Source organism: Lactobacillus sp. ESL0684 (assembly GCF_029392675.1).
In the GTDB taxonomy this organism is placed as follows: Bacteria; Bacillota; Bacilli; order Lactobacillales; family Lactobacillaceae; genus Lactobacillus.
In genome coordinates, this window is record NZ_CP113941.1 from 1,261,099 (window position 1) to 1,342,500 (window position 81,402).

The window sequence follows — 81,402 nt, forward strand, 5'->3', positions numbered from 1 at the left end:
TCTTACCCTGCTTAATGCACTCAGCAACTATGGCAAATAGCATTTCTGTTTTACCTGCACCAGTAACTGCATGAACTAAGGTATCTTGACCTTTTCCAAAATTTTCAACTAAATTAGCCGAGATTTTTGCCTGTGCTGCAGTCAACTTACCCTGCCAAGTTAAAACTTGATTTCTTTGCGGAAAAATTGCAGTATTCAAATTGCGCATTAGCCAATCGCCCTCAACTATTCGCCCAATACCAAGACATGCTCGACAATATTTTTTACCATTAGGTAATTGCGCATTTACAAATGCCCCACAGCGATTGCAACGGCTATTTTCAATTGCTGGAATTTTCTTCAAATTAATTATTGTGCTAAAATCCTCTTGATTACCAATCCATTGGCGACCAGCAAGGAATGCTAAATCCTCCATCTCTTTGCCTCCACTCTTAAATACGCAAAAAAGAAGGTTATTTTTTATGAAAGAAGATTATTTAACAATTAAACAAACCGGCAATCATGAGCTAATCATTAAAAAAAGTCGATTTATTGCGACAATTGCCCGGACTAAATCTGTTAATCAGGCAGAGCAATTTATAACAGCTACTAGCCATAAATATCATGATGCAACACATAACACCTATGCATACACACTTGGCCTAGATGATCGCCAAGTTAAAGCTAGTGATAACGGCGAGCCATCTGGAACAGCCGGTGTACCCGAATTAAAGGCGTTACAATTGATGAAGCTAAAAAATGTAACAGTAGTAGTTACTCGGTATTTCGGTGGTATTAAGCTTGGCGCTGGCGGTTTAATTCGCGCATATTCTAACAGCGTCACTGAAGCAGTCAGCAACATTGGGGTTGTTAGACGAGTACTACAACAAGAATTAATTTTTCAAATTCCTTATAATCGTCTAGATGAAGTCAAACATTTTTTACAACAAAAAAATATTTACATTGCTAATATCAACTATGGTATCAACGTTGAAATACACCTTTTTACCGACATACCCGAGCAAGAAGCAGTAAAAAGCTTGCTAACTAACTTGCTGGCAGGTAAAATAAGCTTTACTCAAGGACAGAGTCGCTACAATGAAATTGATATCAATGAACATGATTACCATAACCAATAAAAAAGATTAGGAATATTCCTAATCTTTTTTTTCATGCTTGTTTTTTAATTGTTCTGGTTTTTCTTGTCCAAGGTGCCAAACTTCAACTGTCGGATCATTTTTATTACGCGAATTAATTATTCTTTGAATTAACCGCAAAAGCGGTTTATATTTTTCTCCCAGTAACCCAATCGATTCAACAAAGAGTTCAAGTGCCAGCAATAATCCAAGAATCAAAACTAAGGTACCCCATAACGGTGAAAGCAGGAACAACAATGAGATAAATGAAAAACTTAGTGAAATTGCATAAATCGATAAGACGGTCTGACGATGAGTCAACCCCATTTTCATCAACTGATGGTGCAAATGGTGTTTATCAGCTTGTGAAACTGGTCGATTATTCAACTTTCGCCGAATCATCGCATAGATCGTATCAGTGATTGGTACACCAAGAATCGTAATCGGCACTAATAAAGAAATAAAAGTGACATTTTTTAATCCTTTAAGCGACAATATGGCAATCATGAATCCGATATACAATGCACCAGTATCCCCCAGAAACATTTTAGCTGGATGAAAGTTGTACGGTAAAAATCCTAGTAAACAGGCAGCCAACATAAAACAGGCAATTGGGATATACAACTGGCGTGTATGTAAGAAAAAGTAACCGACAATTCCCATTGTAACTAAAGAAATCATTGAAACCCCGTCAGCTAACCCATCTAAACCATCAATTAAATCGACAGCATTGGTTAACGCCAAAATCCAAAAAATCGTGATCGGCAAACTCCACCAGCCTAGATCAATCTGCTTGTTAATAAACGGTAAATTAACGACATTCATCTTAATACCGCCTAAAAAGTAAATAACCAGAGCGCCAACAAAAATGCCAAACATTTTCTGACGCGGCTTTAATTCCATAATATCATCAATAATGCCAGTTAAAACGATCACACTTGAACCTAGCAGCACGCTAAAAGCTTCATGAGTAGGAAATTGATCTCGCAATAAAACAAAGACGCCAATATTAAAAGTTACAAAAATTCCTAATCCACCTAAAGTAGGCATTGGCTTCTTATTAATTCGCCTAGCATTAGGGTTATCAACCGCACCTAAAACGAAGGCTAGCCGCCTAATAAATGGAGTGATTGCTACTTGGATAATTACTAAAAAGAACAGTTCGACAATAATTTTAAACATAATTGGCTACTTTCATAATTTAATTGCTTTAATTATACAGGTTAGCGTCTTTTTGTACAAATTAGTCTAATTATAGCAATTATTTAGATATTTTGTCTGCTTACAGTCTAAATTTTAAATAATAAAAAAGCTGGACTTTCAAGGTCCAGTTTTTTTATTTTGCAACTGCAACAACTCGTTTTTCACGAATCACGGTAATTTTAATATTTCCCGGGTAATCAAGTTCTTTTTCAACTTGATTACGAATATCATGTGCTAAAACAGTAATCCGATCATCCGAAACCTTTTCAGGTTCAACCATTACTCGAATTTCACGGCCTGCCTGAATGGCATATGCTTGTTTCACACCATGATATCTCTTAGCAATTTGCTCAAGTTCAGTTAACCTTCTAATATAGTTTTCTAAACTTTCACTTCTTGCTCCTGGTCTCGCTGAAGACAGCGTATCAGCCGCTACAACAAGTTCCGCAATAAATGATAATTTGGGTACATCACCATGATGTGCCGCAATTGCATTAACAATTACATCAGATTCGTGATACTTACGGGCTAACTCTACGCCAATTTCAACGTGTGAGCCCTCTATATCATGATCGATGGCTTTTCCAATATCGTGTAATAATCCCGCGCGGACTGCTAATTTTTCATTCAAACCAAGCTCAGCTGCCATAGTGCCAGCTAGCCTTGCTACTTCAATTGAATGCCCTAAAACATTCTGACCATACGACGTCCGATATTTTAATCGACCTAAAATTTTAACTAATTCTGGATCCATTTTATGAATGCTGAGCTCCATTAAGGCGCTTTCTCCAGCTTCATAAATATCATCGTTAACTTCTTTACGTGCTCGATCAACCGTCTCTTCAATGCGAGCTGGATGAATTCGACCATCCTTAACTAACTTTTCCATCGCTCTCTTAGCAATTTCGCGCCTAATCGCATCAAAACCACTTAAAGTAACAACTTTGGGTGTATCATCAATAATTAAATCCACACCAGTTAAAGCCTCAAAAGAACGAATATTACGCCCCTCACGGCCAATAATTCGCCCTTTCATTTCTTCATTAGGTAAATCAACCACAGATACTGTTGTCTCAGCAACTGTATCTGCAGAACTACTTTGAATTGCATCAATAATTACTTGACGAGCATAATGATCAGCTTTAGCCTGGACTTCCTCATTGCTATCCTTAATCATTTCTGCTTGCTCTTTAACCAACTTATCAGATAGATGGCTTAACACCAGCTTCTTAGCTTGTTCTTCATCTAAATTGGCTACTTCATACAACTTTTGCTGTCTCTTTTGAATTAATTCATCTGCTGCCTGAGCCTGTTGTTTCAGTTGCTCAGATTGTTTAGTTAGTTGCTTTGCCTGTTGATTGAGCTCATTTTCTTGCTCTTTCAACAAAGAATTTTTGTGGTTGAAGGTATCTTCACGCTGTTTCAGACGGTTACGGTCACGCGCCACAGCATCCCGTTTAACATTTAACTCGTCTTCAACTTTTTGTCGATAATCCTGAATTTGTTCTTGAGCTTCAAGAATTTTTTCTTTTTTAGTATTTTGAGCACTTTGCTTGAGAGCATCTGCTGCCTGCTTTTGCGCATTAACTTCTGCTTTGGCAGTAGCTACTTGCGCCTTTGCATCGCTTAAAATATGGTTTGCATCTTGTTGAGCATTTTGAGTTTGCTTTTCCCACCAATTCTTCCGAATTGCGTAGCCAATGCCATAACCAACTAAAATTGAAATAATTGCAACCGCGACGGGAATCAAAATTGTGTTTGTCATGATTACTATCGCCTTTTTTCAGATTATTCACACAATATTAATAATAAAGAACCAAATTGCAACTGTCAATCAACAAGAAAAAAACCTTGACCTAAATTCCTAAGTCAAGATCAATTTCTTCTATTTTATTTGCTTTTTTTGGTGGTTTCTTCTGACTTAGCAGCCTCCTTGACAGAAGTCTCATCTTTGGCAGTTTTGGCTTTTACCTTTTCAGGATCTTCACGTTCTGCAATTGAGTCTTCATCAATTCCATAGGCTTGCCTTACTTTTTGTTCAACTTCAGTATAGACATCAGTATGCTCTTCTAAATACTTCTTAGCATTTTCACGTCCCTGACCTATTCGATCATTATTGTAAGAATACCATGAACCAGCTTTAGCAATAATATCCTTTTCAGCTGCCATATCAAGTAACTCCCCACTTTGAGAAATCCCTTGACCATACATCATGTCAACTTCAGCAACTTTAAACGGCGGAGCAACCTTGTTCTTAACCACTTTAATTTTAACGCGATTACCAGTAATATCGCCGCCTGTTTGCTTAATCTTTTCTGCTCGTCTAATTTCTAACCTAATAGTAGCATAGAATTTTAATGCACGACCACCTGGTGTGGTTTCAGGATTACCAAACATAATACCAACTTTTTCACGAATTTGGTTAATAAAGATAGCAATAGTCTTAGTCTTGTTAATATTACCAGAAAGTTTACGTAAGGCCTGACTCATTAGTCGAGCTTGCAAACCAACATGGCTATCGCCCATTTCTCCATCGATTTCGGCTTGCGGAACTAGTGCTGCAACTGAGTCGACAACTAAGATGTCAATTGCCCCACTAGCAATTAAAGTATCAGCAATTTGGAGTCCTTCTTCACCAGTATTAGGCTGTGATAAAATCAAGGAATCAACATCCACCCCTAAAGCTTCAGCATAAGCTGGATCCATGGCATTTTCAGCATCAATATAAGCTGCAGTACCCCCGCGCTTTTGAACTTCAGCAACTGCATGTAAAGCTACTGTTGTCTTACCTGAAGACTCAGGACCATATGCTTCAATTATCCTTCCGCGTGGATAACCTCCAACACCAAGAGCTGCATCAAGAGCTAACGAACCAGTTGGGATAGTCGAAATCTTGGTATTCGCCTTATCACCCATCCGCATTACGGCACCTTTACCAAAATTTTTTTCAATCTTTTTGAGTGCATTATCCAATGCAGTCTGTTTTTCATCTTTGGCCAAGCAGTTTTCCTCCTCTATTAATACTCATTAATTATACGTTGATTTATGTTAATTTTGCAAGAAAAAACCGAACGAACGTTTAACGTCTTTACTCATTCTTAAATACGCAAAAGCCGCAACTTATTTTTTCGTTGTTTTTCTTTCCAAAAATTTTTGTAAGAAATTCAAAATAGTATCAGAGATAATCGCCATTAATGCAGTCGGAATCGCACCTGCTAAAATAATTGCACTACCATTAGTTGCATTAGTTCCGCGAATAATAATATCACCTAAACCTCCAGCTCCAACAAAGGCACCAATCGCAGTAATTCCGATTGCTAAAACTAATGCATTTCGAATACCAGCCAAAATAATCGATAGAGACAATGGCAGTTTGACCATATACAAAATTTGCCAATTAGTCATACCCATGCCGCGTCCAGAATCAATGATATTACGATCAACATTTCGCATGCCAGTATATGTATTTTTAATAATTGGTAATAGCGAATACAAGAATACTGTGACAATCACCGTATTAACTCCCAAGCCCATGCCAATCATAATGATTGAAAGTAGCGCCAATGACGGAATAGTTTGAATAACGTTAGCAACACTAATGACAAAATTGCCTAACTTATGATTGCGTGCAATAAAAATACCAATTGGTATTCCCACAATTGCCGCAAACAAAACCCCATAAATTGACACTAAAAAGTGCCGGGTAAATTGTTCTAAAACATACATTCCATTGTGATTATAATAATACAGCAATTGCTGAAAAGTATTTAAATGTGACATTTATTTATCACCTCGGAAATAATTATTTTTCTTTAAGAACTTCTGGGCAACAACTTTGGGCTCCAGCAGCTGATCATCAACCTGATAATTCAAACTCCGCATTGTATGTACATCAATCTTGCCATCAAGTCGGTGCAACAATGGCTTTAATTCAGGATGCTTACGCAAAAGCGAATTATTAACAATCATTGAAGCTTCATATGGTGGGAAAAAGTGCCGATTATCTTTTAATTGCTTCAAGTGATAACTGTCAACACGACCATCAGTTGAATAACCTAAGACAACATTCATTTTTCCACTAGCTAAGGCCGAATACACTAACCCAATCTGCATCGGATATGCTTGTGCAAAGCTCATATGATAATATTGCTGGAAAGCCTGATAGCCATCACCTTTACGATTAATCCAATTACTATCTACCCCAAACTTAAACTTATCCGCAACTTTGCTAAGATCAGAGACTGTTTCTAACTTATATTTTTTAGCATCCTTTTGGGTTACCATAAAAGCAAACAGGTTTTCATAGCCATATGAGGGAAAGTCTGTCTGATCATAACGCTGCTTAACTTCTCGCCTGACAGTTTGAGTAGCTTTCTTAGCGTTTTTAGTTGGTGGCAAATTCAAATTAGTTGTCAACTCTGTACCAGTATAAGAGGCAGCCTGAATATCCGCATCATTGCGCACCAGTGCCTGATGCATTAATGGTGCAGAACCTAAATTATCAACAATTTCTGTTTGGTAATTGGTTTCATGTTTAACTAATTCCGAAATGATGTTGGCCAATACCTGTGACTCAGTAGTATTCAAAGAAGCTATGCGAACGCTGTCTGCTCCACCCTGTGCCGAGCCCAGGCCAGGTAAACTACAACCACTACTAAATACAGTAACCAGCATTATTCCTAATAAAGTTAGCCAACGAATTATTTTTTTCTTCATGTCGTTTGCCTCCTTTAGTTACTCTTCTGGGTTGCTGGGGTTAATTTAGCCTCAACCTTTCCAAGCAAATAATCTGTCAAAATTGCCAGTAAGATTACTGGAACAGTCCCACCAATGATTAAATCGGGCTGGAACAGATTCAAGCCATTAAAGATTAAGTCTCCTAGTCCGCCTGCACCAATATAGGATGCTAACGTTGACCACGCAATTACATAAATTGCTGACAACCTAATTCCTGACATGATTACAGGCATTGCCAATGGAACTTCAACTTTCATAATCGATTGAAAGTTGGTCATTCCCAATCCCTTTGCTGAATCGATCACATTAGCATCAACGCCTTTCATACCAATATATGTATTACGCAAGATGGGCATCAAACTATAAATGAACAAAGCGACAATCGATGGCAGCTTCCCAATTCCAAAAATCGGTAACATCAAAGCAAGCAAAGCCAATGCAGGAATCGTTTGTAGCATACTAGCAATATTCATCACGACATTAGCAGTTTTTGGAAAACGGGAAAGGATTACTCCCAAAGGAACAGCTACTAGGACACCCAAGCCTAGTGAAATAGCTGAAAGATAAATTTGTTCCCAGGTCTTTTCAATTAATTCAGAACCATGTTGTGCCAAAAATGCTTCCATTATTCACTCGCCTTCTTTATAGAATCAGTATCACTTTCCGGTTGATCCTGCGATTGCGTTAATGGCGAGGTATCACCCCAAATAGTTTGATATACAGCATCAACTAAACTAGACCGAGTTACAATTCCAACTAACTTTCCTTGATCATCAACTACTGGAATGTAGTGCACGTTTCGTCCCATAATTCGGCTGAAATTATCACGCAAATATTCATCAGGTCCAATGGTATGAATTTGCCTATTGACAATATCACTAACACTGGAGCTAATTCGATACTGTTGCTGCAATTTTTCAATTGGGACAATTCCCTTATAATGATCGGAATCATCAACAACTAGTAATGTATCAACGTGTTTTTGCTTCATTACTTTCAAGGCTTCACGCAAGCTAGCACCAATATTGATCTTAACTGGATCTGGCTTCATAACATCTTTAACTTGCACCGTATCATATTGAGCTTCTGCTAGTCGTTCTTCACCGATTAAATTCCTAACAAAATCATTAGCAGGGTTTTGCAAGATTTCATCTGGTGTACCCTCTTGAACCATCTGTCCATTATCCATTACTACAATTTTAGTGGCCAATTTCAAGGCTTCATCCATATCATGGGTTACAAATACAATAGTTTTACCAAACTTAGTCTGCAATTTTTGGACTAAATCTTGTAAATTCTCTCGAGTAATTGGATCTAAAGCACCGAATGGCTCATCCATCAAAATCAAGTCTTGATTAGCCGCAAGTGCCCGGACAACCCCGATTCTTTGTTGTTGACCACCTGATAATTCAGTAGGATATCTATCCAAATATGATTCTGGTAGTTCGGTCAATTTGATTAATCGCTCCGCTTCAGAATCCAACTTTTCTTTAGGCCACTTTAATAATTTCGGTACCAAAACAATGTTGTCTCGAATTGTCATATGTGGCATTAATCCGTTATTTTGAATCACGTAACCAATATGGCGACGTAAATCAACCGGATTAAAACTGTTCACATCTTTACCTTTAACTAGAATTTTTCCCTTGGTTACTGTATTCATACGGTTAATCATCCGCATTAACGTAGTTTTTCCAGAACCAGAGGTACCAATTAAGCAGCAAAAATCGCCTTTTTTAATTTTAAAATTAACGTTTTCAACAGCTGGTTTTTTAGTTTTAGGATATAACTTTGTTACATCCTTAAACTCAACCATCGGAATTTCTTCTGTCATAATGTCTCCTCTTTTAAAAAAGTCTATTACTTTAATGTTAACAAAAGCATTGCCAGTAAGCAAAAATATCGATTATGTAAAATAACTGAACCAAAAAAGCACTAACCCAGTTAGTGCTTTTTAAATGTAATCTTACATTGAACCTTTAAATACACTCCATGAACTATGGAAATAATCCCAACCTGAATAAATAGTGAAGATTAATGCAATGTATAACAAAATTGTACCAATATAATAAAAGTTACCGATTAATAGAAAAATAACTGATAACATTTGACAAGTAGTCTTAATTTTACCTGGCATCGCCGCTGCCATTACTTGACCCTTATTCTCTGCTAGTATTAAACGCAAACCTGTAACCGCAAGTTCACGACAAACTATAATCACTACTACCCATGCCGGAGCCAATTTTAGATCAACTAGCATAATGAAAGCAGTCATCGTCAACATCTTATCAGCTAACGGATCCGCAAACTTGCCAAAATTAGTAACCAAATTACGTGAACGAGCAATATGACCATCAAACCAGTCAGTTGCTGAAGCAACGGCAAAAATTATCGCGGCAATGACTAATCTCCAGTAAACCGTTGCATTGCCAACTTGAACGCTCGCATCTCCACCAAACATTACTACCAGCACAAAGACTGGAATCAAAATTATTCTAAATACCGTTAATTTATTAGGCAAATTCATTTTTCGCTTGCTTCTCCTATATTACTAGTTATTTCCGTTGTCATTATTAGTAGTAGATGAATTATTCGTACCATTCGTGCCACTATTTTGATTGCTATGCTCAGTATTATTTGATTGGTTGTTATTCTGTTGACCAGTCTGACCTTGTTGATTATTGTTAGACTGATTATTATTATGAGCAGGTTGATTTTGGCTTTGAGTTTGATTCTGTTGCCTATTATTGCGATTAGTCTGATGTTGGTTAGAATCAGTTGTATTATTATGCTGATAATTATTATTTGTATCATTAGACTGACTTGGTTTAGACTGTCTAGCTTTACCTAAGATGAACGTCAATGACATACTACCTTCTTGTTTGGTAAACGGAACTTTTTTACCTCCAATTGTAATTGTCGCATCGGCAGCATTGCTTAAAGTAACTACTACATTATTGGCACTTGGGGATAATTCTAGTGTTCGCTTTTGATCAGCAACTAACGTTTGCGAACCTTGATTAGCACCGTCAATCGTAATAGTCACAGTAACACTTTGCTGACCAGCACGAACAACCAAGTTACGATTCTTCTTTAAACCAGTAACTTGAAATTGATTAGTAGCAATTTCTTTAATCTTAACTGAATTTCGCTTAGCCCGTTTCTTTTTCTTAGGCTTAGCATTATTAGTTGAAGATACCGCCACATCATTGTCAGTGGTGTCAGTTTGCTTATTTGAAGAAAAGTGTGCATACACTACGTAACAAACTAATATCACTACTACAATTCCTAAACCAATAATGATTCGTGGTAAATAATCCTGCCAAATTTTCTTCTTATTATCAGTTGTTTTACGAACTTCTTCACTTTTATTATCAATTGAATCTTCAACGTACTCATCAGGTTCCGCTTTAGGTATGTCTTGATGGTATTCGCTTAATAATTCTTTACCATCTAGGCCTACAACTTGAGCGTATTGCCTAATAAAGGCCCGAACATAAAAATCACCGGGCAATTTATCAAACTCATCTTGCTCAATTGCCGTCAGATATCTACTCTGAATCTTCGTTGCCTTTTCAATATCTGCAATTGAAAGTCCTTTTGCTTCTCTGGCGCTGCGTAATTTCTCTCCGATATCTGCCATAATTACCTCTTTATTAATACTTCAAGTTGGTTTTTAGTTAATCTTGATTAAACTAACCAGCCACCACTGACATAAATTGTCTGCCCAGTTAGATAATCAGAACGCTCATCAAGTAGATTAGTTACCCAAAAGGCAATATCATCACCTGTAGCTAAACGTCCAGCAGGAATCTCTGCTTGCACTTCATCCATTGTAGCTGGATCAAACATTGCATTCATTGGTGTATCTACTGCTCCTGGTGCAATTACATTAACGGTTAATTGAGCCGAAGCGACTTCACGCGCATATGCTTGAGCAAAGCCACTTAACCCAGCCTTAGTAGCACTGTATACTGCTTCAAGAGCACTGCCTTGCTTGCCATATACTGATCCCAGATAAACTATTCGACTATAATCCTGTTTAACCAAAATTGGTTCAAACAAAGCTGTCAACTTGATAGGCAGTTGTAAATTAAGTTGCATTAACTTATCAATAGTTGCTAGCTTTTGCTTGCCAACAAATTGATAATCAGTTATTCCCTGTGCAAAAACAAGTGCATTGACTGGCAATAACTGCTTTACAAAAGCCGACAAGTTTTCATTATTAGTTAAAAAGTCAAACTTAATCGGAATAAAATCTTGCGAAGAGTAATGCTGCGTCAAGTTTTCACATAATTCACACGCCAACTGCCACTGGTCATTACAATGAACATATAATGACCAACCAGCAGCTGCCAAGTCCCGACAAATTGCTTGTCCAATTCCGCCAGTACCACCGAATACAATTGCTCGCTGCATTTAAAACTTCCTTTTTATTTGTTCACATAAATAAGCAATACAATACCTCAAATTGTATAATACTCACCAGCGTATTTCCAGTTTTTCCCGAGCACAATGTTCAAATTTATTTTAACATTTTTTACAATAAAAAAAGTACAAAAACATAACATGCTAAACTTTCTTAAAATTTTAATCAGCTGCCTCGTCGTCAGAAGCCGGCAGCAAAACTTGTCTAGGTTTAGAACCTTCAGACGGACCCACTATTCCTTTGGCTTCCATTTCATCAACAATTCGGGCTGCGCGATTATAACCAATTCGAAAACGACGCTGCAATAATGAAACACTCGCCGTTTGCTGGTGTCTAACTAATTCAACAGACTGCTCATAAAGTTCATCTTCTGGCTCATCATCAGTACTGGCTGCTGCATTATCACTTGCTTGAGGAATAAGACTTTGATCATATTCTGGCTTTTGCTGATCCTTAACCCAGGTAATTACTTGCTCAACCTCACTTGAGGAAACGTAGGCGCCTTGAATTCTCTCAGGCTTTGACGCCCCAACAGGCATGTAAAGCATATCACCACGTCCCAACAATTTTTCAGCACCGGTTTGATCTAAAATTGTTCTGGAATCAACTCCACTCGAAACAGCAAAGGAAATCCGTGACGGGACATTAGCCTTAATCAAACCAGTAATAACATCAACACTTGGTCGTTGAGTGGCTAAGATCATATGAATTCCAGCTGCCCGAGCCATTTGTCCCAAACGAACAATTGCACCTTCAACGTCATGACCACCAACCATCATTAAGTCACTAAGTTCATCAACTATTACCAAAATATATGGTAAAGGTTGCATTACTGACTTTTCCTTATCCTGATTATTGAGTTGCACTTTTTGATTGTACTCAGCCATATTTCGTGCACCGCTAGCTGCAAATAGTTGGTACCGTCGCTCCATTTCTTTGACTACCTTATTCAAAGCGTTAGCTGCCAATTTGGCATCAGTAACTACGGGAATTAGCAAATGTGGCACACCACCATAAACTGATAATTCCACCATCTTGGGATCAATTAAGACCAATTTTACTTCATCAGGTTTAGCTTTCATTAAGACACTGGTTAAAATCGTATTAATTGCTACCGACTTTCCCGATCCCGTGGAACCAGCAATCAGTAAATGCGGCATTTTGGCTAAATTAGCTGAAATTGTTTGCCCAGTTACATCTTTACCTAATGGAACCTCCATTGGATCTTTATGAGCCTTTTCAGACTGATTTTGCATTACATCTTTAAAAGAAACCACCGAATTAGTTCGATTCGGTACCTCAATACCGATAAATGGTTTACCAGGAATTGGCGCCTCGATTCGAATATCCTTGGCAGCCAATGCCAAAGCTAAATCATCCGCCAAATTAACAATGCGACTTACTTTGACCCCAACAGCTGGTTGCACCTCATAGCGCGTAATTGTTGGCCCCAAAATTGCCTTTTTAATGATAACGTTAACGCCAAAACTTTTAAAAGTAGACTGCAATACTTGAGTATTTTTTCTAATTAAGGACTCATCCGTACTTTGATCAACTTCTTTAACGGCATTGAGTAACGATAATGGCGGACGCTGATATGTCGAATCAGTCCGCTGATTCTGCTTTAATTCACCATGGTCAATGGCTCCCAACTTTTGTTCAAGTTGCTGATCTTCTTGATCGGCTAAATGTGATTTTGGAAGCGAGTCAGACTCCGAATTACTTTTAATTGCCTGCTTTTGAGGATGATTATGACTTGAAATTTGAATTTGTGGCTCGTCTTGTTTTACTGATTGATTTGATGTCGTTGACGTAGCCGCATCTTTTTGACCATCTGCTTTAGAAGCAACTTTACCAACTTGCGTATTAGCAATTTTAAAGTCGTCAACATTAGGAAATTCAGTTGAACGATCAACCGCTTCTGGTAAAGGTTCGACAGGTGTTTTTTGCTGTTGTTGATGCTGCTGACGAATTTTACCATACTTGTTTTTTAGCTTAAGTCCAGCTTGTTGATTCTGCCTAACAAATAATTGTCCTGCGGCTTGAATCACGTTGATCAAGGTTCTAAACTTGACATCACAAAACATCAATATTCCACTGGGAATCAATAAAATTGCTAAAATTCGCAACCCGATATGACCAAGTAACGGATAAAAACATTGGTAGCCAAGTGCACCAATCATGCCACCTCCAAGTGGCAAAGTTACTCCTGCTCGCACAAACTCAGCTTTCATTTCATGCCAAAAAGCATTCATAAAAGCATTGTTGACTAATTCATGTTCAAAATAGATACTACTTTGAATCAACAATAATCCTAAAAATGCCAAAAATAACCCGCAACTTCGCTTAAACTTGAAATGCAATGGCTGATTATAAATCAACATTACTAACCCAAATAAAATGCATAAGCCGGCTGCTAATAAATAGGAATCTCCGCAAAAGAGTCGGTAAGCATTGGCAATTTGTTTACCTAACCAGCCAAATTTAGCAAACGCAAATAGTGCAATTACTATCTGAACCAGACCAGTCACTGCCCAGGTTATTCCAGTCTTTTGCACCTTTTTACGTGGCTTAGCTGTCTTCCTTTTTTTCTTCTTAGGCATAACTATTCCTATTCAACTACTAAAAATTAGCTTGAAAATTCAAATTGACTGGCTGATCCAAAGTAATTCGGGTAACTTCATAAGTTAAAGTTTCAATATATTCCACTAAGGGCCGACTAAGCAATTTATAGTCGGTCTTATCTAAATCACTACCATCACCAAAATAATCCTTAATCTGAACAATTTGACTAATCATCCCACTAACTGAAAAGTCTCCTGGCATGGGTGCGACATCAAACACGACGTTAATTTCAAAGTAATTGCCGTCTTGCCCTTCATCTCTAGTACCATCTTCATTTTGTTTTTCAACTTTTTTTAAGCCAAACTCAACTTGATCCTTAGTCTCTGGCTCAGCGTTAATATCGTAATGAAAGTTTTTCACCATAACTGGCGTTTCTTTTGAAAAGTCCATGCTTAATTATCTCCTAAATTCCGTTCATATCGCTGCGGGCGATTATAATTATCTTTTAATTTATCATTTTCATAATGATGACTAGTTTCTAAATTAGGAAAACCCTGTTGACGTAATGCTTCCAACAGCACCATTGCAACTGAATTTGACAAGTTGTAACACCGAATATTATCCGACATCGGGATTCTAAGATTACGATCATAATATTCCCGCATAAAAGTTTCGGGCAATCCAGTTGTTTCTTTACCAAAGATAAAATAATAGTTCTTATTTTTATCAGTATAATCAACTTCGGCATAATTCTTGGTTGAAAATTTAGAAATCAAATACAGTTCATCATTAGCTGTTAGAGTTGCCAAAAAAGCAGCTAAATCATCATGACGATGGACTTCAACTTTATCCCAATAATCCAAACCCGCACGTTTCATTTTTTTATTATCAATTTGAAATCCTAATGGTTCAATTAAGTCTAGCACAGTGTTAGTCCCCGCGCATGTTCGGGCAATGTTACCAGTATTAGCCGGCATCAGTGGCTCATATAATACTACATGATTAGTCATCATTTTCTCCTTAATTAAAAAGATGAGGGTTCTCTTAGCCCACATCCCTTTGTTAATCCTTTACTATATCTTTTGTATCTTTAACTTGGTCGGCTGTCTTGACCTGATCTTTGTCAGTCTGATCCTCTGCAAAGACTTGTGAAACCTTACGGTAATAATTATACACACGCATAGTAATGATCTTTAAGACTGCATAAATTGGAATCCCAAAGATCACTCCCCAAAGTCCCCAAACTGAACTAGCACCGATTAACAATAAAATCGTAGTTACCGGATGCATTTCCATCTTATTACCCATAACCAAAGGACTAATTATTCGTGATTCGATAGTTTGTTCAATCGCAAATACAATTAAAACCTTGATTAGCATTGGAAAAGAAACCATCATGGCAATCACTAATGCAGGAATAATAGAAATAAAAGTGCCAAAGTATGGAATTAAATTCAAAACACCACTTAAAACTGCCAAAGCAACTGCATAGGGCTCACCAATAACAGTGTACCCAATTCCAAACATTATGCCAACCCACAGGGCAACTGTAATTTGTCCTCGAATATATGAGGCTAGAGCGGTATTAATATCATATAGCAACTGACTAAAACTAGCTTGCCAACGCTTAGGAGCAAACCCCGTCAAATATGGCCGCAATTGATGACCATCTTTCAACATAAAAAATAAAATAAAGGGTGCTGTAAACAAAGTCATAAAGATCATTGTAACCACGCTAATTGCCGACGAAATATTGGTAATTGCTGTATTAAAGGCAGTTTTCCCGGATTTAAATAATAGGTTTTGTGCCTGACTAAGTGCGCTATTGAGACTATTTTTAACACTATGGAGCTGTGGATCCTGCAACGCATTTTGTACTGCACTTACCGCATCCTCCCAAATATGTGGCCAATTCTTAATCAATGAATTAATTTGACTTTGCACAATTGGCAACAGCGTATTGATTGCCCAAATTAACAAAACCGCTACTATTACAAGTAAGCCAACAATGGTTATTACTCTAGGAACCTTAAACTTGCGTTCAAGTAAATCAACCAGCGGATTCATAATATAGTACTGAATTACTGCCAATATTAATGGCGGCAACACTGCACTCATAAACAACTTGGCTGGATTTAACACAAAAGAAACTTTGTTAAATAGCCAAATAACTAGAAAAAACAGTAATAAATTAACCAATACTACACTAAAGCGATTATTTAAAAACCATTTTTGAAATACAGTAGTTTGCTTATCTTTTCGTTCGTAATTCATTAAAATATCCTAATCAAATATGTTCATAAATAATTTCAGCACCAATTTCAAATTGCGGCTGAGTTTGTTTTGCTGTTAGACTCAGATAAATAGCATTGGCAAGCGGATTCTTAGGAATCTTTTGACCAATAAACAGAGTAGAATGTCCCAAAGCACGCATATTGCTTTCGACCATTGGTCCAACATAATCAGCCAAATATGTTTGACCATCAATAGTAACGGTGTCACCTTTTTTCAAAACAAAATTATTTACGAGGCTATCCCGGTCAAACTTTTGTATCACAGACACATCTACCAATTCTGGACTCACATTTTCACCAAATAAAATTACCATTTGCTGATCAGCTACAAAGGCTTGCTGACCAATTTGCTTAATTGTTGAAATCCACTTCATTTTACTATTCTCCTTAGAACTTAATTCTAGCATACCAAAAACCGCTTAACTAATATCTAAGCGGTTTTATTTTTTTATTTTTTATGGTAGAACAACCATTTTCGAGCTTCATCAATTAATACAAGTGGAATTGGTAGACAAGCTAGAAATAACCAATCGGTTGGTAATAATTGGTTAGTATTGAATATTTGTTGCAATCCTGGAGTTATTGTCAAAATTAAAAACAAAATGATTTCAAAAATAATTCCATACCAGATATTATGGTTACTGAACAACCCTTTTTGAAAAATTGAGATTTTATTTGTACGACAATTTAAAACATTAGCAATTTGGGTAAAAATAATCGTTCCTAAAACCATAGTAGTTGCACGTGCATATACTGGACCGTTAGCAGCCAAAGCTACATTAGGCCAACCATTTTGCAAATTAACCAGCAAATATGCACCAACTGAAATAAGGCTGGCAATCAAACCATACCAGAAAAATGCCCGTCTAATTACTTGCCGATTTAACAAATGTTCACTACGTTTACGTGGTGCTTGCTGCATAATATCAGGATCCACTGATTCACTTCCAAGACCTAAAGCAGGTAACATATCAGTTCCTAAGTCAACTGTTAGAATCTGCATAACCGTCATTGGTAATGGAATTAGACCACCTGAAAACAGGAATAAAATTGATGGAAAAGCCTCAGGCACATTCGAGGTCAAAATATAGGTCAAAAACTTACGAATATTACTATAAACGGCACGCCCCTCTTCAATAGCAGCTACAATCGAGGCAAAATTATCATCAGTCAAAATAATATTAGCTGCATCTTTAGCAACATCTGTTCCAGTTAAACCCATTGCAATCCCAATATCCGCCTGCTTTAAAGCTGGCGCATCATTAACACCGTCGCCTGTTGAGGCCACAATCTCACCATTTGCTTGCAGCGTTTTGACTACCCGATATTTTTGTTCAGGAGCTACTCTAGCAAAAATAACTTCTCCTCGCAGTGCTGCCCGCAAATCAGTATCGCTCATCGAACTTAGTTCACTACCAGTAATTACACGTGCTTTATCTGAAGTTAACCCGATATGGACGGCCACTGATTTAGCAGTTAATTCTGAATCACCAGTAACCATGATGATTTTTATTTTAGCCTCATGACAGCGACGAATTGCAGCATAAATTTCTGGTCGTGGTGGATCACTCATTGTAGTTAAGCCGACAAAGACCAATTGTTGTTCTGCATCAGCAATTGTTAGCTGATTGACATCATTATTTGCTGCAATTACGCGGTAGGCTAGTGCCATGCTACGCAAGCCTTGGGCAGCATAGTTGGCATTGACTTTAGCAATCTGCTTGCGGTCGTCTTCAGATAGCGGTCGAACCTTGCCTCCAGCTTGAATTCGGTCACACTGTTTAATCGTGTCACTAAAAGATCCCTTAGTAAAAACAATATTCTCTGTCTCAGTTAAATGATGAATCGTTGACATCCGTTTACGCTCAGAATCAAATGGTAATTCTCTTAAACGCGGATACTTTGCTTGCTCTGTTTGTAAGTCAAATCCTGCTTTTTGCGCCATAATTACCAAAGCCGCTTCAGTTGGCGTACCAAGAATCTTTGGTTTGCCATTCTTTGTTTTACTAGGCTGAACATTAGTATCATTGTCTAACGCGGCAATTTGTACAGCCCTTGCTAAATCCGGATTAGCTGAATAAGTTAATTTTTGCCCTTTAAGTTCAACTTGACCATTATTTACATAACCATTACCAGTTACAGTATATTCATTTTCAGGTGTCCATAGATAGTGGACGGTCATTTGGTTTTGAGTCAGAGTGCCAGTCTTATCGGAACAAATAACCGTAGTTTCGCCCAAAGTTTCAACAGAATTTAACTCTTTAACCAAAGCGTGCTTTTTAGCCATTCTACGAACACCCTGTGCCAAACTCAAGGTAACTGTCGGCAATAGCCCTTCTGGGATAAAGGCCACAATCATCCCAAGTGCAAAAATAAAGGCTTTGGCAAATGGATATTTAACGATAAAGATTGCTGCCAACAAGAACAATACCCCTATTGAAACAGCAATAATCGATAATTGCTTAGTTAGCCGGTTAAGTTCTTCAGTTAAAGGACTAGTTACTTGTTCCTGTTTTTGAGTCAATTGTGCAATCTTACCAAATTCAGTATTCATTCCTGTGTTAAATGCAATCGCTTTAGCACTCCCAGCACTAACGGTAGTTCCAGAGTATACCAAATTAGTTTCTGCATAACTACCTTCCCCTGGCGCATATTTAGTTGATTTAGCAGTTGGAACAGATTCACCAGTCAAGGCACTTTGATCAACTTGCAGCGAATTGGTACTGATTAGCCGTGCATCTGCAGGAATCGAATCACCAGCCTGCAAAATAAAAACATCCCCAGGAACCAATTGCTTAGCATCAATTTGCAGCCGTTTACCAGCTCGAATAACATCGACATAAGTTGGCAGTAAGTTGTTAAGTGCAGCTGTTGCTTTCTTAGCAGCCCGCTCTTGCCAAAAACTAAATAAACCATTAATGATATTCACTAGCCAAATTGCAATTCCAAGACCAACAGTGCCACTAATAATCGCAATTGCACCTGAGATCCATAATAAAATTGCCATGGTACTCAGGAAGTTCTTTAAAAAAGCCTTCCATTGTGCTTGTTGTTCGGGCTTTTTAATTTCATTAACACCATACTTTTGCAAACGCTGCTCAGCTTCATTGTCGCTTAATCCACTATCAGTCGAATGCAAATTAGCATAAACTGCCGTAAGCTCATCTTCAGCATAAAGTTTACGAATTGTATTTTGATCCATTAGAGTCGCCTCTCAGACTTTCCGCCCTGAAGTAATATCAAGGTCACAAAATAACATTTCTTAAGAAAAACACGAAATTCTTTATCCTTGCTTGTCGTGTTATACTTATTAAATTAAGTATATTACAATGTTCAGATGGAGGCATGAATATGAAACTATTAATTGGTGGCTACACTAAAAATAAGGCTACTGGTATCTATGAATTACCCGTTACTGAGGGGCAACCAATCAAAGTGGGACAAGCTCAAGAAATAATTAAAATTGGTGGGCCAACCTATTTTGTTAAAGATGAGCAACTGCTCTTTACTATTAATAATGCTGGTGACAAGGGCGGTATCAGTGCATTTAAATTAACTGAGCAACATTATCAAGAAACCGACTCCGCATTGAGTACTGGTTCTTCTCCAGCCTATATTGGCATTAATCGACCGCACAAGTTGCTCTATACAGCTAATTATCATACAGCAAAATTAGCCGTATATTCCTATACTACTGCTGGAAAATTAACCTTACTTGATTCAGTAACACACAAGGCAGACAATTTAGGACCAAGACCTGAACAAATAGATGGTGCACATCCTCACTTCTTCGATCAAACACCACAAGGCAACTTAGTTAGTTGTGATTTAGGCAATGATCGGGTCGATTTCTACCAATTTAAGAATCAAAAGCTCCAACACGTCGCTGAATATCAAAATGAGGCGGGTTTTGGTAGTCGGCACCTAGTCTTTAGTCCAGATGGGAACTATTTTTATGTCGTAGGTGAATTATCAAGCAAGATTAATTTAGTCAAATTTAATGAAGAAACTTGGCAATTTGATAACTTGGCAACTTATTCGACAATACCAGCAAATTACACTGCACATAACGGAGCAGCCGCTATTAGAATGAGCAGTGATGGAAAATTCATTTACGTTTCTAATCGTGGACATAATTCAATTACCGTCTTTAAAGTTAAAGACGACCATACTTTAGAAATTAGTCAACGCATCTCCACCTTTGGCGAATTTCCACGTGATTTCAATTGGGATCAGGCTGAAAAATACGTCGTGGTTGCTAACCAAAATACCAATAATGCTACTTTATATGAGCGTGATGCTGATAACGGGGCGTTAACTCCGCTTCAAAAAAATATTCAAGTACCAGAAGGAACTTGTGTAGTATTTGAAAATGAGTAATTGCTGTTAATCCAATCAAAAGTGTCTGGGAAAAAACTAGACCCTTAAAAGCAAAAAATCCGTTAGAATCTTTGCGTTCTAGCGGATTTTTCATATACATTCTAGCCTAACCTTGTTATTATTAAATTACTACAAAAAACAAAAAAGGTGGGCTTTTCATGTATCAAAATTATATCACAGGTCAAACTGCTTTAACACTCAACTTTGACTTTTCTATTCCTAAAAATCATCTTGCTCAGGTTATCAGTGATTTTGTCGACTCGATTCCTGCCGATGTGTTGCTGGAAGACAATTCAAATACTGGTCGGCCTGCCTATCACCCAGCAATGATGCTCAAAATACTACTCTTTGCCTATTCTAGACGCGTTTTCTCTGGTAGAAAAATTGAGCGGATGCTCACAGAAAACCTCCCGATGATGGTCATAGCTGGTGGTAAACATATTTCATATCATACGATCAATAACTTTAGAGCTAGTAGCCATACCAATCAGCTGATTAAACAAGCTTTTGTCTATTTTACTAATCTTTTGCAAGCAGAAGGGTTGCTTAGAGAAGATGCTATCTTTATTGATGGGACTAAAATTGAAGCTGATGCTAACAAGTATACTTTCGTTTGGAAAAGAGCTGTCGAAAAGTTTCATACTAAGTTAAAGGCTAATGCAGTTGAGCTTTATGATGAATTAATTCAAAAAGAAGTAATCCAAGCGATTACTGAAGAAGAAGCACAAACTAGTCAGGGTCTGGCAATCATGGCAGAACAAACAGAAACTGTCATCAAGCAACTAGATGAAGCAATCGCGGCTGAGCCGAAAGTAATTCCTGGAGGTTCAACTAAAAAACGCCAAAGGCGAGGCCTTAAAAGAGTCTTGCATAAGTTGCGTCAGGATTTTATCCCCAGAGCAGAAAAGTATGAACAGGCGCAAGCAACTTTTGGTGAGCGTAATAGCTACTCAAAGACCGATCATGATGCCACTTTTATGCATATGAAAGAAGATCATATGAGGAATGGTCAGCTTAAACCCGGATATAATATTCAAGTGGCAACTACCAACCAATATGTAGTAGATTATGCACTTTACCCTAATCCAACAGACTTCAAGACTTTAGAACCTTTCTTAAAGCAAATGACAAATTTAGACAAGTTCCAGAACATCGTTGCCGATGCCGGCTATGGCAGCGAATATAATTATTCTATGCTTGAAAATGAGTATGAAGATAAACAATATTTTATTCCTTACAGCCTTTACGATAAGGAGCAGACTAGAAAGTATCAAAATGATCCCACCAAGCTGGCGAATTGGACTTATAATGAGCAAGAAGATTATTACCTTGACTGGCAAGGTGTGCGTTTTAATTTCAAACGGTATGGTAAGCGGAGGAATAAGAGTACGGGGTTAATCTCTGATCTAAAAATATATGAAGCAGATGAGTTTCAGTTAACAGCTGAATTAACTGAGCTAGCCAAAACTAAAAGCGGACGCCAAAGGCAGGTGCAATACAACCCCAATTGGCAATATTTAAAGGCAAAAGCTAAACAAACTCTTCAAAGTAGCGAAGGCAAACTGATCTATAGCTATAGAAAAACGGACGTAGAGCCAGTCTTTGGACATATGAAGAACGTTTTTGGTGTGCGCAGAACACACTTGCGAGGGAAGAAAAAGGTCGAAACCGATGTAGGCTTGATGTTCATGATGATGAATTTGAGCAAATATTGGAGTAGAAGAGGTGGCGGAAAACTTCTTTTACAGGAAATAAGCAATAAAAAACAGATCAAGATTTTCTTATTACGAAAACTTGGTCTGTTTTTAAGTCTGAAGAGTTAATTTTTCCCAGACACTTTTGATTTTCTTGCTTAAAAGATTAGCTGTTTTTTTCTAATAAGCGCATTTGCTCCCAAGATTCAATTGCTAGATGCCACTGGTGACCGCTAACGATTTCGTCTGGCGCGGCTTTAGGTACAAAAATTGCTCCCTTAATTTTAATGCCATCAGGTAAAGGCTTAAATTGATGGAATGGAATATTATTAATCTCGCTACCATCAGATGCCAAAACTGGATTACCAACTGAAAGAATTGGGTAGTCAGGTTCACGTTTAATTGGTAAATTGATATTCAAGTCACCTTCCTTAACTACATTAACAAACATATTAGTCGGTTCACCGTACATGCCGAAAGTTTCCATAACATGCAAGCCATTATCACCGTGACCTGTCATAATAAAGTGCTCTGGATTAGTTTCATATTCAGTCTCGGCATTTCCATTTGCTGCGGCATCTGGGCTTAAACCTTGAGCTAAGACTTGTGGATCAACACCATGAACCTCAAATTCCGTCACACCCGCTTTCATCGGATCGCCCATCTTAAAGTCTTTGTTGATATCCTTCCACATTTGATCACTCAAAGCAATTTTATCATGGTAAAGATTTTCTAATTCACTAGCTGAGTATTGACTCCGAGTAGCAACATTAACTCGTCTAGCATCAGTTTGGGATAATGCATCAATTTCCGAGTCGGATAAATCTTGACCATTATTTTTTACCGAAGCACCTAAAGCCTTCATTTCATGAAGAACATGTTTATTTCTTTCATATTCAATTGATTCAACTTGATCATAAAAAATTTCATGCCCATTCATGTAAACCTTAATATCTAACTTCATCGTTTTGCCTCCTAATTTTGTCGTTAAAAATAGTATTTAACTAAAATTTATTGAAACATTTTGTAACACCAATTGCAAAAAAAGCCTCTTATATTTATTGGTACAAATTTGCAAGAAGTGTTACATTAAGCTGATTAGTATTTAATTACTTATAGAGGAGTTATATGTATCAAGGAACTAAACGTAATTATGCAGCAAAAAAAGCAATTGTTGATGCCTTTTTCCGATTATTAAGAAAAAAGCATTTTTCAGATATTAAGGTTACCGAAATTGTTAACGAAGCCAATGTTGCACGCGTTACCTATTATCGTAATTTCTATTATAAAGAAGACATAGTTAAAGGGTATGTTGAAAATCTCCACCAGGAATTGATACAATTTACCGAAGCATCTCCAAACTTTGCAAATATTTTGCTACCAAAAAATTTTAACTGGGTTTTGGTAAATGCCTTTACTTTAGCCAAGAAAAATAAAACTAATTTTTTATTATTATATGATAATGGTTTTAGCAACTTATTATTAGACTTATTTAACGAATATGCCGAAAAAGTCCTAGCTAGTTACCACAATTTAGACAAATACCGAGTACTAATTATTTCAGGGTCTATTTTTAACATCACTATTCAATGGTTAAAAAATGATACCCCTGAATCTGTAAATGAGCTTGCAGCTAACTTAGTAAAATTGCTATCGATTGATGATACTTAATAAAAAATAGTGCTAGTTTCCTTTAACTAGCACTATTTTTTATCTTTCCCCATAAATTAGTCATATCAAGTGGATCATTAATTTTTAGCTCTATTTTTTGCTGTTGCATGAATGGATCAGGAAAAGCTAAGTAGTAGCAATTCAATGCTTGTCTCTGAAATCCATCAGCTATCCCATAAAGTTGGTCACCAAATAAAGGATGACCCAAAAACTGCATATGAACTCTAATTTGATGTGTCCGACCAGTTAATAAACGCAGTTCTACTAGACTTGCACCATCAACTTGTTCAAGTACCTGGTATTGCGTTTGAGCTTTTTTACCACTTGTAGTAACACTACGCTCTATAGCCTCACTTGATCGTCCAATTGGTGCATCAATCAGGCCTACTGCTTCGTCAGACGCAAAATTACCGTGTACAATTGCATGATATTTTTTAACAAAATCAGTCTTAGAAATTTTACTAAAACGCGAGTGTGCAATCGGATTTTTGCCAACTAATACCAATCCTGATGTATCTTTGTCAAGACGAGTTACAACGTGTGGCTTGAGATCTGGCTGATTTTTTCGCGCAAAATAGCCTAACACTCGATTAACCACTGCACTATCATCCTCAAACCTAGAAGGAATCGATAATACGCCAGCCGGCTTATTTATTACCAAATAATTAGTAGTTTCTTTAACTATTGCTAACGGTAAGTTTGAGGTATGTAGCCATACATTACGCTTTTCTTGGCCTGGAACAAAAATAATCTCATCACCCAAATGCAACTGATAACTGGTATAGCGGCGCTTATGGTTAACCAAAATTAATCCTTGGTTATGTTTAGCATTATTAATTGCCTGCTTAGAAAAGCCGTGCTTAAGTAAAAATGCCCCTAATTTTGGGGGCATCTTTTGTTGTACAACTAACTTAAACAGCGTCATGATTATCTCCAATAAAGGCACTCTGCACTCGTGACCAAAAATGGGTATGACCGAAACGATCAAAACGGATTTCCTTATGCGAAATTCGATAGATAATTTTTTTAGCATTGTGTACATCAATTCTGCTGCCATCAACCGTCATCACAAAATGAGTTGCATTTGGCACAATCGTTATCCATTGCTCAGGAGCAATCACAATTGGTGATGACAAAGTTCTGAAAACCCGATTATTAATTGAAGCAATCTCTGCCATTTGTAGTGCCCGCAGCTGCGGGTGAATCACTGCGCCACCAAGTGACTTATTATAGCCAGTCGAGCCAGTTGGTGTTGAAATACATAAGCCATCGCCGCGAAAGTTCTCAAACAACTGGTCATTAATATAAACATCAGCCTCTAAAGTATGCGATACCCGCTTAACAGCTGATTCATTTAATGCCAAAAAACGCTTTTTCTCATTTGCTTCCGTAACCAATTCCACTTCAAGTAATGGATACTTCGCAGACTCAGCTTTATGTAAGAGTAAGGCTTCAACCATTTTATCAATATCAGAGCTGTGCCAATCAGTATAAAAACCCAGATGTCCCGTATGGATACCAATAAAACGAATAGAGCTAATTTGCTTTTCATAACGATGAAAGGCGTTAATCAGGGTGCCATCTCCACCCACTGTAATTACTACATCAGGATATTTAGCGTCAAATACGATTTCTTTCTTCTGTTCCAGCAAGTCCTTTAGACGAGTTACGACACGCAAAGTTTCTTGATTAGTATTATGCGCAATCGTTACTTTCATGATTTTTCCTTGCCCTTATTTTTTGTAAAAACCTTCTGTGCTTCTTGGACTTCATCTTTTATAAGCGACATTTCTTCATCAAGTTTATATGCCGTCTCTGCAGTCGACTTTAAGCGTTGTGAAATATCATCGGGATATACTCCCTGATATTTATAATTCAATGTATGCTCAACAGTGGCCCAAAAATTCATTGCTAGAGTTCTAATTTGAATTTCAGCCAAAATTTTTTTGGCACCTTCAGGCTGATAAACCACATAAGAAATTACCATGTGATATGATCGATATCCAGATGATTTAGCATTTTGCACATAATCGCGCTCTTCCATAACATCCATATCATCACGTGCATGAATCAAGTCAACCACTTTATAGATATCATCGACAAATTGGCAAACAATGCGAATCCCAGCAATATCTTGCATATCAGTTTCAATTACTTCCGGACTAATCACACGTCGCTGCATCTTTTCTTTAATTGAATCGACACTTTTGACTCTGCCAACTACAAATTCAATTGGCGAATGTTCACCTTTAGTTAAAAAACCTTGACGCAGGCAGCGAAATTTAACTTTTAACTCATTAACCGCTTCGCCATATGGCCACAAAAAGTTGTCCCAATCTATCTTCATAGAAATAATTCCTTTCTCAAGCAATATTCTTATTTTACCATATAATAGAGATAAACAGATTGGAGTAAACAGATATGTCACAAAATAATGAAATTGAAGCTAAAACGCTTTTACCAAAAACTATTTATCAAAAAATTTGTGCTGATTTTCCAGTTAAAGCAAACTTTAATCAGGCAAATTACTATTTTGATACTCAAGATGAATTGCTAAAAAAGCAACAAATTAGTTGTCGGATTCGTATATTTGCCGATCATGCCGAACAAACATTAAAAATTCCTGGTTCCCTAACAGCAAGTCATACATTTCATGAAGCAATTGAAATTAATGATGAGCTTACACATATAAAGGCACAGTCACTAGTGCAGCAGGCACAAAACCAGCATAGCTTAATCTTTAATGGTAGTGTTGGAAAATATTTGCAAAAAAAGTTTCCCAATAATTGTAATTTATGGTTACAAACTTTTAGTAAAACTCACCGTATTTTATTAATCGGTCCCAAAGATTGTGAATTAACTCTTGATGCCACCAAATATCCAGATCTTTATGAAGACTATGAATTAGAAATAGAAAATTCTAATCCAGATTTAATCAATACTATCCTTACTAAACTTGAGCGAAACTATTCATTTACACAAAATTCAACTAACACAAATCAAGCAAAAATTGGCCGCGCACTTTTGCATAAAAATTAAATGTGATTGTATGAGCTTTTCTTTTGTTTTAATGTCAGATATTTGGTAGAGTTACTAATGACTAAAACTGATGAGGTGTTATGCCATGTTTGAGATATTTCTCTTTGTTAATCCAATTGGTGTTCATTGTTACAATACTGAAGTTGCTTTAAAAGAAGCTCTTAGTGAACTTAATATTGATATTTGTTTTCATTTTATTCCCATTAATAGTGCTGAAATCATTAAGGGAGACCTTATTAGACGCAAGAAAATGGGCCAAAAAATTAATGATATACCTCAATTTACGATGGTATCTTATCAAGCTTTAAGGGCTTTTCACGCAATTAGATTTACGTATGGCCAAAAGAAAGCACGCACGTATCTGTTTAATTTACAAAAAGCAATCAGTGCTGATTTTAATGACTATTCTGAAAATTTACCACAAGAAATTGCGGAAAAGTTAAATATGAATTTCGCTAAAATTCGAGATGCAAAAGTCAGTCATTATATTGACGATTCAATTAAGCGAGATCAAGATTTAGCAGAAAAGCTAAATGTTCATAATATTCCTACTACGATTATTTATAATCAAAGTGGTAATTATAATGGTATCTTACTTGAAGGAATTGTCGCCCATGATAAACTGATTGATATTTTTAAGAATAGCGCTAATCAACCACAGCCAAAACAAGCTAAGTATTTTGCATCTAGTCATTTACGATTGATTTAAGGTATTTGGTAATATTGTTATCTGCTGTAACCTGACGAAAATCATGAAAAACCCAGGTGGGTAAATCTGCTACTGTTAATCTTTGTTGATATAACTGAGTTGCAATTTCTAATCCTACTTTGGTTTTTTGGTTTAGCTGATTTTGTAGATAATTTTTTTGCCTTACTTGGTCAACCTTATAATGCTTAAGCTCTGGAGAAAATTGCCATAATGCTTGTAATCCCTGTGCAGTCAATCTAAATTCTTGAGTTTGATAATGTAATTCATTAACTAGCGGTTCAAGCAGAATATTATATTTTAACCTTAAAATTTCCTGACTTGGATCTACTTCTAAATAATAATCGTGCCACAATTGATTTTTACGAAAATAAATTAATTGTGACTTTTTTATTTTGTGCTTCAAGAAATGCCTTTTGCCAACTATCCAAACATCACAGATCTTTATCTGCTGATATAGCGCATGTCGATGTGCAAATTCCCTGCTACTGAGCGGTGCACACTGCACCTCAAAGGCTAGTTGTGAATTTGCTAAAACATCTGCTCGCAAGCGCCCTTGTGCTAAACTAATTTCCTGACTAGCTGTTTTAAAGCCCGCAGCGACCAGCCCGCATTGCAATAATCGTTTACTCTGAGCATGCTCTGCTTTTTCACCTAGCGACTTATTATTTTGGGCAAAATGCTTAAAATAGGGTTGATTAACTTTAGTCACCAATTGTACTTCTTGGTAACATTTAGGACAAAAATACTGTGGTTGCGGTATTTTTTTAGCATGTTGCTTAATTAATTGGGCTTCGGCTACCGCTAATACTAACTTATCATTTAAAAGTGCTGCATACAAAATTATCACCTAATAATAAATACGCAAAAAAGACAAGTGTTACCTTGTCTTTTTTATTTATTATTCGAAAAATCAATCAATGTGCAAAGCAACCCCGTAATTGCTCTAATGCAGCAGTTTTAATTAAGCATTTACCAACAGTTCTAACCCTGGCCATTTCTTCAGACTTAACTTGAACGCCATACTCATTGGCAATTGCCCATGCATCAGCCGGCTTAAGTTCAGCATAATTTTCATCGTTAAAGGATAACTCTAAGTAAAATCGGTCATGCTCATAGTACAGTGCCGAGTTTAAATCACTAACCTGCAGGCTATTAGCTAGTTCTCCTAGCACACCAAAATCTTTAAAGCTATATGCCTGTTTTTTTTGAAATTTCCAGAAATTCTTACTAACCTTAGGTTGCGAAGCATTTCTTTGTTCAGCTTTGCGCCTATTAAGATCTTTAAGTTCCTGATTTACATAATTTTCATAATACTCAGCATCTTTTTCATCATCAAATATTTCATCTAAATCATCATCAGCATCTAAGTCTAAAAATGAATGCCGCGGATCATCATCCAATGGTTGATTAACGTCATCAAGAAAACTTGATAGTTCGTCATTCTTATTTTCCCTATTTACCTTGCTAATTAATAAATCTAGACCTCCATCATTTGGCATAACCTGAAAAGTGACCGGATTATCTTCGCTAAATGAATGATCAGTATCAACTTCTTCTAAAATTGAATAAAAGAATTGTTGAATTTTATTTTTATCACCTAATAAATCTAATACTTTAAGTCCACGCTTAGCTAATTCACTTTTATTAATTCTAACACGAATAGTGTTTGCATCAATATGCTCAACTTGCACGAAGCATCGCCTCCCTCAACTTCTTCTCTTTATTGTAGCCTATTTTGGAAATAAAATAAAAGCGTTAGCTAAAAAACTAACGCTTTTTTATTAATAAACTTGAACATTACAGATCTGCAATCTTTTGCATTTCTTCTAGTTCAAGGCGACGAACCTTTCTTGGTAAGAACCGACGAATTTCATCTTCATTATAACCAACTTGCAAGCGACGGTCATCCATAATAATTGGACGCCGTAATAAACTTGGATTCTTCTCTACCAAGTCAAGTAATTGGTCAATAGATAAGTCATCGAGATTAACTTTTAGCTGTTGAAAAGCTCTTGAACGCGTAGAAATAATTTCCTCGGTGCCGTTTTCCGTCATCCGTAGAATCTGAATCAATTCGTCTTTAGTAAGGGGTTCTGAGAAGATATTTCTTTCTTCGAAAGGAATATCATGCTTCCTTAACCAAGCCTTAGCCTTGCGACACGAGGTACAACTCGGAGATATATATAAATTTACCATATATTTCACGCTCCTTTGAATATTGCTACATTTACCTTAATTTCATTATAGCATATTACTTGTCTTTTGTAAGTAATGACCGTTATTTTTCGATTTATATATCATAATAAGTGTAAAGATTGAATTATCTATGAACTTTTTACCAAAAAAGGTTAAAGAAAAAAGACACATTATGTAATGTGTCTTTGATCAACGTTATTGATTGATTTTTTTCATCAAGTCATCAACTAGTTTTTCATTTTCTGCAGCAGTTTGGGAAACGTTGCAGACTTGATCAGCCAGATCCTTAATATCTTCAGTATTGATTTTCTTCATCAAACTTCTAATCCGTAAAATTGAAGTTGCACTCATCGAATATTCATCAAGTCCCATTGATAACAAAATCGGGAACATAATACTGTCACCAGCAGCTTCACCACACATACCACACCAAATACCATTTTCATGGGCTGCGTCGATTGTGTGCTTAATTAAGCGTAAAACAGCTGGATTGGCTGGTTGATATAGATATGAAACATTATCATTACCACGATCAGCTGCCATTGTATATTGAATGAGGTCATTAGTTCCGATTGAGAAGAAATCGACTTCTTTAGCAAATTGATCAGCAAGAACAGCAGCAGCAGGAACTTCAATCATCATTCCTACTTGTAAGTCTTCGCCTACCTTGACACCTTGCTTAACCAACTTGTCCTTTTCTTCGGCCAAAATTGCTTTTGCTTGGTGTAATTCATCTAAAGTACCGATCATTGGGAACATAATCCCTAACTTACCATATGCAGATGCTCGCAAGAGTGCCCGCAATTGGGTCCGGAAGATGTCCTTATTCATCAATGATAATCTAACTGCCCGAACACCCAAAAATGGGTTCATTTCATCTGGTAAGTCCCAGTAATCAAGGTGCTTATCTCCACCAATATCCATGGTACGAATAATAACTTGCTTACCGTTCATACCTTCGATAACTTCTTTATAAGCCTCGAATTGTTGGTCTTCAGTCGGGAAATCCTTTGAATCCATATACAGAAATTCAGTTCTGTACAAGCCAACGGCTTCAGCTCCATTATCATTAACACCTTGCATATCGTTAGGTGTACCAATATTAGCTGCAATAGTGAATTGTTTACCATCAGCAGTAACTGATGGTTCATTCTTCAATTTTTCCCATTCAGCTTTTTGTTTAGAAAATGCTTCACCTTTTTGCTGGTAATCTGCCACTTGCTCAGAGCTTGGTTCAATAATAACATCACCGCTTAGACCATCAACAGCCAAAGTTTGACCATTTTGAATATCCTTAGTGATTGAATCAGTACCAACAACAGCTGGCAATTCAAGTGAACGTGCCATAATTGCGGAGTGAGCAGTCCGACCACCAATATCAGTTACAAAACCTTTAACAAACTTTTTGTTTAACTGTGCAGTGTCACTTGGCGTCAAGTCATGAGCTACGACAATCACTTCATGATCGATTGTGGAAGGATTAGGCAATTCCTTATTCAGCAAATGTGCCATAATCCGCTTAGAAACATCACGAACATCACCAGCACGCTGTTGCATATAAGCATTATCAGTCATTGCCTCAAAAATACCAATAAATTTTTGAGCAGTTTCATCAAGCGCTGCTTCACTATTGACTTTTTGTTCCTTAATTTCAGTTTCAATCGCACCAGTAAACTCAGGATCATTCAAAATCATCAAGTGAGCTTCAAATACCTGCGCTTCGTCTTCACCGATACTCTTCTTAGCAGCATCACGGATTTTTTCTACTTCAGTAGTAGAAGCCTTAATTGCTTCGTTGTAACGAGCTAATTCGCTATCTACATCTGTCACAGTAGTTTTCTTAAACGAAAGATCCGGTTCTACCAAGAGATAAGCTGGTGCGACAGCAATTCCGTCACTGGCAGCAATTCCTTGTAAAGTCTTGGTCATTATTCAGCTAGGCCCTCTTTTTTCATTGTGTCTGAAATAGCTGCAATTGCATCTTTTTCATCATCACCGTCACAAGTAATTGTTACATCAGCATTTTTACCAACGCCGAGTGACATAACACCCATGATTGACTTCAAGTTAACTGACTTGCCGTTGTATTCTAGATTGATATCTGAACCAAACTTTGACGCAGCCTGTACCAAAAGGGTAGCTGGTCTAGCATGAATACCTGTATCTGCAACAACATGAAAATCGCGTTTTTCCATTATAATTATCTCCTTTAAATTGAAAAATCAAACTGGTAGTAACTACCTATTCGTGTATTAGCCTATCATTTTTTGGCACAATAGACAACATAATTGTAACAGTTTACATCGTAATTTTCTACTTTACACCTGTATAAACGATTTTTCCACCTCTTAAAGCCCGCCCCTTGATATTTTGTCTCTTGCCAAAAGATCTTAGTGCTGATTGAAATTCAAAGGCCTTATCAGGCTCAACTTCGTATTGCTCTAGCTCTCCTTGGACCAATTGTTCAAGAATTTTTTGATAATCCAAATCTTTACCATCTCTTTATTAATTTAATCAAATTAACATTTATCTGAAGAATTAATTTTACCATCATTACCTAATATAGCAAAAATAAAATTCAGTAGTTAGCACTTGACTGTTTAGAGTGCTAATTATATAATTTAGTAAATCAAAAATGAAAGGCGGTAACTATCAGTGCTTTGTCAAAACTGTCAAAAAAGACCAGCCTCCATTCACCTGTTTGCTAAGGTAAATGGTCAAAGTCAAGAAATAAATTTATGTGGAAAATGTTATCAAGATTTAAAACAACAAGGAAATATTAATATGGACGAAAACGGAAATAGTAATTTCTTTGGTGATTTCGGAGATTTGTTTGGCTCAATGAGTGGTAATTCACGGGGCAATTTAAACCAAGGTCCGCAAGGCCCACTAAACCAAGGTGGAGGTCAAGGACCAAATGGTAATTCTTTGCTTGAGCAATACGGAACAAATCTGACTGATCTTGCTAAAAAAGGTAAAATTGACCCAGTCATTGGTCGCGATCAAGAAATCGCTCGAGTGATTGAAATTTTAAATAGAAGAACCAAAAATAATCCTGTCTTAATTGGAGAGGCTGGAGTTGGTAAAACGGCAGTTGTTGAAGGTTTAGCTCAACAGATTGTTGACGGCTCAGTACCAGCCAAATTGCAGGACAAGCAAATCATTTCATTAAATGTGGTTTCGTTAGTTCAAGGAACCGGGATTCGCGGACAATTTGAACAAAGAATGCAACAACTAATTAAAGAATTGCAAAGTAAAGACGATGTTATTCTATTTATCGACGAAATTCATGAAATTGTCGGTGCTGGTAATGCCGAAGGCGGCATGGACGCAGGTAATATTATTAAACCTGCTTTGGCCCGCGGCGAACTGCAACTAGTTGGTGCAACAACAATTAAAGAATATCGGGATATTGAAAAAGACTCTGCTTTAGCTCGTCGATTCCAACCAGTTGAAGTAAAAGAACCTTCAGTTGAAGAAACAGTTAAAATCTTACAAGGGATTCAGAAGCGCTACGAAGACTATCACCATGTTCACTATACTGATGATGCCATTAAAGCAGCTGCTGAATTATCGCAACGGTATATCCAAGACCGGTTCCTACCCGATAAGGCAATTGACCTATTGGATGAGGCAGGTTCTAGGATGAATCTTACTATCCCGTTTGTTGATAAAGATAAAATTAAAGAACGGATCGATGCAGCCCAAAAATTAAAGCAAGACTCCCTTAAAAACGAGGATTACGAAAAAGCGGCTTATTATCGTGACCAAATCGACAAATATACCAAGATGCAAGACCAAAAGGTCGATCCTGATAAATCACCAGTAATTACCAGTAAAATCATGAACAAAATTGTAGAAGAAAAGACTGGTATCCCAGTTGGTGAACTACAGAAGCAAGAAGAAAATCAACTGCAAAACTTGGCACCAACGCTTGAAAAACACGTTATTGGTCAAAACCAAGCAGTTGACAAAGTTGCTCGAGCTATTAGAAGAAACCGAATCGGCTTTAACGAATCAGGTCGCCCAATTGGATCTTTCTTATTTGTTGGTCCAACTGGAGTTGGTAAAACTGAACTGGCTAAACAATTGGCTAAGCAAATGTTTGGTACAGAAGAAGCAATGATTCGCTTTGATATGTCTGAATATATGGAATCATATTCTGTTTCGAAACTAATTGGTTCTGCTCCTGGCTACGTCGGTTATGAAGAAGCTGGTCAATTAACCGAACGAGTTCGTCATAATCCATACAGTTTAATCTTGTTAGATGAGATTGAAAAAGCTGATCCTTCAGTCATGAATATCTTTTTACAAATTCTTGATGATGGTCGCCTAACCGACTCACAAGGTCGAACAGTTTCATTTAAAGATACGATTATTATTATGACTTCGAATGCAGGACAAGGTATTAAAAATGCTAGTGTCGGCTTTACAGCTGAAAATAACACTGAAGAACCTGATTCTGCTAGAAAATCGATGAGTCAATTCTTCAAACCTGAATTCCTAAACAGGTTAGACGATGTTATTGAGTTCAATGAACTATCTAAGGATGATCTGGTTAAGATTGTTAACTTAATGCTTGACCAAACTAACAATATGGTTAAAAATCAAGGTCTACATATAGAAGTTACTGAAGATGCTAAGAAAAAATTAGTTGAACTTGGCTTTAACCCAGCAATGGGTGCACGACCTTTGCGTAGAACAATTCAAGAAGAAATCGAAGACAAGGTCGCTGACTTTAAGCTTGATCACCCAACAGCTACCAACCTAATTGCTAGCGTTGATAACAATGAAATTGTGATTAACGACCAAGAGGCAACTGCTAAAGTTGACAGTGATGATAATAACTCAAACTAAAGTGCTTGTTTTTAACATGATTGTCCCAAATGGTGATAATCATGTTTTTTATTAAAGAAAAAAATCAAGATTAGCGTTATAATAAATTTAAGATTAGTTACAAAGAAGAAACGGGTGAAATCCATGCATTTAATAGATGTAACCAACAGTTATACAGACCTAGTTCATAGTCAACTCAATTCAACCGATGCTAACTTTGTCAAAGTTTTCTCTTTGGGTAATACTTCCGTTGTCTATACCGAAAGTGATAAAGCAATTGGTATTGCCATTGAAAATCATGATAGACGCATTCGTAAAGATGAGATTGATTTTATTGTCAAACGACTGATTAAGGAACAAGATCCTTCATATTCTGTCACTGTTGATGATAAGCAACAGCAAATCGAACTTCACGTTGATAAATAAAAAAGTTGGCATAAAGCCAACTTTTTTTATTATAATTTTTCAGTTAGCTTAACCTCCGGATACTTGTCTTGGAAGAAGCGTTCTGCAAATTGATTTTCAAACAAGAATAAAGGCTGATCATAGCGGTCTTTAACCAATAAGTTACGACTATTCGACATTGCTGGATCAAGCTGCTCAGGGGATATCCAGCGTGCAATACGATGTCCAATACTGTTCATCTCAACTTCTGAATTATACTCATTTTGCATTCTGAATTTAAAAACTTCAAATTGCAATTGACCAACTGCACCTAAGATATATTCATCCGTTTGATAGTTGCGATAAAGCTGAATAGCACCTTCTTGCACTAGCTGTGTCATCCCTTTATGAAATGACTTCTGCTTCATCACATTTTTAGCAGTTACCCTGACAAATAATTCAGGGGTAAATTCAGGTAATGCTGGATAAACTATTTTGTGTTTACCAGCATAGATACTGTCACCAATTTGCAGGTTTCCTGTATCATATAACCCAACAATGTCACCTGCAACAGCATCTGTTACTTGCACACGTTCACTCGACATAAATTCGGTAGCATTATTCAAGCGAATCGGCTTATTGGTACGTGCTAAAGTTACATCAAGTCCTTTTTTAAATTCACCACTGCCAACTCTGACAAAAGCAATTCGATCACGATGATTAGGGTTCATATTAGCTTGAATTTTAAACACAAAACCGGAAAATTCTGAATTATCTGGTTTTAATTGCTCATCATCATTGACAGTATGACTAGTTGGTGCCGGTGCCAAATCAACGAAACTCTGCAGGAACGTTTCTACCCCAAAATTAGTTAAGGCTGAACCAAAAAATACTGGCGTTTGTTCACCCTCCAAAATTTTAGCTTCGTCAAAAGTATTTCCGGCCTCTTTAATTAAATCAATTTCATCCAAGGTATCTTGATATTGCGGATTTTGACTAAAAGGCTCACTATCAGGTAATTTACCAGCTTCATCTAATTTCAAAAAGCGGTCAACACCATCTTTACGATATAATTCAACCCGATTCTTTGACAGATCATATAAGCCTTCTAAGGTTTGCCCTGAACCAATCGGCCAGTTCATAGCCACGCCCTCTATGCCTAACAAATCCTCAAGTTCGGCAATTAAGTCAAGTGGTGGTCTACCATCACGATCTAGCTTATTCATAAAAGTAAAAATTGGAATGCCACGCTGTTTAACAACTTTAAACAGCTTTTTAGTTTGTGGCTCAATCCCTTTAGCAGAATCAATCACCATCACTGCCGCGTCAACTGCCATCAGTGTCCGATAAGTATCTTCAGAAAAGTCCTCATGTCCCGGCGTATCAAGAATGTTAATTCTTTTACCTTGATATTCAAACTGCATTACCGAACTGGTTACCGAAATCCCACGCTGCTTTTCAATTTCCATCCAATCACTGGTGGCATAATGACCAGTTTTTCTAGCCTTAACAGTACCAGCACTACGAATCACCCCACCAAAAAGGAGCATTTGTTCTGTAATCGTCGTTTTACCCGCATCTGGGTGAGAAATAATTGCAAATGTTCTTCTCTTATTAACTTCGTCTATCAATTCACTCATTAATTGCTTTGCTCTTCTTTCGTTTCTTCTGATACTGGCGTTGGAATCGTTAATAACACCGTTAATAGTCTTGAACGCATCATTCTTCTGGTTGTCAATACCATACCATTATCTAGTTCAACCGCTAATTTTTCTCCTTTAGCTGGAATAACTCCTAGTTTGGTAATCATATAACCAGCTATCGTATCAACGTCTTCCATTTCCAGCTCAGTTCCAAACTTTTCATTAAAATCATCAAGTGGCATTTTGCCATAGATCACAAACTTATCTGGTGCTAATTGATTATACAAAACTTCCGCATGATCAACTTCATCATCAATGTCGCCCACAATTTCTTCAATTAAATCTTCTAGGGTTGCTAAACCGACCACGCCACCATATTCATCAGTTAAAATAGCTAATTGCTGTTGTGTCTCTTGCATTTGAGTTAGCAATTCACTTAATTCAATTGTTTCGGGGGCAAACAATGGCGGATTCATTACGTCCTCATAAGTTAAGTTTGCAAAACCTTTTTCTTTAGCTTTTCGCAAAACTGTCCTGATATGGATAACACCCACAATCTTATCCTTATCTTGCTCATAAACTGGAATCCGAGAATATGGTTCACGAATTATTTCATCTAGGTTGTCTTGTAGACCGTCATTATAATCGACCATAAAGGCGTCCGTACGCGGTACCATTACCTCACGTACCATTCGTCCTTGAAAATCTAAAACACGATTTAATAGTAAAAATTCATTATCACTAATCTGTTGATGATCATGTAACAACTTAATTTCACTAATTAAATGCTCTTTAGTCTCTTCATTATTTTCAGGGGAAATTTTATTTTTTAATCGTTTAAATAAATTCCCCTTCTCAGGGTCGCTTGTCATATATTTTTTTACTCTCTTTCTCAAAACCCAAATTAAATATTACTATTATATCATGTACTAAAGCGATGTGGTAAAATAGCTCGTAAGAAAGAGGTCTCAATCATGAAAAAAAGTCATGTTCTACTAGTGTTTACATTTTTACTGTTTATCCCCTATCTATGCAGCTTACTAATTATTGGGATTGGCTATGATGCCCTAGTTTTGCACTCTGCAGACTTGGTACGGACATCTATTGGTGCACTTGTTGGAGCCTTGATCATGTTCGCTATTAAAGCAACTATTCAGCGCCCCGTAGATTTATTAGCAATGGAAGTTGATGACGGCTTGCTCAAGCAATTATTGCGCTTTTTTAGTATTAGACGCCGTTACTTTCTATTAATTGCCAATATTGTCCTTGATTTTGTCCTTTGTTTTGCAGCTACCTTTATTGTCAGGGAGTTTTTGACCTTAGACCAAATAGTCGGCAAATCAGCCGGTATTGTCCTGTTAGTCATGCTATTGTCAACTTGTCTGGGAGCCTACGTTGAATACGATAATTTATCAATTGACCCCGACCAATCCTAATTATCCTTCTAAATATAACCTTTGCGTTAAAGTCTGCGTTGTCGTATCTAAAGTCTGCAAAACATATGGTGTCATACTGTCACCTAAGTTTTCGTAAGTCGTAATCCCGGCAGCGCTGATTTTTTGCAAAAATTCTGGAATAACAACGTTCAAAGGTTGAGCAAAAAAAGCTAAACTTTGATTAGCTAGTTCTTCTTGAGCAACTTGGCCTTCAGGTAAGACAAATTTCATTAATCCTGCTGGAGTCTCAACAACACTAGGTGCAATTACACCATACCAATACATGAAATTTTCTGGACCAAAAACTACTAAGCTGCCGCGCTGTTTTTCTAAATGATTAGCTGTCAAAAACTGCTGAAATCCAGCGTCATTTTCTAATTCTTGATTACATTCCGTAAAAGATTTTTGCTCATTCATCAAGTGATCAGCAAATGGCCGTCCAATAAAAGTTAATTCTGTTTGTAATTTTTTCATGATAATTCCCCTAATATTCTGCTAACTCGTCTAATGGAATAATCTCGCCTGCTAAAAATGATTCGATTTCACTACTTGAAAAGCCATGACTATAAAGATAATTACGCATTTTGCTATTGCGCTGGCTTTCATTTAACCGGCGAAAGCGCTTGTAGGCTTTCACACCCTGTTTTTTTAGGGCTTCCGTTTGCTCATCCGCGTCTGTCTCTAAGCCTGTTTGCTCAATTATTAGACCGCATAGACTACTGCTAAAACCATGACTCATCAATTTCGTTCGCATTTTGCGTTCTAGCTCACGCTGAGAAACTTTACCAATCTTATTTTTCATCGACTTAATCACTCGCTGACCTGCATCAAGCCAGTTATCATCGGCAACTTCTGCCAATTTATTTTGCACTAGTTCAGGATCGACACCTTTTTGCACTAGCTTTTGCGTTAAAGATAATGGGCCATCCGTGCCAATCCGTAAATCTTGGCGTAAAACAATTTCAATATATTTTTGATCATCTAAAAAACCCATTTCTGTTAGTTGTGTAACTGCCATTTGCGCGGCTTTATCAGCTATATCATGCTTTTTTAGGTATTGTAAAATTTCAAAAACAGTTCTTGGTTCATAACTTAAATATGCTGAAGCTAAATTGGTAGCTTTGGCATTAGCATCAAATTGCTTAATCTCAGTTATTTTTTCGTCTGTCAATTCCTGCCCCTTAAGTAGCATAAATTCAGCTATGGTCTGCTCGCTAGCCGAAAAGGCATATTGATTATCCACAAAAATATTATACCGCCCAGGACGTTTTTGGCTACTAACTTTAGTAATAATTGGCATATTGATCCACCTTTCTAAACTTCTTTACTCCATGCTAGCAAATAATGCACAATCTTGCTAAAAACTTTTTTCATCGCTACAATAAAGATTAAAACTTAATAGATTATTGTAGAAAGAAAAATTATGCATAAAGATTTTCGGCGCAAAGAGCCAAAAGAAAAAGACGTTATTATTACTATTAAACGACTAGGAATTAACGGTGAAGGTATCGGCTATTACCGTAAAAAAATTATTTTTATTCCTGGTGCCTTGCCTGGCGAAGTAGTAGTTGCTAAAATTACTCAGGAATTTCCTCACTATTTACAGGCCGAGCTTATTCGGATTAAGGAAAAAAGCCCAGATCGGGTTGACTTTCCTAAAGGTGTTAGCCCAGAAGTTGGTGGCCTTGAATTAGCCCATTTAGCTTATCCTAAACAACTGGAATTTAAGCGTGACAATGTGCTTGAAGCCCTTAAAAAATATCATCCACGTGGCTATAGTAAATATAAAGTCAAGAATACATTGCCTGCTCCTGATCAATGGCACTATCGCAACAAAGCCCAATACCAAATCGAGCAAGATCATCATGAAACGAGCTTAGGACTTTTTGCTCCTAACTCACATCAATTATATGACTTACCTGAAATGCCGACTCAAAATAAAGCCACACAAAGAACTGAACGTGCAATTAAAAAGTTAGTTAATCAATTACACGTCCCAATTGCAAATCCATACCGCAATTCAGCAGGTCTAAAAACAATTGTAGTTCGCCAAGCTCAAGCAACCCAAGAAATCCAAGTTACACTGATTACCGTTGGTCATGAACTCAAAAATCTCTTGAAGTTAAGTCAAGAAATCATGAATTTGTCTAATGTCGTCAGCGTCTATCAAAACGAGACTGATTGGCGTAACCCACAAGTTTGGGGGAACAAAACCGAAAAATTAGCTGGCAAAAAACAAATTACCGAGGAAATCTTAGGTAAAAAGTTTGCGTTATCTCCTCGTGCCTTTTTTCAATTAAATTCAGTCCAAACTACTAATCTTTATTCTGAAGCTTTAAAATTCTTAGATTTAAAGCCAGACCAAACCCTAATCGATGCGTACAGTGGTGTCGGTACACTCGGAATTTTAGCTGCTGACCAAGTCAGTCAAGTAATTGGAATTGAAACCATTCCAGAAGCTGTTTCCGATGCCCAGCACAACGTTGAACTCAACCATATTAAAAACGCTGAATACTTGCAAGGAAGTGTCGAAAAAGTTTTGCCTTCTCTGCAAAAAGATGGTGTGCCAATCGACAGCCTAATTGTTGATCCGCCAAGAACAGGCCTAGCTAAAAGCTTAATCAAGACACTACTTAAGGCTAAACCACAAACTTTCGTTTATATTTCTTGTAATCCATCAACTTTAGCTCAAGATTTGGTTCTACTAACTGAAGCATACGATGTTCGGCTAATTGAAAACATTGACATGCTGCCACAAACACCTCGTTGTGAATGCATCACTAAATTAACTTTACGTAAATAAAAATAGTTGCCGTTTTTGCGACAACTATTTTTATTGTGGGTGAGGCTATTTATACTTTACTAATTTTAACAATACTAATTTTAAATCTAATAAAGGCCTGAAAGGGTCGATATTAGTCTTCTAAAGAAAAAGAAATCGATTACCAGTTATTAAGAAAGACTACATCATATCACTATATTAAATTAAAGATAATTTTGATAATATACAAATTATGGAGATAAAACCTTAGTTATAAGTTCACCTCTTACCACACTTTTATAATATCATAATCTGTAAACGCTTGCAATATTTTTGTTTTGTCTTGCCACTAAGCAAGTCCATAGCTTAGCAACTTAGACTGCCGACACATGCCTCTAATCCGGTCATACAACAATAATAGCTACCCAACTTTTCAAACTAATATAGGACGTTTAGTCAAAACTTTTATCTACTTAATCGACATACTTAGCCAAAAAATGGCTAACTTGCTTCTTATAAGTTTGCGGATAATCCTGATAGGAATCAGCATGTTTAGCCTTAGGTGCAATCCACAACTTTTTAGGACCCTTAGTCGCACGATAATTATCATAGACCATATTAGTTGGCACAAAAGTGTCTTTGCCACCATGAATAAAAAGCATCGGGCGGTGATTCTTTTGTAATTGCTTAGTGCTTGAACCATCTGCCAAAAAATAGCCGACCTTAGCTTTATTAATCCCACTTAAAATTTCCACTAGCGGAAAACGTGGAAAAGCTGGCATACCATAGAGTGCTTTTGCCTCATGTTCGATTTCTGACTTCACATTACTGTAGCCACAATCTTCAACTAAAGCCTTAACTTGGCATGGCAACTTTTCACCACTAACCATCATAGTGGTTGCGGCTCCCATGCTGACACCAAAAATCACAATTTGCTGCTTAGACCCATTTTTTGCTAATAATAGCTGCAACCACTTTTTAATATCCTGTTTTTCAACCCAGCCATAACCAATATACTTACCTTGACTATCTCCTTGAGCGCGCGGATCCGGAGTCAGCGTGTTATAGCCTAATTGATGAAATAAAGCATCATATTCGCCCATATCATCCTTAGTATCCATATATCCTGGCAAAATAATGGCGGTTTTATTCGCGTTAGCTTTAGGAATATAATTAGCTACAAGCTGATATTGCTGATCTGCCGATTTAATAGTCCATCTTTTTTTAGCAACCTTTTGATACCAAGTCTTTTCTCGATACAATGAGTCAGTCTTTTTAATGACCTTGCTATCAGAACTTAGAAAACTTTTTTCTCCCGGAACGCAAGCTACCTTAAAAAAATAAAAACCAGCAGCAGTAAATATGGTCCCAACCAATAAAACGATAATGACTAGTGAAAGCCACAGCTTTTTGTGCTTTAATTGTTTCAAATTAGAAATCCCTCTTTCTTGCCAAATCTAACAATTATTAGTATAGCATTTTAAATTTGTATAGGATATTATTTATGAGATTAACCGATTTATTACAATTAACGAATGATTTGAATCAACAAACCGCCTTTTTTCTAACTCTTGATAAACAACCTGTTCCCTTAGCAAAATTAAAAATCACTAATCAAGCTTGCCTACTTTACCCAGGAAAAAAGCCGCTGACAAAAGCCAAAATTACCAGCCTAGTCAAGCATCTTCATGGTCGCAACATCCCTTTGTGGATTCAAAATAAAACGGAAAAAGTTCCAGTTTATGGTATCCAAATTATTGATGGTCAAAATTCAGTTAGATTGACATAGTAAAACAGCTCTAGTTAATACGAACATCTTCGATTTCAGGTTTAAACATTAAATTCAACAATTTAAATGCAACAAAACCTAAGATAGAGCCTAACGTGTTTAACAATAAGTCATTAACATCAAAAGTCCTATTTCCAAGATAAAAATAACTAAGCAATAATTGCAAGCTTTCAATTGACAAAGAGCTCAAAAACATCAAGCCAATATTAGGTAAAATTCTTTCATATTTTTCTTTAAAGATAGCAACAAAAAATGATAATGGTACTAACAAGATAAGATTACCTATTAATTGTAATAGCATATATGTCTGCAAAACGCTCAACTTTAAATTGATAAAAACTTGCTTGCCAAATCCTAATTTATATGGTACAGAACTTTGAGAAAATAACGGAATAGGAAATAGCGTAACATCCAATAATACCCAGAAATAAATTAAAAATATAATTATTAAAAAACTTCTTTTCCAACTAAAATTCTTATTTTTTAATTGTTTAGCAATACTTATAAACAAGATAAATAAGAATATAGGTATTAGAATTGTACCATTGAGTTCAACAGGTGCTACATACCACTTTCCAGAAATAACTACCATTGCATCATCCTTACTATTATTGTATATTTATATTTTATACAAGCAATTATATATTCTATTTAACAAAATATCAATAGTTTTTAAAAATTTATATAATAAATTTATTAAAATATTCCTGATTGTGTACTTCTTACTGCAAACGAAAAAAGCTGCCCTCACCATTTTAGATGAGGACAGTTTTTAAATAATTATTTTTGGTGATATTGTCGCACTTCATTTTTAGTACCAGCAAAATACCAGTAGCCAGCAGCTTCATCACTTGCTAACTCAACGTTATCAATTGGCTGCTTTAATGCTTCGTTAAAGATCGTTTCATATTGCGAAATGCTAAGCTTTTGCCGACGCAACAGCATTTGCTCATCGGCTATCGAACGCAGCTTCTGCTGATAGCCAGAAACTAGTTGTCCTGAATAAAATTCACCCATTGCACCTGAACCATAAGAGAACAGTCCAATTGTCGCACCAGGAGCTAAATCGGCTTTTTCGAGTAAACTTAATAAGCTAAGATAAAGTGAGGCCGTGTAAATATTACCCACCTGCCGATTAAACCACGCACTCGCTGTAAAATTATTAGCCAAGCGTTGCTCAACTACTGCTGGTTGACCAGCCATTGCCAGATTATTGGCCTTAAAGCCCATTTTAGTGAACGGCAAATGATAAACAATTGCCTCAAACTGAGCTGGCGACCATTTCTTGATTCTTTGATAGTCAGCAAAAGTTCGCTCAAAAAAGTCCAGATAAACAGCTTTAGAATATTTCCCATCAACTAATGCGGTTGCCGAGTTATTCGGTCGCCAAAAATCATTGATATCAGCACTATATGCGCTGTGACCGTCATTAATTGCTAAAATCCGTGGTTCGGCCTTAATCAATAAACTGATACTCCCTGCTCCTTGAGTTACCTCACCACCACTATTTAGACCATAGCGGGCAATATCACTGCCAATTACAATCGCACTATGATGTGGATGCAAACGAACATAGTCGCGAGCTAACATTAGACCAGCGGTCATCCCAAAACAAGCCTCTTTAATTTCAAAAGTTCGTACTGCTGCTGATAATTTTAGTGCGCTTTTAATAAACAACGAACCAGATTTAGACTGATCAACTCCACTTTCAGTTCCCAAAATTAACAGCCCTACTTGATTTAAATCAACATGGTCTAAATAACCTAAAGTAGCATTAATTCCCATGGAAACTGCATCCTGCGTTTGGTCTGCTACACTCATTTGGCTCTGACCAATTCCTTCAAGATACTTGTTGGGATCTTCATTGCGGGCATTAGCTAAATCGACCATATCGACATACTTATTCGGAGTATAAAAACCAATCTCATCTATTCCAACTTGCATTATTTTGCCTTTCGTATTTCAATTAAGTACTTTTGAGCCGCAGCTTGTGTGTAATTCTGATCTTGCTTCATCAATGACAAAACTTGCTGTTTCTCTGTGTCATTCGCTGACAAAGTAGCCACTATGTTGCGGGCTTGCAATTTCATATGACCTGCTTGAATGCCAGTGGTTGCAATTGCCAGTAAAGCGGCTAAATTATTAGCCAAGCCGATACTGACAACCACTTCTGCTAACTGCTGGCTAGTTATACTTGAACCTAATATCTGATAATTTTCCTGGACATCAGAACGAGCGTTAATTGAACCGCCAACTGTTCCCAGCGCTAACGGTAGACTAAGCTCACCGTGAAGCATATCATCTTCAAGCCGCCAACTGCTTAAACTGCAATATTGACCATGCCGACTAGCCCAAAGGCCACACGCAGCTTCGACACTACGTGTATCGTTACCAGTTGCTTGTAATACAGCATCGACGCCATTCATGATACCTTTATTATTTGTAACGCCACGCATTGGATCGGTTTCTCCAATTTGGCTAAGCAAGGCGATCTGTTGAGCAACTGTTTTTCCACCAACACTTTGAACCGATAACTGCACCTTTACCCGACTTATTTGGCTAGGATAATTAGACAAAATTGCGAATAATTTAGTCTTTATTTCAGGAAATATCGCTAATTTTTCAGCCATAAATTCTAAAATAGAATTTACCTTATTAGCCCCCATGGCTTGGGCTGGATCTACTAAGACTTGCAAATAAACTAATTCATGTTCACAACGGACAGTAATTTGTCTGACGCCACCACCGTGATGTACTAAACTGGAAAATTCACGGTTAGTAATTTCAATTAGCTTAGGAAAACTTTGTTCGAAGTCAGCTAACTCAAAATCATCCGCAGCTTGTAAAACAATTTGTCCATAAATCCCTTGACGTTCACTAGTTACCTTGGTGCCACCATTTTGAGTGAAAATGCTAGCGCCATGATTAGCAGCAGCCACTACTGAAGGTTCCTCTGTGGCCATCGGCACTAAATAAGATTGGCCGTTAACTACTAAATTCGTAACTAGACCAACTGGCAGGCTTAATCTACCAACCACGTTTTCACTCAATTGATCCATTTTAGCTAAAGTTGCAGAATCAAGATCGGCTAATTCCAACCCTTGACTAGCCAGCAATGCACGTCTTTTTTCGGGAGGTAATTCATAAAACTTCATTTAGTCAACTCTTTGTAATTCACAAGCAATTGCCTGACCGCCGCCGATACACAGGCTAATCAACGCACGCTGACCATTTCTGTACTTCAAGGCATTAATTGCAGTAGTAATTAAGCGCGTTCCAGTCGCCGCTAACGGATGACCGATGGCAATCGCCCCACCAGCAATATTTAACTTTTCAGGTGCAATGGCTAAGGCTTCCAATAAGGCAACGCTAGGAGCGGCAAAAGCCTCATTAATTTCAATAACGTCATATTCATTTAACTGGTAGTGAGTAGTTTTTAGTAGTTGCTTAATTGCATAATAAGGTGCAAAGCCCATATAAGCTGGATCAGTTCCAGATTCCGCAAATGCACCTAAACGAGCCAAGGGCTGCAATCCCAGCTCTTTAACCTTGTCAGCAGTCGCCAAAATAACCATACTGGCTCCATCACTTAGGGGTGAAGAATTACCAGCTGTTACTTGACCATTAGCCTTAAAAACTGGTTTTAACTCGCCTAATGCCGCTAAGCTGGTATCTGGACGAATGTTCTCATCTTGCAGAATCGTTTTACCATTTACCATCATCTCAATAATTTCGTCTTTAAAATATCCAGCTGCTTGGGCGTGTGCTGCCTTTTGATGAGATTCTAAACTATATGCATCCAATTTATCGCGAGAAACTTGATATTTTTCAGCCACATTTTCTGCAGTCAGCCCCATATGTTCTCCAGAAAAAGCATCCGTTAACCCGTCGTTTAGCATCGTACTTTGCACTGGTGCAGTCTTATCAGCAGCAAACATAGCGGCATTAGTCATACTTTCACTACCACCAACTGCTACTAACCCAAAGTCACCCAATTCCATTTGTCCCTGAGCTAATCGCAAGGCCTTTAAGCTTGACCCGCAAACTTCGTTAATTGTCACACTACTACTGCTAGTTGTCATACCAGAATTCAAAGCGATCTGCCGCGCCATATTTTGTCCCAAGCCAGCAGCTAACACGTTGCCCATAAATAGCGCATCTAATTGCTCAGCAGCTAATCCAATGCTCTTCAGGCTGCCCTTTAAAGCAATCTCTCCTAAATCAACTGCATCATAATCACTCAACCAGCCCTGATAACGACCAAAAGGAGTCCGTTTAGCAGCAACTACAAAAATTTCTTTCATCAAATTATGTCTCCTAGCAAAAATATTTCATGCAAAATCTTACCCAATTTTTGCTACAAAACCTAGTGATTCGACAGAGATTAAGAAAATTTTACACAAAAAAGCTGATTATGTTTATATCACAATCAACTTAATTAGCCTTACTTTTAAAAATGTTCTTAAATTACTTTTTTTACAAACCTTTTTTGCAATTTCAAGCAACGATAACCTAACTTCTCATAAAACTGATGAGCTGCTGTTCGCTCTTCACCTGAATTTAATCTAATTTCAGTTAATCCAAGTTGCTTGGCTCTAGTTTCAAGTTCTAACATTAACGCGTGACCAATTCCTTGGCCTTGGGCAGAACCAGATACTGCCAATGCTAAGACATTAAGCATTGGATCAAAATAACTTTCACTAAAAATTTCGGCATGCACATAACCTAGAACGGTTTCGTTTTCATCCTCAAAAACTAACAGCAAATGGTGCCGCTCATCACTAATTAGCCGTTTTAAATTATTAATGGTTTTATCAACCGGATAATCATAACCCAACTGACTTTTATTTAATTCTTGAATAGCTGGACCATCTCCAGCAACTACATTACGAATCATTTATTTAAATCCTTTACTACTTATTTAGCCTTTTCGGTGCCATTTACAGCTAATCAATTCGTCACATAATAAGATTTTTAAGCTAATCGCAAGATTTTGACAAGCAAAAAGACTGCATTCATTTTTGAAGCAGTCTTAAATCATTATGCTTTATGTTTTGAATCTTGACTCTGCAATTTCTTACCTAAATCAATAACATATTGGCGCAATGCATCCTTAGTTTCGGGATGATTAAGCCCATATTCAATTGAAGTTTCCAGATAACTTTCTTTATTACCAACGTCATGACGTTCACCCTTGAAAACATGAGCAAAGACACGTTGCGTCTTATTCATGGTATCAATTGCATCCGTTAATTGAATCTCACCACCACGACCAGGTTTTTGATTAGCTAAAACATCAAAAATCTCCGGTGTCAACAGATAACGCCCAATAATCGCATAATCACTTGGAGCTTTATCAATATCAGGTTTTTCGACAAAGGATTTAACGTTAATCAAACCAGGCATAATTTCATTTTCAGGTTCAATCACTCCATACTTAGAAACTTCTTCATGTGGAACTGGCATAACAGCAATTGTTGAGGCATGTGTCTTAGCATAACGGTCAAGCAACTGCTTAGTAAGCGGCGTTTTATCCATCATTAAATCGTCACCTAGCATAACGACAAATGGCTCATCCCCAACAAAACTGCGGCCGCGAGCAATGGCGTCGCCTAATCCAGCTGGATAGGGTTGTCTGGTGTAATAAATATTAATCCCTAGCTGAGTAATTTCTTGCGACATCTTTAGTAAACCGGTCTTGCCATTTTCTTGTAAATTCTGCTCCAATTCTGGATTAGAATCAAAATGATCTTCAATCGGACGTTTATTTTTACCCGTGACAATTAAAATATCTTCGATACCTGAATTTTTAGCTTCTTCTACGATAAACTGAATTGTTGGCTTATCAACTATCGGTAACATTTCCTTAGGCATTGCTTTAGTGACAGGCATAAACCTTGTCCCTAACCCAGCAGCTGGAATAATAGCTTTTCTTACTTTCATAGTGTGCTCTTTTCTTTTAGTGTTTCTAAATAATATAACAAATTTTATCTAATTATGCGAGCGTTTATAATTGCGCTTTCTTTGCAAGTACTCCGCTAATCTTCCAGCAGAGTATTGAACATTGGCAGTATTCTTGGCCACCAAGGCTGCATTAACGCAGGTTCCGAGTAATAGAAAGATTGACGCTAAATTGAGCCACAACATAAAAATAATAAAAGTACCGACTATACCGTAATTTTCCCAACTTATATGGAAATGATGCAAATAAAAACCAAATAAAGATGACAAAAGCCACCAGCTAATCAGAGTAGTAAAAACACCAGGCCAAATAACGCGTTTTTTGAGCTTAATATTAGGCAAAACATAATTCAAATAATACAAAATACTAAGTAAAATAATCACTAAGACGGGATAGCGATAATTAAAAATCTTTTCGATTGTTTCTATCGGAAAAGCAAGAAACGGTTGTAAAAATTCCAGCACTTCTTGACCAAAGATCAACATTAAACTGAGTAAAGTTACAATAATAATCATGATATTAGTCAAAAGAATTGTGAATGTTCTAGTAAAAACTGTTATTCGCCAACTTTGTTTAAGTTCAGTAGAACGAACTCCGTAAATCCGGTTCATGCCAATTCTAATCGCATTAACTAATGACGAAACCGACCAAATTGCCACCAAAATACCAAATGAGATGTAACCAGTTGAATTGCTCTTGAGTAAGGAATTAACAATTGGCATAATATATTCGGTAATCTGACTAGGAAAAATCAACTTCAAATAGCCTGCAATAGGTGCCGTATCGATATTAAACAATGGCAAAACATTTCCAATAATGATAATAGCTGGAAAGATTGAAAATAAAATATAGTAAGCAATTACAATTGCGCTAGTTAGTACTTCTCCACGTGAAAATCTGAGTGACAAATTTTTATAAAATTGAACAAATTGTTGGCCAGCAGTCTGGCTTTTACTAGACATACGAATTTACTCATCCAGTTCATCGAAGTGCGGCAGATACTTTTCATAACCATCATACGGTTTCTGCAAGGTTAAAATCTTAGGACCATCCTTAGTAATAGCAAAAGTATGTTCAAATTGAGCAGACTTAGAACCATCTGGCGTGGCATAATAAACCCAATCATCATTAGGATCACTGACGCTCTTTTGTTCAATCCGCCAATCACCACCAGCTTCTACCATTGGTTCACAAGTAATCGTCATCCCTTCGCGCAAACGTAAGCCATGTCCAGCTTTACCCCAATGCGGCACCTCCGGATCTTCATGAATACTTGGTTGAATCCCATGGCCGACAAGTTCCTTAACATCACCATAATGATGCTCATCTTCAACATAATGCTGAATAGCCGCACCAATATCACCAATTCGATTGCCTAGAACTGCCTGATCAATTCCTAAATACATGGCTTTACGCGTAGTTTCCATTAAATCGCGATCTGCTTTAGAAATTTCACCAACAGGATAAGTTGTACAAGAGTCGCTTTCAAACCCGTTTAAATTACAAGTCACATCCACCTTTACTAAATCACCCTCACGCAGCACAGTGTCTTTGCGCGGTATAGCATGAGCAATTTGATCATTGACTGAAATGCAGGTTCCATATTTATAGCCCTCGAATCCCTGCTCTGAAAGACGGCCACCACGACTCTTAACAAACTTCTGACAAAATTCTTCAATGTCCCAAGTAGTAATGCCTGGCTTAATCACTTCACGCAGTCCTTCAAACATTGATGCCAGTAAATGACCAGATGCCTGCATTCCTTTAAGTTCACGAACGGTTTTTATTGTAATCAAAATTAATTTCCCCTTTGTAAAAGTTTACTTAGTTACATTATAGCTTTTTTTAAAAGTTTACTAAAGAAATTCATTAAATCCCCTAAATTAGGTATAATACTATAATGAATGATAAAATCAAGAAATGAAAGGTATGACAAGCATGAAAGCTAGAATTGTCTACGCTAGCATGACCGGCAATGACGCCGACATGGCGGAAATTTTAGAAGAAGATTTATTAGACTATGATTTCGAAGTTGAAACTAGTGAGGCAGAATTTACCGATGCCAGCGACTATTTGACTTGTGATCTATGCGTCTTTGTCACATACACTTATGGCGAAGGCAAAATGACTGACGATATTGCTGATTTTTATGAGCAATTGGCTGAATTGGATTTACACGATAAACACTTTGCCGTCATGGGCAGCGGCGACCAAACATACGCTGACCATTTTTGCGAAAACGTTTTTGATTTTGAAAAAATGTTTAAGCAGGTTGGCGCAACAGAAGTTACTAAACCTGTAACTATTGAAAATGAACCAGATGAAACATCAATTGCAGCAATTGATGCCGCCGCAAAAGAAATGGCTGAAAAGTTAAATGCGTAGAAATTCCCCAAATAAAACGAATATCGTATCTCAGGTGATTAACTTAATCAAGCGTCATCGAAATTTATTCGTTTACATGGTCTTCGGCTTCATAGCTGCTTTAATTAATACCAGTGTTTTTATGATGTTACATAAATGGTGGCGTGGATCAGTATTTTATTCTAATATTATTGCTTTTATTATCTCAAATTTGGCTTCTTATTTCTTCAATCAAAAGGCTGTATTCATTAATAACGTTGACCGAGATCACTCGACTTGGCATAAACTGATTATTTTCTTTACTTACAGAATTATCAGTTTAATTCCTGACCAAATTATTATGTCACTGGGAATTTCTTGGTTACACCTTAACGCCTTATTGATTAAGGTAATTGACCAAGTACTTGTTGGTATTTTCAATTATTTGACCACGCGGTCAGTCTTTCAGGTACAAGAAATGACGATGATTGAGCGGACTAAACGGCGAATTAGACGAATTGAAGCCAGTAAAAAACGGCATCTCAAATAAAAAAGCTAAAATTCAATTATGAATCTTAGCTTTTTTAGTTTGGTCAAAATAATTTATTTAACCAAAATCTATTGGTCGTTGACCTTTTTGCTTTGAAAAGTAATACAGAATGTCTGCTAAAATACGTTCTGCAGCATGACCATCCCCATATGGATTTTGTGCATTAGCCATTTCTTCATAAGACGCCTGATTTTCTAACAAATCAAGCATTGCAGACTTCACCTTGCTAACCTCGGTACCAACTAACTTCAAAGTTCCAGCTTTGACACCCTCAGGTCGTTCAGTAGTATCACGTAAAACAAGAACAGGTTTATTTAGCGATGGGGCTTCTTCTTGAACGCCGCCAGAATCCGTCATGATAAAATAACTTCTTTTGGCTAAGTTATGAAAATCAACAACATCTAATGGCGCAATCAAATGTATCCTGGGATCATTATCGAGAATTTCATGAGCCGCTTCTTGTACTCGCGGTGACAAATGAACGGGATAAATAATTTCGACATCAGGATGGCTATCAACTACCTGTTTCATCACTCTGAAAACCCGTTTCATTGGTTCGCCTTGATTTTCACGACGGTGCATAGTCACTAAAATAATTTTGTGATCTGGATTTACCGTATCTAGCACTTCGTGATGATAATCCTGTTGAATCGTCTGTTCAAGTGCATCGATTGCAGTATTGCCAGTAATAAAAATATTTTTGGCTGGATGATTTTCCTGCAGTAAATTGGCCTTACTCAACTTCGTCGGCGCAAAGTATAAGTCCGCCAAATCATCTGTCATTTGCCGATTCATTTCTTCTGGAAATGGTGAATACTTTTGCCACGTCCGCAAGCCTGCCTCAACATGACCAATTGTTGTCTGTTCATAAAAACTAGCCAGACTAGCCGCAAAACTGGTTGTCGTATCACCATGTACTAGTACTAGATCGGGATTTTCCTGCTTAATTACTTTAGCTAAATCAATCATTACTTTGGCAGTAATTTCTTCGAGTGTCTGATTTTGCTTCATAATATCAAAATCATAATCAGGAGTAATTTTAAAAATTTGCAATACTTGATCAAGCATTTCGCGATGCTGCGCACTAACTATCGTTACTTCATCAAAATTAGGATTTTCTTTTAATTTAAGTACCAATGGTGCCATTTTAATCGCTTCAGGTCGTGTCCCAAAAACCGTCATTACCTTAATTTTAGTCATAAAAACCTCCATGTACCTTTAATTTTACTCGATTTATTAACTCAAAAACAAGCTGATATGCTTTAATTATAGTAAATACAAAGAAAGTGCACCAAAATGAGACAAAATTCCAACTTATTATTAATCACTGGCTTGCTAATTATCATCGCTAGTTTTTGTTTAGTTTACAGCTTTGATAACCAACTTACTAAAAAGAGTAGACGCATTTTGTTTTTGTGCGCACTCATTAGCTTTGGTATTTGTGGTTTATTAGTAATCAAGATAATGCATGACCCTCTTGGGATGTAAACAAAAAATACGCGGTTCTAATAGAATCACGTATTTAAAGATTTATATTAATAGTTCATTAATCGATAGTAACGCCGAGTAGCTGAAGTTCGCCCTGTCCTAGTTGCATAGATATTTAATAATACATCAAAATAATGATTTAACACATATGGTTCTACGAATGACTTTAAATTATCAGCTAAATCTGTTAATTCAAAATCTTTTAGATCAATTACAAAGCAATCCTTAGCAAATTTCTTAGCAAAATCAACTACACGTAAATCTATATCGCGTGTTGTACCACTATTAACCACTACATTTACACATTGATTTTGATCAGTGATTTCAAAAGGACCATGGAAATATTCACCTGCATGAACTGATTGGGACTTGATGCGTTCAATTTCCTCAGATATATAGTTTGCAAAACAACAAGCTTCGCCCCATGCGTAACCAGAAGAAACCCACATTTGCATTTCTGATAAATCTGTCTCGTTAACTTTTTTAACACTTTTAGGAACTAGAGCTTCAATCTTATCAGCTAAATGTTGTGACAAATCACTTAATTGCTTTTGAGCTACAACAGTATCTTGGACTTGAGCTGCGCCACTATATACTTCTAAAAACCATCCAAGTTCAATTAAATTTGCATCAGTATCAACTGAATTAAATTGATAGTCTAAAATTCCCATTTTTTCCAATTCACTATTAGCATCACCAATAAAACCTAATTGAATTGTTTTAGGAGATTTATCCTTAATAGTATTCAGCGATTTAAGGAGTTCAGTTGTTGTACCAGTCTTTGTTCCAGAAACAACTAATGTATGCTCATCTAAGTCTGTCAAATATACGTCAACTAATTCTTCAGGACTAACAATAGTAAATGGAATATTTAATTGCTTGAACATAGTTGGTCGTAAATCAACAAATTTAGTAAAAGCACCTCCACAACCTGTAAAAAAGATCTTCTTAATTTCTAACTTTTTAATTTCGGTCGAAACTTGAGCCACATAATCTAATTGATCAACTGCTTGATCATAATTATTAATAAATTCTGTTCTATTAAAATACATTATTTCTCCTTAACTAGGGCTTTAAGAAGCCCATAAATGAACCTAAGACGCTAACAACAAGAATGGCTAACAAAATCCACATCATCTTTACATGCTTTTTCTTTAGCAACCAAGCAATAAAAAAGGTCAGAGCTAATGGCAACATATCTGGCATAATTGAATCTAACATACTTTGAATTGTTTCTGGATTTTTCCCACCACCAATTGCAAGCGGTATTTTAATGACTACCATTGAAGCTACCATTGCCCCAATTACGGTATTTCCTAAAATATTGATAACATATGTAATTGTATTCATTAAGCCGTCAGACATTTTGTCAAGGAATGTAGTTCCTAATTTATAGCCCCACATAGTTCCATAGTAACGTACTAATAAATTAGGAACATTATAGAGTAATATGAACAAAATAGGTCCTAGAACATTACCTTTTTGCGCCAATGAAACACCAATTCCACTGGCAATAATCCTTAGACTACCCCAAAAAACAGAATCACCTATCCCAGATAAGGGACCCATTAATCCTGTCTTCATTGAGTTAATCGCAGATGGATCAAATTCTGGATCAGAAGCATTTTTTTCTTCCATCGAAGCTAAAACACCCGCAATAAATGGCGAAGTAGCCGATGTACAGTTAAAGAATTCCAAATGACGAGAAATTGCGGCCTTACGCTCTTCTTTACTCTTATATAGCTTATTAATAATGCCCGTCATCGTATAGGCAAATCCCATACTCATCATTCGCTCATAATTAAAAGAAGCCTCCATAGGCATACTGCGCCAAAAGATACCACGTAAATCTTTTTTAGTTAATTTTTTAGGATTTTCATTATTACTAGAAGTCATCTTCTTGTACCTCCCCAGTACTTGGACTATTCGACACTGAAGCAGTATTCTTCTTAATCTCTTCCATAATTAAATACATAATACCGGCCATAATCGCGCCAATAATCGACACTGCAACCATGTCCAATTTCATATATGCTGCACAAACAAATCCAAGAAAGAAAAATGGTGCAACCTTTTTTGAAAATGACATATTAATTAACATAGCAAATCCAACTGCTGGTAAAATTTCTGTAGTAATAGTGATTCCATCAATCAATGCCTTAGGAATAAACTTAATAAACGCACCAACAAATTGACTACCAACTGCAAAAGAAACAGTTGTGACAATTGCCATTAACAGAACCCGTATACCTGATGCCCACAAGTGCATATTCCCTGCACGAGTAGCATCACCATTACTTGCATATTTATCAGCCTTGTGAGCCATTGCTGGAAAGATAACTACATATAGTAAATTCTTAACTAGTAATCCCAAAGTAGCAATTGGTAATACTAATGTTAAGGCGACATTGACACCATATCCGTTCTTTAATGCTAATGCAGTCGCTAAAATACCACCAATTATTTCATCAGGTGGCACTGTCGCACCAACGCCCATTAGTCCCAAAAAGGCTAGTTCCAGAGTTGCACCCATTTTTAGTCCTTCAGTAATATCACCAAAAACCAAACCAATTAAACAACCTGTAACTATTGGTCGTCCAATAAACGAAGAGCCCAAAAAGTCTTGCATATTGGCAAACAGTGATATTACAAATATCCCTATAATTTGTAAGGCCATAATTACTCCTTCTTCTCAATCAAGTTATGAAATTCAACGTCTTTATCTGCTGGAGCTTGTTGAACCACTACACGAACTCCTGAATTCTCTAGTTCAGTTAACTGATCGATTTCACTTTGTGTAACATAGACTGACTTAGCTATATTAACTGAATCATCTTTTTTAGACGATAATCCAAGATCGATTAATTTTACTTCAGGTACTAATTTAGTTAATTTATAAGCATCAGCAACGTTTTCTACTACAATAAACACACGATATTTATCCGTCACACCACTTTTAATAGCAGCTGCAGAATCTTCAATTGATTTAAAGATTAATTTTGCATTATCTGGCTTAGCCATCATAAATGTTTTCTTCCGAAAAGTATCTTTTGCCACCACATCATTTGCCATTAAAATAGCATTAGCTGACAGATTATTGGTCCAAGCAAATGCTACCTGACCATGCAATAAACGATAATCAATTCTTGTCATTACAATCATAATTCACACCTAAAAACTTTCTTCTTCAGTAAAGCTATTATCAACTTTAATTAATTTGATACCAGACGAACCAAGCTCAACTACTTGCTGAAGATTTTCTTCAATTTCATTTGCAGAATCTGAATCCTTAATACTAGAGATCTTAGTAATTAATTCCAATATCAATGGTAAATTCATACCAGATATTAAGAAATAGCTTTCATTCTGAGACGTCAGATCTATAACGTTATTATTGACTGAACCACCAATAATATCCGTCACAAAAACTATTTTCTGGTCCTTAATTGGTTCTATTTCTTCAACTAATTGGTTCTTAAAATCTACACTATCATCCACATAGGCGGTGATGTAATGCAAGTTCTGCTGTTTCCCCATAATTAGAGTAACAGAATCATACATTCCTTTAGCCAAATTAGAATGGCTAGCTAACACAATTTCCATTAATTTTCCTTTCCTTTCGACAACTTTTAACTATCAATTAGAGTAATACAGCAATCGCTTACAGGCAACAAAAAAAGAGCCATTTTTTCAAATAGCTCTTAAAAGCGAACCAATAAGCGAACCAATTATAATTTTAATACCTGATTTTCATTTCAAAATTAACTACATTAGGATCATACCAAGATAAAGTATACTCTACTAATTCATCTTCTCTTGTGTAGCCTAAGTATTCAAACAATAATAAATATTTCTCCTTAACTAAGTTCATTCTACTTGCAATATCATTATCAAATTCAGCTTTAATAGTCGTTTTAAAATGATGTGGTTTAAGTTTTTTAGATTCCATATAATCATATAAAGATAATTTACCAAAATCATATCTATGCGCATCAGAAAATTGTCTAAAGGGAAAATATGATTTTTGCAATGCAACTATTTTATTATTGGCTTTTCTAGTTCGAATTAACTCATAAAATTCAGTTTGTGGTGCAAATAAATTCTCTTTAGTTGGATCCTGATAGACCATCTTAAAAGATTCAACTTGATTAGAGACAGTTTTTTGATTTATTCTAGTAATTTGTGTAAATGAATTCGGTGAACTATCACCAATAGCCAATGAATTATTTAATTTAGCTCCTTTTAAATACGTTCCCGAACCAGGACGCTTTTCTAATACATTGTCACTAACCAACGAATTAATTGCCCGCTTAATTGTTGAACGGCTATAACCTAACCTTTGTGAAAGTATCCGTTCATTCCAAATACGAGTATTTGGTGCAACTTCGTTTTTAATTATTAAATCTAATATTTTAGTTTTAGCTTCTTCATAAAGAAATTTACTCATGCTTATTTCCTTAAAATAAAATGCTCAGGCATGAAACATTCCTCTTCATACCTAATTATTTCTTTTTGACTGTTTTTTATTTTTAAACTACGAACTAGAATTTGACAAAAATCAGACGTTTTAGATAATAACTTCATTTCTTGAGCAGATGCCCAAGTTAACATTATTTTTTCACTTATATTATCTGCTAAAAAGACTTTGTCTATTTCCGCTTCTAAGTCTTTTTCTACAGCCAATTGATCACAATGTTCTATCATATCATTAGGTATTATTGATTTTACTAATTGAATAGGTTCAAAATTCTCTTTTAAAACATAAATCCGTGATCTAAAATTAGTAATTTTCTTCTGAAAAATAGTCGAATAAAAATTAGAATTTGCTATAGTTTCATCAGAGACTAATTCAAGTACAACATTATCAGTATTTTTTTGTGACAGTGGCGTATGATATTCCTTTAAATTAATAAATCTCATATATTATATTTCCTATTTAAATAATTAGTTATATATTTATATAAAATACACTATTTAAAAACATGAAGCAATCAAAAAATCATCCATACCTACCTAGTATAGATGATTTTTATACTTATCTACATATCATATTAATGACCCCGGTGAGATTCGAACTCACCTCTACGGTTTAGGAGACCATTGTTCTATCCAGATGAACTACAGGGCCGGAACACCTAGAAGTTTACTTTACCAAATTTATAGCATAAAAGCCAATCTTTTTAGTAATTAATATTGTCTAGTGAAATATGGTCTTGGACTATTGGCATCCGCAATTTTATCCGCGGCTAAAACAAATGGTGTCCAAATTGCCAAAGCAATTAGCATATTAATCACGCTTAAAACAATTGCTCTCCAGTCATAATTACAAGCTAAAAATGGTCCAATAATTGGCGGAATAATGGTTGGAATTGCCGCTTGGACAGGATTTACCAATCCCATCATGGTTACCCAGTAGGAAAAAGCCACATTAACCATTGGTGCAACAATAAATGGAATAAAATAAACAGGATTTAAGACAACTGGTAATCCTAAAACAATTGGTTCATTAATATTAAACACACCAGGAGCCAAAGCCACCTTAGCAATTGTACGATAATCACTTCGCTTAGAAAAAAGTAAAATTGCTACGATAAGCATTAACGTTCCACCGGCACCGCCAAACCAGGCGAAAACATCAAATGATCCCCTTACCCACAATAATGGAGCAGGATTACCACCACAAACAGCTGTAATATTCACATTCTGGGCAGTTAACCAAATTGAATCCAAAATTGGTGCTAAAACACTTAGACCATTGATTCCAAAAAACCAAAAAACTTGAATCAAAAAGGTAACTAGCATTACCATACCAAACCCCTGACCCATTTTTACCAATGGCAACTGAATCGAATTAAGTAACCAATTACCAAAATACGTTCCTGTGGTAAATTGAAAAATAAAATTAATTGCTCCCACGCCAAAGATAGCAATTAACGCTGGTAATAGTGAATCAAAGGCTCTTTGTTGTGCTTCAGGCAAATTAGCTGATAACCGAATTTTAAGTCGCGCCTTATAACATATAACAAACAATCCTACGCCAATCGAACCAAATAAAATTGCTGTAAAAATTCCGGTGGTTGAAAGCTGCTTAGTGTCAAAGGCATGCCGAACAGAAATATTTTGTCCAGCAATAGTAATTTGCGTAAAATTAGCAATGCTCATTGCTAAAGAAGAAACCGATACAATTGCACCAGTTATTGGATCTACCTCAAAATTTTTAGCTAAATGATAACCTAAAGACAAGGCTAAAAATAACGCAAATAAAGCAAAAGTGCCCCGCCAAACTACGTCACTAATTAAAACCAGTGGCTGCATGGCCCACGCAAAAGTTTTCCAGCCTAGATTAGTTTTTGCTGCTGCAATCAAACTCTTAACCAGCAAGGCAACTGATCCAGCAATGGTAATCGGCATTACCGAAACAAAAGCATCCCGCAACGAAACCAGCCAGCGTGTCTGTCCTAGTTTACTTGCTAACGGTAATACGTAATCCTCAAGCCAATCTACTAAGCGACTCATTTTTGCTCCTTCTGCTTTAAGTAATGTGGATGATAGCCCTTATTTTTATTATGCCGTTTCTTATGTTTAGGCTTTTTACTAGTAGTTGGTGCCTTCAGTTCAGGTACCACGGATTTAGACTTAGGCAACTTGGTAGTTAACTTATTCCCAGCAAAATACACCCGTTCAATTTCTAGATCAGGTAATAATTTTTTTAGATCACGTAAGTCGTGATCATCGCCTAACGTAACCACGTAACCGTGTGCTCCCATCCGTCCTGTACGACCAGCACGGTGTAAATAAGTATTTTGCTCATTTGGCAAATCATAATTAACTACATAGGTTACGTCCGCAATATCAAGTCCGCGTGCAGCTAAATCAGTTGCTAACAACAAATTAATCTTACCAGACTGAAAATCTTGCAAAGCCTGAGCTCTTTTTTGTTTACTAAATTCATTAGCCAGCAAAGAAAATTTAGTTTTAGTATGAGCAAAAATACCAGCAAAACGCATCATCGTCTGATTAGAATCAAAAAACAAAATTCCCTTAAAATGATCAAGTCGGCTAAGCCGTTGCACAAAATCAATCTTATGTGCATTATCAATTTGCAAAAAATAATGTTCAAAAGTTGTCGGTTGCTCATCCCGTACATCAATTACTCTAAATTTACGTGCAAAAATTGTTTCAGCTTCCTGCGTGATTTCGGACTCTGTTGCACCGAATAATAAAATTTGACTATCAGTAGCAAGATTTTGTCCTAATGAACTCAGCAATTCTTGTTTACTAAACTCTAAAATATCATCAGCCTCGTCAATAATTAGAGTCTTAATCTGGCTAACTTTAATGCGATTACTAGAAAAGAAATCAAAAAAGCGACCTGGTGTAGCAACCACTACTTCCGGATGTTGCTTTTTTAGCTTCTGCTCTTGTCGCTGACGATTACCAGCTCCCACTAGACTGATAGCCTTTAAATCTAAAGCATTTACAATTGGATTAATTGCATGACTAATTTGCACTGCCAATTCTGTTGTCGGTGCAATGATAATTAAACTATTTGGTTGGCCCTTTAACGTCTTTTCTATAGCTGGCACCGCATACGCTAAGGTTTTTCCAGTCCCAGTTTTGGCTAAGCCAACGCAACTATTGCCATTTAGAATCGCTTGATATGTCTGTTTTTGAATTAAAGTTGGTTCTTGATAACCTAACTTAGTTAAAATTGTTTGAATTTCTTGTTTCATTATTGTGTTAATTGTCCATATTTCTGTTTATATTGGGTAACTGTGCCATTATAAGTAATCATAGTTACACCACCTTCTTCTAGTCCCGCAACATTTTTGACATGGCCATTATTAGTATAAAGCCAAAACGCATACTGTAATCTACTGGGTGCTTTGGGACTATCTGCCATAAATTTAATATTATCAGGAAAGTACTTTTGATATTTAACTTCTAAATCGACCATTACCGATTTTCCTTGCTGCATAAGCATTTGACAAAACTGGCCCATCTGCTGTAAATAACGCGGATTGCGCTCGCTAACAGCTGGTTCAATCAAAATCGGCAAACTACCAGTATTCGCACCGACCTTTTTCATAAAATAACGATAATGCTGCAATGGAGTTGATTCATTACTATATGCAACGACCGTACCAAAAGCCAATTTAGTTGCCAAAATCTGATCGCGATAAACTAAGTAATCATCATCAAAATATGATCTGCCCTGGGTACTACGCAAATAGACAAAGGAAATGCCGTTGGATTGCAGTTGGTGCAGATCAAGATAGCCAAAGTCTTGATTTAATTCAACGCCAATTGCGCTGGCAGTAGAATTGGCTGGCAACGTAGTTTGTTTTTTATAATTAGTCAAACTAATCAGAAGCAGCCCTATCGTAATTACCAACAAAATCAAAATCGCCGGCAGCGTAAATTTATGATGAAATCTCTTCATTGCTAACCCCCAATATTAATTTTTAAGCTAGACTGATTAATTATACCAGTAATTTAATTATAAGCGAAAAGGGAGATTTTAGATAATTCAACTAAAAAGTGTCTGGGAAAAATTAACTCTTCAGACTTAAAAACAGACCAAGTTTTCGTAATAAGAAAATCTTGATCTGTTTTTTATTGCTTATTTCCTGTAAAAGAAGTTTTCCGCCACCTCTTCTACTCCAATATTTGCTCAAATTCATCATCATGAACATCAAGCCTACATCGGTTTCGACCTTTTTCTTCCCTCGCAAGTGTGTTCTGCGCACACCAAAAACGTTCTTCATATGTCCAAAGACTGGCTCTACGTCCGTTTTTCTATAGCTATAGATCAGTTTGCCTTCGCTACTTTGAAGAGTTTGTTTAGCTTTTGCCTTTAAATATTGCCAATTGGGGTTGTATTGCACCTGCCTTTGGCGTCCGCTTTTAGTTTTGGCTAGCTCAGTTAATTCAGCTGTTAACTGAAACTCATCTGCTTCATATATTTTTAGATCAGAGATTAACCCCGTACTCTTATTCCTCCGCTTACCATACCGTTTGAAATTAAAACGCACACCTTGCCAGTCAAGGTAATAATCTTCTTGCTCATTATAAGTCCAATTCGCCAGCTTGGTGGGATCATTTTGATACTTTCTAGTCTGCTCCTTATCGTAAAGGCTGTAAGGAATAAAATATTGTTTATCTTCATACTCATTTTCAAGCATAGAATAATTATATTCGCTGCCATAGCCGGCATCGGCAACGATGTTCTGGAACTTGTCTAAATTTGTCATTTGCTTTAAGAAAGGTTCTAAAGTCTTGAAGTCTGTTGGATTAGGGTAAAGTGCATAATCTACTACATATTGGTTGGTAGTTGCCACTTGAATATTATATCCGGGTTTAAGCTGACCATTCCTCATATGATCTTCTTTCATATGCATAAAAGTGGCATCATGATCGGTCTTTGAGTAGCTATTACGCTCACCAAAAGTTGCTTGCGCCTGTTCATACTTTTCTGCTCTGGGGATAAAATCCTGACGCAACTTATGCAAGACTCTTTTAAGGCCTCGCCTTTGGCGTTTTTTAGTTGAACCTCCAGGAATTACTTTCGGCTCAGCCGCGATTGCTTCATCTAGTTGCTTGATGACAGTTTCTGTTTGTTCTGCCATGATTGCCAGACCCTGACTAGTTTGTGCTTCTTCTTCAGTAATCGCTTGGATTACTTCTTTTTGAATTAATTCATCATAAAGCTCAACTGCATTAGCCTTTAACTTAGTATGAAACTTTTCGACAGCTCTTTTCCAAACGAAAGTATACTTGTTAGCATCAGCTTCAATTTTAGTCCCATCAATAAAGATAGCATCTTCTCTAAGCAACCCTTCTGCTTGCAAAAGATTAGTAAAATAGACAAAAGCTTGTTTAATCAGCTGATTGGTATGGCTACTAGCTCTAAAGTTATTGATCGTATGATATGAAATATGTTTACCACCAGCTATGACCATCATCGGGAGGTTTTCTGTGAGCATCCGCTCAATTTTTCTACCAGAGAAAACGCGTCTAGAATAGGCAAAGAGTAGTATTTTGAGCATCATTGCTGGGTGATAGGCAGGCCGACCAGTATTTGAATTGTCTTCCAGCAACACATCGGCAGGAATCGAGTCGACAAAATCACTGATAACCTGAGCAAGATGATTTTTAGGAATAGAAAAGTCAAAGTTGAGTGTTAAAGCAGTTTGACCTGTGATATAATTTTGATACATGAAAAGCCCACCTTTTTTGTTTTTTGTAGTAATTTAATAATAACAAGGTTAGGCTAGAATGTATATGAAAAATCCGCTAGAACGCAAAGATTCTAACGGATTTTTTGCTTTTAAGGGTCTAGTTTTTTCCCAGACACTTTAAAATTGTAATTACAGATTAACTGGATAGACTGGCTTTTTACCCTCATAAACTCGTTTCATATCAATCAAACTATGTTCAATCATGTTTTTAACTGAGGTCTTAGTATAGTAGGCTGAATGCGGTGTAATTACTACATTGGGCATCTTAGCTAGCTCTTGATAAGTTTCAGGCAATTCAGACATATCAGTAAATTGCTTCTCAAAAAATTCATTTTCTTCAGTCAACACATCTAGCGCTGCACCAGCAATCTCTCCTTGCTTTAGCGCGTCAATCAAATCTACCGTGTTAATTAAGGGACCACGAGCTTGGTTAATGACCAAGGCAGAGTTCTTCATCTGCTTGAATTGTTCAGAGCTAATCATGTTTTCCATCCCTGGATCAAGCGGTGTGTGCAAGGTCAAAATATCGGCCTCTTTAATTACAGTATCAAAATCGGTATATTCGACAAAAGCTTCATTAGCAGCATTTTCAACCACGTCATAGGCGATGACTTTGGCTCCTAGCGCATGGAACATCTCCGCTACAGCACTACCGATTCTGCCTACACCAATAATACCAACTGTTTGATTATAAATCTCATCACTCATCAAATTTGGTTCACGAACAAAATTAAGCTTTTGCTCATTCTGGAAAATTTGACCCCAGTTTCGTAATAAAAACATTGCTGAAGTCAGCGCATTTTCGGCAATTGCCCGTGGTGAATAAGCTGGCGTCGTAGTAATAAGCATATGGTATTTATGCACATATTCCCAATTAACAATATTATAACCAACTGAACGCAACGCCAAATGCTTAATGCCATAGTCAGCAAGTTTTTGATATACAGCTTCATCAGCAATATCCACTACTTGCATGACACTAGCAACATCAAAGCCTTGTGCCTGAGTGACTGTTTGCGCATCAAGAATATCTTCAGTAGTTTCGATTTCGTCATCTGGATGATGTTTACGCCAGTTTTGCACGTGAGGCATCTGTTCTGGCGTAATATTATATAGTAAAGCTTTCATTAAATAAATCCTCCTTTAAGTTAAATTACTTAATTAGCATTTTAACTTAAATTAATATAATATGAAAGATTTATTTGTGCTATCGCCAATTTAATATGCCCGTTTGCCCTTTTTATAAACTGCTTTATCTACTTGTACGACAGCATGAATATCAGCCAATGGATTTTCATCTAAAACTAAGAAATCTGCATACTTACCTGCTGCCAGAGTGCCGTATTCATCGTCAATCTTCATCAACTTGGCACAATTCAAACTGGTCTGCAAAGCCTCAAAATTAGTAAATCCTTGCTCAACTAGTAACGGCAATTCTTGTGGAGTCATCGTGAAGTCATTAAATGGCGTACCAGCGTCTGTTCCTAAGGTAATTGGTACACCAGCATTTTTGGCTTTAGTAATATTACCCCTTAAATCTTTCCAAGCTGCCGAAATTTTAGCCATTTCCCAATCTGGAATTTTTCCGGGTGCATATTCCATAAATGCCCAAGCACCGACAACTGTTGGTGTTAAATAAGTCCCTTTTTCAAGCATTAAATCAATTTCTTCATCATTGACGTAAAAACCGTGTTCAATACTGTCAACTCCAGCTTTAATGGCGTTCATAATGCCGGGATTACCTTCAGCATGCGCTGCGACCACGTAGCCCTTATGGTGCGCTTCTTCCACAGCTACTCGAATTTCTGCTTCACTGAGTTGAGGCTGGTCTAAGGCATCATTTTCAGTCATCACGCCGCCTGTGGCCATAACTTTGATAGCTCTGGCACCCTTCTTAATTTCTTGACGCACTGCTTTACGCATTTCATCTGGAGAATCAACTAAAATACCAAAGTTAGGACCATCTCCATGGCCTCCAGTCATCGAAAATGGGTGTCCTGATGGCAAGATTTCCGGAACTCTAGTCAATTTACCGGCTTTAATTAATTCATTAAGTTCAATGTCAATCTCAAAAGTACTGCCACATTCACGAATATAAGTTACACCTGAACGTAATAAATCATGCAAATGATCGACAGCTCGCACGGTTGCGACAACTGCACTTGCTTTTGAATCACCATCGGCAGTTAGCGGATCGTTAATAATATGGGTATGACAATTAATTAATCCAGGCATCACATATTTATTACTCAAATCTACCGTCTTGTCAGCTTTAGGTGGTCTAGCTGTGCCCACTTCTTCAATTTTACCAGTTTCATCATTGATCAATATATAACTATCTGATTGTAAATTATCTTGATCACCAACAAACAGATTAGCGTTAATAAAAACGGTTTGACTCATTTTGTAATACCTCCAAAAATTTCCAATAAAAAAACACTCATCCCAATCTAAGGACGAGTGCTCGTGTTACCACCTTTAAATTCACTTATTACTCACATAATAAGCCTCATTAGCTATCAAACAATAGCTTGTAATGATAACGGATACAACTCCGCTACTAGCTGAATATCACTAGCAGTCATCAACCAAAAGCCCATCTTCATTGCTCATTACCTACCAGCTTTCACCAACTTGCCAGCTCTCTTTAAAGATAAATCTAAACAACTACTCTGCTTTTTTGAAATATATAATATTTAATTATACAGACAATCTATCATCATAATTTAAGCTTGTCAACTTAATATGCACGTTTACCCTTTTTATAAACTGCCTTATCTTCTTGTGCAACCGCATGTACATCAGCCAGCGGATTTTCATTTAAAACTAAGAAATCGGCATATTTACCTGCTGCTAGAGTGCCATATTCATCGTCAATCTTCATCAACTTAGCTGAATTAACACTAGTTCTAAGTGCCTCATAATTAGTAAACCCTTGTTCAACCAGCAATTGTAGTTCAACCGGCGTCATCGAGAAATCATTAAATGGTGTACCAGCATCTGTTCCCAAAGTAATCTTAACGCCACGTTCTTTAGCATGCGTAATATTTTTACGTAGATCATCCAATGCATCAGCTGCTTTTTTGATTTCCCATTCTGGCACTTTACCCTTGGCATAAGTTGGAAAGGCCCAATCAGCGACCACCGTTGGTGTTAAGTAAGTGCCCTGCTTCAGCATTAAGTCAATTTCTTCATCATTAACATAAAAACCGTGTTCGATACTATCAACACCAGCCTTGATTGCATTCATAATCCCAGGATTACCTTCGGCATGTGCAGCCACAATCAGATTTTTATGATGTGCTTCTTCAACAGCAGCGTGAATTTCGGCAACACTGAGTTGTGGATCAGTCATAAAATCGTTCTTGGTCATCACACCACCAGTTGCCATAACTTTGATTGCTTTGGCACCCTTTTTCATTCCTTGCCGCACTGCTTTACGCATTTCATCCGGAGAATCAACTAAATGACCAAAATTAGGCATATCTCCGTGACCACCAGTCATTGAATATGGGCGACCTGATGGCATTACTTCTGGCACCTTATCAATCTTGCCATCAGCAATCATTTCACTAATTGAAATATCAATATCATAAGTGCTACCACATTCGCGAACATAAGTTACACCTGACTTCAGCAAAGTATGCAGGTTCTTAACTGAATTGACAGTAGTTTTCACAACGTCTGTTGCCGTACCACCAGTTGGATCATTAGAATCCATAATCATATGATCGTGGCAGTTGATTAGACCTGGCATCACGTACTTATTAGCTAGGTCAACTGTTTGATCAGCTGCTGGCGCACTCCCAGTACCAATTGCTGTAATCTTGCCAGTTGTGTCATCAACTAGCAAATAACTGTTTTCCTGGACTGTTTCACGTTCACCGTCATAAAGATTAACGTTAGTATAAACTGTTTTAGTCATGTAAATTCTCCTAAATTATTTAATTAATTTTCCTGCCTGGTAAACCTGTTTATCAACTTGCTCAAGTGCCGCAACATCAACTAATGGATTAGCCGATAAAACCAAAAAGTTAGCTTGCTTGCCTTTAGTCAAAGTGCCGCAATGTTCATCAACCTGCAGCAATTCTGCCGCATACTTGGTTGCACCCAGTAATGCCTGGAGCGGAGTTGCGCCAACTTCTACCAGCAACTTCATCTCGGTAGTCGTACCGTTATCAAAGCGATTAAATGGCGTACCGGCATCTGTACCAACGACCACTCGCACACCGTGCTTGATAGCCATACCAACATTATTAAAGAATAGTTCCTTGATTTCCGCGTTTTTATTACGCATATAGTCTGGTAAAACTCCTTCTGGTGCATCAGCAATACATTGTGGTGCATTAAGGGTTGGAACCAAGCAAATATTATGGTCTTTCATATAGGCAGCTTGCTGCTCATCGATAAAGATTCCGTGTTCGATTGAATCAACCCCTGCCTCAATTGACAGTTGAATTCCGCGATTTCCTTGTGCATGAGAAGCCACAGTCATATGTTTGGAATGAGCTTCTTCAACGGCCGTATTTAATTCCTCAGCGCTCAGTTCAGTATCATCAACGCGGTCAGTTGGCGACATCACGCCACCAGTTGCCATGACCTTAATATTTTTCGCCCCATGCTTAAACTCTTCACGCACTGCCTGGCGCATATCACTGGCTGAATTGGTCAAATGTCCCCAAATTGTGTCACCATCTTCACCTTCTGGAAAATCACCGTGACCACCAGTAATGCTCATTGGTCGGCCTGACGGAACAATTTCTGGACCCAGGACTTTACCTTGTTGCATTAACTTCATCAGCTTCACATCAGCGCCAGAAAATGCACCACAATCACGAATCGTAGTTACTCCATTTTTAAGTAAAGTTTGCAAATTCTTTAAAGCATTTACCGTAGCCTCGGTTTCACTAACAAATGCCGTTCGATTATTCATTGGATCCATTGTGATGTGAGTATGCGCATTAATTAACCCTGGAACTATGTATTGTCCATGCAAATCAACTGTTTGCTCGGCCGCAGGCGCTGGACCCGTGCCACTAGCCTGAATAAGCCCCTGATCATCTACCAATAACCACGCATTATCCTGCATCTTAGCCGTCTCAGCATCAAATAAATTACAATTAGAAAATAAGGTAGCCATATTTCCTCCTTTTTTAGATCAAAAATTAATTTAGTAATTTTATTTTAAGGTTAGCTTTACTTTTTTACAAGATTAAATTAAAAAAGTTATTGATTAATCCGAAAAGTTCTCTTATAATCGTAAGCATACAATTTTTACATATTATAATTTTATTTTAATTTAGGGGTGACATTATGAGTCCAGCGTTGTATGCCGTACTAGCTTTTACAGCAGTTATGCTTTTTCTAATGATAGGTGAATGGGTATCTTCCATTACTAATGCATACGTACCATCAGTTTTTATTACCGCCGTCCTCTTTGCCGTTGGCTATTGGACGTTTTTACCCAAAGATATCGTTGCTAAAGCTTCCTTTGGGCCAGACTTTGCTAACATTTGTATTTCGTTATTATTGGTTCACTTAGGAACTTTAATGAATTTAAAGCAATTAATTCAGCAATGGAAAGCAGTCTGTATTTCACTATTAGGAGTTGCTGGAACCATTCTGCTAACTCTAACAATCGGTAGTAAAATTTTTGATTGGCACACGGTCATCGCTGCCGTTCCACCGCTAACTGGTGGTTTAGTTTCTGCACTGCTAATGACTAATGGTCTTAAAGCAGCTGGGATTACCGGTTTAGTTGCCTTGCCAATTGCCATGTTCGTTATGCACTCAGTAGTTGGCTATCCGTTAACCGCTTGGATGCTTAAGCGTGAAGGACGACGTGTTGCTGGTGAATACCAAAAAGGCAACCTGAGTGTATCAACTAGCCAAGAAGAAGAAACAGAACTTACTAAAAAGTCAAAATTACCAGAAGAATACCATACTGCATCTTTTATTCTCGTAAAAGTCGGTCTAGTAGCATTGCTAGCCAATGCGTTTTCTGCCTTTTTATTGAAAGTTCTTCACTTTGACTTAAATGCCAACGTAGTTTGTCTAATCTTCGGAGTTATTGCTCACCAACTCGGCTTTTTAGAAGACAGTGCATTAAACAAGGCTAACGTTTATCAATGGTTGATGTACGGCTTATTGGCTTATATCTTCTCGCAATTAAGCGTCACGACACCGCAAATCATCGGTAAAGTTTTCTTACAAATCGTAGTTTTAATGTTCTTAGGAATTTTAGGGATGTTTTTGGCTTCCGCAATTTTGGCAAAACCATTCAAGATGAGCCCTGAAATGGCCTTTGCATGTTCACTGACTGCCTTATTCGGATTTCCAGCAGATTATATTTTAACTACCGAAATTTGCCATAACGTAGCTAAGGATAAAGATGAAGAAGCAGTTCTGCTTGATCAAATGTTGCCGAAGATGCTAGTTGGTGGCTTTGCCACAGTATCAGTTGCCTCAGTCATTATTGCTTCCGTTTTCTTGAAGTTACTATAAAAATTCAAATAAATAAAAACAACTTTTCACGCAGAAATGAAAAGTTGTTTTTTATTTTCGGGGTATGAATAAAAGATATTTACTGTTTTATTTGATTTCAAAGACTGATTAATAGAAAAATTGATTATAGCCGAGACTGACCCACACATCAAAATACAAATCAGTTCACTTTTAAGTAACGATGACGTTGTGGTTGGCATATCCCTTTCGGGTCATACCAAGGACTTATATGATTCTCTAAAGTTAGCCAAAAAAAATGGTGCCAAGATTATTACCATTTCCAATGATTTAAGTTCACCAGTTTCTGAACTTGCCAACACCAAATTGCAAACTGCAGTTAGCGAATTCACTAGTATTGGTTCGGTGGCTGGACAAATTTCTCAACTTTATCTCTGTGATGTTTTGGCACGTGGCTACGAAAAATATACCAAGATTGATAGTAAGAAATTAAAAGAGAATGTTCTACGAGAAATCATGAAAAAAGAAATTTAGACCACACAAAAAGCACATGCCAACGCATGTGCTTTAATTATCTATGCTCAACTGTAAAACGATATAAGCCAAAACTCATCTGTCGCAAAATTCTGGTCATAATCACAGGATCAAACTCACTACTAGTCGACATTACCTGGGTATGCCCACGTTTTTCTACTAAATCATACTGAGTCTGCTTAAAGCCATTGCGCTCATAAAAACGCAAGCGACTAAGACGCTGCTGGTAATTTTCAGCTTCTGCAACTACTGGCTCAATATCTAGAATAATTTCTTTACTAGCAAATTCGTTTTTCAGAAAAGTTAATATTTTAGTGCCATATCCCTGACCGCGCAATTGGTCATTAATTGCCAAATAGGTCAAATAAATAACCGTTTCTCCTTCAACATAATAGGCCAACCCACAAAATTTATTTTGATCATAAAGTGCCATATAATGAACATTCTTATGCCAAGCCATCATTGTCAAAGCTATAACTGGAAATCGCTCCCATCCCGGAAAAGCCGTTAAATAGAGCTGCTTAAAATCATGATATTCCGGCTTACCCCACTTAACTTCTCTAAGTTGCAAAATAAATTTCTCCTTTAACTATTCAAAATCTAGACGATAAATTTGATTATCAGCAATATCTTTGACATCTGCTATTGCGTCTTCGAGATTAAATTCAGTTAAATCAACTTCTTCACCACCTAAAAAATCAATTATATCTGGATCAACTTGTCCTTGTTCGTATGATTCTTGATAATCATTCAATCCCCAAGTACCACCAATATCTTCAATAATGCCATAGCCTTTGCCCTTGATAATCTCAGTTGGTAACATATCTGTATTAGCAATTGCTTCAACTTTTTCAACCTTAATCGATACTTCCCAGTCATCACCAAAATCATACTTTAGTAATAATTCAGCATCTTTTTTAAGACCACTATCTTGCAGTTTAACAGACCCTGGAGTAAAGTCATCTGGCGCCAAATCAGCTTCAAGCAAATTTTCCTCAGTATCACATGGCATTAAATACTTAGTATCAAAAGTTGGTAATGCCAACATTATCATTTCTGCTAGAGCTTTTTGTTCTTGAATAGCTCCTCGTTTTAATCTACGCAATTCTGTTTGAATAATACTGCTACGCACATAAGTTAAGGCATAAAGATGCACTCCAGGAAACATCTTAAATAATGCCATTGTAGCATCTACTAAATAAACCATGTCGTGTTGACCATCAATTTTATAACGGCGCCAAATTTTAGTTTTACTACCTTTTAAAGTCGCTTTAAATTCATATAGATTATGCTTTTGCTTCATACTTTTTTTCCTTCATGTCCACTAAAATCGTTAGTATCAGTTTTAGAATAACATGCAGAATCATACTGAGCAATGGCTTTAAGTCTTTATTAAAAAGAACTTTTTGATAGATTTTAGAATGAACTTAACATTCAAAGTTCATTCTAAAATCCTACAATTAAAACATTTCAAATGTTGCTGAAAAAAGTTATATCCTTGGCGATAAATCAAAATTCAATAAGAAAAGTCTTTATAATATTTGTGATTGGCAAAAAATCACGGCTCTAATTACTGATAAAGAAGAATCTGAACAATTAGCAGAATTAAGAAAAAAAACTAAGGTTATTACTTGTTAAGCGTAACCTTAGTTATATTTATTAATAAAACACAAAGCGATAACTACAATTCATAACAAAATATAGTTATCGCTTTTTATTAAAACATTATTTACAATTTTTTAAAGCAGTCCGTAATTCAGGATCAACTGCATAAATGTACAAACCATGAACTCCTCTAGTCATTAAAACGTTAAATTCATTTCTTAACAATTTTTCAGCATAACTTTGACTTGAATGTAACTTATTAGTTGCCTTTTTATTTTGGCTTTCAAGAGGATCATGAACTATTTTTCCATTACGGTATTTAACGGATGGCCCTAAAACAACACCAACATAATTTAAATCAAATCCTTGTACTGTATAAAGCGATCCTATTTCTCCAATAGTATAATCTTTTTCAGCCCATGGAAGATCAGAATATTTTACTAACTTATTACGATGCTTCTTTTCATATGCATCACGTCTCTTAATTTCATGATTCCAAGGCATTTTCCAATTACCTTCTGAGACTTGCCAGTATTCTTGACCGACAGGAAGCTTAGCTTTGCCTCCAGAATATTGCCAGTCAAAAGTTGCTACCATCCTGCTTATGCCATTAAACTGAGTTTGATTTATAGTTGTAATTTCTTGTTGCATTTTCGCTGGATCATCAAATATTTTTATTTCATATTTGTTATCTTTTGGTATAGGTAAAATCTGATCTTTGTCTATTAAGGAGCGAATCCAATCTATTGTTGCTTCACTTGCATCGATTCTCATTTGATTCTCTAAAACTAAAGTTTCTCCATCAGTTTTATCGACTAAGTCAGACATATAATTTTCATCAATAATTGAATCTATCGACAAAATTTGACCAGGATCAAAGACTGCTAATACCACTTTAGCTCTTTTTAAAATATCCTCAATCATTCGCTTACCATGACCATAATATGCTTGACTATTTTGTGTCAGTAATAAATGTGCTTCATCAACTATAACTATATCATCTTTCCCTTTTATAGTAGTAGAGTTGATAAATGTGGCTGGTTTCAAAACTCTAATGTTAAATTCTTTTGGAAAAAGCTTGTTCACTATCTCTTCGTATACTTTTAATTGTTCATCTTGATTAACTATAATAGAAATCTTAAATTTTTTATTTGCTAATCTATTTTCATGAATTAGGTCATAAAAAATATTACTTACCAAAACAGTTTTCCCTGATCCTGCATTACCCTCAATCAAGATTAACTTTGCTTGATTATCCTTATTATTTTTTTGTAAAGCTCGATCAATTTTGACAATTACCTTTTCCTTAACTCGTTGCTGCTCAATGGTCAGCTTATTAAAAGGTGAAGCTTTAAAAATTGCTTTGTTTTTTAATTCATTGCGATCTGGAAATAAACTAGGAGACTTTTTATTTAACTTTGACCAAATTTTATCAAATAATTCGTCAAATTCGTCAGAATCATAATATTTATTTTGTTCATTAAAGCGCCTATTAGTCAATTTAGTAACAGTCGGTACACCACTCAAATACTGCATTAACCTATTTTCAATGTCTAATGTTATCGATTTATTAAAATGTTCTTGTCCAATTACAAAAATTTGAGCATTTTTTGACTCTCTGAAATCATCAAAATCTTCCCGTATTTCTGGATCTTCCCCAAGATGTTCTATAGTTCTTCTTTGAATATCATTTGTTTCACCAACATAAACTGAAAAAGTATTGTGCGAATTTCTTGCATTTATTACATAAACTGTAGGAAATTCTGTTAGTAAATCTTCTGCTTTTTTATTATTTTTATAATTAGTATGTATTATATTTTCTAATTTCATTGCAGTTTCAATATTATACTTTGTATCAAAAACAATTGGATCTTCAATATTTGAATTTAGCATTAATATTCCTCATTTAGCAATACATTTATAAGAGCCCTTGATCACAGTTTAATAGTAATAACTAAAAATATGATCATAATGATAAATACACTCCTAATTATTAAAAAGTTTCTTTAATTCGTCAAGTTAAGTATACATAAAGGTTAATCCATTGCTACTTCCAAATGGTCACTCATACATAATCACCTTTACTTATCTATATCTTTCCACCAATAATTCTCTGAACCTTTCACCAGGATAGATATATTTTCGCTTGTCATTAAGCTTAATGGTAACTAATCGTCTAAAATTAACAAAACGATTTATTTTTAAGGTATTCAAAACATTCCCTTCAAAAAAGTCATAAAGATCATACTTTTCATCAACTACTTCACGTTGAGCAAAATTTAAAGTTGCAATAACATTCCGATTTTTAAGTCTATCAAAAACAACTACTGGACTTGCTTCAAACATTTTATGAAGTGCAGCAAGCATTTTGGTATCGCCATCATAGAGTCTCAATAAATAGGTAACAATGAAACTACCCAAATCATCCATATCAGCTAGTTTAATATCAAATAGAAATAACGTAAACTTGCTAGCAAAATTAGATAATTGCAAACATTTGCGCCTATCAAAATAAAAAATTTTGGCACCCCATTCAGGCAATGAATCAGTTGCTTCCTGTTGAACTGTTTGTTCAGCGAGCTCTCGTTTAATTGGATCTGATAAATTTTGTGGCTCTACTATTTTGTAGCGCTCAAAAGTTTGCTTAGTCGCATATATAATCATGATAGAATTTCTCCATTTTGTTAATTACCCCGAACGCTATACTTAATATATTATATCGTACCTTTACTATTCTTTCCGATTAATCCACACTCGACAAAATAATTATACAATTCCTCATTAAATTTAGAATTAGCAATTGCATCTGCTCTTAGTGCTATCATTTTCATTATGTGTTCTACCATAAATTTTGGATCTTTACTTTTACTATACATAACAACGTGATAATTCTCATCAGTATATATTTTATATAAAAAATGTTGCCTAACAAAATCAACCCAATCAGTAAATTGACTAAAATACTCATTTTCAGTGGATTTCATACTTAGTTCAGCCCAATTTTCAAATATATATTCTAGGTATGAATCCATATAATCGTGACAGCTATTTTTTGACTTGGGACACATTAATTCTATCTTACTTTTAACCTTACCTCCCCTACCAATTTTAGAAGGTAGTAGCCAAAAGTTGGCCAGACAATGATACTCTTGAAAATAATTCTGTAAATACTTGGGCCAGTTATTGTAAGCTGTTCTTTGTGTTGAATTTTTGCCAGCTTCAGGTGTCAGATTGGCAATCCAGTTAAAACTATTTATAGTATCACCAGCAAAACTATTATTTTCAAATTTTGCATTTAAATAGTCAGACGGCTTACGCAATATATGCTGATTAGGAATAATATTTTGGTAGATTATTTCGTAATACTCCACTGCAAAATCAGTCATATCCTGATCAGGTCCTGAATAATACGATTGACTAGAATAGATCTTATTTTGATGTTTAAACAACTGATTCTTACCTGTTATCGCTTCAATTGGCATTAACAAAACTGTTTTTACTTGCCCAATTTTTTCTTTACAAATCATATTTATAACTAACTATTTTACAATTTTTCTGGTTCTTCCAAATTTACCAATAATAACCCAATCGTTTGATAAACATCGCGAATATCCTGCTGACAAAATCCTTTTACCCAATGATTGATAACAGTATATATAGCATTTGAAATCAACTCAACTTTTCTTACTGAAAAAGCAGTTCGGGGTCGTAAATACTCTTCAATAGCAAATGCTAATTCTTTACGCAATACAGCATAAAAGGTATAAGGGTCATTGGCAAGAGAAATTATATTGAAATAGAAAAACTTATTTTCAGCTATCACTTTAAGCAAACGATAAAAAATGCTATTAAGGTGTTCCGAGTTCTGACACTTCAGGGCTCTTTTCATTTGCAGAGTCAAAACTGACAAAAATAAATCAGAAAGGTTGCGATAATGATTATAAAATGTTCCACGATCTATTTTTGCCTCTCTACAAAATAGGCTAACGGTATATTTAGTACGAATATTTTTGGTTAATGCACTTTTTAAAACTTTTTCTGCACATGGTAATGTCATATATTTCTCCATATTTATTACTGTCTTATAATATAATTAAATATATCAATAAAAGCGCAATCATACAAGTGCTTTTTAAAATATTTTTTTGTCACTGACAGCTTGATACTTCAAAATGTGGATCTAAGTGTCATTTGGTAGTCTTAAAATCAGATTACTAACACTTTTAACTGAATGACTTGTAGCATCCGTATTAACAGGATTTTTTCTTGGTTTTGTTTAGCTAACGATAAGAGTGCTAATATGTTTAGCTATTATTTCAAAAAATAATACACTAAAAATGTATCAGCTATGCAATAAAGACGTTGATCACAGTGAGAAAATAAAATTCATGTTTAAGGCCTTTGTACATAATTGCAGGGCTGGGCTGTGCTTAATCTATCTTTTAATGACAGTGTAAAAGGGAATTAACCACAAAATAGAGCAAATTTAGAGCACACCACAGGCTATCCAGATTTTATAACAGGATTGCTAGAATCATATCAGAAAGAGAAAATGCCATACTAAAACAAAAGCGATATAAAATTCTGGCTGTACACTTTATCCTGTTGATGAGTACCTTGTGGTATCTTATTAACAGAATATTTTTTTGCAAAAAAAGAGGCCATAGTGCCTCACTTATATTTCCTAATACCACTCAAGAAAGATCGGAGTTTTACTATGTCCTCTATTGATAACTATTCAACTAAACTTTTGCTTGATATTAAAGATAATAATCTGATTTTTTCTAATTTTTATCTAGCTGACGATCAGGTCACCAAAATCCTGGTTGCCGAACTTATACTTCCTTGGTCTACTTGCCCTAACTGTCGTTACCCCTTAGTTCATAATGGTCATTATCTTTCCCGTGTTTGCTATTTGATTGCCAATGCCTCTAAGCCGCTTCAAATTGAACTGCATAAACAACGCCTATACTGCCTCACCATTCTTTTATGGCCAATAGCTCTCTAATTGACAAGCATTGCTCGATTGCTAATCCAGTCAAGCAAAAAATCATTCAAGACTTAACTACTGATCGGACAATGACTGACATTGCTCAGGCTAATAATGTTTCTGCCAACACGGTTTTACGCACCTTTACTAGGTTTAAACACTTGCCACAAGCTATTGATTATAACTACCTGCCGGAACATCTTGGTGTCGATGAATTTCTCGGGGTTGGCCGCCAATTACATTTTATCTGTGTAGACGATGATACTCATGAAATTATTAAAATTCTGCCCACCCGTTTAAAAAAAGAGATTATGGCTTGCTTTAAAAAATTTCCTCTAATCGTTAGAAGCCGAGTCAAAACCATTACTATGAATCTCAATGTTTATTATCAAGACTTGGCTCAGGAACTTTTCCCTAACGCACAAATCATCATTGATCGGTTTCACATTGTGCAAATGCTTAACCGCTCCTTTAACCAACTTTGCGTCCAAACGATGAAGCAGTTTAAGCATTCTGATCGCCGTTATAGCTTGCTCAAATATTACTGGAAGTCCTATCTAAAGCCATATAACCAGCTGGAAGTTAAACAAGTTAAGTATTACCAGCACTTAAAAGACCGCTTGACTCAGGAACAAATTGTGGAAGAAGGCTTGGCTGTTAGTCCTAAATTGCGTGCTACTTATGATTTGATGCAGGATTTCAGACAAGCCTTAGCTAACCACGACCCTAAGCAAATGAGTCAGTTATGCGATGAAGACGTTGCTCTCGGTGAGCAGATGAAAGTCACCCTTAAGACCTTTAAACATAATCGCAAAGCTGTACTTAATGCGGCCACTTCCAAGTATTCCAATGGCTGCGTCGAAGGAACCAACCGCAAGATTAAGCAAATTCAGCACACGGCTTATGGCTATCGTAACTTTTCCAACATGACTGGTAGAATTATGTTAGAAGCAAAAAATGCCGTACTAAAAGAAAATACTTTAAGCATGATTGCATAGAGTGCATCTAATTCATTATTTATCTTCATCAACAGGATTTGACAAAGAGCCAAAATTCTTACCAAAAATCAAGTAAAAAACCGAGGATGATATTCATCCTCGGTCCTCTTTTGCTCCGGCTGACAGACTCGAACTGACGACATCTTGATTAACAGTCAAGCGCTCTACCAACTGAGCTAAGCCGGAATATTAAAAAAAGCACGGCAACGTCCTACCCTCGCAGGCAGTTTCCCACCAACTACTCTCGGCGTTAAGAAGCTTAACTTCTGTGTTCGACATGGTTACAGGTGTTTCCTTCTTGCTCTTGCCACCGTACTTTTTATTCTCTTTGAGTTTTTACACTCAAAACTAAATATAATCTACTCTTTTACCGTTCCACTCTCTTACCAAATTGCACTCGCTTTTGGTCAAGTCCTCGACTGATTAGTACTAGTCCGCTCCAAGTATCACTACTCTTCCACTCCTAGCCTATCTACCTCATCGTCTTTGAGGTGTCTTACTACTTTACGTATGGGAAATCTCATCTTGAGGGGGGCTTCGCACTTAGATGCTTTCAGCGCTTATCCCTGCCATACTTAGCTACCCAGCTATGCCTTTGGCAAGACAACTGGTACACCAGCGGTATGTCCATCCCGGTCCTCTCGTACTAAGGACAGCTCCTCTCAAATTTCCTACGCCCACGACGGATAGGGACCGAACTGTCTCACGACGTTCTGAACCCAGCTCGCGTGCCGCTTTAATGGGCGAACAGCCCAACCCTTGGGACCTACTACAGCCCCAGGATGCGACGAGCCGACATCGAGGTGCCAAACCTCCCCGTCGATGTGAACTCTTGGGGGAGATAAGCCTGTTATCCCCAGGGTAGCTTTTATCCGTTGAGTGATGGCCCTTCCATGCGGTACCACCAGATCACTAAGCCCGACTTTCGTCCCTGCTCGAGTTGTCTCTCTCGCAGTCAAGCTCCCTTTTACCTTTACACTCTATGAATGATTTCCAACCATTCTGAGGGAACCTTTGGGCGCCTCCGTTACTCTTTAGGAGGCGACCGCCCCAGTCAAACTGCCCGTCTGACACTGTCCTAAATCTCGCTTAGAGATCCTAGTTAGAGTAGCCATCAAACAAGGGTAGTATCCCAACATTGCCTCTGATAATACTAGCGTACTATCTTCTCTGGCTCCTACCTATCCTGTACATGTTTAACAGCTACCCAATATCAAATTGCAGTAAAGCTCCATGGGGTCTTTCCGTCCTGTCGCGGGTAACCCGCATCTTCACGGGTATTATAATTTCACCGAGTCTCTCGTTGAGACAGTGCCCAAATCATTTCACCTTTCGTGCAGGTCGGAACTTACCCGACAAGGAATTTCGCTACCTTAGGACCGTTATAGTTACGGCCGCCGTTTACTGGGGCTTCAGTTCGAACCTTCGCTTGCGCTAAGCTCTCTCCTTAACCTTCCAGCACCGGGCAGGTGTCAGCACCTATACGTCGTCTTACGACTTTGCAGATACCTGTGTTTTTGATAAACAGTTGTTTGGGCCTATTCACTGCGGCTGGTTCTTACACCAGCACCCCTTCTTCCGAAGTTACGGGGCTATTTTGCCGAGTTCCTTAACGAGAGTTCTCTCGCTCACCTTAGTGTTCTCCACTCGACTACCTGTGTCGGTTTGCGGTACGGGTACATTAGCTCTCACTAGAAGCTTTTCTTGGCAGTGTGACTACTTCACCTTCGCTACTTTTATTTCGCTCCTCATCACGTCTTGTGATTATCGAAAGTAAGCATTTGACTCACTCTCTCACTTAACGCTTGAACATGGCTTCCAGCGCCATGCGTGCTTCACCTTCTGCGTCCCTCCATCGTTATTAACGATCTAATGCAGTACAGGAATCTCTACCTGTTGTCCATCGGCTACGCCTTTCGGCCTTACCTTAGGTCCCGACTTACCCTGGGCGGACGAGCCTGCCCCAGGAAACCTTAGTCTTTCGGCGGATAGGATTCTCACCTATCTTGCGCTACTCATACCGGCATTCTCACTTCTAAGCGCTCCACTTATCCTCTCGATTAAGCTTCTCCGCTCTTAGAACGCTCTCCTACCACGCATTACTTTCATAATGCATCCACAGTTTCGGTACTATGCTTAGCCCCGGTAAATTTTCGGCGCAGCGTCACTCGACTAGTGAGCTATTACGCACTCTTTTAATGATGGCTGCTTCTAAGCCAACATCCTAGTTGTCTACGCAACTCCACATCCTTTTCCACTTAGCATAGATTTTGGGACCTTAACTGGTGATCTGGGCTGTTTCCCTTTCGACTACGGATCTTATCACTCGCAGTCTGACTCCAGTGCGCAGATATCTGGTATTCGCAGTTTATCTGAATTCAGTAACCCTTGACGGGCCCTTCGTCCAAACAGAGCTCTACCTCCATTATCTTTTCTCGCACCAGGCTAGCCCTAAAGCTATTTCGGAGAGAACCAGCTATCTCCAAGTTCGTTTGGAATTTCACCGCTACCCACAACTCATCCCCGCAATTTTTAACTTACGTGGGTTCGGTCCTCCAGTGCGTTTTACCGCACCTTCAACCTGGTCATGGGTAGGTCACTTGGTTTCGGGTCTACATCAAATAACTACTGCGCCCTTTTCAGACTCGCTTTCGCTACGGCTCCGTCCTTTTATGACTTAACCTTGCTATTTAACGTAACTCGCCGGTTCATTCTACAAAAGGCACGCCATCACCCTTTAACGGGCTCTGACTACTTGTAAGCACACGGTTTCAGGTTCTCTTTCACTCCCCTCCCGGGGTTCTTTTCACCTTTCCCTCACGGTACTGGTTCACTATCGGTCACAAGTGAGTATTTAGCCTTACGAGATGGTCCTCGCTGCTTCAATCGGAATTCCTCGTGTTCCGACCTACTCAGGATACTGCTCAGCGTGCTTGAAATTTCGCTTACGGGGCTCTCACCCTCTCTGGCTTATCTTCCCAGATAATTCTGCTATCTCTTACACTACCTTTATTGCAGTCCTACTACCCCAAATGATAAATCATCTGGTTTGGGCTCTTTCCGTTTCGCTCGCCGCTACTATGGAAATCGATTTTTCTTTCTCTTCCTGCAGCTACTTAGATGTTTCAGTTCACTGCGTCTTACCCTTATTAGCTATGTATTCACTAATAAGTAATACAATTTCTTGTATTGGGTTCCCCCATTCGGATATCTCCGGATCTCTGCGTACTTACCGCTCCCCGAAGCATTTCGCTGTTTGTCGCGTCCTTCTTCGCCTTCTTGTGCCTAGGCATTCACCGTGCGCCCTTCTTTTCTTGACCTTACCTATAAGATCTTCTCTCTCGGTCG

78 protein-coding genes, 2 tRNA genes, 2 rRNA genes and 1 pseudogene (1 of these 83 only partly in view) are annotated in these 81,402 nt (G+C 36.9%); 17 read left to right on the forward strand and 66 right to left on the reverse strand.

Annotation, left to right across the window (positions count from 1 at the left end):
• Positions 1-415, reverse strand: partial view of a DEAD/DEAH box helicase family protein gene (locus OZX56_RS06100; RefSeq protein WP_277139284.1) — the 5' end (the start) only. 866 nt of this gene lie to the left of the window's left edge; only the first 415 of its 1,281 coding nucleotides appear in the window; its start codon is at positions 413-415; the stop codon falls past the left edge of the window.
• A gap of 46 nt (positions 416-461) precedes the next feature.
• Between OZX56_RS06100 and OZX56_RS06105 the strand changes: the two genes are divergently transcribed.
• A complete protein-coding gene (locus OZX56_RS06105; RefSeq protein WP_277139285.1) occupies positions 462-1,118 on the forward strand; it encodes a YigZ family protein in 657 nt (218 codons plus the stop codon).
• 18 nt (positions 1,119-1,136) lie between these two features.
• Here the strand turns inward: OZX56_RS06105 and OZX56_RS06110 are convergent, their stop codons facing one another.
• The 16 genes from OZX56_RS06110 to OZX56_RS06185 all read right to left on the reverse strand — a co-directional run bounded on the left by OZX56_RS06110 (position 1,137) and on the right by OZX56_RS06185 (position 19,545).
• Positions 1,137-2,297 carry an MraY family glycosyltransferase gene (locus tag OZX56_RS06110; RefSeq protein WP_277139286.1) on the reverse strand — a complete coding sequence of 387 codons (1,161 nt, stop codon included), beginning with the start codon at positions 2,295-2,297 and terminating at the stop codon, positions 1,137-1,139.
• Between the two features lie 154 nt (positions 2,298-2,451).
• On the reverse strand, positions 2,452-4,083 hold the full coding sequence (gene rny / locus OZX56_RS06115) for a ribonuclease Y (RefSeq protein WP_277126194.1): 1,632 nt from the start codon (positions 4,081-4,083) through the stop codon (positions 2,452-2,454).
• Positions 4,084-4,208: 125 nt separating this feature from the next.
• Positions 4,209-5,318 carry a recombinase RecA gene (gene recA / locus OZX56_RS06120; protein ID WP_277126193.1) on the reverse strand — a complete coding sequence of 370 codons (1,110 nt, stop codon included), beginning with the start codon at positions 5,316-5,318 and terminating at the stop codon, positions 4,209-4,211.
• A 120-nt stretch (positions 5,319-5,438) separates the two neighbouring features.
• Positions 5,439-6,098, reverse strand: coding sequence for an ABC transporter permease (locus OZX56_RS06125; protein ID WP_277126192.1), 660 nt, complete (start codon positions 6,096-6,098; stop codon positions 5,439-5,441).
• A complete protein-coding gene (locus OZX56_RS06130; protein ID WP_277140360.1) occupies positions 6,099-6,992 on the reverse strand; it encodes an osmoprotectant ABC transporter substrate-binding protein in 894 nt (297 codons plus the stop codon).
• Positions 6,993-7,048: 56 nt separating this feature from the next.
• Positions 7,049-7,681, reverse strand: coding sequence for an ABC transporter permease (locus OZX56_RS06135; protein WP_277126191.1), 633 nt, complete (start codon positions 7,679-7,681; stop codon positions 7,049-7,051).
• Positions 7,681-8,889 (reverse strand): ABC transporter ATP-binding protein, encoded by a 1,209-nt coding sequence (locus tag OZX56_RS06140; RefSeq protein WP_277126190.1) that lies wholly within the window; start codon positions 8,887-8,889, stop codon positions 7,681-7,683. Before OZX56_RS06140 ends, OZX56_RS06135 begins: the two co-directional genes overlap by 1 nt.
• A 132-nt stretch (positions 8,890-9,021) precedes the next feature.
• Entirely contained in the window at positions 9,022-9,582 is a 561-nt protein-coding gene (pgsA, locus tag OZX56_RS06145) for a CDP-diacylglycerol--glycerol-3-phosphate 3-phosphatidyltransferase (RefSeq protein ID WP_277139287.1), read from the reverse strand.
• Between the two features lie 24 nt (positions 9,583-9,606).
• Positions 9,607-10,698, reverse strand: a complete 1,092-nt coding sequence (locus OZX56_RS06150; protein WP_277139288.1) for a helix-turn-helix domain-containing protein — start codon at positions 10,696-10,698, stop codon at positions 9,607-9,609.
• 47 nt (positions 10,699-10,745) lie between these two features.
• Positions 10,746-11,474, reverse strand: coding sequence for an SDR family oxidoreductase (locus OZX56_RS06155; RefSeq protein WP_277126187.1), 729 nt, complete (start codon positions 11,472-11,474; stop codon positions 10,746-10,748).
• 171 nt (positions 11,475-11,645) lie between these two features.
• Positions 11,646-14,087, reverse strand: a complete 2,442-nt coding sequence (locus tag OZX56_RS06160) for a DNA translocase FtsK (protein ID WP_277139289.1) — start codon at positions 14,085-14,087, stop codon at positions 11,646-11,648.
• A 19-nt stretch (positions 14,088-14,106) separates the two neighbouring features.
• On the reverse strand, positions 14,107-14,499 hold the full coding sequence (locus tag OZX56_RS06165) for a DUF1149 family protein (protein WP_277126185.1): 393 nt from the start codon (positions 14,497-14,499) through the stop codon (positions 14,107-14,109).
• A 2-nt stretch (positions 14,500-14,501) separates the two neighbouring features.
• Entirely contained in the window at positions 14,502-15,059 is a 558-nt protein-coding gene (locus tag OZX56_RS06170; RefSeq protein ID WP_277126184.1) for a tRNA (cytidine(34)-2'-O)-methyltransferase, read from the reverse strand.
• A gap of 52 nt (positions 15,060-15,111) precedes the next feature.
• Positions 15,112-16,323, reverse strand: a complete 1,212-nt coding sequence (locus OZX56_RS06175) for an AI-2E family transporter (RefSeq protein ID WP_277139290.1) — start codon at positions 16,321-16,323, stop codon at positions 15,112-15,114.
• Between the two features lie 13 nt (positions 16,324-16,336).
• A complete protein-coding gene (locus OZX56_RS06180; RefSeq protein ID WP_277139291.1) occupies positions 16,337-16,717 on the reverse strand; it encodes a PTS glucitol/sorbitol transporter subunit IIA in 381 nt (126 codons plus the stop codon).
• 74 nt (positions 16,718-16,791) lie between these two features.
• A complete protein-coding gene (locus OZX56_RS06185) occupies positions 16,792-19,545 on the reverse strand; it encodes a cation-transporting P-type ATPase (protein ID WP_277139292.1) in 2,754 nt (917 codons plus the stop codon).
• A gap of 149 nt (positions 19,546-19,694) precedes the next feature.
• Between OZX56_RS06185 and OZX56_RS06190 the strand changes: the two genes are divergently transcribed.
• Both OZX56_RS06190 and OZX56_RS06195 read left to right on the forward strand, forming a co-directional pair.
• Positions 19,695-20,723, forward strand: coding sequence for a lactonase family protein (locus OZX56_RS06190; protein WP_277139293.1), 1,029 nt, complete (start codon positions 19,695-19,697; stop codon positions 20,721-20,723).
• 158 nt (positions 20,724-20,881) lie between these two features.
• Entirely contained in the window at positions 20,882-22,546 is a 1,665-nt protein-coding gene (locus OZX56_RS06195; protein WP_277139294.1) for an IS1182 family transposase, read from the forward strand.
• A gap of 37 nt (positions 22,547-22,583) precedes the next feature.
• Here OZX56_RS06195 and OZX56_RS06200 read toward each other — a convergent pair whose 3' ends face one another.
• Complete coding sequence (locus OZX56_RS06200) at positions 22,584-23,381, reverse strand: hypothetical protein (protein ID WP_277139295.1); 798 nt, start codon at positions 23,379-23,381, stop codon at positions 22,584-22,586.
• Between the two features lie 164 nt (positions 23,382-23,545).
• Here OZX56_RS06200 and OZX56_RS06205 point away from each other — a divergent pair, with 164 nt between their 5' ends.
• Entirely contained in the window at positions 23,546-24,088 is a 543-nt protein-coding gene (locus OZX56_RS06205) for a TetR/AcrR family transcriptional regulator (RefSeq protein ID WP_277126178.1), read from the forward strand.
• Between the two features lie 22 nt (positions 24,089-24,110).
• On the opposite strand, the gene OZX56_RS06210 is transcribed toward OZX56_RS06205, so the two are convergent.
• From OZX56_RS06210 to OZX56_RS06220, 3 genes are read right to left on the reverse strand one after another with little or no spacing between them, the layout of a single operon-like run.
• Complete coding sequence (locus tag OZX56_RS06210) at positions 24,111-25,016, reverse strand: RluA family pseudouridine synthase (protein WP_277140361.1); 906 nt, start codon at positions 25,014-25,016, stop codon at positions 24,111-24,113.
• Entirely contained in the window at positions 25,000-25,806 is an 807-nt protein-coding gene (locus tag OZX56_RS06215; protein WP_277126177.1) for an NAD kinase, read from the reverse strand. The genes OZX56_RS06210 and OZX56_RS06215 overlap by 17 nt, the downstream gene beginning before the upstream one ends.
• Positions 25,803-26,435, reverse strand: a complete 633-nt coding sequence (locus OZX56_RS06220; protein ID WP_277139296.1) for a GTP pyrophosphokinase family protein — start codon at positions 26,433-26,435, stop codon at positions 25,803-25,805. The genes OZX56_RS06215 and OZX56_RS06220 overlap by 4 nt, the downstream gene beginning before the upstream one ends.
• A 74-nt stretch (positions 26,436-26,509) precedes the next feature.
• On the opposite strand from OZX56_RS06220, the gene OZX56_RS06225 reads away from it, so the two are divergent.
• Both OZX56_RS06225 and OZX56_RS06230 read left to right on the forward strand, forming a co-directional pair.
• Complete coding sequence (locus tag OZX56_RS06225) at positions 26,510-27,127, forward strand: CYTH domain-containing protein (RefSeq protein WP_277139297.1); 618 nt, start codon at positions 26,510-26,512, stop codon at positions 27,125-27,127.
• 85 nt (positions 27,128-27,212) lie between these two features.
• Entirely contained in the window at positions 27,213-27,836 is a 624-nt protein-coding gene (locus OZX56_RS06230; protein WP_277139298.1) for a DsbA family protein, read from the forward strand.
• Here the strand turns inward: OZX56_RS06230 and OZX56_RS06235 are convergent.
• The 6 genes from OZX56_RS06235 to OZX56_RS06260 all read right to left on the reverse strand — a co-directional run bounded on the left by OZX56_RS06235 (position 27,814) and on the right by OZX56_RS06260 (position 32,519).
• On the reverse strand, positions 27,814-28,683 hold the full coding sequence (locus OZX56_RS06235; protein WP_348635952.1) for a competence protein CoiA family protein: 870 nt from the start codon (positions 28,681-28,683) through the stop codon (positions 27,814-27,816). The two genes, OZX56_RS06230 and OZX56_RS06235, sit on opposite strands and share 23 nt — an antisense overlap.
• A gap of 67 nt (positions 28,684-28,750) precedes the next feature.
• Positions 28,751-29,527: an adaptor protein MecA gene (locus OZX56_RS06240; RefSeq protein ID WP_277139299.1), complete on the reverse strand. Its 777-nt coding sequence runs from the start codon at positions 29,525-29,527 to the stop codon at positions 28,751-28,753.
• 106 nt (positions 29,528-29,633) lie between these two features.
• Positions 29,634-30,032: a transcriptional regulator SpxA gene (gene spxA, locus OZX56_RS06245; RefSeq protein ID WP_277139300.1), complete on the reverse strand. Its 399-nt coding sequence runs from the start codon at positions 30,030-30,032 to the stop codon at positions 29,634-29,636.
• Positions 30,033-30,227: 195 nt separating this feature from the next.
• Entirely contained in the window at positions 30,228-31,961 is a 1,734-nt protein-coding gene (gene ptsP, locus OZX56_RS06250) for a phosphoenolpyruvate--protein phosphotransferase (RefSeq protein ID WP_277139301.1), read from the reverse strand.
• Positions 31,961-32,227, reverse strand: coding sequence for a phosphocarrier protein HPr (locus tag OZX56_RS06255; protein WP_277126169.1), 267 nt, complete (start codon positions 32,225-32,227; stop codon positions 31,961-31,963). The genes ptsP and OZX56_RS06255 overlap by 1 nt, the downstream gene beginning before the upstream one ends.
• A gap of 118 nt (positions 32,228-32,345) precedes the next feature.
• Positions 32,346-32,519 carry a hypothetical protein gene (locus tag OZX56_RS06260; protein WP_277126168.1) on the reverse strand — a complete coding sequence of 58 codons (174 nt, stop codon included), beginning with the start codon at positions 32,517-32,519 and terminating at the stop codon, positions 32,346-32,348.
• 168 nt (positions 32,520-32,687) lie between these two features.
• On the opposite strand from OZX56_RS06260, the gene OZX56_RS06265 reads away from it, so the two are divergent.
• Together OZX56_RS06265 and OZX56_RS06270 are read left to right on the forward strand one after the other, a co-directional pair.
• The gene (locus tag OZX56_RS06265) at positions 32,688-34,889 is read left to right on the forward strand and encodes an ATP-dependent Clp protease ATP-binding subunit (RefSeq protein ID WP_277139302.1); all 2,202 of its coding nucleotides are present in this window, start codon (positions 32,688-32,690) and stop codon (positions 34,887-34,889) included.
• A 123-nt stretch (positions 34,890-35,012) separates the two neighbouring features.
• The gene (locus tag OZX56_RS06270) at positions 35,013-35,294 is read left to right on the forward strand and encodes a DUF1827 family protein (protein ID WP_277126166.1); all 282 of its coding nucleotides are present in this window, start codon (positions 35,013-35,015) and stop codon (positions 35,292-35,294) included.
• Positions 35,295-35,323: 29 nt separating this feature from the next.
• Here OZX56_RS06270 and OZX56_RS06275 read toward each other — a convergent pair whose 3' ends face one another.
• Both OZX56_RS06275 and OZX56_RS06280 read right to left on the reverse strand, forming a co-directional pair.
• Entirely contained in the window at positions 35,324-36,892 is a 1,569-nt protein-coding gene (locus OZX56_RS06275; RefSeq protein ID WP_277139303.1) for a peptide chain release factor 3, read from the reverse strand.
• Positions 36,892-37,767 carry a hemolysin family protein gene (locus OZX56_RS06280; protein ID WP_277139304.1) on the reverse strand — a complete coding sequence of 292 codons (876 nt, stop codon included), beginning with the start codon at positions 37,765-37,767 and terminating at the stop codon, positions 36,892-36,894. Before OZX56_RS06280 ends, OZX56_RS06275 begins: the two co-directional genes overlap by 1 nt.
• Before the next feature lie 102 nt (positions 37,768-37,869).
• Between OZX56_RS06280 and OZX56_RS06285 the strand changes: the two genes are divergently transcribed.
• Positions 37,870-38,331, forward strand: coding sequence for a hypothetical protein (locus tag OZX56_RS06285; RefSeq protein ID WP_277126163.1), 462 nt, complete (start codon positions 37,870-37,872; stop codon positions 38,329-38,331).
• On the opposite strand, the gene OZX56_RS06290 is transcribed toward OZX56_RS06285, so the two are convergent.
• On the reverse strand, positions 38,332-38,805 hold the full coding sequence (locus OZX56_RS06290) for a hypothetical protein (protein WP_277139305.1): 474 nt from the start codon (positions 38,803-38,805) through the stop codon (positions 38,332-38,334).
• A 10-nt stretch (positions 38,806-38,815) separates the two neighbouring features.
• A complete protein-coding gene (gene recX, locus OZX56_RS06295) occupies positions 38,816-39,631 on the reverse strand; it encodes a recombination regulator RecX (RefSeq protein WP_277139306.1) in 816 nt (271 codons plus the stop codon).
• A 123-nt stretch (positions 39,632-39,754) separates the two neighbouring features.
• On the opposite strand from recX, the gene rlmD reads away from it, so the two are divergent.
• Positions 39,755-41,134, forward strand: a complete 1,380-nt coding sequence (gene rlmD, locus OZX56_RS06300) for a 23S rRNA (uracil(1939)-C(5))-methyltransferase RlmD (protein ID WP_277139307.1) — start codon at positions 39,755-39,757, stop codon at positions 41,132-41,134.
• Positions 41,135-41,565: 431 nt separating this feature from the next.
• Here rlmD and OZX56_RS06305 read toward each other — a convergent pair whose 3' ends face one another.
• Positions 41,566-42,522, reverse strand: a complete 957-nt coding sequence (locus OZX56_RS06305; protein WP_277139308.1) for an alpha/beta hydrolase — start codon at positions 42,520-42,522, stop codon at positions 41,566-41,568.
• A 74-nt stretch (positions 42,523-42,596) separates the two neighbouring features.
• On the opposite strand from OZX56_RS06305, the gene OZX56_RS06310 reads away from it, so the two are divergent.
• A complete protein-coding gene (locus OZX56_RS06310; RefSeq protein WP_277126158.1) occupies positions 42,597-42,881 on the forward strand; it encodes a hypothetical protein in 285 nt (94 codons plus the stop codon).
• Positions 42,882-42,891: 10 nt separating this feature from the next.
• Here OZX56_RS06310 and OZX56_RS06315 read toward each other — a convergent pair whose 3' ends face one another.
• The 8 genes from OZX56_RS06315 to map form a co-directional block, all read right to left on the reverse strand.
• Entirely contained in the window at positions 42,892-43,473 is a 582-nt protein-coding gene (locus OZX56_RS06315) for a VanZ family protein (RefSeq protein WP_277139309.1), read from the reverse strand.
• Positions 43,474-43,661: 188 nt separating this feature from the next.
• Positions 43,662-44,825 carry a hydroxymethylglutaryl-CoA synthase gene (locus OZX56_RS06320; protein WP_277139310.1) on the reverse strand — a complete coding sequence of 388 codons (1,164 nt, stop codon included), beginning with the start codon at positions 44,823-44,825 and terminating at the stop codon, positions 43,662-43,664.
• On the reverse strand, positions 44,825-46,036 hold the full coding sequence (locus tag OZX56_RS06325; protein ID WP_277139311.1) for a hydroxymethylglutaryl-CoA reductase, degradative: 1,212 nt from the start codon (positions 46,034-46,036) through the stop codon (positions 44,825-44,827). The genes OZX56_RS06320 and OZX56_RS06325 overlap by 1 nt, the downstream gene beginning before the upstream one ends.
• Positions 46,037-47,185 carry a thiolase family protein gene (locus OZX56_RS06330; protein ID WP_277139312.1) on the reverse strand — a complete coding sequence of 383 codons (1,149 nt, stop codon included), beginning with the start codon at positions 47,183-47,185 and terminating at the stop codon, positions 46,037-46,039.
• Between the two features lie 158 nt (positions 47,186-47,343).
• Positions 47,344-47,778, reverse strand: a complete 435-nt coding sequence (locus OZX56_RS06335; RefSeq protein ID WP_277139313.1) for a GNAT family N-acetyltransferase — start codon at positions 47,776-47,778, stop codon at positions 47,344-47,346.
• Positions 47,779-47,921: 143 nt separating this feature from the next.
• Positions 47,922-48,824 carry a UTP--glucose-1-phosphate uridylyltransferase GalU gene (galU, locus tag OZX56_RS06340; RefSeq protein WP_277126153.1) on the reverse strand — a complete coding sequence of 301 codons (903 nt, stop codon included), beginning with the start codon at positions 48,822-48,824 and terminating at the stop codon, positions 47,922-47,924.
• Positions 48,825-48,872: 48 nt separating this feature from the next.
• Positions 48,873-49,805 carry a YihY/virulence factor BrkB family protein gene (locus OZX56_RS06345; RefSeq protein ID WP_277139314.1) on the reverse strand — a complete coding sequence of 311 codons (933 nt, stop codon included), beginning with the start codon at positions 49,803-49,805 and terminating at the stop codon, positions 48,873-48,875.
• A 6-nt stretch (positions 49,806-49,811) separates the two neighbouring features.
• A complete protein-coding gene (gene map, locus OZX56_RS06350; RefSeq protein WP_277139315.1) occupies positions 49,812-50,639 on the reverse strand; it encodes a type I methionyl aminopeptidase in 828 nt (275 codons plus the stop codon).
• A gap of 142 nt (positions 50,640-50,781) precedes the next feature.
• Between map and OZX56_RS06355 the strand changes: the two genes are divergently transcribed.
• Entirely contained in the window at positions 50,782-51,228 is a 447-nt protein-coding gene (locus tag OZX56_RS06355; RefSeq protein WP_277140362.1) for a flavodoxin domain-containing protein, read from the forward strand.
• Positions 51,221-51,736, forward strand: a complete 516-nt coding sequence (locus tag OZX56_RS06360) for a GtrA family protein (protein WP_277126150.1) — start codon at positions 51,221-51,223, stop codon at positions 51,734-51,736. The genes OZX56_RS06355 and OZX56_RS06360 overlap by 8 nt, the downstream gene beginning before the upstream one ends.
• Before the next feature lie 57 nt (positions 51,737-51,793).
• On the opposite strand, the gene wecB is transcribed toward OZX56_RS06360, so the two are convergent.
• From wecB to OZX56_RS06445, 17 genes are all read right to left on the reverse strand, one after another.
• A complete protein-coding gene (wecB, locus tag OZX56_RS06365; protein ID WP_277139316.1) occupies positions 51,794-52,936 on the reverse strand; it encodes a UDP-N-acetylglucosamine 2-epimerase (non-hydrolyzing) in 1,143 nt (380 codons plus the stop codon).
• Between the two features lie 335 nt (positions 52,937-53,271).
• Positions 53,272-54,276 (reverse strand): SIS domain-containing protein, encoded by a 1,005-nt coding sequence (locus tag OZX56_RS06370; RefSeq protein ID WP_277139317.1) that lies wholly within the window; start codon positions 54,274-54,276, stop codon positions 53,272-53,274.
• A gap of 13 nt (positions 54,277-54,289) precedes the next feature.
• The gene (locus tag OZX56_RS06375; protein WP_277139318.1) at positions 54,290-55,120 is read right to left on the reverse strand and encodes a PTS system mannose/fructose/sorbose family transporter subunit IID; all 831 of its coding nucleotides are present in this window, start codon (positions 55,118-55,120) and stop codon (positions 54,290-54,292) included.
• The gene (locus tag OZX56_RS06380; protein ID WP_277139319.1) at positions 55,110-55,901 is read right to left on the reverse strand and encodes a PTS sugar transporter subunit IIC; all 792 of its coding nucleotides are present in this window, start codon (positions 55,899-55,901) and stop codon (positions 55,110-55,112) included. The genes OZX56_RS06375 and OZX56_RS06380 overlap by 11 nt, the downstream gene beginning before the upstream one ends.
• Positions 55,902-55,903: 2 nt before the next feature.
• A complete protein-coding gene (locus OZX56_RS06385) occupies positions 55,904-56,386 on the reverse strand; it encodes a PTS sugar transporter subunit IIB (protein ID WP_277139320.1) in 483 nt (160 codons plus the stop codon).
• 9 nt (positions 56,387-56,395) lie between these two features.
• Entirely contained in the window at positions 56,396-56,827 is a 432-nt protein-coding gene (locus tag OZX56_RS06390) for a PTS sugar transporter subunit IIA (protein WP_277139321.1), read from the reverse strand.
• A gap of 133 nt (positions 56,828-56,960) precedes the next feature.
• Complete coding sequence (locus OZX56_RS06395; RefSeq protein ID WP_277126143.1) at positions 56,961-57,671, reverse strand: GntR family transcriptional regulator; 711 nt, start codon at positions 57,669-57,671, stop codon at positions 56,961-56,963.
• A gap of 2 nt (positions 57,672-57,673) precedes the next feature.
• A complete protein-coding gene (locus OZX56_RS06400; RefSeq protein WP_277139322.1) occupies positions 57,674-58,144 on the reverse strand; it encodes a hypothetical protein in 471 nt (156 codons plus the stop codon).
• A gap of 135 nt (positions 58,145-58,279) precedes the next feature.
• Positions 58,280-58,352, reverse strand: a tRNA-Arg gene (locus tag OZX56_RS06405).
• A gap of 59 nt (positions 58,353-58,411) precedes the next feature.
• Positions 58,412-59,740: a PTS transporter subunit EIIC gene (locus tag OZX56_RS06410; protein ID WP_277139323.1), complete on the reverse strand. Its 1,329-nt coding sequence runs from the start codon at positions 59,738-59,740 to the stop codon at positions 58,412-58,414.
• On the reverse strand, positions 59,737-60,960 hold the full coding sequence (locus tag OZX56_RS06415; RefSeq protein WP_277140363.1) for a DEAD/DEAH box helicase: 1,224 nt from the start codon (positions 60,958-60,960) through the stop codon (positions 59,737-59,739). The genes OZX56_RS06410 and OZX56_RS06415 overlap by 4 nt, the downstream gene beginning before the upstream one ends.
• On the reverse strand, positions 60,957-61,667 hold the full coding sequence (locus OZX56_RS06420) for a GH25 family lysozyme (RefSeq protein WP_277139324.1): 711 nt from the start codon (positions 61,665-61,667) through the stop codon (positions 60,957-60,959). Before OZX56_RS06420 ends, OZX56_RS06415 begins: the two co-directional genes overlap by 4 nt.
• Before the next feature lie 112 nt (positions 61,668-61,779).
• Positions 61,780-63,444, reverse strand: a complete 1,665-nt coding sequence (locus OZX56_RS06425) for an IS1182 family transposase (RefSeq protein ID WP_277139294.1) — start codon at positions 63,442-63,444, stop codon at positions 61,780-61,782.
• Between the two features lie 150 nt (positions 63,445-63,594).
• Positions 63,595-64,593 (reverse strand): D-2-hydroxyacid dehydrogenase, encoded by a 999-nt coding sequence (locus OZX56_RS06430; protein WP_277139325.1) that lies wholly within the window; start codon positions 64,591-64,593, stop codon positions 63,595-63,597.
• 90 nt (positions 64,594-64,683) lie between these two features.
• Complete coding sequence (locus OZX56_RS06435) at positions 64,684-65,868, reverse strand: amidohydrolase family protein (protein WP_277139326.1); 1,185 nt, start codon at positions 65,866-65,868, stop codon at positions 64,684-64,686.
• A 337-nt stretch (positions 65,869-66,205) separates the two neighbouring features.
• Complete coding sequence (locus OZX56_RS06440; protein WP_277139327.1) at positions 66,206-67,390, reverse strand: amidohydrolase family protein; 1,185 nt, start codon at positions 67,388-67,390, stop codon at positions 66,206-66,208.
• Between the two features lie 15 nt (positions 67,391-67,405).
• Positions 67,406-68,605, reverse strand: a complete 1,200-nt coding sequence (locus tag OZX56_RS06445) for an amidohydrolase family protein (protein ID WP_277126067.1) — start codon at positions 68,603-68,605, stop codon at positions 67,406-67,408.
• A 185-nt stretch (positions 68,606-68,790) separates the two neighbouring features.
• Between OZX56_RS06445 and OZX56_RS06450 the strand changes: the two genes are divergently transcribed.
• Positions 68,791-69,969 (forward strand): hypothetical protein, encoded by a 1,179-nt coding sequence (locus OZX56_RS06450; protein ID WP_277127017.1) that lies wholly within the window; start codon positions 68,791-68,793, stop codon positions 69,967-69,969.
• Between the two features lie 120 nt (positions 69,970-70,089).
• Positions 70,090-70,461, forward strand: a complete 372-nt coding sequence (locus tag OZX56_RS06455) for an SIS domain-containing protein (RefSeq protein ID WP_277126066.1) — start codon at positions 70,090-70,092, stop codon at positions 70,459-70,461.
• Between the two features lie 37 nt (positions 70,462-70,498).
• Here OZX56_RS06455 and OZX56_RS06460 read toward each other — a convergent pair whose 3' ends face one another.
• Entirely contained in the window at positions 70,499-71,032 is a 534-nt protein-coding gene (locus tag OZX56_RS06460) for a GNAT family N-acetyltransferase (protein WP_277139328.1), read from the reverse strand.
• An 18-nt stretch (positions 71,033-71,050) separates the two neighbouring features.
• On the reverse strand, positions 71,051-71,764 hold the full coding sequence (locus tag OZX56_RS06465; RefSeq protein WP_277139329.1) for a hypothetical protein: 714 nt from the start codon (positions 71,762-71,764) through the stop codon (positions 71,051-71,053).
• A gap of 164 nt (positions 71,765-71,928) precedes the next feature.
• Between OZX56_RS06465 and OZX56_RS06470 the strand changes: the two genes are divergently transcribed.
• Positions 71,929-72,099: a hypothetical protein gene (locus OZX56_RS06470; protein WP_277140364.1), complete on the forward strand. Its 171-nt coding sequence runs from the start codon at positions 71,929-71,931 to the stop codon at positions 72,097-72,099.
• Positions 72,100-72,186: 87 nt separating this feature from the next.
• On the opposite strand, the gene OZX56_RS06475 is transcribed toward OZX56_RS06470, so the two are convergent.
• The 4 genes from OZX56_RS06475 to OZX56_RS06490 all read right to left on the reverse strand — a co-directional run bounded on the left by OZX56_RS06475 (position 72,187) and on the right by OZX56_RS06490 (position 76,135).
• Positions 72,187-73,959, reverse strand: a complete 1,773-nt coding sequence (locus OZX56_RS06475) for a DNA/RNA helicase domain-containing protein (protein WP_277139330.1) — start codon at positions 73,957-73,959, stop codon at positions 72,187-72,189.
• A gap of 192 nt (positions 73,960-74,151) precedes the next feature.
• On the reverse strand, positions 74,152-74,730 hold the full coding sequence (locus OZX56_RS06480) for a hypothetical protein (RefSeq protein WP_277139331.1): 579 nt from the start codon (positions 74,728-74,730) through the stop codon (positions 74,152-74,154).
• Between the two features lie 50 nt (positions 74,731-74,780).
• Positions 74,781-75,593: a hypothetical protein gene (locus tag OZX56_RS06485; protein WP_277139332.1), complete on the reverse strand. Its 813-nt coding sequence runs from the start codon at positions 75,591-75,593 to the stop codon at positions 74,781-74,783.
• A gap of 17 nt (positions 75,594-75,610) precedes the next feature.
• The gene (locus tag OZX56_RS06490; RefSeq protein ID WP_277139333.1) at positions 75,611-76,135 is read right to left on the reverse strand and encodes a TetR-like C-terminal domain-containing protein; all 525 of its coding nucleotides are present in this window, start codon (positions 76,133-76,135) and stop codon (positions 75,611-75,613) included.
• Positions 76,136-76,783: 648 nt separating this feature from the next.
• Between OZX56_RS06490 and OZX56_RS06495 the strand changes: the two are divergent.
• Positions 76,784-78,054, forward strand: a pseudogene (locus OZX56_RS06495) (ISL3 family transposase).
• A gap of 113 nt (positions 78,055-78,167) precedes the next feature.
• Here the strand turns inward: OZX56_RS06495 and OZX56_RS06500 are convergent.
• From OZX56_RS06500 to OZX56_RS06510, 3 genes are all read right to left on the reverse strand, one after another.
• Positions 78,168-78,240 (reverse strand) — tRNA-Asn (locus tag OZX56_RS06500).
• Positions 78,241-78,252: 12 nt separating this feature from the next.
• A 5S ribosomal RNA gene (gene rrf / locus OZX56_RS06505) occupies positions 78,253-78,369 on the reverse strand.
• Positions 78,370-78,457: 88 nt separating this feature from the next.
• Positions 78,458-81,374: ribosomal RNA gene (locus OZX56_RS06510) — 23S ribosomal RNA — on the reverse strand.
• Between the last annotated feature and the right edge of the window lie 28 nt (positions 81,375-81,402).

Bases quoted from the DNA above. Each gene is read 5' to 3' on its own strand.
- OZX56_RS06175 (WP_277139290.1), bottom strand. From the start codon at position 16,323: ATGAATTACGAACGAAAAGATAAGCAAACTACTGTATTTCAAAAATGG.
- OZX56_RS06380 (WP_277139319.1), bottom strand. From the start codon at position 55,901: ATGGCCTTACAAATTATAGGGATATTTGTAATATCACTGTTTGCCAAT.
- wecB (WP_277139316.1), bottom strand. From the start codon at position 52,936: ATGACTAAAATTAAGGTAATGACGGTTTTTGGGACACGACCTGAAGCG.
- OZX56_RS06345 (WP_277139314.1), bottom strand. From the start codon at position 49,805: ATGTCTAGTAAAAGCCAGACTGCTGGCCAACAATTTGTTCAATTTTAT.
- OZX56_RS06185 (WP_277139292.1), bottom strand. From the start codon at position 19,545: ATGGATCAAAATACAATTCGTAAACTTTATGCTGAAGATGAGCTTACG.
- OZX56_RS06370 (WP_277139317.1), bottom strand. From the start codon at position 54,276: ATGTATTTTAATAGAACAGAATTTATTAATAATTATGATCAAGCAGTT.
- OZX56_RS06270 (WP_277126166.1), top strand. From the start codon at position 35,013: ATGCATTTAATAGATGTAACCAACAGTTATACAGACCTAGTTCATAGT.
- OZX56_RS06125 (WP_277126192.1), bottom strand. From the start codon at position 6,098: ATGTCACATTTAAATACTTTTCAGCAATTGCTGTATTATTATAATCAC.
- OZX56_RS06480 (WP_277139331.1), bottom strand. From the start codon at position 74,730: ATGATTATATATGCGACTAAGCAAACTTTTGAGCGCTACAAAATAGTA.
- OZX56_RS06160 (WP_277139289.1), bottom strand. From the start codon at position 14,087: ATGCCTAAGAAGAAAAAAAGGAAGACAGCTAAGCCACGTAAAAAGGTG.
- OZX56_RS06355 (WP_277140362.1), top strand. From the start codon at position 50,782: ATGAAAGCTAGAATTGTCTACGCTAGCATGACCGGCAATGACGCCGAC.
- OZX56_RS06150 (WP_277139288.1), bottom strand. From the start codon at position 10,698: ATGGCAGATATCGGAGAGAAATTACGCAGCGCCAGAGAAGCAAAAGGA.
- OZX56_RS06335 (WP_277139313.1), bottom strand. From the start codon at position 47,778: ATGATTCGTAATGTAGTTGCTGGAGATGGTCCAGCTATTCAAGAATTA.
- OZX56_RS06165 (WP_277126185.1), bottom strand. From the start codon at position 14,499: ATGGACTTTTCAAAAGAAACGCCAGTTATGGTGAAAAACTTTCATTAC.
- OZX56_RS06275 (WP_277139303.1), bottom strand. From the start codon at position 36,892: ATGAGTGAATTGATAGACGAAGTTAATAAGAGAAGAACATTTGCAATT.
- OZX56_RS06110 (WP_277139286.1), bottom strand. From the start codon at position 2,297: ATGTTTAAAATTATTGTCGAACTGTTCTTTTTAGTAATTATCCAAGTA.
- OZX56_RS06385 (WP_277139320.1), bottom strand. From the start codon at position 56,386: ATGATTGTAATGACAAGAATTGATTATCGTTTATTGCATGGTCAGGTA.
- OZX56_RS06375 (WP_277139318.1), bottom strand. From the start codon at position 55,120: ATGACTTCTAGTAATAATGAAAATCCTAAAAAATTAACTAAAAAAGAT.
- OZX56_RS06425 (WP_277139294.1), bottom strand. From the start codon at position 63,444: ATGTATCAAAATTATATCACAGGTCAAACTGCTTTAACACTCAACTTT.
- OZX56_RS06280 (WP_277139304.1), bottom strand. From the start codon at position 37,767: ATGACAAGCGACCCTGAGAAGGGGAATTTATTTAAACGATTAAAAAAT.
- OZX56_RS06200 (WP_277139295.1), bottom strand. From the start codon at position 23,381: ATGAAGTTAGATATTAAGGTTTACATGAATGGGCATGAAATTTTTTAT.
- OZX56_RS06195 (WP_277139294.1), top strand. From the start codon at position 20,882: ATGTATCAAAATTATATCACAGGTCAAACTGCTTTAACACTCAACTTT.
- OZX56_RS06140 (WP_277126190.1), bottom strand. From the start codon at position 8,889: ATGACAGAAGAAATTCCGATGGTTGAGTTTAAGGATGTAACAAAGTTA.
- OZX56_RS06135 (WP_277126191.1), bottom strand. From the start codon at position 7,681: ATGGAAGCATTTTTGGCACAACATGGTTCTGAATTAATTGAAAAGACC.
- rlmD (WP_277139307.1), top strand. From the start codon at position 39,755: ATGCATAAAGATTTTCGGCGCAAAGAGCCAAAAGAAAAAGACGTTATT.
- OZX56_RS06420 (WP_277139324.1), bottom strand. From the start codon at position 61,667: ATGAAGAGATTTCATCATAAATTTACGCTGCCGGCGATTTTGATTTTG.
- rny (WP_277126194.1), bottom strand. From the start codon at position 4,083: ATGACAAACACAATTTTGATTCCCGTCGCGGTTGCAATTATTTCAATT.
- OZX56_RS06290 (WP_277139305.1), bottom strand. From the start codon at position 38,805: ATGAAAAAATTACAAACAGAATTAACTTTTATTGGACGGCCATTTGCT.
- pgsA (WP_277139287.1), bottom strand. From the start codon at position 9,582: ATGAATTTGCCTAATAAATTAACGGTATTTAGAATAATTTTGATTCCA.
- OZX56_RS06320 (WP_277139310.1), bottom strand. From the start codon at position 44,825: ATGCAAGTTGGAATAGATGAGATTGGTTTTTATACTCCGAATAAGTAT.
- OZX56_RS06485 (WP_277139332.1), bottom strand. From the start codon at position 75,593: ATGATTTGTAAAGAAAAAATTGGGCAAGTAAAAACAGTTTTGTTAATG.
- OZX56_RS06330 (WP_277139312.1), bottom strand. From the start codon at position 47,185: ATGAAAGAAATTTTTGTAGTTGCTGCTAAACGGACTCCTTTTGGTCGT.
- OZX56_RS06410 (WP_277139323.1), bottom strand. From the start codon at position 59,740: ATGAGTCGCTTAGTAGATTGGCTTGAGGATTACGTATTACCGTTAGCA.
- OZX56_RS06285 (WP_277126163.1), top strand. From the start codon at position 37,870: ATGAAAAAAAGTCATGTTCTACTAGTGTTTACATTTTTACTGTTTATC.
- OZX56_RS06130 (WP_277140360.1), bottom strand. From the start codon at position 6,992: ATGCTGGTTACTGTATTTAGTAGTGGTTGTAGTTTACCTGGCCTGGGC.
- recX (WP_277139306.1), bottom strand. From the start codon at position 39,631: ATGCCAATTATTACTAAAGTTAGTAGCCAAAAACGTCCTGGGCGGTAT.
- OZX56_RS06255 (WP_277126169.1), bottom strand. From the start codon at position 32,227: ATGGAAAAACGCGATTTTCATGTTGTTGCAGATACAGGTATTCATGCT.
- OZX56_RS06490 (WP_277139333.1), bottom strand. From the start codon at position 76,135: ATGGAGAAATATATGACATTACCATGTGCAGAAAAAGTTTTAAAAAGT.
- OZX56_RS06105 (WP_277139285.1), top strand. From the start codon at position 462: ATGAAAGAAGATTATTTAACAATTAAACAAACCGGCAATCATGAGCTA.
- OZX56_RS06435 (WP_277139326.1), bottom strand. From the start codon at position 65,868: ATGAGTCAAACCGTTTTTATTAACGCTAATCTGTTTGTTGGTGATCAA.
- OZX56_RS06390 (WP_277139321.1), bottom strand. From the start codon at position 56,827: ATGGAAATTGTGTTAGCTAGCCATTCTAATTTGGCTAAAGGAATGTAT.
- spxA (WP_277139300.1), bottom strand. From the start codon at position 30,032: ATGGTAAATTTATATATATCTCCGAGTTGTACCTCGTGTCGCAAGGCT.
- OZX56_RS06325 (WP_277139311.1), bottom strand. From the start codon at position 46,036: ATGAAGTTTTATGAATTACCTCCCGAAAAAAGACGTGCATTGCTGGCT.
- OZX56_RS06170 (WP_277126184.1), bottom strand. From the start codon at position 15,059: ATGACTAATCATGTAGTATTATATGAGCCACTGATGCCGGCTAATACT.
- ptsP (WP_277139301.1), bottom strand. From the start codon at position 31,961: ATGACCAAGACTTTACAAGGAATTGCTGCCAGTGACGGAATTGCTGTC.
- OZX56_RS06400 (WP_277139322.1), bottom strand. From the start codon at position 58,144: ATGAGATTTATTAATTTAAAGGAATATCATACGCCACTGTCACAAAAA.
- OZX56_RS06440 (WP_277139327.1), bottom strand. From the start codon at position 67,390: ATGACTAAAACAGTTTATACTAACGTTAATCTTTATGACGGTGAACGT.
- OZX56_RS06360 (WP_277126150.1), top strand. From the start codon at position 51,221: ATGCGTAGAAATTCCCCAAATAAAACGAATATCGTATCTCAGGTGATT.
- OZX56_RS06155 (WP_277126187.1), bottom strand. From the start codon at position 11,474: ATGCAGCGAGCAATTGTATTCGGTGGTACTGGCGGAATTGGACAAGCA.
- OZX56_RS06225 (WP_277139297.1), top strand. From the start codon at position 26,510: ATGTCACAAAATAATGAAATTGAAGCTAAAACGCTTTTACCAAAAACT.
- OZX56_RS06180 (WP_277139291.1), bottom strand. From the start codon at position 16,717: ATGAAGTGGATTTCAACAATTAAGCAAATTGGTCAGCAAGCCTTTGTA.
- OZX56_RS06315 (WP_277139309.1), bottom strand. From the start codon at position 43,473: ATGGTAGTTATTTCTGGAAAGTGGTATGTAGCACCTGTTGAACTCAAT.
- OZX56_RS06465 (WP_277139329.1), bottom strand. From the start codon at position 71,764: ATGAAGCAAAAGCATAATCTATATGAATTTAAAGCGACTTTAAAAGGT.
- galU (WP_277126153.1), bottom strand. From the start codon at position 48,824: ATGAAAGTAAGAAAAGCTATTATTCCAGCTGCTGGGTTAGGGACAAGG.
- OZX56_RS06310 (WP_277126158.1), top strand. From the start codon at position 42,597: ATGAGATTAACCGATTTATTACAATTAACGAATGATTTGAATCAACAA.
- OZX56_RS06230 (WP_277139298.1), top strand. From the start codon at position 27,213: ATGTTTGAGATATTTCTCTTTGTTAATCCAATTGGTGTTCATTGTTAC.
- OZX56_RS06190 (WP_277139293.1), top strand. From the start codon at position 19,695: ATGAAACTATTAATTGGTGGCTACACTAAAAATAAGGCTACTGGTATC.
- OZX56_RS06220 (WP_277139296.1), bottom strand. From the start codon at position 26,435: ATGAAGATAGATTGGGACAACTTTTTGTGGCCATATGGCGAAGCGGTT.
- OZX56_RS06475 (WP_277139330.1), bottom strand. From the start codon at position 73,959: ATGCTAAATTCAAATATTGAAGATCCAATTGTTTTTGATACAAAGTAT.
- OZX56_RS06395 (WP_277126143.1), bottom strand. From the start codon at position 57,671: ATGAGTAAATTTCTTTATGAAGAAGCTAAAACTAAAATATTAGATTTA.
- OZX56_RS06445 (WP_277126067.1), bottom strand. From the start codon at position 68,605: ATGGCTACCTTATTTTCTAATTGTAATTTATTTGATGCTGAGACGGCT.
- OZX56_RS06430 (WP_277139325.1), bottom strand. From the start codon at position 64,593: ATGAAAGCTTTACTATATAATATTACGCCAGAACAGATGCCTCACGTG.
- OZX56_RS06205 (WP_277126178.1), top strand. From the start codon at position 23,546: ATGTATCAAGGAACTAAACGTAATTATGCAGCAAAAAAAGCAATTGTT.
- OZX56_RS06215 (WP_277126177.1), bottom strand. From the start codon at position 25,806: ATGAAAGTAACGATTGCGCATAATACTAATCAAGAAACTTTGCGTGTC.